This window comes from Streptomyces sp. Act143 (assembly GCF_003143935.1).
Taxonomy (GTDB): domain Bacteria; phylum Actinomycetota; class Actinomycetes; order Streptomycetales; family Streptomycetaceae; genus Streptomyces.
Window position 1 is genome coordinate 4,793,952 of the sequence record NZ_QFRX01000001.1, and the last position, 115,343, is coordinate 4,909,294.

Here is a 115,343-nt window from a genome sequence, read left to right on the forward strand (position 1 = left end):
GCCTTGGTGGCTCCCCCGACCCCGTTGGCGAGGTTCCCGGCGACGACGTAGACGCCCACGACGAGCAGCATCACGAAGCTCAGCCCCGCCCCGAGGGCGGCACCCGCCACGATCCACGCCTTACGCACCGTCAACCGCCCCTCACCGCACGGGAGTCTGCCCGCGCCAGTTTAGGAGCTTCCCCCGTGGAATCCGCGGCAACCGATGGACTCGTAATCCGTCGGGGCGCTGCCGGTGACGTGGTAGAAGACGACGGTCCAGTCACCGGGGTCGGCGGCGACGGGCACGGCGTCGTAGGCCTTGCCGGTCGGCAGGTGCTCCTGGAAGTCGTCGGGGTAGACGAGTTCGACGGCCTCGCCTTGCTTCCAGTGCGTGAAGATGTCCGTCGGCCTGCTCGTGGCGCCGATCGTCTCGTTCTCACTCCCGTCGTACGGCCGGCCCGTCTCCGGATCGAAATCGCGCGGCGACTTCACGCCGACCGAGACGTAGTACGGCGCCGGCTTCGCCTTCTGCAGCTCCGCGTACTTGAACCGGAAGGTGATCTTCGCCCGCTCCCGGACGTTCCCGCCGTCCGGGCTGTCCGCGTCGGTGACGCTGTACTGCACCTCCAGCGGCGTGCTCTGCGCCCCGACCGCCGTGCAGTCGCCCCTGCCCTCCGCGGCCTCGGCGGGGTCGGTCGAGCGCGTCCAGAAGTCCCTGGAGACCTTGTTGTCCACGATGTAGAAGGGCGGCTTGAACGCCGTGGCCGAGCCGCTCGCGGACGCCGACGCCGTACCCCCGCCCCGGGCCTCCGCCCCACCGTCGTCCTGCCCGCCCCGCATCCGCCACGCCACCACGGACCCGGCGACGAGCACGGCCGCGACGGAGACCGCCACCAGCAGGGACGTACGACGCGAGCGGTGCGGCGGCCCGGGTGCGGTCGTCGGCACATGGGCCGGAGCGTGGGTCGGGACATAGGTCGGGACGTAGCCGGGGCCGACGGTCGGCCGGTGCGCGGGGGCGGCCGGGGCTCCGTGCCCCGGGGGGACCAGCCCCGCCGCCACCGCGGCCCGGAGATCGGACGGTGCGGCCATGGAGTCGGCGGCGAGGCGGCCGTAGAACGGATCCTCGGCGAGCGCGGAGGACACCGCACAGCGCGCGATGACGGCGTCCAGCCCCGGCCGCGCCCCCGGTTCCTTGGCGACGCACTCCTGGATCAGCGCGGCGAGCCCCGGCTCGACCCCGGCGACGTCGATGTCCTCGTGCACCACGCGGTACGACACCGCGTGCGTGGGCCCGCTCCCGAAGGGCGGCCGCCCGGTGACGGCGTGGGCGAGGGTCGCCCCCAGCGCGAACACGTCCGCCGCCGGGCCCACTTGGTTGCCGACGATCACCTCGGGCGCGCTGTACCCGGGCGTCCCCGGGGTGAGCCCGGTCTGGGTCAGGGCGGTGTCGGCGGCGCCGCGCGCGATACCGAAGTCGATGAGCTGAGGGCCCTGCGGGGAGAGGAGGACGTTCTGCGGCTTGAGGTCCCGGTGCGTGACGCCGTACGCGTGGACGCTCGCCAGCGCCTCCGCGAGCGCCGCGAACAGCCGTCGCGCACTGTCGGCGGGGAGCGGCCCGTGTGCACCGACGGCCCGGCTCAGCGTGGGCCCGGCGACGTACTCGGTGGCCAGCCAGTAGGGCGCGGCGTCCAGCGAGGCGTCGATCAGATTCGCGGTGTACGCGCTGCGCACCGCCCGCACGGTCTCCACCTCCCGCCGGAAGCGGGCCAACGCCTCCGGATGGTCGGTGATCTCGTCCCGGATGACCTTGACGGCGACGAGCCGTCCGCCGGGCGACCGGGCGAGGTAGACCTGCCCCATGCCACCGGCTCCGAGGCGCGCGAGCAGCGTGTACGCACCGATGTGCGCGGGGTCCCGGTCTCTCAATGCGTCCACCGAAATGACCTTGCCACACGCGGCAGTTCGATCACAGCGGCAGGCACTGGCGGCGATCCGGGGTGAGCACGGAGAAGGAGAAACAGCACGTGCCGCTCTGCTGGGCAGCCCTCCTCACCACCGCCGAGTCCTAGGGCGCGCCGGCCGCTTCCCGGTACAGCGCGGCGGCCTTCGCGCCGAGCACCACGCTGTAGGAGGTGTCGTCGGTGACCCCGCCCTGCTCGTGCCCGCCCAGCACCCCGACGACCTGCCCGTCCCCGTTCACCCAGGGGCTCCCGCTCGTCCCGCCGCTGAGGTCGGGACAGTCGATGCGCTGCTGGGTGCGGCTGTGCGGGGTCGGCTTGTTGGTGCACCGGAGAGGCACCTCGCGGGAGTCGGGATATCCGGTGACGGTCACGGCGGTGGCGCCGGTGGCGGTGCCGGGGGTGAAGCGGTTCCCGCCGACGACGTCCTCGACGCCCCGGCCGTGCCGCTCGGCCACGACCGCGAACGCCACGTCGCTGTCCTCGTCCCACCCGTCGGGAAGGAAGCGCCGGGTGACCCGCCACTTCCCGTACGGCGCCGTGCCGTCCCGGTAGCCCGGCACGAACACGAGGTCGTCCCCGGCGCCGTCGAGACAGTGGGCGGCGGTCACGACGAGGTCCCGGCCCGGACTGCGCACGACGGACGCCGTGCAGTAGTGCTCCCCGCCGTCGAACAACGCCCCGACTCTGGCCGTCTCCGCGCTCGCCTGCGCGACGGCGGTGACACCGAGCGGGCCGGGCCCGTCGTCGGCGGCCGCCTCGGAGGCGGAGGTGACGGCGAGCAGCACGAGGACGACGCAGAGGGGCGTGTGCTTCATCGCAGCCAGTGTGTCCGGTGAAGGTGAGAGAAGCGTCAGACAACTGCGCCACCCGAGCGACCCCGCCCTTACGAGCCCTCACCCACACACAACACCCGGACCCACGCACAGCACCCGGCACCCGGCACCCGCCCCGAACTGCCGCGGGCGGCACCCGCCTCCCCGGTCGGTGCACCAGCCCCTTGGCCAGTGCATCAGCCCCTCGGTCAGTGCATCAGCCCCTTACGGCCGCCGTCAGCGGGAACCGCACCCCCGTCAGCTCCTCCGACACGTCCCACAGCCGTCGTGCGGCCACGGTGTCGCTGGCCGCGCGGGACCGGCCGACCAGCGTCGGGTGGCCCCGCCACTCGCCCAGCCCGTCGGGGCCGGCGTAACTCGCGCCGGGGATGTCCTGCGTCGCGGCGAACAGGGTGGGCAGGGCGCCGGCCCGGTCGTCCTGGGCCATGAGCCTGTTGCCGATCGCCATGCCGAGGCGCATCAGCGGGTTGGCGTGGTGGCTCTGGAGGTTGGTGGCCGCCCAGCCGGGGTGGGCGGCGGTGGCGCGGACGGGCGAGCCCGCCTCCGTCAGCCTGCGCTGGAGTTCCAGCACGAAGAGCAGGTTGGCGAGCTTGGACTGGGCGTAGGCGCGCGTCGGGTTGTAGTTCGAGGTGAGGTTCAGGTCGTCGAAGTGGATCTTCTGGTCGCCGAAGCGGTGGGCGCCCGAGGCGACCGTGACCACCCGGTCCGTGACGTACGGCAGCAGCAGGTTGGTCAGCGCGAAGTGCCCCAGGTGGTTGGTGCCGAACTGCATCTCGAAGCCATCGCGGGTCCGCTGCTGCGGCAGCATCATCACGCCCGCGTTGTTGATCAGCAGGTCCAGCCGCCGCCCCTCCCAGCCGTCCGCGAACTCCCGGACGGAGGACAGATCGGCGAGGTCGAGCCGCCGCACCTCGGTGCTGCCGCGCACCCCCGCCGCCGCGGCCCGCCCCCGCTCCACGTCCCGTACGGCGAACACGACATGCGCACCCGCCCCGGCCAGCCCTTCCGCGGTGCGCAGCCCGAGGCCGCTGTTGGCTCCCGTGACCACGGCCGTACGGCCCGCGAGGTCAGGGAGGTCGGTCAGGTTCCATGCGCTTCGCTTCTCAGCCATGACGCCAATGTAGGCGTCGCCAACAATGCTGTCAATGACAACAATGCTGACGTCGCCAACATACGGATACGATGGTGTCCATGCCCGCGAGCCGCCCCTATCACCACGGAGACCTGCGCTCAGCGCTGCTCACCGCCGCCGAGCGCACCCTGCGCGACAAGGGCGCCGCCGCGCTGTCGCTGCGCGAGCTGGCCCGGGACATCGGAGTCAGCCACGCCGCCCCCGGCCGGCACTTCAAGGACAAGCAGGCCCTGCTCGACGCCCTGGCGCTCGACGGCTACGACCGCCTGATGCAGACCCTCGCAGCCGCCGACGACCCCACCCTCCCGCTCCAGCCCCGCCTCACCGGCCTCACCCGCGCCTATCTGCGGTTCGCCACCGACAACGCGGCGCTACTGGAGCTCATGTACTCCCTCAAGCACGACCCGGACGCCTCCGGGCAGATGGCCGCCGCGGCCGAGCGCACGGTGCAGTCCCTGGCCGCGATCGTCGCGGAGGCCCAGCAGCGCGGCGAGATCATCGAAGGCGACCCGGCCGTGCTCACCCTCACCGTGGGCGCCGCCCTGCACGGCATCGCCACGTTCGCGGCCAACGGCCACACCGACGCCCAGGCGGCCGTCGCGGGCACCGAGGGCGTCGACGCCCTCGTGCACCTCCTGCTGCACGGCCTGCTGCCCCGGTGACCGCGACCGTCCTCCTGTGAACCCGCTGTGCGCACGGTCAAGGCACAGCCAACCCACGGCCATCGGGCCGCCATCGACCGGTAAGTCTCGACACCCCTGAGTCATACGGAAGTCAGAGTTCCGCAACGTGTCTTGTTGTCGCGTACTCAACAAGGGGATGGTCTACGCGGGTCGCCGCCCCCACCGGGAACCTCACCGGTGGTCCCCCACCGCAGGCCTCTCTGCACCCACTCACAGGAGGCAGTACGACCTTGCGTACTTCCAACTCCCCCCACATGTCCGGCAGATGGCACCGCATCGGCTCCGCCGCCGCAGCCGCCACCGCCCTCCTCCTCGCCGGCCTCGGCACCGCCGCCCACGCGAGCGCCGCGACCCCGCACAAGCCGAGCCCCGCGGCCGTCGCCGCCCAGGTCGCCAAGGCCCACGTGCGCTACGAGAACGCGTGCGGCACCACCCCCAAGAAGGGCTACGCCGCCTGCAACGCGCTCCGCGTCACCGCGGGCACCACCGCCTACATGGAGAAGCAGGCCGCACTGCAGGGCACAACCGCCCGGACCCTCCGGCCGGACGCCTCCTCCGCCACCCCGACCGGCTACGGCCCGAGCGACCTCCAGGACGCCTATGGGCTGACGGACGCCGCCGCCTCGAACGGCTCCGGCGAGACCATCGCGATCGTCGACGCGTACGACGACCCCAACGCGGCAGCGGACCTGGCCACTTACCGCTCCTACTACGGCCTGCCCGCCTGCACCACCGCCAACGGCTGCTTCAAGAAGGTCAGTCAGACCGGCTCCACGACCTCCCTCCCGACCGCCGACAGCGGCTGGGCGGGCGAGATCTCCCTCGACCTCGACATGGTCTCGGCGATCGCCCCGAACGCCGACATCCTGCTGGTCGAGGCGAAGTCGGCGAGCATGGCCAACCTGGGCACGGCCGTGAACGAGGCGGTCAAGCTCGGCGCGAAGTACGTCTCCAACAGCTACGGCGGCAGCGAGTCGTCGAGCGACACCTCGTACGACTCCTCCTACTTCAACCACCCCGGCGTCGCCATCACGGTCTCCGCGGGCGACGAGGGCTACGGCGCCGAGTACCCCGCCGCGTCGAAGTACGTGACGGCGGTCGGCGGCACCAAGCTCTCCACGTCCTCCACCAGCCGCGGCTGGACGGAGTCCGTCTGGAACACCAGCAGCACCGAGGGCACCGGCTCCGGCTGCTCCTCCTACGACGCGAAGCCGTCCTGGCAGACCGACACCGGCTGCACCAAGCGGATGATCGCCGACGTGTCCGCGGTCGCCGACCCCGCCACCGGCGTCTCGGTCTACGACTCCTACGGCTCCGACGGCACCGGCTGGAACACCTACGGCGGCACCAGCGCCTCCGCGCCCCTCATCGCCTCGGTGTACGCCCTGGCCGGCACCCCCGGCAGCAGCGACTACCCGGCCTCCTACCCCTACGCGGCGGCAGGCACATCGGCCCTCAACGACGTGACGTCCGGCAGCAACGGGACCTGCACCACCAGCTACTACTGCACGGCCCGGTCGGGATATGACGGCCCGACAGGCTGGGGCACCCCGGCGGGAGTCGGCGCGTTCACCGGCTGAGACCTGGCACGAAGAGAACGGGCCGTGGCATCCAGCCACGGCCCGTTCGGCACGACCGCGACGACTGCGACGTACTGCTGGCACCATCCTCCTGGACGTCCTTTTCACGACACCCTCGGGGGAAACCACATGAAGCGCGCCCTCGCGGCCCTGGCCGCCGTCGCCCTCCTCACCGCGCCGCTGGCCGGCTGCAGCAGCGACTCGAAGTCCGTCACCGGCACCGTCATCGGCAAGGACACGGACTACGAGTGCAAGACCAAGAAGAAGAACGGCAAGAGGACCCGCAGCTGCCACACCGAGTACGAACTGACGGTCCGTACGAAGAGCGGGGACGAGGAGGAGGTGGACGTCAGCAACAGCGCCTACTCCTCCTGCGCCGAGGGCGCCACCTACCCCAAGTGCACGACGCGCTAGCGACCCCGCCTCGACTGGGTAGCCTTCACCCGCAGAACATGGGTGCAGCACGGGCGCCACCAGCACGTCCGACCACAAATAGGGGTCAACGACGGAACCACACGACAGGTTCCGCTCAGGCCTCATTGCCCGGCGTGACCTGCCGTGATACACAGAGTAATCAGACCGGTACCAGACAAGCATTCGTACGAAACCCGCCAATCAATGACGCCAAGTCGACATACGACGGCGCATTTGTCGGCGACAATGAGGCCTGACCTCTGCGCACCCGCAGGGGAAGCGGAACTACCCACCAGGGGCGGTGACTTACATGCTCTTTGCGGCCGACAAGGGAGACATCAACACCATCATCGGCGGGATCGCTCCGGACTGGGGCCCCTTCGGCAGCCTGGGCAACGAGGCGAAGGTGATGATCGAGGTCGTGATGGCGGTGGCCATCCTGCTCTGCCTGGGCATCGCCATCTGGGGCGCCGCGAAGCAGCGCATCGGCGCGACCGCGCTCCGCGACACCTTCAGCGCCGAGCAGGGCAAGGGCCTCATCATCGCCGGTCTCACCGGCGTCTTCATCATCGGCTCACTCGGCACGCTGTTCACGATCGTGTACGGCATGGCGGTCTAGCAGGCGTTTCTTCAGTTCGCTCCGAGTCCCTCCGGGCACGCCCGGTCGTCCCCACCACCCCCACCCGCCCGTCGTGCCCACCGGCTGAGGTTGCGTTTCCCTGATGTCCAGTCACCACACCGCGCCCGCGCGGGAACCAGCACGGCTACCGTCGTATGCCTACGAGTTTCCGCACGACGTCGAGGGGGCGCACGCGGCATGAGTCTCGGGGACGAACGCGAGGCCTCCGGCGGTTACGGGGGCACCGGCCAGACCCGCACACGACTGCCCGACAGCGGCGGCGACGTGTACGGCGGCGCGCGACGAGGCGGACGCTCCTCGTCGCGCAGCCTGGTCACGGTGGTCGGCGTAGTGGTACTCCTGATCGCCGCGATCGCCTTCGCGAACCGTGGAGGAGACGATTCCTCATCGCAAAACGGGGCCACCACCAACAAGCCGGCAACCTCCCCCACAGCAGCAACGGGGAAGACCCCGGTGAAGGCGGGATTCGCACGGGACGAGCAGGGGGCACAGAGCGCGGCGGCGAACTATGCGGTGGCGCTGGGGTCGGACGGCATGTTCAACGCCTCCCGACGACACCAGATCGTGCAGGCCATCGCAGATCCCAGCTCTGCCGATCGGCTCCAGTCTGGTTTCGACGCCGACTATTCAACAAACTTCCTGAAGCAGATCGGGTTGAACGACGACGGCAGTGCCCCTACGGGCGCCACCTTCGTCAATCGCACTCTGCCGGCCGGTACCAAGGTCACCTCCTACAACAGCAGTGAGACGACCGTCGAAGTCTGGTGCAACGGCCTCTTCGGTCTCACCGGACAGAGCTCGACCAACCCCGTAACCAGCAACTGGTTCACCGTCACGATGAAGCTGCGGTGGAGCGGTGACGACTGGAAGGTGCTCGAGACCACCCAGAAGACCGGCCCCACCCCCGTCACCGGAGACAACCCGGTGTCCGGTTCGGAGGAGATCGGCAAAGCGGTCGAGGAGTTCGGAGGCTTCACCTATGCCCGGTAGCCCGCACCGCGCCCTCAAGCTCACCGGCCTGGTGGCCGCCACACAAACCGCTGCCGTTCTCCTGGCCACGCGCGCCTTCGCCGCACCCACACCATCGCCGACGCCAACGCCGACCAAGAGCGACGATCCATGCTCGCTGATCGCCGGCCCCGCCAAGAAGTACTGCGAACGCGGCCAGAACTCCACCGGCTCCGGCGGCTCCACCACCCTCGACCCCACCTCCTCCCTCGACCCCCTCTCCTCCCTCGCCAAGGGCTGTGCCGACGCCGCCTCCTGGACCGTCGACAAGCTCAGCGGCGCCGTGAAGGACACCGCGAACGTCGACTTCACGAACCCCAAGTTCCTCCAGCAGTACGCGGTCGTCTTCGCCGCGTCGACCGTCCTGACCCTGCTCCTCTGGCTGCTCGCCGTCGCCAAGCGCGCGGTGCGAGGCGTCCCCCTCTCCACCGCCATCAGCGAAGCGATCGGGTTCCTCTGGCTCACCGTCCTGGCGTCGGCGTTCACCCCGCTCATCCTCTACACCGTCGTCTCCGCCACCGACGGCATCACCGAGGTGCTCGCGAAGACGACAGGCGACCAGACCGACACCTTCTTCGGCACCTTCTCCGGCGCCCTCAACAAGGGCGAGGACATCGGCGGCGGCCCGATCATGCTGATCGTCGTCTCACTCGTCAGCATCCTCGCCGCCGGAATCCTCTGGCTCGAACTCGTCATCCGCGCCGCCCTGCTCTACGTCGGCGCCCTGCTCGGCACCGTCGTCTACGCCGGCCTCGTCGACAAGAACCTGTGGGGCCACGTCCGCCGCTGGGCGGGCATCATGATCGCCGTCATCCTGGTCAAACCGGTCATCGTCATCGTCCTCGGACTCGCCGGCGCGCTGTCCACCGACGACGGCCCCGACGCCTTCTCCGCCGTCGTCTCCGGCCTCGCCATCATCCTGCTCGCCATCTTCGCGTCGGCGATGATCTACCGCTTCGTCCCCGGCTTCGGCGACGAGATCGCCGGCTCCCGCAACAACCGCATCATGCAGGGCGCCGAAGGCAAGGCCGCGGCCGTCATCAGCAGCCCCGCGACCCTCGTCGCGCAGGGCATCAAGACCCACAGCACCCGGGCCGACAACAACGGCGGCGGACAGTCCTCCGGCAACGGCGGAGCCCGCCCCTCCAACCCGGCCTCCGGCGGCGTCGCCGCCCACAGCACGCGCGGCTCGAACGGCGGCGGCGCCGGCGGCGGATCTGTCCCCTCCGCCGCACCCTCGCCCCGCTCGAGCAGCCCGGTGAACACACCCCACGCCAGCAACACCCGCAACAGCAGTACCAACCGCACGGGAGGTGAAGGGCGTTGACGACCGAGTCCCACGTGTCCCATCCGGTCACGCCCCGCCGTACATATCTGATCGGCCGCGCCCGGCCGAACGCGATCGTCGGCAGGAATCGTGAGACCGGCGAGATCGCGCTCATCATCGGCGGCGCGTTCCTCGGCATGATGTGCGGGCTCCTCGTCCCGGTGCTGTCCCTGCGCATCGTGCTGCTGATGGGCTTCCCGCTGCTCGCGCTGGCGGCGGTCTACGTGCCGTACAAGCACCGCACGTTCTACAAGTGGTTCGAGATCAACCGCAGTTACAAGCGCACCCTCAAGCAGGGCACCGTCTACCGCTCCGGCGTCATGGAGGCCGGCACCCGCGTCGACGGCCGCGAGGTCGAGATCGGCCCGCCCCCCGGCATCGGCCGCATCACCTGGCTCGCCGCCCCCTTCGGCCCCGACGAGATCGCCGTACTGCTCCACGCCGACCGCAGAACGGTGACGGCCGCGATCGAGATCGAAGGCCCCGGGGTCGGCCTGCGCGACTCGGAGGACCAGGAGGCGCTGGTCGACCGCTTCGGCACACTGCTCAAGCACGTGGCCAACGGCGACGGCTTCGTCACCCGGCTCCAGATGCTCGCCCGCACCCTCCCCGCCGACCCCGACGCCCACGCCAAGGACGTGGCCGTCCGCGGCGACGAGAAGGCACCGGGATGGCTCCAGCAGTCGTACGACCAGCTCCAGTCCATGGTCTCCACCAGCAGCGAGCAGCACCGCGCGTACCTCGTCGCCTGCATGCACTACACCCGCGAACTCTCCGCCGAGGCCCACGCGATGGCCCGCGCGGCCCGCCCCCAGTCGGGCCGCAAGCTGGACCGCGACGCCGGCCTGGCGGTGGTCATGGCACGCGAGCTCACGGACATCTGCTCCCGCCTCCAGGAAGCGGACATCCGCGTACGACAGCCCCTCGGCCAGGGCCGGCTCGCCTCCCTCATCCACTCCATGTACGACCCGGACCACCCCATCGACCACATCCAGGCGATGACCAAGCGCAACGCCTGGCCGGCCGAACTCGACGCCATGGAACCGACGTTCCTCCAGGCGAAGACCCGCGAGTCGTCCACCCGCGCGCCCTGGTGCCACGCCACCGCCTGGGTGAAGGAGTGGCCCATGACGCCCGTCGGCGTCAACTTCCTCGCCCCCCTCCTCGTCCACACCCCGGACGTCATCCGCACGGTCGCCGTGACGATGGACCTCGAACCCACCGAGGTCGCGATCGAGCGCATGCTGACGGAGAAGACGAACGACGAGGCGGAGGCCAGCCGGGCCGCCAAGATGAACCGCACCGTCGACCCGCGTGACATCGCCGCCCACAACCGCCTGGACCAGCGCGGCGAGGACCTGGCCAGCGGCGCCGCCGGCGTCAATCTGGTCGGCTACATCACCGTCTCCGCCCGCTCCCCCGAAGCCCTGGCCCGCGACAAGCGGACCATCCGGGCCTCGGCCGGAAAGTCGTACCTGAAGCTGGAGTGGTGCGACCGCGAGCACCACCGCGCCTTCGTGAACACCCTCCCGTTCGCCACCGGAATCCGAAGGTAGAGGCTGATGCGCTGATGCGGGACCCGCTGTCCGTCCTCACCGACGCCTTCACGTCCTTCCTCTTCGGGAAGGTCGAGACGACCCGCCTGCCCGTCCGCACCTCCACAGGCCAGGCCCAGGCGGTCTACCTGCCCACGGCGGCACCGGGGCTCGGCGACTCGGGCGTCATCATCGGCCGCGAGGTCTACTCCGGCAAGGGCTACATCTACGACCCCTTCCAGCTCTACGGCCAGCAGCTCCCCGCGCCGCACTGGCTGGTGCTCGGCGAGTCCGGCAACGGCAAGTCGGCGCTGGAGAAGACGTACGTCCTACGGCAGTTGCGCTTCCGCGACCGGCAGGTCGTCGTCCTGGACGCCCAGGGCGAGGACGGCGTCGGCGAATGGAACCTCATCGCGCAGGAGCTGGGAATAACTCCCATCCGCCTGGACCCGATGGCCGCCCTGGACATGGGAATCCGCCTCAACCCCCTCGACCCCGCGATCACGACCACGGGCCAGCTCGCGCTGCTCCGCACGATCATCGAGGTCGCGATGGGCCACGGCCTCGACGAACGCTCCGGCTTCGCCCTCAAGGTCGCGCACGCCTACGTCAACGAGACGATCGTCGAACGCCAGCCGGTGCTGACCGACATCGTCGAGCAGCTACGGCACCCCGAGCCGGAGTCCGCCGAGGCGATGAACGTCGACATAGACGATGTACGGGCGTGGGGCCTGGACGTCGCCCTGGTCCTGGACCGGCTCGTCGACGGCGACCTGCGCGGCATGTTCGACGGCCCAACCACGGTCGGCATCGACCTGGACGCCCCGCTCATCGTCTTCGACCTGTCCCACATCGACCGCAACTCCATCGCCATGCCCATCCTCATGGCGATCGTCGGCGTCTGGCTGGAGCACACCTGGATCCGCCCCGACCGGAAGAAGCGCATCTTCCTGGTCGAGGAGGCCTGGCACATCATCAACAGCCCCTTCGTGGCCCAGCTCTTCCAGCGCCTGCTGAAGTTCGGCCGACGGCTGGGCCTGTCGTTCGTGGCGGTGGTGCACCACCTGTCCGACGTCGTCGACGGAGCGGCGGCGAAGGAGGCCGCGGCGATCCTGAAGATGGCGTCGACGAGGACGATCTACGCCCAGAAGGCGGACGAGGCACGCTCCACCGGACGCGTACTCGGCCTCCCCCGCTGGGCGGTGGAGATCATCCCGTCCCTGACCCCGGGTATCGCCGTCTGGGACGTCAACGGCAACGTCCAGGTGGTCAAACACCTGATCACCGAGACAGAACGCCCGCTCGTCTTCACCGACCGCGCGATGACCGAGTCCTCCGCCGACCGCGACCTGACGGACGACGCCCTGCGCGCGGCCGAACTCGAGGCGGAGGAGCGGGCGGCAGCGTTCGTGGAACAGCACATGGAGCACCAGCACCTGGAGCACATGGGCGACTCCGAGTCGACGGTGGCCTAGGCAGGGAGGCGGGCAGTGGTGAGACCTGACGACCGCCGTCGGCAGGAAGGCCAGGGTCAGGGAGGCATCCCGGACGGGCTGCTGGTGGGCATACTCGCCTTCCTCATCGGCATGACCCTGCTGGTCTGGTCGGCCACCGGCCTGGCCGGCTGGTTCGCCCACGGCGCCTGGCCCGACGGCGTCACCTTCACCCGCACCCCGCCGGCCATGCGCCAACTCATCGGCCAGCCCCACGACATGCCGGGCGCCTGGCCGGACACCCCGGCAGGCCAGCTCTCCGGCTACGGCCTCTTCTGGGGCCTGTTCATCGGCCAGCTGATGGTGCTGGTCGTGCTCACGGTCTTCGTGCTGGGGACGGTGGCCCGCTGGAAGGCGGTACGACGGGCCCGGAAGGCGGCGCCCCCGGTGACGCCGCGGGTCGCGGTCGCGGCCGTGGAAGAACAGCCGCCGGTGGCTCCGCAGCCCGTCGTCGAGAGGGTCACGCACCACGAGGTGCCCACACCCAGGGCGGAACCGGTACCGGCACCCCTCCCCGCGCCGATGGCCGTCCCCCAGCGGGTGGAGAAGGTGCTGGTTGCTCCCAGGGAGACCCGCCACACCACGGCGACCCAGGCCGTACGCGACGCCGAGGGTCCCACCCTCGTCGTCACCTCCAACCCCGCCATCTGGTCGGACACCAAGGACGCCCGCGCCAAACTGGGCCCGGTCCACCTCTACGACCCCACCCACCTCTGCGACACCCCGGCCCGCCTCCACTGGTCCCCCACGGCAGGCTGCGAGGACCGGCAGACGGCCAAGGCCAGGGCGGCAGCGCTCCTCACCCCGGTCCGCCCGACCGCCCGGCTCGACCAGGCCGTCAGCGACACCGCGGAAACGCTCCTGCGCAGCTATCTGCATGCCGCCGCCATAGACGGCCGCACCATCCGTCACGTCCACCGCTGGTCCCAGGGCACCCAGATCCAGGACGCGGTACGCATCCTCCGTACGAACCCCAAGGCGGCCCCAGGCGCGGCAGGCGAGCTCGAAGCCACGCTCACCGCCCACCCGGAACGCCGGGACATCGCCCAGGAGCTGACCGGCCGAGCCCTCTCCGCGCTCTTCACGGTCAACATCCGTGAAGCCTGCACTCCAAACCGAACTGATGCCCTCGCCTTGGATTCCTTCGTCGGCGAAGGGGGCACGCTTTATGTAGTGGGGGAGTCCATCGAGGACCCCAGGACCAATCCCGGCGCGATGCCGCTCCTGACGGCCCTCGTCTCCAGCGTGGTCGAGCGTGGCCGGCACATGGCCGAACGGTCATCCTCCGGTCGCCTCGACCCACCACTGACGCTCGTCCTGGACGACATCGCCGCCGTGGCTCCGCTTCCCCAGCTCCCGGAGCTGCTGGCCACCGGAGCGGACCGGGGCCTGCCGACCCTGGCGCTGCTCCGGTCCCGGGAACAGGCACGGTCCCGCTGGCCGCACGACGAGCTGCCGGTCTGAGCCCGAAGGTCAGGCCGGCTTCCCCAGCACGAACTCCAGCTCCTTCTCCTCCTCGCGCCCCTCCAGCGGCACGACCTTCCCGCTCGGCACGAACCCCGCCTTGCGGTAGAAACCCTGGGCCCGCGGGTTGTCCTCGTGCACGATGAGCCGCACGGCTTCCACACCCCGCCCCCAGGCCCATTCCAGGGCGGCATCGAAGAGCGCCTTGGTCACCGGGCCACCACGCCACTCGGGCAGCACGAACACTCCGACGACATGCCCCTGCCGCCGCTCGACAGGGAAGCCGGCCCAGTCGGTGGTTCCGGCTTCCTCGATCAGCATGACGACGGACCCGACCCAGGTCCCGTCAGCGGCCTCGGCGACGAACTGGAGCGCCCCACCGGCACCGGACACATCCGACGAGCCGGCAGCCCGCTCCTGCCAGAAGGAGTCGGGACGGGCCGAGGCCGCCTCATGGGTGTCCAGAAAGGCCACGGGAGCGGCCGGGTCCTTGAGTGAGCGGAGCCGCAGTGCTTTCACCGCGGGCCACTCATCGGCACGTATAGGGCGGACCTCGAAGTTCATGTTGCTCATGCCGAATACGGTAACCGAACGCAGAAAACCCCCGGACCGGTATCCCCGGCCGGGGGTTTTCTCAAATTTTGTTCGGCGGCGTCCTACTCTCCCACAGGGTCCCCCCTGCAGTACCATCCGGTCTTGCGTTTCCGACTCTATCAGATCGTTTTCCGATCCGATTTCCTCGGTGCTTTCCAGGTTCTCGCTTCCGCGTTTCCCTTTCCGGCGGTTCCGACTCTATCAGATCCTTTCGGGCCTGACTCCCAGTCAGAGGGGCTTGTCTTCCCGACCGTTGGGCCGTTCCGACGTCTCAAACCTTAGCGGATCCTCCCGGCAGTTCCTAATCGAGCTGCCGGACCCAAATCGAATTGAATTCGGGCACGCCGAATTCATCCCGGCTGGGAGATCGTGCTGATGGTTTGTGGTGCCGCTGATGCGGCGGAGGTGTTGTCGGAGAACCGTTACGGCTCCGCGGCAACCCGAAGAACTTTACGGACCGGCAGGGTGAGTGTCAAGCACCCCCTGTCAAGATCTTTTCGGGTGACGGGTCGCTGATCGGTCGGGGGTCGCATCAGTCCAGGTCAGTGAGGCGTCCGCCCGCGTCCGGCTGGGCGTGCTCCACCCTGCGCAGGAGGCGGGTGAGGACATCGCCGAGGGCCGTCCGCTCCTCGGGCGACAGGTCCTGAAGGAGGTCCTCCTCGAAGACCGTGGCCAGGCGCATGGCCTCCAGCCACTTCTCGCGGCCCTCCACGGTCAACTCGACGATCACCCGCACCCGGTTGGACTCGTCCCGCTCCCTGGTGACCAGCCCCTCGGTGACCATCCGGTCGATGCGGTGGGTCATGGCGGCCGGCGTCAGGCCGAGTCGCTTGGCGAGCTCGCTCGGGCCCATGCGGTACGGGGCGCCGGAGAGGACGAGGGCCTTGAGGACCTCCCACTCGGCGTTGCTGATGCCGAGTGCGGACGTCTGGCGGCTGTACGCGACGTTCATACGGCGGTTCAGGCGGGAGAGCGCCGAGACGATCTTCTCGACCTGGGGATCGAGGTCCTGGAACTCGCGCTGGTAGGCGGCGATCTGCTCGTCGAGCGTGGGCTCGGGGATGCCAGGGGTCTCGGCCATGACGGCAGTATCCCACGTCACTTTGCCTCTAAGTCCTTCACTCTGTACTCTTTAGCTTCGAACTTTAGCTTTGAAGTCTTCACTCCTAACTAGTGAGAGAGGTGAACGTGACCAGGGCCATGGGCGCAGCGATGCGCCGGATTCACGTGGGCAACGCACTCAGCGCGTTCGGGCTCGGCTTCACGGTCCCCTACCTGTACGTCTATGTGGCGCAGGTGCGGGGACTGGGGGCCATGACGGCGGGGCTCGTCCTCGCTGTCTTCGCCGTGGCCGCGCTGATCGTGCTGCCGTTCGCCGGCCGGGCGATCGTGCGGCGGGGCCCTCTTCCGGTGCTGCTCGCCGCTCTGGTCACGGCCGCGCTCGGGGCGCTGAGCCTGGGGCTGGCGAACAACGCGACCACCGTGCTGCTGTCGGCAGCAGCGCTGGGTGCCGGACAGGCGGTCATGCAGCCGGCTCTCGCCACGATGATCGTGGACTGCTCCACGTCGGAGACCCGGTCCCGGGCCTTCGCGATGCAGTTCTTCCTGCAGAACCTCGGGCTCGGCGTCGGTGGTCTCATCGGCGGCCACCTGGTGGACACCTCGAACGTCTCCTCCTTCACGCTTCTCTTCGCGATCGAGGCGGCGATGTTCCTGCTGCTGGTCGTGGTGATGGCGACCGTGCGGATGCCGCGCGCGCCGCGGGTGGAGGGGGCGCCGTCCGCTGCCGCCAAGGGCAGTTGGAAGCAGCTGCTGGGGAACCGGGCGATGGTGCAGCTGTGTGTGCTGGGCTTCGTGCTCTTCTTCGCCTGCTACGGCCAGTTCGAGTCGGGCCTGAGCGCGTACGGCGTCGAGGCCGCCGGGATCTCCACCTCCGCGCTGGGGACGGCGCTGGCCGCCAACACCGCGATGATCGTCGTGGCGCAGTTCGCCGTGCTGAGGTTCGTCGAGCGCCGCAGGCGGTCCCGGGTGATCGCCGCGGTCGGGATCATCTGGTCCGTGGCATGGGTCGCGGCGGGGTACGCCGGGCTCGGCCACGGCAGCCAGGCCATGGCGACGGCCGCGTTCGTGTCGACGTACGCCCTCTTCGGTCTGGGGGAGGCGATGCTGTCGCCGACGGTGGCTCCGCTGGTGGCCGATCTCGCGCCGACCGGCATGGCCGGGCAGTACAACTCGGCCTTCGCCCTGGTGAAGCAGCTCGCCCTGGCGGTGGGGCCGGCGATCGGCGGCCCGATGGGCGCGTCACTGCACGCGCCGTACATCGTGACGTTCCTGCTGTTCTCGGTGGGCATCACCTATCTGGCGCTGCGGCTGGGCCGTCAGCTCACCGATGTGCAGGACCACCCGTGGCGGGCGAGGAGCCGTGTGGTGGCCACGGGCGGCACACAGCAGGAATCTGTCGCTGCGTAACCGGAGCGACCTCAGGGGCGCGGGGCTGTGTCGCTGTGCGGCTTCGCCGTGTGGGCGCGACAAGCCCCCGCTCACCCGCAGCCGCCACTCACCTCCGCGTCCCTACCCCTTGGGCAGCACAAACTCGCACCAGACCGCCTTCCCGCCCCCAGGCGTCCTCCGCGACCCCCAGTTCGAAGCGATGGTCGCCACGATCGCGATCCCCCGCCCCGACTCGTCACCGGGTTCGGCCCGCCGACGCCGAGGCAGATGGTCGTCCCCGTCCGTCACCTCGATGATCAGACGCCGATCGGTCCTGCGCAGGCGCAGCCGCATCGGTGGCGTCCCGTGCTGCAACGAGTTCGCCACCAGCTCGCTCGCCGCCAGCACCCCCAGGTCGTGCAGTTCCGAGGGGAAGCGCCAGCTGGTCAGCACGCCGGAGGCGAACGCACGCGCGCGTGGGGCCGCCTCGACGCCGCCGAGGAGTTCCAGGGCGGCGTTGCGGAAGAGGTCGCTGTCGGGGCCCGTACGGGACGGGTGCTGGAGGACGAGGACGGCCACGTCGTCGTCGTGGTCGGCGGTGACGCCGGCCGAGCGGACCAGGCGGTCGCAGACGACCTGGGGGGTGCCGGTGGCGCCGGACAGGGCCCGCTCCAGGGACGCGATGCCCTCGTCGAGGTCCTCGTCCCGGCGCTCCACCAGGCCGTCCGTGTAGAGGACGGCCGTGGAGCCGGGGCCGAGCGGGATCGAGCCCGAGGCGTGCATCCAGCCGCCGGTGCCGAGCGGTGGTCCCGTCGGCTCGTCGGCGCGCTGCACCGCGCCGCTCTCGTCGCGGACGAGGATCGGGAGGTGGCCGGCGCTGGCGTACACCAGCTTGCCCTCGTTGGGGTCGTGGATGGCGTACACGCAGGTGGCGATCTGGTTGGCGTCGATCTCGGTGGCCAGGCCGTCGAGGAGCTGGAGGACCTCGTGCGGGGGGAGGTCGAGGCGGGCGTACGCCCTGACCGCCGTACGGAGTTGGCCCATGACCGCTGCCGCACGCACACCTCTGCCCATGACGTCGCCGATCACCAGGGCTGTGCGGCCGCCGCCGAGGGTGATGACGTCGTACCAGTCGCCGCCGACCGCGGCCTCGGTGCCGCCGGGCTGGTAGGTGGCGGCGATACGGAGGTCGTCGGGTTCCTCCAGGACCTGGGGGAGCAGGGAGCGCTGGAGGGTGACGGCCGTCTCGCGCTGGCGGCGTTCGCTGGCTCTGAGGCGTTCGGCCGCCTCGGCGTGGTCGGTGACGTCCGTGGCGAAGACGAGGACGCCGCCGTCGCCTTCCGACACCGGGGTGCAGGTGAACGTGTAGGAGCGGCCGTCGGGGGCCTTGCGGGACTTGACCGTGCGGGGCTTGCCGCTGCGCAGGACCTGGTCGAGGAGCGGGAGGAGGCCGGTCTCGTGGAGTTCGGGGAGGGCTTCGCTCGCGGGGGTGCCGGGGGATCGGGGGCCGAAGGCCGTCACATAGGCGTCGTTGACGTAGGCGAGGCGGTGGTCGGGGCCGTGGACGAGGGCGACCAGGGCCGGGACGCGGTCGAGGACCTCGCGGACGGGGAGTTCGTCGACGGCGGGGACGGGGGGTGCGTCGTCGGTGAGTTGTTCGGCGCGGGCCGCGGGTACGGCGCCCTCCCCGAGTCGGTCCGGGGTGAGCTCGTGGTCGGTCCGCGCGGCTGCGCGGCGCTGCGTTCCGGGGAGCCGGGCGCTCCAGCGCGTGAAGTTCACGAATCCTTGCCTCGTGTCGTCGTCTTCGGCCGGCTCCGGACCCGGCCTGGGTCCTCGCGGGTTCGGTGGGCGGGCGTCCACCCGTCCTGGGTCGGGGATCAGTGTGGCAGTGTGACCGACCGGACCGACATCCGTCAGACGCCTGCCCCGCCGGTGGAGTTCCTCGGTCCGGTCAGGACGACCCCTTCGGGTCGTTCGTGGGGTCGTGAGGAGGCTTTCCACCGGCCGCGAGTTCGAACTCCGCTCGGGGATGTTCGAGCGATCCCAGCGAGACGATCTCCCGTTTGAAGAGCCCGGACAGGGTCCATTCGGCCAGCACGCGCGCCTTGCGGTTGAAGGTGGGGACCCTGCTGAGGTGGTAGACGCGGTGCATGAACCAGGCAGGGTAGCCCTTCAGCTTGCGCCCGTAGACGTGGGCGACGCCTTTGTGGAGGCCGAGGGACGCCACTGAGCCGACGTACCTGTGGGAGTACGTCTCCAGCTCCTCGCCTCTCAGCGCGTGCGCGATGTTGTCGCCGAGGAGCTTGGCCTGGCGTACCGCGTGCTGGGCGTTGGGGGCCGTCTCCTTGCCGGGTTCTTCGGCCGTCACGTCGGGGACGGCCGCCGCGTCTCCGGCCGCCCACGCGTGCGTGGTGCCCTCGATCGTGAGCTGGGCGGTGCATTTCAGCCGACCGCGGTCGGTGAGCGGGAGGTCGCTGGCGGCGAGGATCGGGTGGGGTTTGACGCCAGCGGTCCACACGACCGTACGGGTCGGGAAGCGGGCGCCGTCGCTGAGGACGGCGATCCGGTCGGCGCAGGATTCGAGGCGGGTCTCCAGGCGTACGTCGATGTTGCGGCGGCGCAGTTCGGTGACGGTGTAGCGGCCCATCTCCGCGCCGACCTCGGGGAGGATGCGGTCGGCGGCCTCCACGAGGATCCATTTCATGTCCTCGGGCCGGACGTTGTGGTAGTACCGCGCGGTGTAGCGGGCCATGTCCTCCAGTTCGCCGAGCGCCTCCACGCCCGCGTAGCCGCCGCCGACGAAGACAAAGGTGAGGGCGGCGTCGCGGACCGCCGGGTCGCGGGTGGAGGAGGCGATGTCCATCTGCTCGATGACGTGGTTGCGCAGTCCGATGGCCTCCTCGACGGTCTTGAAACCGATGGCGTGCTCGGCGAGGCCGGGGATGGGCAGGGTGCGCGCGATCGATCCGGGGGCGAGGACGAGTTCGTCGTACGTCAGCTGCTGTGCGCCGGTCCCCTCCTCCTCGGTGGCGAGGGTGGTCAGGGTGGCGGTGCGTTTGGCGTGGTCGATGGTGGTCGCCTCGCCGATGATCACGGTGCATTGGTCCAGGACGCGGCGCAGGGGGACGACGACATGACGGGGGGAGATGGAACCGGCTGCCGCCTCCGGGAGGAAGGGCTGATACGTCATGTACGGGTCGGGGGTGACGACCGTGATCTCGACGTCGCCGCGCCTCAGTTCGTGTTTCAGCTTCCGCTGAAGACGCAGGGCCGTGTACATCCCGACGTAGCCGCCGCCGACAACGAGAATGCGCGCGCGTTCCTTCACCACCCCATGACGCACCCGGCGCTTGAGTTTGTCCACAGCCTCGACAATTTGTGTGACCGGCGCGCCGGTGCGCCCGGGGTTGGCCGAATCGGCGGCGTACGGGGAAGGTGTGCAGGTCAGCGGGTGTGCGCCGGGGGGCTTCCAGGGGTGCAATCGGGACGTATGCGACCCGTACTCCTTTCGGGGGGCGCTCTGTGCGGAACCTGCCCCTTCTGAATTGACTCCCTCTCAACTATGTTCGTGTGTCGACGGGGTGTAGGGGGATGCGCTCATCGGGTCCGCGACGGGCGGTCCGTGAACCGGGTTCGTTCCCTGTGTCGCCCCGGCCTTTCAGTGGCGGGGAGAGTCTCCGGGGGGAGACGTCATTACCGGGGGATCGTTTATGCATGTTCAGGGCTCTCATTGGTCTACCGCGTCCGCCATCGCACCCGGTGGCGGAGCGATGAGCGCGGCGGCGGGCAACGGGCGCGGGGACGCGTCGCGCTCGACGCCGCTGCGCGTGGACGCACAGCGCAATCTGGAGCACGTACTGCGCGCGGCGCGCGAGGTCTTCGGCGAGCTGGGGTACGGCGCGCCGATGGAGGACGTGGCGCGGCGCGCGCGGGTCGGCGTCGGCACCGTGTACCGGCGCTTCCCGAGCAAGGACGTCCTGGTGCGTCGGATAGCCGAGGAGGAGACCTCCCGGCTGACCGACCAGGCGCGTGCGGCGCTCGGGCAGGAGGACGAGCCGTGGTCGGCGCTGTCGCGTTTCCTGCGGACGTCGGTGGCCTCGGGCGCGGGGCGGCTGCTGCCGCCGCAGGTGCTGCGTGTCGGGGTCCCCGACGAGCGCGCCGGGCACACCGACGGGGCCGTCTTCGACGAGGCCCGGGTGCCGCAGCAGCGGACGCAGCCGGGGCCGGGTTCGGCCGAGTTGCGGCTGGTGCCGGAGGAGTCGGTGTCCGCCGACGACGCGGGGGCGGCGGCGTTGCTCGACGTGGTGGGCCAGCTCGTGGACCGCGCGCGGGCGGCGGGTGAGCTGCGGCCGGACGTGTCGGTGTCCGACGTGCTGCTGGTGATCGCGACGGCGGCGCCTTCGCTGCCGGACGCGGCGCAGCAGGCGGCGGCCTCGGCGCGACTGCTGGACATCCTGCTGGAGGGCCTGCGGTCGCGGCCGTCCTGACCGGGTCACGGGCCCGGTGGTCGTGAACGCCGGGTGAGCGGTGACTCGAAGAGGTGACGACGGGGTGTGGGCGGTACGCCGCTCACACCCCGGGCACATTCCGGCCTTGTCGGATAAGCCCCTCAACTCCCGTACAGACAAAGTCGGTTGAGCCTTCCCCGAATGGGTGACGGCTAGTACTGCCTTGCCGCAAGTCCCCACGGACGAGTGGATGCCCCGTACTGCCGGGGCCCGCCCAAAAGCCGGTATGGCACTCTGACCCGGTGTTCGGGACCGGTAGAGCAGGCGGCGGGGGCTTTCCGCGATGAGCGTTGACGGGCGCGACGAGTCACTCGGTGACGGCGAGCCGGACGACCTCGCGTCGCCCCAGGTGCCGAGCCAGGGAGGCCGGGCAGGCCGCCCGCACAGCGGCGGCGACCCGGTCGAGGGCAGCGTCCCCACGCAGCGGGACCGGCGCGAGGACAGCGTGCTGCCGCCGCCCCGGGAGCTGCCGCCCTCCGACGCCGACCTGATCGGCCGGATGCGCTCCGGCGACGACACCGCCTACGAGGAGCTGTACCGGCGCCACGCGGAGGCCGTGCGCCGGTACGCCCGCACCTGCTGCCGGGACGCCCACACCGCCGACGACCTCACCGCCGAGGTCTTCGCCCGCATGCTCCAGGCGGTACGCGGCGGCTCGGGCCCCGAGCACGCCGTACGCGCCTATCTTCTGACCACGGTCCGCCGGGTCGCCGCGAACTGGACGAAGTCCGCGAAGCGCGAGCAGCTGGTCGACGACTTCGCGCTGTTCGCCGCCCAGTCCACGCGCGTGAGCGAGGCTTCCGACGACACCGGATCCTTCAGCTCCTTCGGAGCGGGCCTGGACCTGGGTGCCGATGTCCGCGCCATGCACGAGGCCGAGCAGTCCATGGCCATGCAGGCCTTCCGGTCGCTGCCCGAGCGCTGGCAGGCCGTGCTGTGGCACACCGAGGTCGAGGACGAGTCGCCGAGCGAGGTCGCCACCCTCTTCGGACTCGACGCCAACGGCACGCGCGTGCTGGCCTCCCGGGCCCGCGAGGGCCTCAAGCAGGCCTACCTCCAGGCGCACGTCAGCGCCACCCTCGCCGACGACGAGGAATGCGCCCGCTACGCCGACCAGCTCGGCACCTACGCCCGCGGCCGGCTGCGCACCCGGGCCGAACGCGGCCTGCGCAAGCATCTGGAGGAGTGCGCCAAGTGCCGCCTCGCGGCCGCCCAGATCTCGGAGGTCGCCAGCAGCATCCCCGCCGTCGTGCCGGTCGCGGTCATCGGCTGGTTCGGTGCCGCCGGGTACGCCAAGGTGGCCGCGCTCATCGCCGGTGGCACCGGAGCCGGCGCGGCCGGTGTCGCGGGCGCGGCCGCGGCGGCGAGCGGCGGCTCCTCGGGCGGGGCGGGCGCAGCCGGTGGCGCGGCGGCCTCCGAGGGGCTGGGCGCGCCGGCCAAGGTCGGTATCGCGGCCAGTGTGCTGGTCGCGGCGGGCGTGGTGACGGCGCTCGCGCTGGCCGGCAGCGACCAGCCGGTCGACAACAAGCCCGAGGCCAAGCCGCCCGCCTCCACGCCGGTGGCAGAGCCCGCGGAGAACAGTCCCAAGCCGCCGAAGAAGCAGCCCGCGCCCGTGCCGCCGGTCATCGCCCCGACCCCGACACCCACCCCGACCCCCACGCCCACCCCGAAGCCGAAGCCGTCCCCGACTCCGACCCCGACACCCACCCCGAAGCCGAAGCCGAAGCCGACCCCCAAGCCGACACCCACCCCCACTCCGACCCCGCCGCCGCCTCCCGCGCCGGCCGTCTACCAGTGGAGCGAGCTGGCGTACAACGTCAACGGTGACGGCACCGGGCCCGAGATGCGGATCGCCGAGAGCAGCTGGGTGTGGCAGCGGTCCGGCGTCTCGATCGCGAACAAGAGCTACGCGCACGGCGTGACCGTGCACGGCCGTTCCTCCGTGACCATCGACCTCAACCGCGAGTGCACCTCCTACGACGCCTTCGTCGGCGTCGACGACATGACGCTCGGGCTCGGCAAGATGTACTTCTCCGTCTACGCCGACGGGGTCCGGCTGTGGAAGTCCGGCATGATCGAGGGCGGGGACGCGGCGGTACCGGTCCATGTGAACCTCACCGGTCGCACGACCGTACGGCTGGTCGTCGAGCCGCACAGCCCCTACGACGACCTGATGCTCGCGGACTGGGCCGAGTCGAAGTTCAGGTGCGCGTAGGCCCACGCCGTTTTCAGGGCCCGGGATTTCAGGGCCCGGGATTTCAGGGCCCGGGATTTCAGGGCCCGATTTTCACGGCCCGGCCGCCCCCGCGCGTCTCAGGGGCCGGCCGCCCCCGCACGCAGCACCTCGTCGAGCTCGTCGAGGACGTCGGCCGGGGTGAGGGTGACGCCGCGCGCGTACTCCACCCCGTACCGCACCGGCCCCAGCCCCTCACGTGCCGTCGACTCCGCCCGCTCGGCGCGTGCGGCCTCCGGCATGGAGCGGGTGTCGGCGCCTCGCCAGCGCCTCGCGGCGGCCAGCAGCCTGGCGGCGCGCGGAAGGTCCCCGAGGTCGGCGAGCAGGGCCGCGGTGGCGTCCACGAGCGTCGCCACGATCAGATCGGCACACTGCTTGTCCACCGCTTCCTTGACGGTGCCGATCAGCTGCGGCAGACCGTGCCCCGGGCCCGACTCGGCGACCGTGACCATGGCCTCGACCGAGTTCAGCATCACGACGAACTGCGGCGGCGGAGTGCCCCGCGCGGTCTCCACGCGGGCCTCCTCCAGCAGCTCGCGCGCGGTCGCGGTGTCCTTGTCGTCCAGGGCGATGTGGGCCCGCAGCAGCAGCACGAACGCCCTGCTGTCCCCGACGCTGTACCGGTCGGCGGCCGTGCTCGCCTCCTCCAGGGCGGTGATCGCGGCCGAACGGTCGCCCGCGCGGTAGGCGATCTCGGCGAGGCGGGCGATGAGGAACGGCGTCTCCGTGTACGCCCCGACCTCATGGGCGAGTTGCAGCGCCTCCTCGTACTCCCCCCTGGCCTCCGTCAGCCGGCCGCGGGCCATGGCTGCCTCGCCCGCCGCGCTGTACACCTGCGCCCGCAGCCAGCGGTCGCCGACGCGGCGGCTGAGCAGGCGCAGCTCCGCGAGGTCCTCGTCCACGCCCTTCATGCCGCCCGGGGAGTCGACGACCATGTGCGTGCGGAACATCAGCGTGACGCCCATCTCCCAGTCGCCGCCGTGCTCACGGCAGTTGGCGACCGCGGTGTCCAGGACGTCCCGGGCGTCCTCCCGGTCGCCCATGAAGAACGAGGTCAGCGGCCAGACGAGGCCGGGCATCCGGGCCGCCTGCGGGCCGCCCTTCTCGAAGTGCGCCCGCACCTGGGCGATGTACCGGCCCAGCCGCTCGTCCGGCACCCGGTTCCGCGCCTCGATCTCCGACACGAGGAGGATGTGCAGGATGCGCAGCTCCATGCGGAGCGCGTGCAGCGGGTGCCCGGTCTCGCCGTCCGGGGCGGAGAGCAGCGCCGCCACGGGGTCCGCGGCTTCCAGGAGGGCGCAGCGGGCTCGGGGGTCCGCGGGGAGTCCTGTGGCCTTCGTGGTGGCGGCCGCGTCCAGCGCCGCGCCCAGGCGCAGGATGCGGTCGACCCAGTCCGCGCCCTCGCGCCGGTAGTTCCGCAGCCACCAGAACCAGCCCATGCGCAGGGCCAGGGCCCCCGCCTCCACCTCGTCCCCGTCCTCGACGGCTCGATGGAGGGCCGCGCGGATGTTGTCCAGCTCGGTCTCCAGGCGGGAGATCCACGGGAGCTGCCCCAGGGAGCGCAGCAGGGGCTCGGCCTCCGCGACGAGGGCACCCGCCCACGCGCGGTGCCGCCGCTCGGCGCCGGCGCGCAGCTCCGGGACCTCGGCGGCGCGCTCCACGGCGTACTCGTGGATCGTCTCCAGCATGCGGTAGCGCATGGCCCCGCCGCTGTCCGACCGCTCGCCAGGGGCCGCCACGATCAGGGACTTGTCGACGAGCGCCCCGATCAGCTCGGCGGCGGGGCCGGTGCACACGGCTTCCGCGGCGGCGAGGTCCCAGCCGCCCGCGAACACGGACGCCTCGCGCAGCACCGTCCGCTCCCTTTCGTCGAGCAGTTCCCAGGACCAGTCGACGACCGCGCGCAGGGTCTGCTGGCGGGGCAGGACCGTGCGGCTGCCGGAGGTGAGGAGGCGGAAGCGGTCGTCGAGGCGGTCGGCGATCTGGCGGGGGGTGAGCAGCCGCAGGCGGGCCGCCGCCAGCTCGATGGCGAGCGGGAGGCCGTCGAGGCGGCGGCAGATCTCCGCCACGGCGTCGGGGTCGCGGAGGACGAGGTCCGCCGCGTCCGGGCGGACGGCCGTCGCGCGCTCCGTGAAGAGCCGGTGGGCCTGGTCGGGGAGGAGGGGTTCGACCGGGCGCACGCACTCACCGGGGACGCCCAGGGGTTCACGGCTGGTCGCGAGGATCGTGAGCCCCGGGCAGTGGGTGAGGAGGGTTTCGGCGAGGCGGGCCGCCGCCTCGATCACATGTTCGCAGTTGTCAAGGATCAGGAGTGGGCTGCGTGCGGCGCAGTACTCGACGAGCAGGGTGAGCGGGTCTTCCTGCGGGGTCGACAGCTCCGTGGCCATCAGCACGGTCTGCCGCAGGCCGAGCGCGCTGACCACCGCGCCGGGCACCGCCTCCGGGCGCTCCAGCGGTGCCAGTTCGACCAGCCATGCCTGCGGGAGCCCGGCGGCGGCTTCCTCGGCGAGACGGGTCTTTCCAGAGCCTCCCGGTCCGGTGAGGGTGACGAGTCGGGCCCTGTGCAATTCGGAACGGATGGCGTCGAGTTCGGGTTCCCGGCCCACGAAGGAATTGAGGCGGGGGCGCAGGTTGCCGGTGCGGAAGGGGGGCCTGGGGGGCGGTGGGGTCATCGCCTCAGGGGCCGGCGGCGGGGGCGGGGGCGTCGTCCCGGAGGCCGGCGGCGGGGGCGGGGGCGGGGGCGTCGTCTCGGGGGCCGGCGGCGGGGGCGGGGCCAGGAGTTCCGCGTGCAGGGCTCGGAGTTCCGGGCCCGGGTCGGTGCCCAGGCCCTCGGACAGGGCGCGGCGGGCCGTCTCGTACGCGGCCAGGGCGTCCGCCGGGCGGCCGGTGTCGCGCAGGGCGCGGACGAGGAGGGCGTGCAGCTTCTCGTCGTACGGGTGGGCCGTGGTCAGTTCCGTCAGCTCCGGTACGACGTCCTGGGCGCGGCCGAGGCGGAGGAACGCCTCCGTGCGGGTCCTGGTCGCCTCCATGCGGAGGGTCTCCGGGCGGGTCGCGGCGGTGCGGTCGGGGAGGTCGGCGAGGGCCGGGCCGTGCCACAGGGCGAGGGCCTCGTCCAGGGCTCGGGCGGCGGCTCGGGGGTCTCCTCGGTGAAGGGCTTCGGTGCCCTCGTGCACGAGGCGCTCGAAGACGAACAGGTCCACGTCCGCCTTGGTCGCGGCGAGCCGGTAGCCGCCGGGGGCCAGCACGACCGCCGTCCTGCCGATGGCGCGGCGCAGGCGGCCCACGAGGGCCTGCAGGGCTGCGTTGGCGTCCTGAGGTGGATCGGCGCCCCAGATGTCGTCGATGAGGGCGTCGGGGGTGCGGGTGTGACCCGGGCGGAGAGCCAGGGCGGTGAGCAGGGCTCGGACTCGGGGGCCGCCCAGGGGTACGACGGTGCCGTGATCGTCCTCGGCCTGGGTGACGCCCAGGAGTTTGTACCGCACCGGGTCATTGTCGCCGGAGAGGCTGTGGGGGGCACGGGGTTTGCGGGCGGCCGGGCGGTGGGGGGCACGGGGTCAGCGGACGGTGCGGCAGAGCGGGGCACGGGGTCCGCGGAAGGCAGGGGGGCAGGGAAGTAGGGAGCGCAGGGTTCCAGGCGCTGGTGCGGTGGTGGGCGCAGGTGCGGTGGTGGGCGCAGGTGCGGTGGTGGGCGCCCCTACGCCCTGCGCGCCGTCGCCCCCGCCCCCAACGCCCCCCTCTGCGGCGTGATCCCCGCCGGGACCGCACGCGCGCGGGCCGGGGTTCCGGTCCAGCAGGTTCCCCGGCGGGCCAGGAGGCGGCGCAGCCAGAGTTCCAGGGCGACCAGGTCCGCCAGGCCGTCCAGGGGCAGTGGCTCACCCTCTGCCGCCGCCCTCAGGGCCTTGCGGACCACCCTTGCCTCCACCAGGCCCGCCTCCGCCAGCAGCGGGGTGCCGAAGAGGGCCATCAAGGAGTCCGCGGCGACGCGCAGGCCCGTGCGGGCCGCCACCGCCGCCGAGGCGTGGGAGGGGGCGCCCCAGCCCGGGGGGAGGTCGGCCACTCCCGCGCCCTGGAGGACGGTGCGGAGGATCGCGGCCCGGGCGCCCGGCTGGACGCGGAGGGCCTCGGGGAGGGCGCGGCAGGCACGGACGACCTGGTTGTCGAGGAACGGGGCGTGCAGGCGCTGGAAACGGATCTCGGCAGCCTGCTCCAGCACGCGCAGGTCCGCCGCGTGCCTCGCCAGGGCCGCACGCGCGCGGTAGTCGCCGGGACGCTGGCCCGGGCCCACGGCGGAGCGGTGCGTCGCGCCCTGGAGGCGAACCGATACTTCAGCGAGGGCCTCGCCGGTAAGCCAGCGGGCCGCGGGGCCTGGTCTGGCCCAGGTGAGGGCCGCCAGGGACGCCCCGACCGCGCCTCCCGGCTCGTCGAAGCGGCGGTCCATCAGACGGTCGGCCAGGACCTCCAGGCCGGCGCGGTACGGCGTCCGGGACAGGCGTCGCGCCGCGCTGTACACGCGCGCGGGGACCATCACCGAGCCGTCCGCCTTCGCCAGCGCGGCGACCGGGCGGACCAGATGGCGGCGTTTGCGGTCCATCAGGAGGTCGGCGAGACGGGCGGGGTGGGCGTCCAGGACCTGGCGGGCGCCGTAGCCCGTGAAGTGGTCGGCGCTGCCGGAGGCCAGGCGGGCGCGGTGGCGGGCGGCCGTCACCAGGCTCGGGCCCGGCTCGTCCGTCAGCGGGCCCTCCAGGTCGGCGTACGGCAGTGTCTCCTCGCCCCCGGCCACCACCACGTGGTGCAGGCGCGGGTTGGCGGCGAGGTTCCCGGCACGTTCGAGCTCGGCCTCGCGGCCGCCGACGGCGAGGTCGTTGAAGGTGACCGCCAGGAGGCGTTCGCCGGCGCCCGTGCCGTGTCCCAGGACCGTGCCCGGCATGCCCGGGAGGCCCGCCGCCAGCAGGGCGAGGGTGCCGGACGCGGGGCCGCCCGACAGGTCGGCGCCGATCCCCGGTACCGGCATCCCGCGCGCGGCACGGCGTTCGGCGGGGCCCATGCCCGGTACCGGCCCCGGGTCGATGTCGGCGCCGGGCACATGGCGCGGGGCCGACAGGCGCGCGCGTACCGCGTCCACCAGTGCGTCGCGTACGGCGTCCACCGCGCTGTCGGGATCGGCCGGGGGCGCCGCCACGGCGAGGGAGGCGACCGGGTCGTACCCGGCGATCTCGCGCGCACCGGCGCGCAGGATCAGCGCGTGCCCCGGCGGGATGCGCCGTACGCCCTCGTAGGGGGTCGAGTCGTGCAGGGCGGCCGGTACGTCCGGGGCGGCAAGGAGCGCCGCGAGGTGGCCGAAGTCGAGGTTGGCCTCGATGAGGTCGGCGAGCGGGAGGGCGGCCGTCGCGTACGCCGTACCGCCGGCCCAGGGGGTGTAGAACACCGGGCGGGCGCCCGCGAGATCGCCGCACACGGTGACGCGGCGGCCCACCTGGACGACCGCGGTGTAGCTGCCGGGCCAGTTCGTCAGATGGCGAAGTGCCCCTCCGCGCGCGGCGAAGAGACCGACCCTCAGCTGTTCGTCGGTCGCGCCGCAGGTGCCGAGGACGGCGATGCGGTTCTCGGCGTCGGCCTTCACGACCCGCACCTCGTCGGGTCGCCAGTCGCCCACCGCCCACAGCGGATCCGGATCTCCCCACAGGAGTTGGGACCCCACCGGGTGCACGGTCTCGCCGTCCCCGCCGGTGGCCCCGGCGGAGCCGATCTCGGCTGCTCCCGCTGCGGTGCTGCTCCACCCCACCAACCACCGCATGGACGCCTCCACAGGCTGTGGACAACCAGTGCACCGTACGAATCGGTTCACCATGCTGCCATGAAGGAGGCTCGCCGGAGGGGCGGTGGAGCCGCTTGAGCTCCGCTGAATGCGCCCCCGCGCGCGGGTCCGTGAAGAGGCGGACGCCCAGGGAGGGGCCGTGCGACGTCCTTGCGGGGAGCGCTGCTGCGACGCGAATGCGCCCCCGAAACGCTCCCCCAAGACGCCCTTCGCGCCCTCAAGTTCCATGGTGGGAGCGGTAATTGCCCACGGATTACAGGGTCGATTTTCGGCCAAATAAGCGCTGCGAGGCCGAGCTCGCGCACGCTCCGTACAGGCTCTGCGCAGCGTCTCGGCAACGCGCAGTCCGGGGAACGGAGTTCGCCCCCCGGACCGTTCCGCCACCCGCGGGGATGGAGGTGGCGGAATCCCCCAGCCCACTGGATCCAGTACAGCGGGCCGACCCACGCACGATCCATGGAACCGCTCCCCCGATGGCCGGAGAAGAGCGCACGCACGGGCGCACGGCCACACAGCGGGAGCACGTCGCGACGGTGCGTGTGGGGCCCGCACGCGCGTACGGGCCACAATCCCGCCATCCGGAAGAATGCCCCTTAACGCTTGGGATGCGGCGAACTACGCTGGGTTTACGAATGCCGCGTGGTTATGCCAGCGCGGCAGCCGTCTGTGTCGAGGGGTGGCGCATGTCCAGGGAGCAACGCGGGCCGAACGAAAAGCTCGGCGCCGTTCTCGCCCTCGCGGGAATCAGCAACGCAGGACTCGCGCGACGCGTCAACGATCTTGGCGCTCAACGCGGGTTGACTCTTCGCTACGACAAGACCTCGGTGGCGCGCTGGGTGTCCAAGGGCATGGTGCCGCAAGGCGCTGCGCCGCACCTCATCGCCGCTGCGATCGGCCAGAAGCTCGGCCGCCCGGTGCCGCTCCACGAGATCGGTCTGGCGGACGCGGATCCCGCACCCGAAGTGGGCCTCGCCTTCCCCAGGGACGTCGGACAGGCCGTCCGCAGCGCGACGGAGCTGTACCGGCTCGACCTCGCCGGCCGCCGCGCCGGCTCCGGCGGCATCTGGCAGTCGCTGGCCGGATCGTTCGCAGTAAGCGCGTACGCAACGCCTGCCTCACGGTGGCTGATAACCCCGGCCGACAGCTCGGTCGCGCGCGAGGTGAACCCTTCCGAGGACTCCGGCGCACCGCTCAAAGTCGGCCACAGCGATGTGCAGAAGCTGCGGGAGGCCGCCGAGGACGCCAGGCGCTGGGACTCCAAGTACGGAGGCGGCGACTGGCGTTCGTCCATGGTGCCGGAGTGTTTACGGGTGGAGGCGGCACCCCTGCTGCTCGGCTCCTACTCCGACGACGTGGGCCGGGCTCTTTTCGGTGCCAGCGCCGAACTCACCCGGCTCGCCGGGTGGATGGCCTTCGACACCGGCCAGCAGGAGGCGGCGCAGCGCTACTACATCCAGGCTCTGCGTCTGGCCCGCGCGGCGGCGGACGTCCCCCTCGGCGGGTACGTCCTGGCGTCGATGTCCCTCCAGGCGACCTACAGAGGCTTCGGCGACGAGGGCGTCGACCTCGCCCAGGCCGCCCTGGAACGCAACCGCGGCCTGGCCACGGCCCGCACCATGAGCTTCTTCCGCCTCGTCGAGGCACGCGCGCACGCACGCGCGGGTGACGCCCACGCGGCCGGAGCGGCGCTGCGGGCCGCCGAGGGCTGGCTGGAGCGGGCGCGCGACGGCGACCAGGACCCGTCCTGGCTCGGCTTCTACTCCTACGACCGTTTCGCCGCCGACGCCGCCGAGTGCTACCGGGACCTCAAGGCGCCGCGCCAGGTGCGGCGCTTCACGGAGCAGGCGCTGTCGAAGCCGACGGAGGAGTTCGTGCGGTCGCACGGCCTGCGGCTCGTCGTCTCCGCGGTCGCCGAGCTCGAGTCGGGCAATCTCGATGCGGCATGCGAGCAGGGCGTGCGGGCGGTGGAGGTCGCGGGGCGCATTTCCTCGGCCCGCACCACCGAGTACGTGAAGGATCTGCTGCACCGCCTGGAGCCGTACGGCGACGAGCCGCGGGTGGTGGAGCTGCGGGAGCGGGCGAGGCCGCTGCTGATGGCCCCGGCGTAACCGGTGAAGCCTCTCGCATCCCGCGTTTGAAGGGACTGTCAGTGGCGCAGTGCACTATCGAGGTGGGAGGTGGTGCACATGCGTTCAGCGGTCGCGTACGACTGTGACGTGCTCGTGGTCGGTGGGGGCATCGTCGGGTTGTCCACGGCGTATGCGATCACGCGTGCCGCGCCCGGGACGCGGGTGACCGTGCTGGAGAAGGAGGCGGGCCCGGCCCGGCATCAGACGGGGCGGAACAGCGGGGTCATCCACAGCGGGATCTACTACCGCCCGGGGTCGCTCAAGGCGCGGTACGCCGTCAAGGGCGCCACGGAGATGGTGAAGTTCTGCGCGGAGTACGGCATCGCGCACGCGGTCACCGGAAAACTGATCGTCGCCACCGAGCGGGACGAGCTGCCGCGACTGCACGGCCTGGTCCAGCGCGGCCGGGAGAACGGCATTCCGGTGCGGGAACTGGGCCCCGCGCAGATCTCGGAGTACGAACCGGAGGTGGAGGGCCTCGCCGCCATACACGTCGGGACGACCGGCGTGTGCGACTTCGTCGGGGTCGCCCGGCAGCTCGCGGCGGCGTCCGGCGCGGAGATCCGCTACGGCGCCCGGGTCGAGCGGATCGACCGGCGCCCGGCACTCGGGGTCGCCGTCCGCACCACCGCCGGGGACGTGGTCCGCGCGCGCGTGCTGGTGAACTGCGCGGGGCTGCACTGCGACGAGGTGGCGCGGCTGGCCGGGGACGACCCGGAGATGCGGATCGTGCCGTTCCGGGGTGAGTACTACGAGCTGGCGCGGCCCGAGCTGGTGCGGGGGCTGGTGTATCCGGTGCCGGACCCGGCGTTCCCGTTCCTCGGGGTGCATCTCACGCGCGGGATCGACGGCGGCGTGCACATCGGGCCCAACGCGGTGCCGGCGCTCGCCCGCGAGGGGTACGGGTGGGGTGTCGTACGGCCGCGGGAGCTGGGCGCGACGCTCGCATGGCCGGGGTCGTGGCGCATAGCGCAGCAACACTGGCGGTACGGGGCCGGGGAGCTGCGCCGGTCGGTGTCCAAGGGGGCGTTCACCCAGGCGGTGCGGCGGCTGCTGCCTGTCGTCCGGGAGGACGACCTCGTGCCGACGGCGGCGGGCGTGCGGGCGCAGGCCGTGCTGCGGGACGGGACGCTGGTGGACGACTTCCTGATCAAGGAGGGGGCGCGGACGGTGCACGTGCTGAACGCGCCGTCGCCGGCGGCGACCGCGTCGCTGCCGATCGGACGTGAGGTGGCTCGGCGGGCGTTGGGTGCGCTGGGCGAAGGGTGAGCGGGTGCCCGGCGTCGGGACTGTGCCCGGCGCCAGGGCTGAGCAAGCTGCCCAGCATCAGAGCTCCGCCAGGCGCCCGCCGTCAGGACTGAGCAAGCTGCCCAGCATCAGGGCTCCGCCAGGCGCCCGCCGTCAGGACTGAGCAAGCTGCCCAGCATCAGAGCTCCGCCAGGCGCCCAGCGTCAGCTCTGGCGTCACGTGCGTTTCGCTTGCCCGCGCCAACGAAATGCCTCCCCCAAAGGGACCCCACAGCACCCACCCCTGCCGTCCCTGGCGGCACGACTGCCCGCAGCTGGGACGAGGGCCCCGTAAAATCGACCCCACTGTGTCTGACTCCCCCAACACCCCCGACTCCCGCAGGCCCGCCGCCACCCCCGGTGAGCCGGCCCCCCACGCCCCCGGCGTCTCCGTCCGCCACACCCGGGGCAAGGGGGAGCCCCGGTTCCCCGACGGGCCGAAGGCCGATCCTGCCGGGTCGCACTTCGAGCGGCGGATCCGCAGCTTCCAGCCGCGGCGCAGCCGGGTCACCGCCGGGCAGGCCGACGCGCTCCAGCGGCTGTGGCCCAAGTGGGGGCTGGACATCGACGGCCAGCGGGTCATCGACCTCGCCGAGCTGTTCGGCAACGCCAACCCCGTCGTCCTGGAGATCGGGTTCGGCATGGGCGAGGCCACCGCGCAGATGGCCGCCGCCGACCTCGGCACCAACATCCTCGCCGTCGACGTGCACACCCCCGGCCAGGGCAACCTGCTCAACCTCGCCGACCAGGACGGCCTGCCCAACGTCCGGGTCGGCAACGGCGACGCGATCATCCTGCTCCGCGAGATGCTCGCCCCCGACTCCCTCGACGGGCTGCGCGTCTACTTCCCGGACCCCTGGCCGAAGAAGCGGCACCACAAGCGGCGGCTGATCCAGCCGGAGTTCCTCAGCCTCGCCGCGACCCGCCTCAAACCGGGGGCGATCGTACACTGTGCGACCGACTGGGAACCGTACGCCGAACAGATGCTCGAGGTGCTCACGGCGCACCCGGACTTCGAGAACACCCAGGCCGACGGCGGTTTTGCGCCGCGTCCCGACTACCGGCCGCGGACCCGTTTCGAGGGCCAGGGACTGGACAAGGGACATGTCGTGAACGACCTGTTGTTCCGTCGCGTACAGCCATAGAGACTGCCGCAGGAGCAAGACACAGCCACAGCCCCAGTCCCAGAGACAGCCACAGCCCCAGTCCCAGAGACAGCGACAGCGGCAGCACCACAGCCACCCCCCTCGTTAAGGTCGATGCCGTGGCCACCTTTCCCCCGTACCCCACGCGCCCTCCCACCGGCCCCGCCGGCGGTGTGCTGCGGCACGCGCACTGGTGGCAAAGGAAGGGAGTGCGCTACGGCGCCCTCATCACCCTGCTCGCGCTGTCCGGGCTCGTCATCCTCGCCCTGGTGCGCGAGCAGACCGGTACCGAAGGCTTCCTCGTCGGCCTCGGCCTCGCGATCCTGCCCGTGCCGCTGCTCATAGCCGCGTTCCGCTGGCTGGACCGCGTCGAACCGGGCCCTTGGCGCACTCTGCTGTTCTGCTTCGCCTGGGGTGCCTGCGCGGCGGCGCTGATAGCGATCGTCGCCAACAGCTTCGCGACACGCTGGATAGCGACGGCGACCGCCGACCCGTCCAGCGCGGACACGCTCGGCGCGACGGTCATAGCGCCGGTCGTCGAGGAGTCGGCGAAGGCGGCCGCCGTCCTGCTCGTCTTCCTCTTCCGCAGACGGGACTTCACCGGGATCGTCGACGGTGTGGTGATAGCCGGGGTCACCGCCACCGGCTTCGCGTTCACCGAGAACATCCTCTATCTCGGCACCGCCTTCGGCACCGACCAGCTCACCGGCGACCGCGGCATCGCGTCCGTGACCGCGGCGACGTTCTTCGTGCGCGTCATCATGTCCCCGTTCGCGCACCCCCTGTTCACGGTCCTCACCGGCATCGGCTTCGGCATCGCCGCCCTCTCCGCGGACCGCCAGCACCTGCGCCGCGTCCTGCTCCCCCTCTCCGGCCTGCTGCTCGCGATGGGCATGCACGCCATCTGGAACGGCTCGTCGACCTTCGGGGAGTACGGCTTCTTCGCCGTGTACGCGGCCTTCATGCTCCCCGCGTTCGGGCTGCTGACCTGGCTGGTCATCTGGACCCGGCAGCGTGAGCTGAAGACCGTGCGCGAGGAGCTGCCCGCCTACGCCGTCGCCGGCTGGCTCACCCCGGCCGAACCCTTCGCGCTGGGCTCGATGCGGGCCCGGCGCATCGCCCGCCAGTACGCCCGCCATCACGCCGGACGGCCGGCGGCGCGCGCGGTGGCGCAGTACGAGGCGTACGCGACCTCCCTCGCGTTCCTGCGGCACCGGGGGCGCCGCGGCCGGGCCGGCGCCGACTTCGTCGTACGGGAGAGGGAGTTGCTGCACGAGCTGTGGGCCCGGCGGGACGTCGCCCGTCCCGCGCTGGACCACGCGGCGCGCGCGACGGCACCGCCGGTCCCGGTGGTCGCGGCGCCGTGGCCGATGCACGGGGTGTACGGGTACGGCCAGCAGACGGCACCGCATCCCGCGCACCCGGCGTACCCGGCCCACCCCGCGTATCCGGGGTACCCGGCCTACAACCCGTACCAGTCGTAGGAGGCGGGCCCTACGCCGACGCCTCCGTCAGCCGCTCCACCTCCGCGTCCGTCAGCGTCACCTCCGCCACCCGCACCAGCGCCGGGAGCTGCTCCACCGTGCGCGCCGAGGCGATCGGGGCGGCCACCGTCGGCTGGGCGGCGAGCCAGGCCAGGGCCACCGTGGCGACCGGGACGCGGTGGGCCTCGGCGATGTCGTCGAGGGCGGCGAGGACCTTGCGGCCCCGTTCGGTCTGCAGGTGCTTGCCGGCGCCGGCGGCCCGGGCGCCCTCCACCACCTCGCCGTCGCGGTACTTGCCCGTGAGGAATCCGGAGGCGAGCGCGAAGTACGGGACGGCGGCCAGGCCCGCCCGCTCCGCCGCCGCCTGCAACTCGCCCTCGTACGTCTCGCGCGAGACCAGGTTGTAGTGCGGCTGGAGGGCGATGTAGCGGGCCAGGCCCTCGCGCTCGGAAAAGGCGAGGGACTCCTCCAGGCGCTCGGCGGAGATGTTGGAGGCGGCGATGTGCCGCACCTTGCCCGCCTTCACCAGCTCGTCCAGCGCGCCGATGATCTCCTCGACCGGCACCTCGGGCTTGTCGAAGTGGGTGTAGTAGAGGTCGATGCGGTCGGTGCCGAGGCGGCGCAGGGAGGCGTCCGCGGCGGCCTTGATGTTGGCGGCCGTCAGGCCCTGGTACTCCGGGTGCTGGCTGACCTTCGTGGCGATCACGAGGTCGTCGCGGTTGCCACGCGCCTTGGCCCACTTGCCGATGATGGTCTCGGACTCGCCGCCCGAGTTGCCCTCCACCCAGGCCGAGTAGGAGTCGGCGGTGTCGAGGAAGTTGCCGCCCGCGGCGGTGTAGGCGTCGAGGACGGCGAAGGACTGCGTCTCGTCGGCGGTCCAGCCGAAGACGTTGCCGCCGAGGGAGAGCGGGAAGACCTCGAGGTCGGACGTGCCCAGCTTGCGAAGAGAAGTCATGGTCATGGACAACACCCGCGCCGGATGCGGATCTTCCGCACCGGCCGCAAAATCCACGCCAAGAGCGAGGGGTCCGCGCCGGAAAACCGGCAGCCCTGACGTCGGGGGGTGAGCGTCAGGGCCGCCGGGGTTGAGAGGGAGACGAGGGGTGTCTCAGGGGTTGAGGCCCTTGTCGCGCAGCCACGCCATCGGGTCGATCCCGGTGTCCGCCCCGCCGGGGTGGACCTCCAGGTGCAGGTGGGCCCCGGTGACGTTGCCGGTCGCGCCCACGCGCCCGATCACATCACCGGTGCTGACCTTCTGGCCGACGCTGACGCTGATCGAGGACTGGTGGCAGAACCACAGCTCGGTGCCGTCGTCGAGGGTGAGGATCGTGCGGTAGCCGTAGGAGCCGGCCCAGCCGGCCTCCGTGATGGTGCCGCTGTGGATCGCCTTGATGAGCGTGCCCGTGGGGGCCGCGAAGTCCAGACCGGTGTGATAGCCGGAGGACCAGAGGGAACCCGCCTGGCCGAAGGTGGAGGTGATCGTGTACGAGGAGGTCGGCAGCGTGTACTGCTTGGCGAGCTCGGCGAGGCGCTTGGCCTCGGCCTCCTTCGCGGCCTTCTCCTCGGCGGCCTTCTTCGCCTCGGCGGCGTCGTCGGCGGCCTGCTTCAGCGCCGCGGCCTCGGCCTTCGCGGCCTGTTCGGCGACCTGGGCCTCGGTGGCGAGCTGGGCCTTGTTGTCGACCTGGCTCTGCTGGCTCTCGGCCTGCGCCATGATGCGGTTGCGCAGCGCCTCACCGGCGTCGGAGCCGCTCTCGGCGGTCTCCGTGGTGCTGGTGGCCAGGCTGCTGAGCGCGGTGGCGGAACCCTGGGGTGCCTCGTCCTCGCCGCCGAAGACGGCGCCCACGTTGGGCAGGTCGGGCATCGAGATGGAGACCGGCGGCTTGCCGGTGTTGGCGCTGGCCATGCCGCCCGCGCCGACGGCGGCTATGACACCGACGCCCAGAACCGTGGAGCTGCGGGCGAGTCCCCCGCCGCGCTGCTTGGCCACCCGGTGCTTGCCGCGAGCCGGACGGAGGGAGTCCTCGGTGGGATTCCAGACCTCCTGCGGACCCTCGTCGTGGTGGTAGCTGCCGTAGCCGAAGGCATCGGTGCTGCGCTGGCTCGGCACGTACGGGGCCTCGGGGGCAGGCCGGTTTGACGCCACGTGGGCGTGCTCCTTTCCTTCCTTCTCGCCTACCGGGTTAGCTGACGGGTTCGGAGCAGGAAGGTCTCCTACGCGCGTATAACCGCCGTGGTTCCACGGCGACTTACGCGTGATTCACCCCAAGTTGGTGGTTCCCCGGTTCCCTTGCGGGATTCGGCGCGTGCGCACGGAGCCGCCTCTTGTGACGGCTGGGACGACCGCGCTGCGTTATCGAACGTTAATAGACCCGGGGTGCGGATTCCAAGCTGTTCCGCTTGATCATTAACCTTTTTCGGCAGGACGTAGGGGTCACGGCCGGTGAAAATCGGGCGAGTTGACCGACCCTCAGCAGCCTCACAGGTATTGACGGTATGTCAGTTGTTATGCGGAGGGGCGTCACGCGATCACCCGGCGTGACAACCGCCCGAGACGGCCGGAGACGTCCGGGACAACCGAAGCCGTCCGGGACAGCCGAAGCCGTCCGCGGCGGCCGGAGAAACGACTCAGGGCCGGAATCCATCAACTGGATTCCGGCCCTGGGCCTTCAGTAGCGGGGACAGGATTTGAACCTGCGACCTCTGGGTTATGAGCCCAGCGAGCTACCGAGCTGCTCCACCCCGCGTCGGTGAAACCAGCATACGCCATCCGCGGGGCACTCGGCGCCACATTAAAGATCCACCCCGTAGGTCCCGGGCCCGCGTCAGCAGTGTCGGCCGATCTCCAGCAGTCGCCCAGCAACCTTCCGGGGCTCGTTGGCAACGCCTGCGGCCGGTAGTGATCAGCCCTGGAAACTTCCCGTCTGCGGCTGGCTGGCGCACGACAACAAGGCCGCGTACTCCCCGGGACGATGCCGGTGACCCTTCGCCGACCTGACCCGCCGCCACCACGGCACGGACCCGTCGGAGCTGCCCCGGCGGACCAGCCGAGCCGTCTGCGGGCCCGGGTGGGTGGGCGGTGGCGGCTGCACGTGCCGGGCCTCCTGCTGGCGCCGGCGGGCGGCAATGTGCGCGTGATCAACGTGAAGCCCGCCGACCGCCTTCTTGATCCGGAGATCGCGGCGGCCCGGGCCTGGCCCGGGGACCTGGTGGAGGGCCACGGCTGGCAGTACGAGATCTGGTCGGGGGCGGATCCGGTGCTGCCGGCCAACGTGCGGTTCCTGGCCGTCTACCGGCGGGGCCGGGGTTGTGCCCGGACGAGGACATCGCGCGGGCCTGGGAGGTAGCGCAGGACGGGGATCTCCCCTCACGGTCGCCGAACGGCGCCTGACGGACGGCCGGTCGAGGACGTGCGGCCCGCCGTCCTCGCACCGGTGTGATCTCGGCGGCTCTCGGTCGACCTGGGCCGCCCGATCGACGGCAACTCGGTGCTGCGGACCAGAGCCTGATCGCCCGCAGTGCGGCTGCAGCCTCTCCACCGTCCACAACGCCATGGAAGCAGCCGGGATCCCAGCCGCACCACGCCCCGAACCGCTCAGCCCGCGCATCACCCGCGACGAACTCGAACCGGCCCACCTGCACCAACGCCTCAGCATCCCCGACATCGCCGAACAGTTCGGTCCCGACAGGCGCCGCCTCGACCTGCCGGCCAAGAAGGGGGCATCGACATCCGCCCGAGCAGCGCCGCCAGCAACCCGTTCACGCTCCTGCAGGACGCACCGGCCCCGTCCGCGTCAATGGCGGCACATCGGCTCCATACCCTGGAAGAGGCCGCAGACGTTCAGCTGATCGAACGGGCCGGCTCCCTCGCAGCCACTCCCACGGGCACCGGTCTCATCCACGAAGCCGAGCGCCTGCTCAGCCTCCTGGACACAGCGCAATCCTCCGTCACCTGACGGGCGGCCCGACCTACGACTCGGGTGGTCGCAAGGCGCTGGCGATGACGGTGGTCACCATCTTGCGGACGGCGGCGGTCTGCGGCGGGGCGCTTGTCCGGTCGGCGAACAGCAGGTGCCCGGCCCCGACGAGGGTGGGGGCGAGTGTGTCGATGTCGGCGTCACCGGCCAGGCGCCCCAACTCCCGCTCGGCAGTGAGATAGGCGGCGATCATGGCGGCACCTTGCGCAGCCAGTGGGATGCCGGTCAGACCGGCCTCGCGCAGCCGGGCGCGGAGACCGTCGCGGAAGGTGATGAGCGCGACGATTGCCACCGTGACTGGCCCGAACAGGTCCTGCAGGGCGTCGGCGAGGTTGTCCGCCACGCTCCCGGTGCCGGCGGCCGCGCGCAGAGTCGTGGTTCGCTCCTCGATGCCGCGAACGCGGTCGAGGACCAGTTCCGCCAGGAAAGCGTCGAAGTCGCTGAAGTGCCGGTGCAGCACACCCTTGGCACAGTTCGCCTCCTCCGTGACCGCCCGGCTGGTCAACGCGTCGGGTCCGTCCCGGAGCAGGACGCGCTCGGCGGCTTCGAACAACTGGCCACGCACGTTGTGGATGTGCACCCCTGACGGCATCGTCTCCCTTTCCGCGCCGCCCCGGCTTACCAAATGGGCAACCGCCCATTAGTGTGGGCGCATGCCCACTTTATCGCAGGGACAGCCGGACCGTTCCGGCCCCGAGCCCCACCGCCACCGGCAGACAGCCGAGTCGTTCGGCGTGGACGCCGAACGCTATGACCGCGCCCGGCCGCCGTATCCGCAGGCCCTGGTGGACAGGGTCGTCGCGGCAAGCCCCGGTCGGCATGTCCTCGACGTCGGAGCCGGGACCGGCATCGAGGCCCGGCAATTCCAGGCGGCCGGCTGCACGGTGCTCGGTGTCGAGCCCGACGAGCGGATGGCCACCTTCGCTCGACGCAGCGGTGTCGAGGTCGAGGTCGCCAGGTTCGAGGACTGGCAGCCGGCCGGGCGGCAGTTCGACGCGGTCATCGCCGGCACCGCCTGGCACTGGGTGGACCCCGTCGCCGGCGCGGCCAAAGCGGCCCAGGTGCTCCGGCCCGGCGGCCGACTCGCCCCCTTCCACCACGTCCCCCAACTCCCGGCCGAGGTGATCGACGCCCTCGCCGAAGCACTCCAGCGGGTCGCCCCCGATTCCCCGTTCAACCCCGGCCTGCTGAGAGGCTCGGCCGTGGACGCCTACCAGCCACTGTTCGCGAAAATCGCCGACGGGATCCGCCAGACCGGCAGCTTCAGCGAGCCCGAGCAGTGGCGCTTCGCCTGGGAGCGCACCTACTCCCGAGAAGAGTGGCTCGACCAGCTCCCCACCTTCGGCGGCCTCACCCAACTCCCCGCAGACAAAATGGCGGAGGTCCTGGACAGCGCCGGGACCGCAATCGACAGGCTCGGCGGCCGGGCCACCATGCCCTACACATCCGTCGTGATCACCTCGACCCGCTCCCATACGGCCTGACCGCCGCAAGCGTCGGGCGTCGCCGGGGCGAGCAGACTCATGCGCTCGGCGACGCCCCCCGGGATGCGGGGCACGCTCTCCGGTTCCTTGCACCGGACCCCAGCCCAACGGTCCGTCCCGGTGGGCCGCACGATTGCCGAAGATCAGCCGATCGGCCCGCTGCTGACGCACCATGGAATCCGGAGTCGCAGCAGGACTCACCGCTGACGGAGCGGCTCAACCTGCACACCCCGCTCACCTGCGGTTTTCAGCTGCCCGGGTTACCGGCGTGGGTCAGGGTCTCCCAGGAGACGAAAAGGTCGTCGGTGCCCGCCGGGCGGGTTTCCTCGGCGAGCTTGTGGGCGGCGGGGACCGAGACGTCGAGGCGGTCCTCCAGGTGGTTGAGGGCGACCTCCAGGTCCGGGCCCATGTTCCGGTCCACCTTCCCGCCGCACAGCCACACGGGCGCGGACTCGCCGGCCTGGTAGCGGGAGTGGAAGGCGAGGGTGCTCTTGAGCCGGTCCTTCACCTCGCCGTAGAGGTCGACGCCCTGGTGCCAGGCGGTCTCGGCGATGTGGGCGGTGGCAGCGATGGAGTAGCCGACATGCTTGAAGTTGCGGCAGGTCTCCTGGGACATGCCGTCCTTGTACGTCTTCTGCCCGAACCAGTACGTCGTCAGCTTCTGCGGCGTGGTGACGCTGGAGCCCTTGGGCGTGAGCGGCAGCCTGCCGTCCTTCTCCAGGTAGAAGTAGGCGGGGACGCGCTCCCGGAACCGCTGCAGGGCGTGGTCGAAGGCCGCCCGGTCCTCCAGGAAGACGGCGATCCCGATGGCCGCGTCCGTCATCACCAGGTCCCAGTTGCCGTTGTAGTCGGGGACCTTGCGGGTGACGGTCGGCAGGTAGGCCGTCCGCAGCATGGTCTCGAACCGCGCGACCCGGTCCTCCGGCCAGCCCGCGCCGGCGCTGTGCCGGACGATCTCGGCGGCCCGCGCCCAGGTCGACCCCGCCCACCCGGTCTGCAGCCCGGCGTCCTCTTCGGTGTGCCGCCGCATCTTCGCCGACCAGGCGTCCATGATCTCCCGCGCCTTCACGGCGTGCTGCTGCTTGCCGGTGATCCGGAAGAGCAGGGCCTGGGTGTAGGCGGCGATGGCGTCCTCGCGCTCCTCGACGCACCCGTGCGCGGCCCGGTCGGCGTGGTCGCCGCCGGGACAGTCGACGCTGGCGTACGGCTCGGCCCGGTACTTGTACGCCCCGTACTTGCTGTCCCGCATGTCGAAGTAGGCCTTCAGCCACGGCTGCTTCCCCGCGGTGACGTTCTCCTTCACGGCGTCCAGCTGGGCGTCGCTGACGAGCACGCCGGGGTGGGTGAAGGCGGCGTCCGCGGGGAGGGCGCGGGCCATGGTGCGGGTGTCGGCGCCGGTCGTCCCGCACGCGGTGGCGAGCAGGGGGACCAGCAGGAGAACGGCGGTAAGTCGGGGCCTCATAGGGGAAGCGTCGCCCGGGGGATGCGGGGGCGCAGGATCTGTTGGGCCGATCGGTCGGCTGACGCTACGACAGCAGATGCTGGTTGGGCGCCTTCGCCCGCTCCTCGTACTCCGGCAGTACGACGACGTCGACGCCCCGCGCCGCCAGCAGCCCGTTGCCGTCCGCCGCCGTCACGAACGTGTCCGGCTCCCGCCAGGCCGTGACCACCCGCCGCACCCCGGCGTCGAGGATCAGCCGGGCGCAGGGTGCCGGGCGGGAGGCGCGTCGGGCGCACGGCTCCAGGCTGCTGTAGACCGTCGCCGACGCCAGCCGGGGGTCGTCCGCGTCGATCTTCGCCAGGGCGGCCTCCTCGGCATGTACGACGGGGTCGTCGCCCTCCCTCGAATGTCCGCGGGCGAGCTCGGTGCCGTCGGCAGCGACCACGACCGCGCCCACGCTGAACGCGGTCCGCGAGGGCGGGCACAGGGCCGCCAGTTCGCAGGCGAGGCGGAGCCAGTGGTGGTCGGCGGGGGCGGCGAGGGGGCCGGTGCCGGGGGCGGTGGGTTCGTAGCGCATGAGGACGACGTCCTCGATCCGCCGGGTTTCCACCAGCCGGAGGCGGCCGCCCTGGTAACCGCCGGGGCCGAAGAGGCGGGGTGCCTCCGGGGCACCGACGAACAGGGGCGCCAGGATCAGCTGGAGTTCGTCGGCGAGGTCCTGCTGGAGGAGCTGGGTGTGGATACGGCCGCCGCCCTCGACCATCAGGCGGTCCACGCCGCGCGCGGAGAGGTCCGCCAGGAGCCGGGGCCAGTCGAGTTCGGGGCCCAGGGAGACCACGTCGGCGGCCAGGCCCGCTGCCGCGGCCCGTTCGGCGCCCTTGTCGGTCGTGTAGAGGACCTTGTCGCCCCCCGTGTGCCAGAACTTCGCGGCCGGGTCCAGGTCTCCCGAGCCGCTCACCGTGACCTTCAGCGGGTACTCCGGCCTGCCCGCCGCCACCCGGGCCGCGCGCCGCTCGGCGGAGTTCACCAGCAGCCGCGGGTTGTCGGCGCGGATGGTGCCGGCGCCGATCAGGATCGCGTCGACGGAGGCGCGGACCTCGTCGACGCGGTCGAAGTCGGCCGGGGAGGAGAGCAGGAGGCGGTCGGGGCCGGTGTCGTCCAGGTAGCCGTCGAGGGAGACGGCGGCGGAGAGGAGGACGTAGGGGTGGGGCATCGGCGCGATCCCTCTCACTGTGACGTGCGGCTCTTGGACGATGACGTGCTGCGCTTGGTTCAAGTTTGAAACAAACCTACACTGGTGGCATGACGACTCGCTGGCTCACCCCCGAGGAGCAGCGCGCCTGGCGCGCGTACATCGCCGCGGCGCATCTCCTGGAGGACGCGATCGACCGGCAGCTCCAGCAGGACGCCGGCATGCCGCACCTGTACTACTCCATCCTCTCCACCCTTTCCGAGGCGCCGGAGCGGCGGCTGCGGATGACCGATCTCGCCGAGGGGCTGAAGATCACCCGGCCGCGGCTCACGTACGCCGTGACCCGGCTGGAGAAGGACGGGCTGGTCGGGCGGGAGAGCTGTCGCTGGGACAAGCGCGGGAGCATCGCGGTGCTGACCGACGAGGGGATGGCGGAGGTGGAGCGGACGGCGCCGGGACATGTCGAGACGGTCCGGTCCGCCCTCTTCGACCGGCTCACCCCGGAGCAGGTGGGGCAGCTGGAGGAGATCTCCAGGGCGATCGCGGACGGGCTGCAGGAGGACACGGGGGACGAGGTTCCGTGGCGGCGCCGGTCGTCCCCGTCCTGTTCGTGACGAGCGCCATACACCTGTTGCTTCAAATTTAAAGCATGGGGTAGGGTCTCGAACCGTAGATCTGATTCAAATCTGAAGCAGATATGTCTACGGACCGGAGTACCCGCATGACTGACATCCCCGCCGCGACCCAGCGCTCCCGTGTCCGCGTGCCCCTGCGTTTCGGTGACGGCTACCGCGTCGACTCCGAGCTGGTCACCTTCCACGGGCTGGTCGACGGCCAGGAACACCTGGCGGTCGTCCTCGGCGAGCCGGGCCCCGACCCGCTGGTCCGGCTGCACTCCGAGTGCCTCACCGGCGATGTCTTCGGTTCCGCCCGCTGCGACTGCGGCCCGCAGCTGCGCGAGGCCGTCGAGCGCATCGCCGACCGCGGCGGCGTGCTGCTGTACCTCCGCCAGGAGGGCCGCGGCATCGGCCTCTACAACAAGCTCGACGCGTACGCCCTCCAGGACCAGGGCCTCGACACCTACGCCGCGAACACCGCGCTGGGCCTGCCCGAGGACGACCGGGACTACACCGCGGCCGCGCAGATGCTGCGGGCCCTCGGCATCTCCCGCCTCGACCTGCTCTCCAACAACCCCGACAAGGCAGCCCAGTTGCGCGACCTCGGCATCGACGTCCGCGACCGCGTCCCCACCGGCGTCTTCACCACCGCCCACAACGTCCGCTACCTGCGGGCGAAGGTCCTCCAGACCCAGCACACCCTGCCCCTGGGCGAGTTGAGCGTCGGATAGCCACTTCCGCGGCGTGTGCGCGAGGTGGGCCGGCACGGGCAGCACCCGGCGGTGGCCGCTGTCGTGCGGCGGCAGGCCGAGCTTCTCGAGCGCGGGCAGGCCGGTGAGCCGGTGAGGCGGCTGCCACGCTGACCCAGTCGCCGGCGCCAGAGGTCGAGGACGTGGGGCGCGGTGAGGGTCGCATCGGTGCCGGGGGCGGGGAGGTTCGCGCCGGGGGCGGACACCTCCGCGCCGGCCTCGGGTACGGACACCTCCGCGCCGGCCTCGGGTACGGAGACGTCCGCGTCGGCGCTCACGCCTGACCCGCGTCCGCGGCCCCGTCCGCGGCCAAGGCGCGGGTCCGCGCGTCCGCCGCCGCGGCCAGCAGGGTGAGGGTCTCGCCGACACGGCGGCGGAACTCCGGGTCGGTGACGGTACCGTCGGCGCCGAGCATCCCCCGGTCCACCGGGAGGTTCACGCAGGCCGGCGCCACGATGTCGGCGCCGGTGTAGCCCAGCACCGTCCGCAGGGTGGCCTCCGCACCCCCGCCACGCCCCGGCGCCGCCGCGCCGACCCAGGCGACCGGCTTGTCGCAGATCTCGGTGCCGCCGACCGTCCAGTCCAGCAGGTTCTTGAACGACCCCGGCAGCGTCCCGGCGTACTCCGGCGTGCAGATCAGCATCCCGGCCGCCGAGTCGATCGCCTCCCTCAGCCCGGCCACGGGCACGGGCAGCGGATCGGTGTCGTCATCGGGGTTGAAGTGCGGAAGGCCGGCGAGACCGTCGTACAGAACGGCCCGCACCCGCACCGACGGCGCCACGGCCCGCGCGGTGCGCAGCACGGCCTCGTTGGTGGAGCCGGAGCGCAGGCTCCCCGACAGCAGCAGGATCACCGGTGGCGTCGACATGGGCCCAACCTACGTCTCCGCCCGGGCATCGGCGGAGACGATGCGCGGCCCGCACCGACGCCGCGAACAGAACGGCGCCCGAGCCGGTCGAACCGGCTCGGGCGCCGTCACCGTAGGCCCTGTGGGACTCGAACCCACAACCAATGGATTAAAAGTCCACTGCTCTGCCAATTGAGCTAAGGGCCCAGGCGATGTTGCCTCCCCGAGCATAGCCGGACGCGGCCGTGTCTCCGATCGGGTATTGGTGACACGGCCGCGCCGGGCTCGGGGGACCGGCCGCAAAGATCACGGATCGACCGGTTCGGGGGCACCCTTGCGGGCCGCTTCCCTCTCCCGCGTCCGCTCGTGGTCGGGATTGAGGAACCAGCGCCGGGCCGAGGCCAGCCACCAGGTCGCCGCGAAGCCGAGGACCACCAGAACGGCCACCGGCGCGTAGTTGAAGGTCTCCCAGGTGACCGGCGAGACCTGCGGCAGCATGAACAGCACCGTGATCACGCCGACCCACCCCACCGACACCACCCCGATCGCCCTCGACCAGCGGCCCAGGTGCCACGGCCCGCGCTCGAACTCCTCGCCCCTGCGCAGCCGCAGCAGCGTCGGGATCACGTACGCGATGTAGAGACCGATGACCGCGATCGAGGTCACCGCCGCGTACGCGGTCACATTGATCAGGTACGGCAGCCCGAGCACCAGCGCGCCGCCCGCCGCCAGCCACACCGCCGCGACCGGTGTCCGGGTGCGCGGGCTGACGGTGTGCCACAGGTGCGACCACGGCAGCGCCCCGTCCCGCGAGAACGCGTAGATCATGCGGCTGTTGGCGGTCACGGACGCCATCCCGCAGAACAGCTGCGCCCCGATGACGACGAGCAGCAGCAGCTTTCCGCCGGTCGCGCCCAGCGCGTCGAGCAGGATCTGGGCGGGCGGCGCGCCCGTCGGGGACTCCAGGGCACCCTCGTACGACTGGATGGCGAACGTGAAGCCCAGCAGCAGCACGAATCCGGCGATCCACGAGGTCCAGATCGACCGCACGATGCCCTTCGGTCCGGCCGTCGACGCGTCGTGCGTCTCCTCGGTCATGTGGGCGGAGGCGTCGTAGCCGGTGAAGGTGTACTGGGCCATCAGCAGCCCGAGGGCGACGACGTACACCCCGCTCCCCCAGCCGGTGTTGTTGACGAACTCGGTGAACACGAAGGACGCGGACTGGTGGTGGTCCGGGGCGAAGGTCAGCGCCCCGACGATGACCCCCACGCCGAGCACGTGCCACCACACGCTCACGCTGTTGAGGAGCGCGACGATCCGCACGCCGAAGGTGTTCAGCAGGCCGTGCAGGAGAAGGATTGCCGCGAACAGCAGCATCGTCCGGCCCGGGGTCACCTCGAAGTCGAACTGGAGGTTCAGGTACGCGCCGAGGAAGGACGCGGCCCCGAAGTCGATGCCGGCGGTCACGGCGACCTGCCCGAGCACGTTGAACCAGCCCGTGAACCACGCCCAGGCGGCGGCGCTCCGCGGCGGGGCGAGGCGGTGCGCCCAGAAGTAGAGCCCCGCGGACGTCGGGTACGCCGAGCAGATCTCGGCCATCGACAAGCCGACGAAGAGGGTCATCAGCCCGACGGCGACCCACCCCCAGGTGATCACCGCCGGGCCGCCGGTGTTCATGCCGAACAGATACAGCGTCAGGCAGCCCGACAGGACCGAGATGATCGTGAAGGAGACCGCGTAGTTGGAGAACGCCGACATGCGGCGGGCGAGAACCTGCGTGTAGCCGAGCTGGGCAAGCCGTTCCTCATCGGAGAGGCCGGAGGGGCCGGAGGGACCGGAGGGGCCGGAGAGGCCGGAGAGGCCGGAGGGACCGGAGAGACCTGAGGGGCCGGGGAGACCTGAGGGGCCGGGGACTTCGGCCTGCCCGCTCGCTATGTCGTCATCTGTCATGCCCCCAGCAATTCCCTCACTGGGGGCGTGACACACGTCACAACGCGGCTACGGGGCCGACCGCCTCCGAGAACCTCTCACCCTCTACACGCCGCCGTTCAACCGCAGCTCCGCCCCCTGCCCGTCGCCCGGCGCGGCCACCAGTTCCCAGCTGTAGGTGCCGTCGTCGACCGCCCCGTCCCACACCACGTGGAGCGCGGCGCCCCGCTGGACCGCGGGCAGGGTCCGCACGGTCGCCCCGGACCCGTCCTTGACGACGACGTACGCGCCAGGGGCCGCCGGTTTGGAAAGCTGCCAGGAACCGGTCCACCGGCCGTCCGCGTACCCGGCGTGCGCCTCGACGGCGGTCAGCGCCGACGTCGGCACCCCGGAGGCCGCCACCCGCATCGCCCCCGGCTTACCCCGCTCGGGAAGGTAGGCCACGCCGCCGCCGAAGCGGTCGACCGCGTAGGCGCCGTGCGACAGGTACCCCGGCAGCTCCGCCGCCAGCACCCGGGTCTGCACGCCGTCGGCCGTGTGGAAGTCGAGCAGCCGCAGCTCCCCGGCCCCCTCGTCGTGCACGACCACATACCCGTCGCCCAGCTCGCCGTCCGCCGGCACGTCGATCATGCGGCCGGTCTCCCGGTCCCAGACGCCGGAGCCGGCCGGATCGCCGGCGGCCGCACACGTCCAGTACACCCAGCGCCCCACCGCCTGCAGGTCGGTGGGCGTGCACTCCTTGCCGAGCGCGAAACTCTCCGTGGCCCCCGACTTCAGGTCGGTCGACCGCACCGTCCCCTTGGTGTCACCCGGCGTCCAGAAGCTGCTGCCCCAGACGGCCGCCGCCGACGCGGGCCGGGTGAGCAGGACCTTGTCGGAGCCGGGCTTCTCACGGTCGACGACGTACTGCTGGTAACTGCCGAACCCGGACATGTAGCCGTACCCGAAGACGACGTACCGCCCCGACGCGTCCACGACCTGCCCGCCGCCCGGCACGGCGATCGACACCGCGTCGTCCTGCGCCGACCGTACGTCGATCCCGCTGCCCGCCGGGTGGACGAACGCGCCGTCGCCCAGCGCGACCGCGCCGCCGCCCGCCGAGCCGCCGGTGCCGTCGGTGCTCAGCGGCGGCTGGGCGACCAGGCTGCGCTCCCCCGCGGACAGCGCGCCGAGGTCGATGTGGCGCTTGTAGAGGGAGGGCAGGTAATTGGTGTCCGGCTCGCTGGTCGCCAGGTCCCCGGCCGCCAGCGTCACCGCGCCGTACGTGCCCGCCTTCGGCGCCACGGACCTGACCGTGCTCACCGCGAGCGTCCCGTCGTCCCGCGCCGCGACCTTCCGCACACCCCAGTCACCCGCCGAGGCCCCGCCCGCGACCAGCACCCCGCCGTCCGGCGTCGGGTTGAGGCCGTAGGCGCCGCCGAGCCGGGCGTGCGGCAGCAGCGTGCGCACCGGGGAGCCGCCCCCGACCGGCGCCGCGAGCAGCGGCTCACCCCGGTCCTTCGGGGCGTCACTGTTGCGGAACGACGCGGTCTGCCGCAGCGAGACGACCCAGTCGCCGACCAGCGCGATGTACGCCCGCTGGTCGTACGACGAGACCACGTCGACCGTCGTCTCGGCACCGTCGAGGGCATCCCGTCGCAGCAGGTGCGCCTTCTGGTCGCCGTACGCCGGATCGAACCAGGCGACGTACGTCTCCCCGACCGCGACCTGCGTGTAACCGCTGCCCCACGTGCCCTTGAGCACGCCGGTGATCCGCCCGCTGACCGTGTCCACCAGGCCGACCTGGCCGGTCGGGTCGCCGGAGACCCAGATCGCGAGGGTGCCGGCGTCCCCGCCGAGCACCTTGTACGACGCCGGCTTCACACCGTCCTTGCCGGTGACCGGGGTGTCCTTCAGCTCCCCGTCGTCGCGGGGGCGCAGCAGGTGCAGCGACTCCACGGAGCCGTCGGCCGCCCAGGTCGCCGTCAGCACCGTCTCGCCGTACGTGCCTTGGTACGTCTGGCCCTCGGGGAGCGTGAAGCGGAGCGACGTACCCGCCTTCATGTCCTTCAGTTCGACGGACCGGTCGGCCGGGGTGTAGACGCCGACGACGTCCGAGGCGAGGCCCCCGATGCGTTCGGCGGCCGGGTCGGCCGGGTCCTTGCCGACGGCGAGCGGGACGCCGGACGTGGGGCTCCAGCGGTAGCCGGTGAAGTCCTCGGAGCCGTCCCGCTCCAGACGGCCGAGATCGCCCGTGCCGCCCGCCGACTCCAGGTTGAGGCCGCGCGGCAGATAGCGGTCGGGGGCGTCGATCGTCAGGGTCGCCGGGGCCGTGTCGGCATGGGCGGTCGGCAGCAGGGCGACGGAGGCGGCGAGCACTCCGGTGAGGAGGACGACGGAACGGGCAGGGGCGTGGTCGGGCTTGTGGCGTGAGGCCACGACACCTCCAACTGGCTAGGGAGGCGCGGAAGTTAACACAGCCCACGCACAGAATTCGAACACATTCACGAATCACCAGCAGTCCGGCAAACCACCGCCGCCGGCTCCGCAGACAGCTCGCCCGCAAGGCCCCGCCGAAACGCCGAAACGCCGAAGGGCCCGCACGACCGAAGTCGTACGGGCCCTTCTCACACTGCGTCAGCCGTTGCGCTTCCAGCGCGGCTTGTCGTCACGGCGACCGAAGGAGGAACCGGAACCGGAGCCGGTGCCACGGTGGTCGTCCCGACGGCCGTACGGACGCTCGTGGCCACCGGAGCGGAAGCCCGGACGGTCGTCACGGCGGTCGCGGTTGAACGGACGGTCGCTGCCACGGTGACCGCCCCGCTCGTCACGGCGCTCGAAGGAACGACCGGCCGGACGGTCGTCACGGCGGAAACCGCCCCGGTCGTTGTCCCGGCGCTCGAAGGAACGCCCACCACGGTCGTCACGACGCTCGTCCCGACGGAAACCGCCCCGGTCGTTGTCCCGGCGGTCGTCACGGCGGAAGCCACCGCGGTCGTTGTCCCGGCGCTCGAAGCCACGGTCACCGCGGTCACGGTTGAAGCCACCACGGTCGTCACGACGCTCGTCCCGACGGAAACCGCCCCGGTCGTTGTCCCGGCGCTCGAAGCCACGGTCACCGCGGTCACGGTTGAAGCCACCACGGTCGTCACGACGCTCGTCCCGACGGAAACCACCGCGGTCGTTGTCCCGACGCTCGAAGGAACGCCCACCACGGTCGTCACGACGGTCATCACGGCGGTCGTCACGACGGAAACCGCCCCGGTCACCCCGCTCACGACGCTCGTACGGCGCCGACGCCTCAGCACGGTCGACGTCCTGCGCGAGGGGCTGCTCGGGCACGGCCACCGCGGCGGCCTCGACGGCGGCCACGGCCTCCGCCTGCGCCTCGGCCACCGCCGCCTCCGGGTCCTCACCGCGGTCGCGGGCGGCCCGGGCGACGAGACGGTCGGCCTCCTCACGCAGCTCGGCGGCACGACGCTGCGCCCGCTCCAGCTGCTTGCTCAGAGAAGCGACCTCACGCTCGGCCTGCTGCGCGGCGTTGCCCGCGGACTCGGCCTGCACCTCGGTCATCGACCGGGCACCGGTGATCTCGGCGACCTCGGGATCGAAGGCGTTGCCGCCCTGGATGATGTGGCGCGAGGCGTCGACGCCCGCGTCCTCCATCAGCCGGAAGATCTGCCGCCGCTGGTGCGGAAGGGACAGCGACACCACGGTGCCGGTACGCCCCGCACGCGCCGTACGGCCGGCCCGGTGCAGATAGTCCTTGTGATCGCCGGCCGGGTCCACGTTCAGCACCAGGTCGATGCCGTCGACATGGATACCGCGCGCGGCGACGTCGGTGGCGACCAGGACGTTGACGTAACCGTCCTTGAAGTCGGCCAGCGTCCGGGTGCGGGCGCCCTGGGTCATGCCGCCGTGCAGCGCGTCGGCCTTCACACCGGACTCGCGCAGCTGCTCAGCGACACGGTCGGCGCCCAGCTGGGTGCGCACGAAGATGATCGTGCGGCCCTTGCGGGAGGCGATGGCAGCGGTGACCGGCGCCTTGTCCTTGGGCTTCACGATGAGGATGTGGTGCGACATGGTCGTCACCGCACCCTGAGCGGCGTCCACCTCATGGCTGACCGGGTCGTTCAGGTAGCGGTCGACCAGCGTCTTGATCTCGTTCTCCATCGTCGCGGAGAAGAGCATGCGCTGACCGCCGGCCGGCACCTGGTCGAGGAGCTCGGTGACCTCGGGCAGGAAGCCCAGGTCGGACATCTGGTCGGCCTCGTCGAGGACCGTGATCTTCACGTCCTCCAGGGAGCAGGCGCCACGGTTGATGATGTCGCGCAGCCGACCGGGCGTGGCGACGAGGATGTCGACGCCGCGCTCCAGGGCGTAGATCTGGTTGCCCATCGACGTACCACCGCAGACGACCTTCATCCGCAGGCCGAGAACATCGCCGTACGGCTGGAGCGCGTCCGCCACCTGCATGGCGAGCTCACGGGTCGGGGTCAGGATGACCGCGCGGGGCTTGTGCTTCTCGGTGCGGCCACCGGCGAGCGTCGCCAGCGTCGGCAGACCGAAGGAGAGGGTCTTGCCGGAGCCGGTACGGCCACGGCCGAGGATGTCCTTGCCGGCCAGGGCGTCCGGGATGGTCGCGGCCTGGATCGGGAAGGGGGAGGTCACACCGTTCTGCGCGAGCTTGCGCACGACGCCCTCGGGAAGACCGAGGTCGGCGAAGGTGACCTCGGGGGTTTTCTCGGCCGACTCGTCGGTGTCGACCGCGTCGACGGTGTCGAGCGCCTCGACCTCGACGGCGTCCTGGTCGCCGTTCTCGGGCAGGACGATGTGATCAGAACTGGAAATGGACATGCGTATGCGAAACCTTCCGGAGTCTCGTCGGCACGCGCCCGTCAACTCCGTGATTCGCAATACGACCGCCTCAATGCGGTCCGCCACGGCAAGGGAGAGTACGCGCCACACGGCGCGCTCTGCGGTGGCGCCGGGCAAATGGGATCAAACGATCTACCACCATACGCACCCTCCACCCCCCGAGGCAAACCGATCCCCCCGGACTAGACGTACATCACATCCGCAGCCCCGCTCCCCCCGCACCCCTCACGCCGGCGACCCCGCCGTCGGCGCCGGCTCCCGCTGCACGAGCTGCGGCTCCGTCTCCGGATGCGCCGAGGACGAAGGCTCAGCCACCGTCGGATCCGAGGACGGAACCGGCGGCTCCGGCGTCGGCGTGGGCGGCTCCGGATCGGGCGTCCTCGTCGGCGTCGGCTGCACTCTCGTGGGAACCACAGGCCCCGGCTTGTCCGGCTTCCCCGGCTTGGGCCTCGCCGAAGCCGACGCATCAACCGCGGCCGACACCGAAGCCGAGGGCGACGCCGACTCCCCGTGACCGCCCGCGCCCTCACCCTCCCCCTTCTCCCCGTGCTTGCCGTCCACGCCCGCCGCCCCGAACCCCGCACCACCACCCGACACCGCCGCCCCACCGTCCGGCGCCTCGCCACCCCGGTGCCCCGCAGAATGCGACGGCTTGACGCTCTTGCCGCCCTCGTCATCACCGACACTCATACAGCCGGCGGCAGCCGCGACGGCCATGACCGTCGCGACCAGACGGACGGGTACGTAGTTGGGGCGCACGGGCAGCCACCTCCGAGGGCGGTTGTTGGAGTCAACCTGTCCAACTCCCGCCGCCCGCAAGAGGACACGCGCCGGCGCCTGCCCGCCCGACCCCACGGATCACTCCCCCGTCCCCGACAATGACCCTGTGCTGGAAATGACGCGCGACGCCTTCGAAGAGCTGGTGGCCGAAGCCCTGGACCAGATCCCACCCGAGCTGACCCGGGTCATGGACAACGTGGCGGTCTTCGTCGAGGACGAACCCCCGGCAGACGACCCCGAACTACTCGGCCTGTACGAGGGCACCCCCCTCACCGAACGCGGCGAGTGGTACGCCGGCGTCCTCCCCGACCGCATCTCCATCTACATGGGCCCAACCCTGCGCTACTGCGAAACCCGCGACGACGTCGTCCACGAAGTCGCCGTCACCGTCGTCCACGAAATCGCCCACCACTTCGGCATCGACGACACCCGCCTGCACGAACTCGGCTGGGGCTGACCGAAAACTCCCCGGACCCGACCCGGAACAAAGCCCCGCGGCCAATCCGAAACGAACACCCCGCCCCCGACCCGGACGCCAGCCCCCGCACACACCCCCGAAGCCCCGCATATCCACCCCCGCGCTTGGGCATACGGCACCAATGGCCCGCGTCCCCGCCGCAGTCCTGAACATCCTGATCCGCATACACCGCACGCCCCGCACCCTCGCCCGGCACTACCGCACCCGCCGCCCCCACCCCACCGTCGAACTCGTCCCCCAGCCACACCCCTGGGGCCGCGCCCTCGGCCTGATCACCGTCGTCCTCCTCGGCGCCTGGCTCGGCCTGCTCATCGTCGGCAACGTCCGCACCCCCGTCGGACCCATGAACACCACGATGACCCTGCGCCCCTCCCTCACCGGCGGCACAAAGATCAACATCTCCCCGCTCGGCGCCCTCCAGCTCGACAGCCACCACGCCCCGGTCCGCCTCGACGTCAACGTCGACCAACTCGACCCCGCCCGCTCCCAAGCCCTCGTCGACCACCCCGAACGCCTCTCCGGCCTCCAGGACGAAGTCGCAAAAGACGTCGAGCACGGCACCCTCGACCTCGCCGTCCGCTCCTGCGTCGCCGTCGTCGCCGGCGCCACCACCCTCGGCCTCGCCGTCTACCGCCGCCCACGCCGCGCCCTCGCCGCCGGCGGCCTCGCCCTGACCCTGCTCGCCGCGTCCGGCGGAACGGCCTACGCCACCTGGAACCCCGACTCGGTCCTCCAGCCGAAATTCTCCGGCCTGCTCTCCTCCGCCCCCTCCCTCGTCGGCAACGCCCGCAACATCGTCACCGAATTCGACGTCTACCAGCAGGAACTCGCCCGCCTGGTGACCAACGTGACCAAGCTCTACGACGTCACCTCCACCCTCCCCGCCTACCAGCCCGACCCCACCACCATCCGCGTCCTGCACGTCTCCGACATCCACCTCAACCCCGCAAGCTGGAAGATCATCGCCTCACTGGTGGAGCAGTACCAGGTGAACGTCATCGTCGACTCCGGCGACACCATGGACCACGGCACCGCCGCCGAGAACGGCTTCCTCGACCCCATCGCCGACCTCGGCGCCCCCTACGTCTGGGTCCGCGGCAACCACGACTCCTCCCTCACCCAGCGCTACCTGCACCACATCAAGAACGTCCACGTCCTCGACGACGGCCGCGCACAGACCGTCGCCGGACTGCGCTTCGCCGGCCTCGGCGACCCCCAGTTCACCCCCGACCGCAGCGAGAAATCCGGCGCCGAGGAAACCCAGGAGGCCGCAGGAACCCGCCTCGCCGCCTCCCTGCGCGCCTCGACGACCGCCGGCAAACCCGTCGACATCGCCGTGATCCACGAACCCTCGGCCGCCCGCGCGGTCGACGGCACCGTCCCCCTCGTCCTCTCCGGCCATCTGCACCGCCAGGACACCGAGGTCATGAAGTACGGCACCCGGCTCCGCGTCGAGGGCTCCACCGGCGGCAGCGGGCTGCGCGCGGTCGAGGGCAAGTACCCGGACCCGATCGAGGCCTCGATCCTCTACTTCGACCGCGACACCCGCCGCCTGCAGGCCTGGGACGCGATCAAACTGGGCGGCCTGGGCCTGACGACGGCCGAGGTCAGCCGCCACCTCCCGGAGGACAACCGACCGGGCGCGACCCCGACACCGACACCGTCCCCGCCCTCCTCCCCGGCGCCGTCACCGACCCCCTCCCGCAGCACTCCCTAAACCGTTTTGGCGATACCTCCCGGCATCCCATATGCTTCTCACGTCCCCGACGCGCTGCGAAGCGCAAGGCGGGCCGATAGCCCTCATCGTCTAGCGGCCTAGGACGCCGCCCTTTCAAGGCGGTAGCACGGGTTCGAATCCCGTTGGGGGCACGCAACACCGTGTGCGACACTGTCGTACGCAACAGCTTGGTCCTGTGGAGCAGTTTGGAGTGCTCGCCACCCTGTCAAGGTGGAGGCCGCGGGTTCAAATCCCGTCAGGACCGCTGAGGTTTCCCTGGAACCTCGTGGCTGGGTAGCTCAGTTGGTACGAGCGATCGCCTGAAAAGCGATAGGTCGCCGGTTCGACCCCGGCCCCAGCCACAGCTAAGGCCCCGATCCCCGGATCGGGGCCTTCTTGTATGTGTCGTAGATCGCTTGCTACGACACGTCCGCTCGGGGAGGTGGGGGGCGGGGTGGGCGGGGTGGGCGGCAAAAGCGTTCGCCAGGAATTTCGCCGGGATGAGATCCTGGATCGCGTATGTCTACGCATCCCGCTTCCGCCCCCGGCGCCTCCGACGCCTCCAGCCTCGGCGCCCTCGCTCCTCGTCTGGCCGAGCTGTCCCTGCGTGACGCGCATCGGATCGGTCGTCGGCTCGAGGGTGCGCGCAAGATCCGTAAGCCGGAGGCCCGTGCCGCCGTGCTCGCCGAGATCGAGGGCGAGGTGGCGAGGGCCGAGGAGCGGATGGCCGGGCGGCGTGCCCGGGTGCCCGCGGTCAGTTATCCCGAGCAGCTTCCGGTCAGCCAGAAGAAGGCCGCGATCGCGGATGCCATCCGTGATCACCAAGTGGTGATCGTGGCCGGTGAGACGGGGTCCGGCAAGACGACGCAGATCCCGAAGATCTGTATGGAGCTGGGGCGCGGGGTGCGCGGCATGATCGGGCACACCCAGCCCCGTCGTATCGCTGCGCGTACCGTTGCCGAGCGGGTCGCTGAGGAGCTGGACACGCCGCTGGGTGAGGCGGTCGGCTGGAAGGTGCGGTTCACCGACCAGGTGAACCCGGATGCCACCTTCATCAAGTTGATGACGGACGGCATTCTGCTCGCCGAGATCCAGACGGACCGCGAGCTGCGTGCCTACGACACGATCATCATCGATGAGGCGCACGAGCGGTCTCTCAACATCGACTTCCTGCTGGGCTATCTGGCGCAGTTGTTGCCGAAGCGGCCGGATCTGAAGGTCGTCATCACTTCCGCGACCATCGATCCGGAGCGGTTCTCCCGGCATTTCGGGGACGCTCCGATCATCGAGGTCAGTGGGCGGACGTATCCGGTGGAGGTGCGGTACAGGCCCCTTCTCGAGGAGGATTCCGAGGACGCGGACCGTGATCAGATCACCGCGATCTGCGATGCCGTCGAGGAGCTTCAGGGTGAGGGCAAGGGGGACATTCTGGTGTTCCTCTCGGGGGAGCGGGAGATCCGTGACACGGCCGACGCGCTGAACAGGAAGAACTACCGGTTCACCGAGGTGCTGCCGCTGTATGCCCGGCTGTCGCATGCCGAGCAGCACCGTGTCTTTCAGCCGCACACCGGGCGCAGGATCGTTCTGGCGACGAACGTCGCCGAGACGTCGTTGACGGTGCCGGGTATCAAGTACGTCATTGATCCGGGGTTCGCCCGTATTTCCCGCTACAGCCATCGCACGAAGGTTCAGCGGCTGCCCATCGAGCCGATCTCGCAGGCCAGTGCCAACCAGCGCAAGGGCCGGTGTGGTCGTACGTCGGACGGTGTCTGTATCCGGCTGTACAGCGAGGATGATTTTCTCGCCCGGCCGGAGTTCACGGACGCGGAGATCCTGCGGACGAACCTCGCGTCCGTGATCCTTCAGATGACTGCGGCTGGTCTCGGTGACATCGAGAAGTTCCCGTTCATCGATCCGCCGGACCACCGCAATATCCGGGACGGTGTGCAGTTGCTCCAGGAGCTGGGTGCGCTGAACCCGGCCGAGAAGGACGCGCGCAAGCGCCTGACGGACACGGGTCGCAAGCTCGCGCAGTTGCCGGTGGATCCGCGCCTTGCCCGGATGGTGCTGGAGGCCGACAAGAACGGCTGTGTGCGGGAGGTCATGGTCATAGCGGCGGCGCTGTCCATTCAGGACCCGCGTGAGCGCCCCGCCGACAAGCAGACCCAGGCTGATCAGCAGCATGCCCGGTTCCGGGACGAGACGAGTGATTTCCTCGCCTATCTGAATCTGTGGCGGTATGTCCGTGAGCAGCAGAAGGAGCGGGGGTCCAGTTCCTTCCGCCGGATGTGCAAGCAGGAGTACCTGAATTTCCTGCGCATCCGTGAGTGGCAGGACATCTATACGCAGCTGCGCACGGTCGCCAAGCAGATGGGGATCCATCTGAACGAGGATGACGCGCCCGAGCAGAGCGTTCATGTGTCGCTTCTCGCCGGCCTTCTGTCCCATGTCGGGATGAAGGACGTGAAGGACGGCAACAAGAACGAGTATCTGGGCGCGCGCAGTGCCAAGTTCGCGATCTTCCCTGGCTCGTCGCTGTTCAAGAAGCAGCCTCGTTTCGTCATGTCGGCGGAGTTGGTGGAGACTTCACGTCTCTGGGCGCGCGTGAACGCGAAGATCGAGCCGGAGTGGGTGGAGCCGCTGGCCGGGCATCTGCTGAAGCGGACGTACTCCGAGCCGCACTGGGAGAAGGACCAGGCCGCGGTGATGGCGTACGAGAAGGTCACGCTGTACGGCGTGCCGATCGTCGCCCAGCGCAAGGTCAACTACGGCCGGATCGACCCGGAGACATCGCGCGAGCTTTTCATTCGCAATGCGCTCGTCGAGGGTGACTGGCGTACGCATCACAAGTTCTACGCCGACAACCGCAAGCTGCTGAGCGAGGTCGAGGAGCTCGAACACCGGGCTCGGCGGCGGGACATCGTGGTCGATGACGACACGCTGTTCGACTTCTACGACCAGCGGGTGCCCGAACATGTCGTCTCCGGCGCGCACTTCGACTCCTGGTGGAAGCGCAAGCGGCAGGAGCAGCCCGATTTCCTGGACTTCGAGCGGGAGATGCTCATCCGGGAGTCGGCGGAGGCGGTCACGAAGGCCGACTACCCGGATGTGTGGCGGCAGGGGCAGCTGAAGTTCCGTGTCACCTATCAGTTCGAGCCGGGTGCGGATGCCGACGGTGTGACGGTGCACGTTCCGCTTCAGGTTCTCAACCAGGTCACGGACGAGGGTTTCGACTGGCAGATCCCGGGCCTGCGGGAGGAGGTGGTGACGGAGCTGATCCGTTCCCTCCCGAAGCCGATCCGCCGCAACTACGTCCCGGCGCCGAACTTCGCCAGGCGTTTCCTGGACACGGCGGTCCCTCTCCAGGAGCCGCTCACGATCACCATGGCCCGTGAGCTGAAGCGCATGGTCGGGGTGCCTTTCGAGGCCGAGGACTTCGACTGGTCGAAGATCCCGGACCATCTCCGCATCACCTTCCGGATCGTCGACGAGCGCCGTCGCAAGCTGGCCGAGGACAAGGATCTGGAGGCGCTGAAGCTCCAGCTGAAGCCGAAGGCGCGGAAGGCCCTGTCGCAGGCCGCGGCGGCCACCGCGGAGCGTCAGGGCGGGGAGTCCCTGGAGCGCGCGGGTCTGGCGGACTGGACGATCGGCACGCTGACGCGGGTCTTCGAGACGCGGCGGGCGGGTCAGCCGGTGAAGGCGTATCCGGCGCTGGTGGACGACGGGGACACGGTCTCGGTCCGGCTGTTCGACACGGAGGCGGAGCAGGCGGAGGCGATGTGGCGGGGCACGCGTCGGCTGATCCTGCGCAACATCCCGGTGAATCCGGCGAAATTCGCGAGCGATCACCTGACGAACGCTCAGAAGCTGGCGCTGTCGGCCAATCCCCACGGCACGGTCCAGGCGCTGTTCGAGGACTGCGCGATGGCGGCGGCGGACAGGCTGATCGGTGACTTCGGGGGTCCGGCGTGGGACGAGGAGTCGTACCGGAAGCTGTACGAGAAGGTGCGCGCGGAGATCGTCGACACGACGGTCCGTACGGTGGGGCAGGTGCAGCAGGTGCTGGCCGCCTGGCAGGCCTGTGAGCGCCGTCTGAAGGCCGTTCGGAGCCCGGCGCTGCTGGCGAACCTGACGGACGTGCGCAAGCAGCTGGATGCCCTTGTGAAGCCGGGTTTCGTGACGGCGACGGGTCTGCGTCGGCTGCCCGACCTCATGCGCTACCTGGTGGCCGCCGACCGCCGTCTGCAGCAGATGCCGACGGCCGTGCAGCGGGACACCACGCGCATGGAGAAGGTGCATGAGATGCAGGACGAGTACGCCTGGCTGCTGGAGCAGATGCCGCAGGGCCGCCCGGTGCCGGCGGCCGTGCTGGACATCCGCTGGATGATCGAGGAGCTTCGGGTGAGCTATTTCGCGCACGCGCTGGGTACGGCGTACCCGATCTCGGACAAGCGGATCGTGAAGGCGATCGACGCGGCGGTGCCGTAACCGTCTCTGTACGTTGGGTGAGTTCGCGCAGGGGGCTCACCCTCCTGTACAGTCCTTCTCGCAGCGCAACGCACGAATGGCGCGGCGAAACCTGGTCCTGTGGAGCAGTTTGGAGTGCTCGCCACCCTGTCAAGGTGGAGGCCGCGGGTTCAAATCCCGTCAGGACCGCAGTGAGTGGCCCGGATCTTCGGATCCGGGCCTCTTTGCGTTTGCCGACCAGGTGGACGTCTCCTGACTCAGTCGTCCGCAGTCGTTCTCAGTCGCCCCATGCCGTCTTGACGGCGTCACATTCGCTCGGTACCCAGAAACCAGGGCCCGTTCCCTCTGTGGCCCCTGGAGGTGGCGTATGGCGGCTTCGGTCAGGCACGAGACGCGGGCGCTGCTCCGTGCGCACCTGTCGGCCGCTTCCTCCTATCGCCATCTGACGCGTCACTGCCCGATCTGCCATCAGTTGCTGCGGCTGGCGATGGATTCCCCGCCGCGTGCCGCGGAGGGGGCCGACGGGCCGGCGGGGGACGAAAGTCCCGCCGACGCGTGACCATCGGCGGCCCCAACACCCGTACGGGCGTGGGACGCTGGAACGCGAGCCTCCTCTAGCGCACGGGCGGCCGCGGCAACAAGGACTCTGGCATGTGACGGGAGTCACCGCATGAGTTTCTGGAACCGCGGTACTTACACCTCGCCTACAACTGGTCAATTTAATATGTGCAATTGCACCAGTCGGGAGGGGGAGCCGACGGTTCCACGGGCCGCCCGCGGGGGCGCCGTCCACAGGAGATCCGACACCCCTCCCCAGACTCCGACAAGCCCGCTCACAGGGCTGTGGGCGGGGCGGTCCGGGCGCACAAAAAAGATCGCGCTGGACCCGGCGGAGTCCAGCGCGATCGACGACGCACCCTGTGAGGTTCTGGGATGAGCTCGGGCGAGGGTCCCGTTGGGGCGGAACCCGCGTCGCTTGGAGCTTTTGAAGCGGTGTCACGGGCGTATCGGCACGTTGGGGGACCTGCCGGTTTGCCCGTTATTCAGTTGGTTCAGGCCTCGCTGCGCTGCTGCGGGATGCCCGCGAGCAGTGCACGGACCTCCGCCTCGCGGTAGCGGCGGTGCCCGCCGAGCGTGCGGATGGACGTAAGCTTCCCGGCCTTCGCCCACCGCGTGACCGTCTTCGGGTCCACGCGGAACATGGTGGCGACCTCAGCCGGGGTCAGCAGCGGCTCGGCATCAGGGGTGCGAGCGGTCATGAGCGGCCTCCTCGGGAGAACCGAACCTTCTCGGTTCTTTCCTCTAAATTCTGCACCTTGACCCGCGTTGCCCGAAATGGCGGACGCGAGTCGAGTCGGTTATAGGACGAACGGCTTGTCCTCGGCACTACAACTACACCATCTGTCCAGCCGCGTCGGCCAAACCGATGGAATTGCCCCCCAGGTGTTCATCGGGCGACAGACGCCGATGGACCATGCCATAGCGGACAGTCACGCCACTGTGACGATCAGTCACAGAGCGATCAGGAGTCACCAGACCCCCCAAAGCGGAACCTCCCCCGGGCCCCTTGTCCTATTTTGGCATGAGGAGGGGGAAGAGACGCAAGGGCCAGGTACGTGCGGTCCATCACGCTTGACCGCGCTTGAGCCTCAGTTGAGATGAACGCCCGGATCGTGACGTACGTCCCATGTCGGGATCGCCTCAAGTGGCGCAGGCAACTCAGTGCGAGGACAAAACCCCAAAACGAGCGTCACGTCAAACACCCGTTCGTGACCTGAGCCGCGCTCAGTTCGCCGAGCGCCGGTCCCTGACCGACCGCCAGCGCTCCACCAGACGCCCGTATGCCTCCCCGGCGGCGGCCCCGTCGCCCCGTCGCAGCGCCTCGATGCCCTCGGCCACGTCCGCCGCCGAGTGGTCGTCCTCCAGCTCGCCGGCCGGCAGCGTGTGCACCAGGCCGCCGTAGTCCAGCTCGACCAGCGAGCGCGGATGGAACTCCTCCAGCCAACGCCCCACGTCCACCAGGCCGTCGATGAGCGGCCCCTCGTCGAGGGTGTCCTTCAGGGTCCGCAGGGCCCGCGCCACCCGGCGCCGCGCCTGCACCATCGGCGTCCGGTAGCGCAGCATCGCCGGGATCTCCCCCGACCCCTTGTCGAAGGACCGCTCCTCGTCGCCGACCAGCACGAACCAGTGCAGCGGCACCTGCCAGGTCGAGGAGCGGATCCAGGGGCGGGCGTCCGGGTTCCGGATCAGCCAGCGCTCGTAGTCCCGCGCCGCCTGCTGCCGTACGACCTCCGGCAGCACCGCGTCCAGGACCTGCTTCGGCAGCTCCTCGGCCAGCTCCCCCAGCGCCTGCCAGCCGCGCAGCCGGGTCCGCCAGGGGCAGACGCAGACCACGCCGTCCACGTCCAGCACGAAGGCGTCGCTGCTCTCGTGCACCGGCACCGCGACCGGCGGGGTGGGCAGCAAGTCGGCCAGGGAGCGGCGCAGTTCGTCCTGGTACGAGGGCCGGTCGGGACGGCGGGCGTAGCGCGCCCAGTGGCTGCGCTCCGGCTCCGGGAAGGCGGCCAGCGGCTCGTACACGCGGAGATAGGTCGGATACGGGACGACCACCGAGGACACCTTGGGCACGCCTGCTCCCTCCCCCTCCCGCTGCCAGGAAAACCTGCGGAACCCGCTCACAAACGGGCGGGAAATCTATGCAAATCGTCGCACGGGGGTACTCCGTGGGTAGGTGATCCTGAGCACGGCGAGGTGGAGGGGTCCGGTCAGGCTCTAATGTCGTGCCCACAGCGCCCGCCACCCTTACGGGAGCTGGTCCCGACCGCCGCTACGCATCCAGGAGTCACCACAGTGACCGAAGTATCAGCCGGCGTCCTGCACACCCTGTTCCACTCGGACCAGGGCGGTCATGAGCAAGTCGTGCTCTGCCAGGACCGTGCCAGCGGACTCAAGGCCGTCATCGCCCTCCACTCCACCGCGCTGGGCCCCGCACTCGGCGGCACGCGCTTCTACCCGTACGCGACCGAGGAGGAGGCCGTCGCCGACGCCCTGAACCTCGCGCGCGGGATGTCGTACAAGAACGCCATGGCCGGCCTGGACCACGGCGGCGGCAAGGCCGTGATCATCGGCGACCCGGACCGCGACAAGTCCGAGGAGCTGCTCCTCGCGTACGGCCGGTTCGTCGCCTCGCTCGGCGGGCGCTACGTCACGGCGTGCGACGTCGGTACGTACGTCGCCGACATGGACGTCGTAGCGCGCGAGTGCCGCTGGACGACCGGGCGTTCGCCGGAGAACGGCGGCGCGGGCGACTCCTCCGTGCTGACCGCGTTCGGCGTCTACCAGGGCATGCGGGCCTCCGCCGAGCACCTGTGGGGCGACCCGTCGCTGGCCGGCCGGAAGATCGGCATCGCGGGCGTCGGCAAGGTCGGCCACCACCTGGTGACCCACCTGCGCGAGGAAGGCGCCGAGGTCGTCATCACGGACGTCCGCGAGGAGGCCGTGGGCCGCATCCTGGCGGCGCACCCGACGGGCGTGACGGCCGTCGCCGACACCGCCACCCTGATCCGCGCCGAGGGCCTGGACATCTACGCCCCCTGCGCGCTGGGCGGCGCCCTCAACGACGACACGGTGCCGGCGCTGACGGCGAAGATCGTCTGCGGCGCGGCCAACAACCAGCTCGAACACCCGGGTGTGGAGAAGGACCTCGCCGACCGCGGCATCCTCTACGCGCCGGACTACGTGGTGAACGCGGGCGGGGTCATCCAGGTCGCCGACGAGCTGCACGGTTTCGACTTCGACCGGTGCAAGGCGAAGGCCGCGAAGATCTACGACACCACGCTCGCCATATTCGCACGTGCGAAGGCGGACGGTATCCCGCCGGCCGCGGCGGCCGACCGGATCGCCGAGCAGCGGATGCACGAGGCGGCGGTGGCGCGCCGGGCGCGCTGACCGTCGTCACCGGGGTGTGACCGGTACCCGTCGGCGGGCACTTAGAGAGAACTCTCACGTCCGTCGGCGGGTCGGCCGCCAAGAAGTGGTTAAAATCGCGGTTGACCAGCGAGGACAGGGCACCTCGCGGGTTCTGGGGCCGGGCACGTCCTGCGGGCGACGTACCGTATGGGCGCGGGCTCAGGTACCGTGGAAGCCCTACGGACCGGTCTCTCCACGGAGAGCCCGTTCCAGATCATGAACGCGTGTCAAGACTCTGGGGCCGTCGAGCCCCGTCACCGAGGGGGTCGAGCCATGGGGCGCGGCCGGGCCAAGGCCAAGCAGACGAAGGTCGCCCGCCAGCTGAAGTACAACAGCGGCGGGACTGACCTGTCGCGTCTGGCCAGCGAGCTGGGCGCTTCGACTTCGAGCCAACCGCCGAACGGCGAGCCGTTCGAGGACGACGAGGACGAAGACGACCCGTACGCCGAGTACGCGAGTCTCTACAACGACGACGATGAGGACGAGGACGACGAGTCCGGTCCTTCGTCGCAACATCGCCGCGGCGCTTGACGCACTAGCTGTGCTTGACCCGGTCCGGGGTGGTCCACACCACCGGACCGGGTTTTGCGCTGCCCGTCAGCGGCCTTGTCAGGCGTAGTCCCCGACCAGCTCCGCGCCCGTGGCGTGGTCGCCGCGGTCGGTGATCTCGCCGGCGACCCAGGCCTCGACCCCGCGGTCGGCGAGCGTGGCGAGGGCCACGTCCGTGGACTCCTCGGGGACGATCGCGATCATGCCGACGCCCATGTTGAGGGTCTTCTCCAGCTCCAGGCGCTCGACCTGACCCGTCTTGCCGACGAGGTCGAAGATCGGGGCCGGGGTCCAGGTGGAGCGGTCGACGATCGCGTGCAGGTCGTCGGGGATCACGCGGGCCAGGTTGGCGGCGAGACCACCACCGGTGATGTGCGAGTAGGCGTGCACGTCGGTGGTGCGCATCAGCGCCAGGCAGTCCAGCGAGTAGATCTTGGTGGGCTCCAGGAGCTCCTCGCCGAGGGTGCGGCCGAGCTCGTCGATCCGTGCGTCCAGGGACAGCTTCGCCTGGTTCAGCAGGACGTGCCGGACGAGCGAGTACCCGTTCGAGTGAAGACCGGAGGCCGCCATGGCGATGACCGCGTCACCCGTACGGATGCGATCCGGGCCGAGGAGCCGGTCGGCCTCCACCACGCCCGTACCGGCGCCGGCGACGTCGAAGTCATCCGGGCCCAGCAGGCCGGGGTGTTCGGCCGTCTCGCCGCCGACCAGGGCGCAGCCGGCGAGCACACAGCCCTCGGCGATGCCCTTGACGATGGCGGCGACCCGCTCGGGGTGGACCTTGCCGACGCAGATGTAGTCGGTCATGAACAGCGGCTCGGCGCCGCACACCACGATGTCGTCCATGACCATCGCGACCAGGTCGTGGCCGATCGTGTCGTAGACGCCCAGCTGGCGGGCGATGTCCACCTTGGTGCCCACGCCGTCGGTGGCGGAGGCGAGCAGGGGACGCTCGTAGTTCTTGAGGGCGGAGGCGTCGAAGAGGCCGGCGAAACCGCCGAGGCCGCCGAGGACCTCGGGGCGCTGCGTCTTCTTCACCCACTCCTTCATCAGCTCTACGGCGCGGTCGCCCGCCTCGATGTCGACGCCCGCGGCTGCGTAGCTGGCACCAGTTGTCTCAGACATGACGGTGAGAACTTTCGTGTCGTACTGCAGGGCTTACGGGCGACGGATCGCGTCGGCCGCCGCCGTGGCTGCCGGACCGGCGGCCAGTTCGGTCTCCAGGAGCTGCTTGCCGAGCAGCTCGGGGTCCGGGAGCTCCATCGGGTACTCGCCGTCGAAGCAGGCGCGGCACAGGTTCGGCTTGGCGATGGTGGTCGCCTCGATCATGCCGTCGATGGAGATGTACGCCAGGGAGTCGGCGCCGAGCGAGGTGCCGATCTCGTCGATGGTCATGCCGTTGGCGATGAGCTCCGCGCGGGTGGCGAAGTCGATGCCGAAGAAGCAGGGCCACTTGACCGGCGGCGAGGAGATCCGGATGTGGACCTCGGCGGCGCCCGCCTCGCGGAGCATGCGGACCAGGGCGCGCTGGGTGTTGCCGCGCACGATCGAGTCGTCGACGACGACCAGGCGCTTGCCCTTGATGACTTCCTTCAGCGGGTTCAGCTTCAGGCGGATACCGAGCTGCCGGATCGTCTGGGAGGGCTGGATGAACGTACGGCCGACGTAGGCGTTCTTCACCAGGCCCGCGCCGAACGGGATGCCGGAGGCTTCCGCGTAGCCGATGGCGGCCGGGGTGCCGGACTCCGGAGTCGCTATGACCAGGTCGGCGTCGACGGGGGCTTCCTTCGCCAGCTTGCGGCCCATCTCCACGCGGGAGAGGTACACGTTGCGGCCGGCGATGTCGGTGTCGGGGCGGGCCAGGTACACGTACTCGAAGACGCAGCCCTTGGGCTTCGCTTCCGCGAATCGGGAGGTGCGCAGGCCGTTCTCGTCGATGGCGACGAACTCGCCCGGCTCGATCTCGCGGACGTAGGACGCGCCGCAGATGTCGAGGGCGGCGGACTCCGAGGCGACGACCCAGCCCCGCTCCAGGCGGCCGAGGACCAGCGGGCGGATGCCCTGCGGGTCGCGGGCGGCGTAGAGGGTGTGCTCGTCCATGAAGACGAGGGAGAACGCGCCGCGCACCTGCGGGAGGACCGTGTGAGCGGCCTCCTCGATGGTCAGCGGCTTGCCGTCCTCGTCGACCTGGGCCGCGAGGAGCGCGGTGAGCAGGTCGGTGTCGTTGGTGGCCGCGACGCGGGTCGAGCGGCCGTTGGTGTCCTTCGGGAGGTCGGCGACCATCTCGGCGAGCTGCGCCGTGTTGACCAGGTTGCCGTTGTGGCCGAGCGCGATCGAGCCGTGCGCGGTGGCACGGAACGTCGGCTGGGCGTTCTCCCACACGGAGGCGCCGGTGGTCGAGTAGCGGGCGTGTCCGACCGCGATGTGACCCTGGAGCGAACCGAGAGAGGTCTCGTCGAAGACCTGGGACACGAGGCCCATGTCCTTGAAGACGAGGATCTGGGAGCCGTTGCTGACCGCGATACCCGCGGATTCCTGGCCCCGATGCTGGAGGGCGTAGAGCCCGAAGTACGTGAGCTTTGCGACCTCTTCGCCCGGAGCCCAGACACCGAAGACGCCACACGCGTCCTGGGGGCCTTTCTCGCCGGGGAGCAGATCGTGATTGAGTCGACCGTCACCACGTGGCACGTCCCCGAGTGTAGGCGAGGTCGACCACTGGTCCGAATTGGGGAATGGCCGGTGGACGCCCCGGTCATGGATCACCCGACGGCGACGGCCTTGGCAGTTTTTCCGTTTTCGCTGGTCAGCGAGAGGGAGCGGTGATCCAGTTTGTACTTCACCGTGCTGTCGAAGAGGCCCAGCAGGCTCTTCTCCGTCTTCATGAGTGAGGTGTCGCACACCATTCGGGTAGTGGCCGGCGCGCCCAGGGTGATATGCCCGTCGCTGACCGTGGCGGTCGCGGTGACCCTGTTGCAGCCGAGGCTGCCGGTGACCTTCCCGGTCTTCTTGTCGAAGCTCAGGTGGGCGTCGCCGGTGGGGCCGGGTGCGGTGATGCCCCATTTCGTGCCGTACAGCGGGGCGTCCGGTTCCTTGGCCAGGCGGACCGTGTCACCGGTGTCGGTGGTGAGGGTGAGCCGGTCGCCGGTGACGTCGGTCTTCAGGGCGCCGTCGGCCAGGGTGCGGGCGAGGGTCTCCTCGAAGGCCATGGGCCGCTTCTCGCAGGCCATCTCCGTGGTGGTGGTGTCGCTGAGCCGGAGGGCGTCGTCCTCGAAGGTGACCTTGGCGGTGAAGTGGTTGCAGCCGTAGTTGCCGGCCGCCCTGCCGTCCTCGATCGTGACGTTCGCTCCGGTGGGGGCCCGGTGGGTGGTGCCGTCCACGGTGACGCTGTCGACGCTCCAGTGGACGCCGGTGACGGGCGGTTCGGCGCTCACCGCACCGCCGTCGGCCTGCTCGGTTCCGCAGGCCGCGGCGAGCGGGAGGACGGTCAGGACGGCGAGGGTCATTCGCTGGGTGTCCATGCCGGTGGGACGGGTGGGACGCAGGGCGGGTTCCCTCGGTCACCCCATCAGGGGCAGCAGCCCGCCGAGGTCAGCCCGCTCCCCGCTCGCGCTCACCTTGGCGTCCGCCACGGCGTCCTGCCAGGTCACCCGCCCGGTCGCGAGCCGGACCCAGGTCAGCGGGTCGGTCTCGACGACGTTCGGCGGGGTGCCGCGGGTGTGCCGGAGGCCCTCGACGCACTGGACGACGGCGTACGGGGGGATGCGCACCTCGGTCGAGCCGCCGGGTGCCTTCGCGGCGAGGGTGTCGGCGAGGAACCGGGTGCAGGCGGCCAGGGCCTGGCGGTCGTGGGGGATGTCGAGGCCGGGGACGGCGGCGTTCAGGTCGTCGGTGTGGACGACGAGTTCGACGGTGCGGGTGACCAGGTAGTCGGCGAGGGTCATGGCGCCGGTGCGGCTGCCGATGAGGCGGTCCTCGGGGGCCTGGTCGAGGCTCGCGGTGAAGCGGTCCTCGGTGCGGGCGTAGAGGGCGTCGAGGTCGGGGTTGTCCTGCGCGAGCTGCCGGGTGCCGTCGTCGATGTCGGCGCCCCTGGAGGCGGTGGTGGCGGGCCAGTCCAGGAGGTCGAGGGCGCGCTTCGGCGGTTCCTCCAGGGCGAGGGCGTTGCTGATGGCCTCGACGGCCATGGTGAGGTGGGCGGCGAGGTCGCGGACGGTCCAGTCGCCGAGGCGGGTGGGGGCGGCCAGTTGCTCGGGGGTGAGGGTGCGTACGGCCTGTCGTACGTGTCCGAACTGGGTGAGCACCGCGGTGCGGATCTTGGCGGGGTCGTAGCTGCGCGCGCGCTTCTTGGCCGGTGGCATGGGGGTCAGCCTAGGCCGGTCGGACGGCGTACCCGGCGAGGCCCTGCTCGACCAACGCGAAGGCCCGCTCGGCCCGTTCGGCGGCGTCGGCGGCGACCTCGTCCACGCTCTCGCCGGCGTCGATGCGCAGGTGGTGCTCCTCGACCAGCGCCTGGCGGACGGAGGTGAGGGTGGAGGCGGCGATCAGGGCGAGGGTGCGGTCGCCGGTCTCCTCGGTGAGCAGCTCGGCGAGGGCGAGGGCGCCCTTCTCGGCCGACACGTAGGCGCGGTCGCGCAGCACCGGCGTTGCCATGATCACCGAGCGGATGCGGCGTGCGAAGGGTTCGGCGTGCAGGCCGATCGAGGGGTCGCGGCCCTCGATCAGCTCCAGGAACTGCCGGCGTACGGCCGCCACGGCGGACTCGCCCGGCTTGCGTTCGCGCACGGCGCGGGCGGGGTCGTGGAAGTGCTCCTCCATCGGCTTGAAGACCAGGTCCTCTTTCGTGCCGAAGTAGTTGAAGACGGTCATCTTGGAGACTTCGGAGGCGTCGGCGATCTCCTGCACGGAGACGGCGTCGAAGCCCTTCTCGTCGAACAGCGCCACCGCGGTGCGGTAGATCCGCAGCGCGGTCTGGAGCTTCTTGCGCTCGCGCAGTCCCATGCCCTCAGCAAAAGCCATGGCCTCACTGTACCAAGATGAAATTTGAGCCGAGATAAAACATTGACTCGGTACACAATCGTCGGGCACGGTGGTCCCATGACCGAGACCCAGCGGAAAATCGGCTTCCTCGTCTGCCTCGCCACGATCGTCCTGGCCGTCCTGGACATGCAGATCGTGTCCGCGGCCACCGTCCCGATCGTCCGGGACCTCGACCCCGCCCACGGCATCGACACGATCCCCTGGCTGGTCAGCGCGTTCTCGCTGGCCTCGGCCGCGGTGCTGCCGCTCTACGGCAAGCTGTGCGACACCCTCGGCGCCAAGCAGGTGTTCCTCGGGGCCGTCGGCACCTTCCTGTTCGGCTCGGCGCTGTGCGGCGCCGCCCAGTCGATCGGCCAGCTGATCGCCGCCCGCGCGGTGCAGGGCATCGGCGCCGGCGGGCTGATGAGCGTGACCATGGTGGTCATCACCCAGCTCAAGGAGCCCGGCAAGGAGAAAGACGGCAAGGGCGCCGGCATGGGCGGCATCGTCGCCGGCGGCGGCATGGCGCTCGGCCCGTGGCTCGGCGGGGTGCTGTCCGACCACGCCAGCTGGCGGTGGATCTTCTACGTCAACCTGCCCATCGGCATCGCCGTCCTCGCCCTCGGCGCACTCGTCCTGAAACTCCCCCGGCACACCGAGCGCCACCGCATCGACTTCCCCGGCGCGGCCCTCGCCGCCGCCTTCTCCACCACGCTGCTGCTGGTCACCGAGTGGGGCGGCAAGACATACGCCTGGACGTCACCGCAGGTCATCGGGTTGACGCTGACCTCGGTCGCGGCCCTCGCCCTCTTCCTGCGCCGCCAGCGGACCGCCGCCGAGCCGATCCTGCCGCTGTCGATGTTCCGGGTGCCGGAACTGCGCTGGGGCTTCGCCGTCCAGGGGCTCGTCGGCGCGGCCATGGTCGGCTCCATGTACTACGTGATGGTCTACCTCCAGGTCGTCCGCGGCATCCCGAGCTCCTCGGCGGGCCTGTACCTCATCCCGATGGCGATCGGCATGACCGTGGTCGGCATCGTCACCGGCAAGCTCACCGAACGCGGCTGGTCCGAGCGGACGTTCGTGATCACTGGCTCGGCCGTGACCGCGGGCGCCTTCCTCCTGCTGGCCACCACCGGCACCCACACCTCGCTGTGGTGGCTGCGCGCCGAACTGCTCCTCGTCGGCGCCGGGTTCGGTCAGCTGATCGGCCAGCTGATCCAGCTCGTCCAGGACTCCGCACCCCGCCATCAGCTCGGCGTCGCGACGACCGCCGTCCGCTTCTTCCAGACCCTCGGCACGGCCCTGGGCGCCGCCCTGTTCGGCACCCTGATCAGCAGGCTGAGCGACGGCACGGACATGACGTCGTACGTCTCGGCCATGGACACGGTGTTCCTGTGCGGGGCGGGGCTGATGGCGCTGGGGGTGGCGCTGGCGCTGCGGCTGCCCAAGGCGGGGCCCGTGTCCGCGCGGCCCGTCCCCGCTCCCGTGCCGGTCAAGAGCTGAAGTCGGTGGGGAACTCCAGGCCCGTGCAGGCGCGGCGGGCGGCGACGTCGTCGACGTAGGCCCGGAACAGCTCGCGGAGGTGGGGGCGGATGTACTTCTCGTACGGGTACCGGACGGTCAGCGTGTGGACGGCCGGCTCGCCGCCGCAGGTGGAGGACGCCCACCAGACACCGGCCTCGGTGTCGACGCCCGTCGTGCCGGGGTCGAGGGACCGCTGCTCGTCACCGAGGCCCTCGGCGACGACCTCGCCGGCCTCGTCCCCGAAGTACGACTCGGCCTTGAGCCACCAGGGGGTGTACGGCTTCCTGCCGCGCTCCTTCTCGCTCAGCCCGGACCAGATCGCGCCCGCCTCGTCGTCGCTCACCGCGAGCAGGCAGCTCTCCTCAGAGCTGTGGGCGCCGGCCGGGGCGCCGAGGGCGCGGTCGGGCAGGCGCCCCCGGTCCCGGTGGCGCAGGAGGGCGGCGTACCAGGCGCAGGTTCCCTCGGCCGTGTCGGCGGCCGTCAACCTCCTGCTGGTGGGCGGGAGTTCGGCCGGGAGGGCGGGCAGCTCGGCCGTGCAGCCCGTCCTGTCGGCGAGCCGTTCGGCGGCGGTGCGGGCGAGTTCGGCGAGGGTGCGGCGGTCGGCGTCGGAGAGCGGGCTGCCGTCCGCGGCGTACCGGGCCACCGCCAGCGCGTTGACCGAGGTCTTCCCCTCCGGCTCGTTGGCGCAACCGGCCTTCACGGACACGCTGTTGTCGCCGTACGTGCCGAGCCGCCCGTCGCCGAGCGGGTACGCGGCGCTCCGGTCGGCCTCCTGGGTCACGTCGTCGCTCCCGCGACGCGTCCACACGTCGAACGGATCGTCCGAGCCGTCGGCGATGTGCGCGTACGCGTCGGACGGGGTCGCCCACACCGACAGCAGGAAGTGCTCGTACGAGGTCTCCGGCTCCCCGACCCGGTAGATCACGCAGTCGGTCGGCATCGTGGCCAGCGGCGTGGAGATGTCGAGGTCGAACATCACGTCGTCGGTGCCGCTGCCCGGGCGGGCCCGGTCGGTACCGCCGTTGAGGCCGAGCACCTTGTCGGGATCGACCAGCCCCTCACAGGCCCGGGTGATCTTCTCCCGGCTGTCGGCGCGGTCGAGCGCCTCGTCCGTCTCCAGCCACAGCCCCCAGCCACCGGCCCCGATGCCGAGCACCGCGGCGATCACCACGAGTCGGTTGAGCCGGTCACTGAGCCTGCCGCCGCGGCCGGGTATGCGCCAGTACTCCATCACCCTCGTCCCCCGTGATCACGATGAGGGCCGAAGCTAACACGCCCGAAGGCCCCGGCCGTCGAAACGGCCGGGGCCTTCACAGGCGTATCACCGACTAGGCGAGCAGCGCCGGGATCGTCTCCTCGTGGGCCTTCTTCAGCTCCTCCAGGGAGAGCGCGAACTCGCCCTGGATCTCGACGGTTTCGCCGTCGACGACACCGATGCGGGTGACCGGCAGGCCCCGCGCACCGCACATGTCGTTGAAGCGGACCTCCTCCGAGCGCGGCACGGCGACGACCGCGCGCCCCGCCGACTCCGAGAAGAGGAAGGTGAAGGCGTCGAGCCCGTCCGGTACGACCAGACGCGCGCCCTTGCCGCCGAGCAGCGCCGACTCCACGACCGCCTGGATCAGACCGCCGTCGGAGAGGTCGTGCGCGGAGTCGATCATGCCGTCGCGGGAGGCGGAGATCAGGATCTCGGCCAGCAGGCGCTCGCGCTCCAGGTCCACCTTCGGCGGCAGCCCGCCCAGGTGGTCGTGGACGACCTGCGACCACGCCGAGCCGCCGAACTCCTCACGGGTGTCGCCGAGGAGGTAGAGCAGCTGCCCCTCCTCCTGGAAGGCGACGGGCGTGCGGCGGGCGACGTCGTCGATGACGCCGAGCACCGCGACCACGGGGGTCGGGTGAATGGCGACCTCGCCGGTCTGGTTGTAGAGCGAGACGTTGCCGCCGGTCACCGGGGTGCCCAACTGCTGGCAGGCGTCGGCCAGTCCGCGGATGGCCTCCGCGAACTGCCACATGACGGCCGGGTCCTCGGGCGAGCCGAAGTTCAGGCAGTCCGACACCGCGAGCGGCTTGGCGCCGGTGGTGGCGACGTTGCGGTACGCCTCCGCCAGCGCCAACTGGGCGCCGTGGTACGGGTCGAGCTTGGCGTAGCGGCCGTTGCCGTCCGTCGCGATGGCGACGCCGAGGCCGGTCTCCTCGTCGATGCGGATCATGCCCGAGTCCTCGGGCTGGGCCAGCACCGTGTTGCCCTGCACGAAGTGGTCGTACTGAGACGTGATCCACTTCTTGGATGCCTGGTTGGGGGACGACACGAGCTTCAGGACCTGCTGCTTCAGTTCCTCCGAAGTCGCGGGCCGGGGAAGCCTGCCGGCGTCGTCCGCCTGGAGCTCGTCCTGCCAGGCCGGGCGGGCGTAGGGGCGCTCGTAGACCGGGCCGTCGTGCGCGACCGTGCGCGGGTCGACGTCGACGATCTTGCCGCCGTGCCAGAAGATCTCCAGCCGGTCGCCGTCCGTGACCTCACCGATCACCGTGGCGATGACGTCCCACTTGTCGCAGATCTCCAGGAACCGGTCGACCTTCTCCGGCTCCACGACCGCGCACATGCGTTCCTGCGACTCACTCATGAGGATTTCCTCGGGAGAGAGGGTCGAGTCGCGCAGGGGGACGTCGTCGAGGGTGACGCGCATGCCGCCGGAGCCGTTGGAGGCCAGCTCGCTGGTGGCGCAGGAGAGACCGGCGGCACCGAGGTCCTGGATGCCGACGACCAGCTTCTCCTGGAAGGCCTCCAGGGTGCACTCGATGAGGAGCTTCTCCTGGAAGGGGTCGCCGACCTGGACCGCGGGGCGCTTGGACGGCTTGGCGTCGTCGAAGGTCTCGGAGGCCAGGATGGAGGCGCCGCCGATGCCGTCGCCGCCCGTGCGGGCCCCGTACAGGATGACCTTGTTGCCCGCGCCGGACGCCTTGGCGAGGTGGATGTCCTCGTGCCGCATGACGCCGATGGCACCGGCGTTGACCAGCGGGTTGCCCTGGTAGCAGGCGTCGAAGACGACCTCGCCGCCGATGTTGGGCAGGCCCAGGCAGTTGCCGTAGCCGCCGATGCCGGCGACGACACCCGGCAGCACCCGCTTGGTGTCGGGGTGGTCGGCGGCACCGAACCGCAGCGGGTCCACGACCGCCACCGGCCGGGCACCCATCGCGATGATGTCGCGCACGATGCCACCCACGCCCGTGGCCGCGCCCTGGTAGGGCTCGACGTAGGAGGGGTGGTTGTGCGACTCGACCTTGAAGGTGACCGCGTAGCCCTGGCCGACGTCGACGACACCGGCGTTCTCACCGATGCCGACGAGGAGGGCGTCGCTCTGCGGTGCCTTCTCGCCGAACTGGCGCAGGTGGACCTTGGAGGACTTGTACGAGCAGTGCTCGGACCACATGACCGAGTACATGGCCAGTTCCGCGCCGGTGGGGCGGCGGCCGAGGATCTCGACGACCCTCTCGTACTCGTCCTTCTTCAGGCCGAGTTCGGCCCAGGGCAGCTCGACGTCGGGGGTCGCGGCCGCGTGCTCGACCGTGTCCAGAGGCGTCCGGCTCATGCGTTGACCAGCTTCTTGAGGATCGAGGTGAAGAAGGGGAGGCCGTCGGTGCGGCCCGACCCGATGAGCGGCTCGACGGCGTGCTCCGGGTGCGGCATGAGGCCCACGACGTTGCCGGCCTCGTTGGTGATGCCCGCGATGTCGTTGAGCGAGCCGTTGGGGTTGAAGTCCAGGTAGCGGAACGCCACCCGGCCCTCGGCCTCCAGCTTGTCCAGCGTGTACTGGTCGGCCACATAGCGGCCGTCCATGTTCTTCAGCGGGATGTGGATCTCCTGGCCGGCGGTGTAGTCGCTGGTCCAGGACGTCTCCGCGTTCTCCACCCGCAGCTTCTGGTCGCGGCAGATGAAGTGCAGGTGGTCGTTGCCGAGCATCCCGCCGGGCAGCAGGTGCGCCTCGGTGAGGATCTGGAAGCCGTTGCAGATACCGAGGACCGGCAGGCCGGCCTTCGCCTGCTCGATGACCGACTCCATCACGGGCGAGAAGCGGGAGATGGCGCCGGCCCGCAGATAGTCGCCGTAGGAGAAACCACCGGGGAGGACGACCGCGTCCACCTGGTGGAGGTCCTTGTCCTTGTGCCAGAGGGCGACCGGTTCGGCGCCCGCGAGGCGGATCGCGCGCTGGGTGTCCCGGTCGTCGAGACTCCCCGGGAAAGTGACGACGCCAATACGAGCGGTCACTTCGCCGCCTCCGCGACTTCTTCCACCTTCACCGTGAAGTCTTCGATCACGGTGTTGGCGAGGAAGGATTCCGCAAGATCATGGATGCGGGCGAGCGCGGCCTCGTCGACCGGCCCGTCAACTTCCAGTTCGAAACGCTTTCCCTGACGGACGTCCGAGATGCCTTCGAAACCCAGACGCGGCAGTGCGCGCTGCACCGCCTGGCCCTGGGGGTCGAGGATCTCCGGCTTGAGCATGACGTCGACTACGACGCGTGCCACTGGCACTCCCGGTGTGTGGTGCTGAGCAAGGTTCCTGCGGGTGTCCTCCAACAGGCACCTTCAGACTACCCGCACAAAATTTCTACGCGCGTCGACTTGTAGGAAACTACGTGAGCGCCGTCACGATCAGGCATCCGGCCAGGGTATCCGGGCAGGTTTCGGGGCCGCGTTCACGAAAATTTCCGGGAAAGATCCGGGATCGACACCCGATACCTATTGCGCTCGGACACGCCAAAGGATTTAGTCGGGCTTCACATTGCATTGCCGGGCACTGTACAAATGAATTGGCAAGTGCCGTAGGAAGGGACCGATATTCGTGGCGCAGAAGGTCGTGGTCACTCTCTTTGACGACATCGACGGCTCGGAAGCGGCGGAAACGATCGCCTTCGGACTGGACGGCAAGTCGTACGAGATCGACCTGAATCAAGCGAATGCCAAGAAACTGCGTAAGGCCCTCGAGCCCTACGTGGAAGCCGGCCGGAAGCGGTCGAGGTCCGGCAAGGCGTACAAGCAGACCGAGGTGGCTCCCGACCCGGCGGCGGTCCGCGCCTGGGCCCAGGCCAACAAGATGGACGTGCCCGCCCGCGGCCGCATCCCCAAGAAGGTCTACGAGGCCTTCGCCGAGGCGCAGTAGCCCCGTCGACGGCCGGTCACCCGCCCCTCGGGACAACCGACTTGCGCTGCACCCCTCCTGGTCGGCTAGAGTCTGGAGCACGCCGAGGGGCGAGGCCGAAAAGCCCAGCCCACGGAGTACATGCGGGTGTAGTTCAGTAGCAGAACATCCCCCTTCCAGGGGGAAGGCGCAGTGTGCAATTCCTGTCACCCGCTCTGCATCACCGGTCCTGTGTCCCTTGTGGATCAGGTAGGCTGGTGCTCGCGCCGATCGGTGAGAGCCGGTCGGAGGCAATGCGGACGTAGCTCAGTTGGTAGAGCGCAACCTTGCCAAGGTTGAGGTCGCGAGTTCGAGCCTCGTCGTCCGCTCCAGATCAAAGTCCCCGGCTTCGGCCGGGGGCTTTTTTCATGCCCGCCCGATGTCCGGCCCCAGGCGTCTGACATATGTCATGCCGAGTGATGACAGCGCGCACTCCTGCCGGGTCCGGAGCGCCGGGACGCTTGGACCATGGACACGAACACGAACGTGATTGAGGTCACCGACCTGCGACGCGTCTACGGGGGCGGGTTCGAAGCGGTCCGCGGGATCAGTTTCTCCGTGGCCCGCGGCGAGGTCTTCGCGCTGCTCGGCACCAACGGGGCCGGCAAGACCTCCACCGTCGAACTGCTGGAAGGGCTCGCCCGGCCGGCCGGGGGCCGGGTGCGGGTGCTCGGGCACGACCCCCACGCCGAGCGGGCCGTCGTACGGCCCCGGACCGGAGTGATGCTCCAGGAGGGCGGCTTTCCGTCCGAGCTGACCGTCGCCGAGACCGCGCGGATGTGGGCGGGGTGCGTGAGCGGGGCACGGCCGCCGCTCGAAGCGCTGGAGCTCGTCGGGCTCGCGCGCCGGAGCGACGTCCGCGTGAAGCAGTTGTCCGGAGGCGAGCGGCGGCGCCTGGACCTCGCGCTCGCGCTGCTCGGCCGGCCCGAGGTGCTGTTCCTCGACGAGCCGACGACCGGGCTCGACGCCGAAGGGCGCCGGGACACCTGGGAGTTGGTGCGGGCGCTGCGGGACGCCGGTACGACCGTGCTGCTGACCACGCACTACCTGGAGGAGGCCGAAGGCCTCGCCGACCGGCTCGCCATCCTCCACGAGGGGCGCATCGCGGCCCGCGGGACACCGGCCGAGGTGACGGCCGCGCAGCCCTCGCGGATCTCCTTCGAACTGCCCGAGGGGTACTTCGTGGGCGATCTGCCGCCGCTCGGGGAGCTGGGGGTACTGGCCCACGAGGTCGACGGGAGGGTCGTACGGCTGCGGACGCGGGAGCTGCAGCGGGCGGCGACCCGGGTGCTGGGCTGGGCGGAGGCGGCCGGGGTCGAGCTGCGGCGGCTCGATGTGCGGTCGGCCTCGCTGGAGGAGGCGTTCCTGGGGATCGCCGAGCGGATGCAGGCCGAGGGGACACAAGCCGAGGAGAAGGTGGCATGAGCGAGGCTCTCAGCACGCCCGTCGGGCGGATCTCGGCGCTCGGCCGGGCCGAACTGACCCTGTTCCTGCGGAGCAAGGGCATGATCTTCTCCGCGGTGTTCGTGCCGCTGATGCTGCCGTTCAGCGTGCGGGCGGTCGTCCAGGACATGGACCTGGCCGAGGCGGGGCTCAGCATGGGGCTGGTGCTGCTGCCCGGCGCCATCGGCTTCTCGCTGCTGTTCGCGGTGTACATGGCGCTCGTCGGCGTCTTCGTCGGGCGGCGCGAGGAACTCGTCCTCAAGCGGCTGCGCACCGGGGAACCGCGGGACGCGGAGATCCTCGCCGGGGCGGCGCTGCCCGCCGTCGCCACCGGGCTGCTGCAGTCGCTGCTGCTGGCGGTCGGCTGCTCCGTCCTGCTGGACGTGGCCGCGCCGAAGGCGGTCGCGCTCGCCGTCCTCGGGCTGCTGCTGGGCCTGGTGATCTGCGCGTCCCTCGCCGCCGTCACCGCGAGCTTCACCCGGACCGTGGAGAGCGCACAGGTCACCGGGGTACCGATGATGCTGGTCACGATGGCGGGCTCCGGGGTGATGGTGCCGCTGGAGATGCTGCCGGACCGGCTGGCCTCGTTCTGCGAGCTGCTCCCGCTCAGCCCGGTGATCACGCTGGTGCGCGGCGGCTGGAGCGGGGACCTCTCGGCGTACGAGGCGCTGGGGGCCGCGCTGACCGCGCTGGCCTGGGTCGCGCTGGGCGTGTTTGCTGTACGGCGGTGGTTCCGGTGGGAACCGCGGCGCTGAGCAGGGGGATGGACTTGGGGGGCATGGGGGACGTGGAGGACCGGGAGTCGAGCCGGCCGCGGGGCTGGTGGCGGCGGGGCTGGTGGCGGCGGAAGAGCACGCCGGCCAAGGTCGAGACGTACACCCGGTGGTCGTTCCATTTCTTCGCGGTGATCGAGGTCGCCGCGGTCGGGCTGCCGCTGCTCGGTGCGATGCCGCTCTGGCTCGCGGCACTGCTGCTCACGCTGGTGACCGTGCACGCCGTGACCTGTGCGGTGACCGCGTCGCGGGCGCTGGACTGGACGCGCGGGCGCCGCGGACAGCCCGTCCACATGCTGTGGACACTCGGCACGGTCACCGCCGTGGTCGCCGCCACGGCGATCGGCGTCGTCGAGCGCGGCCCGGGCGGGGACGACGTCGACACCGCGGTCGGCGGGATGTTCGGGGTGGTCCTGATCTTCGGCGCGGGCGTCATGGCCCTGGGGGTCCGCAGGCGGCGGCGGGTGTTCGCCGTGGTGAGCGGTTTCGCCGGCGGCGCGGTGCTCGGCGGGTTCCCGCTGGGCGTCGCCCTGCCGACCGCGCTGGCGACCGGGGTCGCGGTGCTGCTCGGCGGCGGGTTCCTCGCCTTCACCTCCGTCTTCTCCGTGTGGCTCCTCAACGCCGTCTACGAACTCGACGAGGCCCGCGAGACCCGGGCCCGGCTCGCCGTCGCCGAGGAACGGCTGCGGTTCGGCCGTGATCTGCACGACGTGGTGGGGCGGAACCTCGCGGTGATCGCGCTGAAGAGCGAGCTGGCCGTGCAGTTGGCGCACCGGGGCCGTCACGAGGCGGTGGACCAGATGACCGAGGTGCAGCGGATCGCGCACGACACCCAGCGCGAGGTGCGGGAGGTCGTACGGGGGTACCGGGACGCCGATCTCGGGGTCGAACTGATCGGTGCGCAGGGTGTGTTGCGGGCCGCCGGGATCGAGTGCGAGGTGACCGGCCAGGCCGCGGGGCTGCCCGCCGAGGTGCAGTCGGCGCTCGGCTGGGTGGTCCGGGAGGCCACCACGAACGTCCTGCGGCACGGCGACGCCCAGCGGTGCACGGTGGCCGTGCGCAGATCGGAGGACGGTGTGGTGCTGACGGTGGAGAACGACGGCGCCGCCGGGCCCCCGGGCCCGGGCGGCTCCACGCGGGACAGGCCCGGGCGGGGCGGGTCCGCACAGGGTCGGGGCGGATCCGGACTCGCCGGGCTGCGCGAGCGGCTGGCGGCGGTGGACGGGACGCTGGAGGCGGGTCCCGTGCGGGAGGGTGTGTTCCGGCTGGTGGCTCAGGTGCCGACGGGGGTGGTCTCGTGACCGCGGGGCTCGTTGCTCAGGCGCCGACGGGAAGGGTTGCGACCGGACGGCTGATGGCTCGGATGCTGACGGGGGTGGTCTCGTGACCGCGGGGCTCGTTGCTCAGGCGTTGACGGGAAGGGTTGTGACCGGACGGCTCATGGCTCAGGTGCCGGCGGGAGGGGGCTCATGACTGTGCGGCTGCTGCTCGCCGATGACGAGCATCTGATCCGGGGTGCGCTGGCGGCGCTGCTGGCTCTGGAGGACGATCTGGCGGTGGTCGCCGAGGCCGCGTCCGGTCCCGAGGCGCTGGCGATGGCCCGGGCGCACGAGCCTGATGTGGCCGTGCTCGATCTTCAGACGCCCGGAGCGGACGGTGTGAAGGTCGCCACATCGCTGCGGGCCGAACTGCCCGGCTGCCGGGTGCTGATCGTGACCAGTCACGGGCGGCCCGGTCATCTGAAGCGGGCCCTTGAGGCGGGTGTGCGCGGGTTCGTCCCCAAGACCGTGAGCGCGCAGAAGCTCGCCGAGATCATCCGCACGGTGCACGCCGGAAACCGTTACGTGGACCCCGAGTTGGCCGCCGACGCGATCTCCGCCGGGGACTCCCCGCTGACCGTGCGCGAGGCCGAGGTGCTGGAACTCGCCGCCGACGGGGCGCCCGTCGCGGAGATCGCCGAGCGGGCCGCGCTGTCCCAGGGGACCGTACGGAACTATCTGTCGTCGGCCGTCTCCAAGCTCGGTGCGGAGAACCGGCACGCGGCCGTGCGTCTCGCGCGGGAGCGAGGTTGGGTATAGTGGGCATCGCGCTTCGGCGCACTGCGAACGTAGCTCAGTTGGTAGAGCGCAACCTTGCCAAGGTTGAGGTCGCGAGTTCGAACCTCGTCGTTCGCTCCATGTGAAAGCCCCCGGTTCCGGCCGGGGGCTTTCGCGTTGGGTCGGTGCGGTGGCCCCCGGTTTCCCGGGGGCCCGCCTGTGTCACGACCAGCTCGTGCCCGTCAGGCGCTCGTACGCCTCGATGTACTTGGCGCGGGTCCGGTCCACGACCTCCTGCGGCAGCGCCGGCGGCGGCTGCTCGCTCTTGCGGTCCCAGCCCGAGTCCGCCGAGGTCAGCCAGTCGCGCACGAACTGCTTGTCGTACGACGGCTGCGCATGCCCCGGCTCCCACGACTCGGCCGGCCAGAAGCGGGACGAGTCCGGGGTGAGGACCTCGTCGCCGATGACGAGGGTGTCGCCGTCGAAGCCGAACTCGAACTTGGTGTCCGCGAGGAGGATGCCCCGGTCGCGGGCGATGTCCCGGCCGCGGGTGTAGACGGCGAGGGTGGCCTGGCGCAGTTGGGCGGCGGTGTCGGCGCCGACCTGGCGGGCGACCTCCTCGTACGACACGTTCTCGTCGTGCTCGCCGACGGCGGCCTTGGTGGCCGGGGTGAAGATCGGGGCGGGGAGCTCGCTGCCGTCGGACAGGCCCTCGGGGAGGGCGAGGCCGCAGACCGTACGGGACTCGTTGTACTCGACCAGGCCGGAGCCGGTGAGGTAGCCGCGGGCCACGCACTCCACCGGGACCATCTGGAGCGACTTGCAGACCACCGTGCGGCCCGCCCAGTCGGCGGGGGCGCCCTCGGGGAGGTCGGTGCTGATGATGTGGTTCGGGATCAGGTCGGCGAGCTGGTCGAACCACCACAGGGAGAGCTGGGTGAGAACGCGGCCCTTGTCGGGGATCTCGGTGGGCAGCACCCAGTCGTAAGCGGAGATGCGGTCGCTGGCGACCATCACGAGGTCGCCCGCCTCGTTCTGGTACAGCTCGCGCACCTTCCCGGTGTGCAGGTGCACCAGACCCGGAACCTGGAGCGGCTCGGGCTTTTCTACGAATCCGGACACGGTTCCTCCCCGTGGTTCTGTCCAACGGGTCGATTGTCCCGTATGGGGGCCTGACCTTGGACTTGGGGTCGGTCAGCCCCCTGGCTGTGGGTCAGTCACGCTTGCAGATGCGGTCCAGGAGGTTGGCGGTGGCACGCTGGACGCGGGGGTCCACATGGCCCGGGCGGTCCAAGGACGGGGACCAGGCGAACGTCCCCGACGCGAAGACCAGGGCGCCGGAGGGGGCGCGGTAGAGGGACGTCTCCTGGTGGCGGACGGCGCCCTCGGTGTCGGTGTACGGGGAGTGCGCGAGCAGGATGCGGTCGTCGTGCTCGGGGAGCGCGGTGCGCGGGAAGTAGCGGTCGGCCTCGCCCGCGACCAGGCCCTCGATCTCGTCGCCCTCGTGCGCCCCGGTCGCCTCCCACAGCCAGTGGTCGGCGTTGCGCACGATCAGCGGGGCCGGGTCGGGGACGCGGCCCGCGTACTGGATGCCGACCAGCTGCTGCTCGGGGCGGTCGATCTCGCGCCACAGGACCGGGCGGCCGGGGCCTCGGCGCTTGCGGCAGGTGAGGAGGCGGTCGGGGACGCCGGACGGCGACGGGCCCAACTCCACCTGCCAGTACATGGTGTTGGCGGAGAGGAAGACGAGGGACGTGCCGTGGTCGCGGGCCCGCTCCACCGTGCGGCGCATGTTCGCCGACCAGTACTCGTCGTGGCCCGGGAAGACCAGGCCCCGGTAGCGGGTGGGGTCGACGCGGCCGGAGTGCAGGTCGCGGGCGTCGGCGTAGGCGAGGTCGTAGCCGTAGCGCTCGGCCCAGCGGATGAAGTCGTAGGCGTGGCCGACGTGGAGGGGCAGGCCGGCGCCCGCGTACGGGCGGTCGAAGGAGACCGTGGTCGCGGCGTCCGACTCGCCCAGCAGACGGCCGTCCTCGTCCCAGGCGTGATAGAGGCTGGCGCCGGTGCGGCCGTCCTCCGGGTAGAGGTTGTACGCCTGCCAGGTGACGTCCGGGAGGAGCAGGAGCAGGTCGGCCGGTTCGTCGTGGCGGACCGTGAAGGGGACGTGGGAGCGGTAGCCGTCGGCGGTGGTGAGGACGGCCACGTACGCCCCGACGCTCCAGTACGAGGGGATCTGGAGGCGCCAGCTGAGCCACCAGTGGTGGCAGGAGACCGTGCGGTCCGCGGTGAGGGGCGGGGGCTGGACGATGCCGGAGAGGCGCGGGCTGGTGGTGATCTTCGCGGCGCCGTCACCGCCGTAGTGGCCGATGCGGTAGACGTCGACGGCGAACTCCTGGGGCGGGTCGACCGTGATGTGGAAGTCGATGGCCTCGCCGGGGGCGACGGCGCCGGTGGAGGTGAAGCCCTTGATCTGACGGCGGACGTCGTCGGCGGCACGGGGGCCTCCGGCGGAGCGGGGGGCCGGGACACGGGTCCCGGTGCCCGCGGCCGGCGCGGTGGCGGGCTGGGCCGCGTCCACGTACCAGGGGACGACCTGGCCGGTGTCGTCGAAGTACGTCTCGCTGCCCCGGAGCCAGGGGAGGGGTCCCTGGCCGAACGGGTCCGTGACGGCGTGCGCCAGGGCTCCCGACTCCCAGCGGCGGATCTGCTCCGGACCCATGGCTGCTCCCCTCCCTCGTGCCCCCGTGTGGTCGTGCGTGCGCGTGTGCGCCTGTGACGTGCTTGTCCTATGTCGCAAGCCCTTGCCATGTGCGCGATCGGTCCCAGCACATCACATTACGCACGCAGGCTGTCACTATTCGTTGTGAATTGGCCGAAAGTGGAACTGGGGCTTCCGATACGGCCGTCGTGACCTGGCGTTCGACGCGGGCTCAGACGAGACGGAGCGGCTTCTCGGGGCGTATGCCTGCCTGGGCCAGCCAGTGGCGCAGGGGTGTGGGGTCGCCGTCCTCGATCAGGCTGAGGACTCCGGGAGCGAGATCCGGGGCCCGTTCACCATCGATGAGGAGGGTCGGGCCGTCGAGCCAGTCGAGACCGGGGGTGGCGCCGGCCGTGTCCATGGCGGCGCAGCAGACCATCGCCGTGACGTGGTCGGTGAGGAGCTCGCGGGCGGTGCGTGGGGGTTGGAGCGGGAAGAGGGGGAGGGTGGTGTCGTCCCAGGGCGGGGTGTCGGGGGCCTGGGACGCCGGGGCTGCGGCTTCCTCGCGGGCGAGTTCGGTGGTGAGGGCTGCGGCGAGGGTGGCGGTGCGTTCGTTGCCGGTCTCGGTGTCGATGTCGGCGTCAGCGTCGGCGTCGGCGTCGATGTCGATGTCGATGCCGGTATCGGTGCCGATGCCGGTGCCGGTGTCGGTGCCGGTGTCGAAGCCGGTCTCGGTGTCGATGCCGACGCCGGTCTCGTCGCTGTGGTCGATGGGGGCGCCGGCGTCCGCGTCGGCCTTGGGGGCTGCGGGGGTGTCGGGGCTGCCCGCGGTCTCGCGCGTCGGCGGGGTGGCCAGGTGGTCCAGGACCCTGGCCAGGGTCGGGCCGTCCGCTTCGGGCAGGGTGGGGCCCGCGGCGCGGTGCACGCCCTGGGCGTCCAGTACGCGGTGGAGGCGGGCCGCGTCCAGGCGCCACTTCCGGTCGACGACCTCCTCCGGGTACTCCTGCCAGTCGACCGGGGCCCAGTCCGGGCCGGGCTCGGCAGGACCGCCGTGGAAGAGACGGGCGGCGAGGAGGGAGGCCGCCTCGTCGATCGCGCCGGGCTCCTCCAGGAGGTCGCAGGCCGGGCGCTCGCCCAGCCGGGAGGCGAAGCCCTCGGCCAGGCGGTCGCGGCGGGAGAGCTCGGTGAGGGCGGCCACGACTCCGGCGTCGAGGCGGGAGGGCCAGCGGCCCATCCGCCAGGCGGGCAGCGCGACGCGGGTCAGGAGGCGGTCCCAGCCGGCGTACGCCAGGCCCACCTGCTCCTGCGCGACGATCCGCAGGCCGTAGTCCACCGCCTGGGCGCGCTCGGCGGCCGCGGCGGCCACCCCGCGCTCCATCTGCGCCGCGTGCTCACGGCAGCTGCGCAGCAGCAGCCGCGCCACCCAGCCGACGCCCGCGCACACTCCTCGGGTCAGCGGGCAGCGGCCGGACGTCGAGGAGACGGCGACCGCGGCGTCCAGACCGCGCACGAAACGGCGGGCCGCGGCTATGTCGGGGTGCGCCGAAGGTCCCGTACCGGCGACCACCGGGGCGAGGACGGCGCGGAGCTCGCCCACGCGCATCCACCACAGGAACGGGGAGCCGATGACGAGGACGGGGGCCGCCGGCGTACGGCGGTGCGCGCCGCGGGCGCCCGTCAGCTCGTCCCGGTCCGGCTGCGGCGGCGGGCCGTGGGCCGGATGGGTACGGTCCTCCAGCCAGCTGTCGCAGTCCGGGGTGAGCGCTATCGCGGAGGGGGCCGGGACGTCGAGGCGGTCGGCCAGGTCGCGCACCATGCGGTACAGGTCCGGGGCGGACTCCTCGGCGATCGGGACCGTCGGACTCACCGCGGGGCGGGCACGCGCTACGACCAGGGCGATGCCGGCCGCGGCGAGCAGGACGAGGGCGGCGAGCGGGGTGACGGCCCAGCGGGCGGCATGCCAGCCGGGGCCCACGAGATGGCCGGTGGTGTTGCCCGCGTACAGCACCACGGCGACCGCGGCGGGCAGCAGTGCGACGGCCAGCGCGCGGCTGCGGATGCGCAGCACGGCGAGGGCCCGGGAACGCGCGGCCTGCGCGCCCACCTCCACACTCGTACCGGTCACGGCCGGAATCACCCCCTCCCTGGTGTGCTGGCTGTCAGCCCGGCTGTGCGCCCGGCTCGTCTGGCGTTGCTCACTCCCCCACTGTGGCACCCGCCACTGACATCGCAATGCCGGTGGGCCAAGTGCCGGAACGCTTGCGCCGCACCCTAGTTGGGCCCCCGGCCCCCGTCAGCCGGAAAAGACATCGCTCACTCGATGGAATGGCTTTGGGGAAAGGTGGATGACGGACAGCGAAGATCAGGCCCTGGATCTTGACTTCAATTCAGTCACGTTCACATGCACGCACAAGGGGCAGGCCCCGAATCCAGAGACGGATTCGGGGCCTGCCCGGTTCATCGGGTCCCGTGATGGATTACGGCGGTTCAGGCGCCGGCCGCCGCCTTCGCGGCGATGTCCGTGCGGTGCTGGGAGCCGTCGAGGTGGATGCGGCCGACCGCCGTGTACGCGCGGTCGCGGGCTTCGTGGAGGTCCTTGCCGGTCGCGGTGACGGACAGGACGCGGCCACCCGCGCTGACCACGGCGTCGCCGTCCTGCCGGGTGCCCGCGTGCAGGACGTAGGCGTGCGGGGCGTCCTCGGCGGCCACCGCGTCGAGGCCGGTGATCGGGTCACCGGTGCGCGGGGTGCCGGGGTAGTTGTGCGAGGCGACGACCACGGTGACCGCGGCGTCCTCGCTCCAGCGCAGCGGCGGCAGGTCGGCGAGGTCGCCCTTCGCGGCGGCCAGCAGCAGACCGGCCAGCGGGGTCTTCAGTCGGGCCAGGACCACCTGGGTCTCGGGGTCGCCGAAGCGGGCGTTGAACTCGATGACACGGACACCGCGGCTGGTGATCGCGAGCCCGGCGTAGAGGAGCCCGGAGAAGGGGGTGCCGCGGCGGCGCAGCTCGTCGACGGTCGGCTGGAGGACGGTGTCGAGAACCTCTTCCACCAGCTTGGGGTCCGCCCACGGCAGCGGGGAGTACGCGCCCATGCCACCGGTGTTGGGGCCCTCGTCGCCGTCGAGCGCGCGCTTGAAGTCCTGGGCGGGCTGGAGCGGCACGACGGTCACGCCGTCGGTGACGGCGAAGAGGGAGACCTCGGGGCCGTCCAGGAACTCCTCGATGACGACCCGGTCGCAGGCGCCGGCGTGCGCCCGGGCCGCCTCCAGGTCGGAGGTCACGACCACGCCCTTGCCGGCGGCGAGGCCGTCGTCCTTGACGACGTACGGGGCGCCGAAGGCGTCGAGCGCCTCCGCGACCTCCTCCGGCGTCGTGCAGACGTAGGAGCGGGCGGTGGGCACTCCGGCGCCGGCCATCACGTCCTTGGCGAAGGCCTTGGAGCCCTCGAGCTGCGCGGCCTCCTTGGACGGGCCGAAGACCGGGATGCCCAGCTCGCGCACGGCATCGGCGACACCGGCGACGAGCGGCGCCTCCGGGCCTACGACGACCAGTTCGGCGCCGAGCTCAGCGGCCAGCGCGGCGACGGCCTTGCCGTCCAGGGCGTCGACCTGGTGCAGCTCGGCGACCTCGGCGATGCCGGCGTTGCCGGGGGCGCAGTGCAGCGCGGTGACGTCGGGGTCGAGGGACAGGGAGCGGCACAGGGCGTGTTCGCGGGCGCCGCTGCCGATGACGAGGACCTTCACGGGGTTCAGGGTAACCGGCGTGGAGGGGGCGGCTTTGTGCGGGTTGCCGAGGGGGTGGGGGCGGGCGGCCTGTACGTTCCTCTGAAACGCGCGGCTTCGTCCCCGCCGCAGCCCCGGCTCACGGGCCGGCATCCCTGGTTCGCGGGCCTGCGTCGAGGGTTGGATGCGGGGCCGGGAGAGACCTGCGCGGGCCCCTATTCGTTCGTGAACTCCTCCATCACCGTCGCACCCAGCTCCCGCACGATCAGTTCGCGGCCGGACAGCGCCGATTCGTTGAGGTCGGGATCGTCGTCCTCCGGGATGTCGTCCTCGGGGGCGACCGGGGGCGGCTCCGGGGCGGCGGGCCGGGGTGCCGGGGTGGGCGCGGACGTCGCCGGAGCGGGTGCGGCCGAGGTGGGGGCGGGGGCCGTGGGCGTGGGCTGGGGGGCCTGGGGGCGCTGGGCGGGGGCCGTGGGGGCGCCGTAGGAGCCGGGGGCGCCGCCACCGCCGTAGCCGCCGTTGAAGTTCTGCGTGCCGCCGGTCGGCGCGGGGGCCGAGCCGCCCGACGCGTCGACGATCGCCTCGATCTTCCACTGGACGCCGAACTGCTCGCCCAGCGCCTGCTTCAGAACGTCCTCGCTGCCGCTGCTCACGAAGTTGTCCCGGGCGCCGGCGTTGACGAAGCCGAGCTGGAGGGTGGTGCCGTCGAAGCCGGCCACCTGGGCGTTCTGGCTGAGCAGGATCCAGGTGAAGCGGCGGCGGTTCTTGACGGCCTCCAGGATGTTCGGCCAGAGCATGCGGGGGTCGAGGCCACCGGCCGGGGGCGTGTAGGCCCCCGCGGCTGCGGGGGGTGCGGACTGCGGGGCGGGCGCCGGGGCGGCGGGCTGGGGCGCGGCGGGGGCGCTCGGCGTGGCCGGGGGCTGGCCGCCGCCCGCCGGGGTGGCCGTGGGCCAGCCACCGGGGCGTCGGCCGCCGCCGGCGGGGGTGGCTGTGGGCCATGCGCCGGGGGCGGGGGCGCCAGGTGCGGCGGGGGCGGCAGGTGCGGGCGCGGACGGGGCGGTGTCCGCGACGGGCGGGACAGGAGGGGCCGACGAGGACGCCACGGGCATCCCCTGCCCCGGCGGGGCCGACTGCACCGGCGGAACCGACTCACCCTGCGGCATGGGCTGACCCTGCGGCATGGGCTGCCCGTGTGGCGCGGGCTGGCCCTGCGAGGGCTGGCCCGCGAGGTTCCCGCCCGCTCCCGCGGGCCCCGCGCCTCCGCCTCGTACCGCCGCCCGCGCCGCCGCCGCGCCGCCACCGGGCGGGATCGGAGCGGCAGCCATGGGCGCGGGAGCGCCCGCGTGGGCGTCGGGGCCGGGGACGTAGCCCATGGCAGGGGCACCCCCGCCTCCGGAGAGGCTGCCCCCGGAGAGGTTGCCTCCGGAGAAGTTGACGCCTCGCTCCAGCCGGTCGAGGCGCGCCATCACCGAGCGCTCGTCGCCATAGGCGGCGGGCAGCAGCACGCGCGCGCAGATCAGCTCCAGCTGGAGACGGGGGGAGGTGGCGCCCCGCATCTCGGTGAGGCCCGCGTTGACGAGGTCGGCGGCGCGGCTGAGCTCGGCGGGGCCGAAGGTGCCGGCCTGGGCCTGCATGCGTTCCAGGACGTCGGCGGGGGCGTCGATGAGCCCCGTCTCGGTGGCGTCCGGGACGGCGGCGAGGATCACGAGGTCACGCAGGCGCTCCAGCAGGTCCGCGACGAAACGGCGCGGGTCGTTGCCCCCCTCGATGACCCGGTCCACGACCTCGAAGGCGGCGGCGCCGTCGCCGGTGGCGAAGGCCTCGACGACCGAGTCGAGGAGCGAGCCGTCCGTGTAGCCGAGGAGGGAGGTGGCCATGGCGTAGGTCACACCCTCCTCCCGGGCGCCGGCGAGGAGCTGGTCCATGACGGACATGGAGTCACGCACGGACCCCTGGCCGGCGCGGACGACGAGCGGGAGCACGCCCTCCTCGACGGGGATGTTCTCGCGCCCGCACACCTCGCCGAGGTAGTCCCGCAGGGTGCCCGGGGGCACCAGCCGGAAGGGGTAGTGGTGGGTACGGGACCGGATGGTCCCGATGACCTTCTCGGGCTCGGTGGTGGCGAAGATGAACTTGAGGTGCTCCGGGGGCTCCTCGACGACCTTCAGCAGCGCGTTGAAGCCCGCCGACGTGACCATGTGGGCCTCGTCGATGATGTAGATCTTGTACCGGCTGCTCGCGGGGCCGAAGAAGGCCTTCTCGCGCAGCTCACGGGCGTCGTCCACGCCTCCGTGGGACGCGGCGTCGATCTCGATGACGTCGATGGAGCCGGGGCCGTTGCGCGCGAGATCCCGGCAGGACTGGCACTCGCCGCACGGGGTCGGGGTGGGACCTTGCTCACAGTTGAGGCAGCGGGCCAGGATGCGTGCGCTCGTCGTCTTGCCGCACCCGCGCGGACCGCTGAACAGGTACGCGTGATTGACCCGGTTGTTCCGCAGCGCCTGCTGCAACGGGTCGGTGACATGCTCCTGCCCGATGACCTCGGCGAACGACTCCGGGCGATAGCGGCGGTACAGCGCGAGAGACGACACGCATACGAGGTTATAGGCGCCCACTGACAACCAGCCCCACGCACGGGGCCCGCGCGAACCGCTCCCGGAAACGCAAGCGCCCCCCACGCACCCGCCAGAGCCGACCTACCCTTGCTGCCTTCCGGCCCTGGGGGAGTTCAGTCAGATAGCGCCGCGTGAGGGGCTGCCCAAACAGTACCCGATGGCCGGGGGTGGGAACGAGTTCGCGAGCACTCCTCAACGTCTTGTATTGTTTGCGGCGGAGGATTCGCCTAGAGGCCTAGGGCGCACGCTTGGAAAGCGTGTTGGGGGCAACCCCTCACGAGTTCGAATCTCGTATCCTCCGCCAGTGCCTCACCGGGCACGTTGTCGAAGGGCCCCACCGTTCGCGGTGGGGCCCTTCGACGTTGTCCGTCTCAGTTTCCGTCTCGGCTCGCCTCCGGGGCGCGCATGCGCACTTGGGGCGGAGACGGTTCCTGCGGATGCGTAGCGGACGTGGCGAGAGCCCTGGGTACGAGCACCAAGACGGAGACCGTCGACACCGCTCTTCGCGAGGTGCCCCGTTCCTGATCGACACCAGCGCGCTCGCTCGGCTCATGCGCGAGGACGCCGGACAGTACGGCTGGGACCAGGCGGCAGCCGCCGGGCTCATCGCCACCTGCCCGATCACCGAGCTCGAGTTCTTCTGCAGCGCCCGGTCGGCCTCCGACAGAGCGCGCGGCATCGAGGACATGCGGTTGATCCTCGGCTGGATCCCCGTCGACGACCGAGCCTGGCAGGTCCAGGAAGCCCTCACCGAACAGGGAAGGCATCGCAGTGCGGGAGCGGTGGATCCCGTCGTCGCCGCGACGGCCCAGTTGCAGGGCCGCACCCTCCTGCACCGCGCCACGACTTCGCCTCCGTACAGCAGTCGGGGGCAACCCCTCACGAGTCGGGATTTCGTGTCCTCCGCCAGTGCCTCACCGGGTCCTTCGGCGTTGTGGCGTCGGGTCCCGGTCCTCGGCTGTGCCGATGGCCACAGCCGAGGGCGCGGCGGAAGGCGCATACTGAGCCATGACAAAGCCTGCGGCACCGAAGCGTCATCTGCCCACAAGCCCCTTCAAAGCCCCGGTCGCACCGGCTCCGAAGCACTTCGCCATGGGCGACCAGGTGACCCACGACGTGTACGGACTCGGCCGGGTCATCGGCATCGAGGACGGCATCGCGGCGCTCGTGGATTTCGGCTCGGCGCAGATGCGGATCCTGAGCCCGTACTCCAAGATGACCAAACTGTAGAGCCGCTGTGCCCGGTCACGGCACGCCAGGCCCCTGCGGGGACCTGTAACGAAAGGCATCCCTCCCATCGAAGCGACTTCGCTGTTCTCCGCTCCGGACGCGCAGCCCCGCCGTTCCGCCGCGGCTTCGCCGCCTCCGTCCACCGATCCCTTCCAGGCCCCGGACTTCGGAGAGGACGAGCTCTCCTGGTCCGAGGCACAGGAACCCGCCCCGGCCCCGCGTGCGGCGCGGTCCAAGGCCGCCTAGGAGCAGGCGGGGCGGTTGCCGCGGGTGAGAACCGGACCCGCCGACGACAGCCCGGAAACGAACCGAAGGGCCGGCCCGCGAAAGCGGCCCGGCCCTTCGGCGTGCGAGGGCCATGGAGAAGGCGCGGGCCATGAGGGAGGCGCGGGGGTAGGGACAACCCCCCTTTGAGGACGCCGGGCCGCCGGAGTGCACAGGTGGTTGTGCACAGGCGACTGTGTGGGCATGCCCCAGGAACCCGACGCAAAGGAAGCCCCGGAGGCGGGACATGCCTCCGTGGCACCCGTGGAACTCGGCGACCTCGCCGCGCTCAAGGCGCTCGCTCACCCCCGGCGACAGCGGGTGCTCCAGCACCTGACCCTGCACGGCCCGGCCACCTCGGCGACGCTCGCCCGGGCCCTCGGGCTGAACACCGGGGCGACCAGTTACCACCTGCGGGAGCTGGCCAGGTACGGGTTCGTCGAGGAGGCGGACGGGCCGGCCGACGGCACGGCGGGCGGGCATCGGGAGCGGTGGTGGCGGGCCGTTCCCGGCGATCTCCGCTTCCCGCCGCGCAGTCGGCAGAACCCCGAGATGCGGCTGGTCATGGACGAGCTGAATCACCATGCGTACGCCGCCGACCTGGAACTCTTCGAGCGGCTCCAGCGGGACGCGGACGACGGGCCGTGGGCGGACGCGTTCCCCTACTCGCGCGGCACCGTCCGGCTCACACCGGACGAACTCGGCCAGTTCTTCGAGGAGTACATCGCCCTCCTCAACCGCTACAAGCGGCCCGCGTCCGAGACCCCGCCCGGCGCGCGCACGCTGCTCACCCGGTTCCTCGCCTTCCCCGCCCCGGCGCCGACGGGCGACGACCACCCCGACCCCGACGCCGGTCGGGCGCACGGCTCCGCACACCACACAAGAGAGGCCGATCCCTCATGATGTTGCGCTACGCCCTGAGAACCGTCCGTGCGCGCAAGACGGGCTTCCTCGGCGCCTTCGTCGCCCTGCTGTGCGCGGCCGCACTGATCACCGCGTGCGGGACGCTTCTGGAGACGGGGTTGCGCGGCACCATCCGGACCGAGCGCTACGGCGCCGCCCCGGTCGTGGTCTCCGCCGACCAGAACGTCCACCAGACGACCGTCAAACACAAGAAGGGCAAGACCAAGGTCAAGCACAAGGCGAAACCCGTCGCCGAGCGGGCCTGGCTGGCGGCCGGTGTCGGACGCACCCTGGCCGATGTCCCCGGGGTCGCCCGGGTCGTACCGGAACTCACCTTCCCCGCCGAACCGCTGACGCCGGGCGGCACCGGTGGCCGCACCGCCTACGGGCACGCCTGGGAGTCCGCCGCGCTGACGCCGTACCGGCTCACCGCGGGTACCGCCCCCACGGCCGCCACCGATGTCGTGGTCGACCGCCGGCTCGCCGAGCGGGCCCGGCTCGAACCCGGGGACCGGCTGACCGTCCAGTCGACCAAGGCTCCTCGCACCTACCGCGTCTCCGGTGTCGCCGCGCCCGCGACCGACGTGCGGCACCAGACGTCCCTGTTCTTCTCCGCCGCCGAGGCGCGTCGTCTCGCCGACCGGCCCGGGCAGGTCACCGCGTTCGGGGTGGTCCCTGAGCCGGGGACCGATCCGGGGCGGCTGCGGGATGCCGTGTCCGAGGCGCTGCGCGGCACCCATGCGCAGGTCAGCTCCGGGGACGACCGCGGGCCGGTGGAGTTCCTGGACGCCGCCGCGGCGCGCACCAAGCTGATCAGCATGGGCGGCGCGATGGGCGGCACCTCGCTGCTCGTGGCGGTCCTCGTGGTGGTGGGGACCTTCGCGCTCTCCGTCCAGCAGCGCCACCGCGAACTCGCCCTGCTGCGCGCCGTCGCCGCGACCTCCGGACAGATCCGCAGGCTGCTCGGGCGGGAGGCCCTGGTCGTCGGAGCGGGCGCCGGGGCGGTGGGGGCACTGCTGGGTCTTCCGCTGGGTGGCTGGCTGTACAGCAGGTTCGTCGCCCTGGGGGCCGTGCCCGACACGCTGGAGCACACCGTCGGCGTCGTCCCGCCGCTCGCAGCCGTCGCCGCGACCCTGTTCGGCGCCTGGGCCGCCGCGCGGATCGCCTCGCGTCGGGTCGCCCGCATCCGGCCGGCCGAGGCACTCGCCGAAGCCCGGGCCGAGCGCACCCGGCCCGCCTGGGGCCGTCTCCTCGCCGGTCTGCTGCTGCTCGCCGGCGGCGCCGCCCTCGTGGCCCTGCTCAGCGTCCTGCGCACCGAACCGGCGTCGACGCCGGTGACCTTCCTCGCCGTGGTCGTCCTGTCCACCTCCGTCGCGCTGCTCGGACCGCTCCTGGTGAAGGCCGCCGCCTTCCTGCTCGCCGGGCCGCTCAGGCTGACCGGCCACAGCGGCAGGCTCGCCACCGCCAATCTGCGCGGCAACGCCGCCCGCATGGCCTCCGTCGTCACCCCCCTCACGCTGCTCATCGGCATGACCTGCACGGTGCTGTTCGTGCAGCCCACCCTCGGCGACGCGGCCCGCACCCAGACCAGGGAGGGCGTCCGCGCGGACTGGGTGGTCGCCTCCCGCGGGCCCGGTGTCCCGTCCGAGGCGGCACGGCAGCTGCGGACGCCCGGCACCGCCGTGACCGAAGTGGTCCGGACGACCGTCCGGGTGGGCCTCGACAAGTACCCGGCCCAGGGCGTCACCCCGGTCGGCCTCACCCGCACCTGGGACCCGGACGTCACCGCCGGATCGCTGCGCGGGCTCGGCGAGCGCACGGTCGCCGTGAGCGAACTGGCCGCGGACCAGCTCCACCTGAAGCCGGGAAGCCCTCTGAAGCTGACGCTCGGCGACGGCACGCCCGCCACGCTCACCGTCACCGCCGTCTACCGCAGGGGCCTGGGCTTCGGGGACCTCACCTTCGCGCACGACCTGCTCGCCCGCCACGTCGACAACCCGCTCTCGTCCTCCGTCCTGGTCAGCACGGACCGCACACAGCGGGAACTCGCCAGCACGCTGCGTGAGTTCCCGGGGGTGGAGGTGCTCTCCCCGGGTGCCGCCGACTCGCTCCAGGCGCGGGTCCAGCAGACCAACGCCGAGGTCAACCTCCTCGCCATGGGGCTGGTGCTGGCCTTCACCGCCATCGCCGTGGTCAACACGCTCGCCATGTCGGTGTCCGAGCGCGTCCGGGAGTTCGCGCTGCTGCGGCTCGCGGGGGCCACCCGGCGTCAGGTGCTGCGCATGCTGCGCACCGAGGCCCTGTCCGTGCTCTTCCTCGCCGCCGCTCTCGGCAGCGGTGTCGCCCTGGCCGTCCTGACCTCGTTCAGCATCGGGATGACGGGCCGCGCCGCCCCCGCCGTCACACCGCTGGTGTACGCCACGGTGATCGCCGTGGCCGGGCTCCTGGCGCTCGTCGCGACCGCCCTGCCCGGACGCGTGGCGCTGCGGGTCCGGGCGGTGACGGTGGCGACCGCCAAGGAGTGAGCGCGGGAGGGTGAAGCGGCGGGAGCCCGGCCGTCCCCCGCCGCCGTCGGCCTCAGGTCACGGGGGCCGGTGCCGGCTCGGGCTCCCGCTGCGCGGGAAGGGCGACGGTCCGCTCCCACGCCCGGGTGGTCCGCAGGTAGCCGTAGATCACCGATCCCATCGCCAGGAGCAGCAGCGGTCCGGCCAGCCACGCGTGGTGGGCCATCTGCGTCGGCAGATAGCGGTACGACAGCAGGAGCGCCGTGAAGACCGTCGTGCCGTGGACGACCAGGCGGGTCGCGGAGTGGTCCCAGCCGTACGCCTGGGCGCGCAGGGCCGCCTCGATCGTGAGGGTGAAGACCACACCGGCGACGAGATCGGTGCCGTAGTGCCAGCCGAAGCCGAGGGTCGCGGCGAGGGTGGCGATCAGCCAGAACGTGCCCGCCCAGCGCAGGACGCGCGGGCCCCGGCGGGAGTGGATGAAGATCGCGGTGGCCCAGGCGGTGTGCAGGCTCGGCATGCAGTTGCGCGGGGTGAGCTCGTCGAACGGGACGGGGTGCGGGGCGGTCAGCGGTGGTGGGGTGTGCGGCCAGTAGTCGCCGACCATCCACTGTCTCGTGTCCGGTGTGTGGGTCCACAGGCCGTCCGGCTGCCAGTGCTCCACGCCGGTGCCGTAGGCGAAGATCGGGCCGACCACCGGGAAGAGCATGTAGATGCCGGGGCCGAGCAGGCCGATGACCAGGAAGGTGCGCACCAGGTGGTGGCGGGGGAAACGGCGCTCGGCCGCCACGTTGCGCAGGCCGTAGAGGGAGACCAGGACCGCGGCCACGGCGAGCTGGCCGTAGACGAGGTCGAGGGCGTGGGCGCCGAGCGGGCCGGTGGCCTTGAGCATGCGGCCGGCCAGCCACGACGGGTCGCCCAGCGCGTGGTCCGCGACCGCCAGGTACGGGTCGAGGACCGTGGGCCGCGCCTTCGCGGTGATGAGCAGCCAGGTGTCGCCGGTCTTGCGGCCCGCCACGAGGAGGAGGGCCAGGCCCACGCCCTTCAGCAGCAGGACGCGCTCGGCCCCGGTGCGGCGCGTGAGCGCGATCACCCCGCAGGCCAGGACCACCCACAGCGCGCCGTTCCCGAACGGGTGGCCGCCGTGCAGCCCCGTGCCGGTGGCCCAGCGGACCAGCAGCAGGACGGCGTCGATGCCCAGGGCCGCACCGGCCGCGAGGAAGCGCTCCCGCCGGGTGAGCACCACCATCATCAGCGCCATGCTGCCGTACAGCAGGAAGCCCGACTTGGGCGGGAACACCAGTTCTTTCACCTGGGTCGTCAGGGGTCCCGGCAGGCCGTAGTGGCGCGCGGTGACCTCCAGCGCGATGAGGAATCCGAGGGTCACCGCACCGGCCGCGCACCACAGGATCGTCTGCGGGCGACGCCACGCGGCGAACGTGGATCTTCGTCGTATTCGCGGGAGCGGATGGTCCCGCGGCTCTCCAGGTTTCAATGGGGTGGCCGTCTTCGTGTCGGGCGGGTGTTCTCGTGTCGGGTGGACGTGGGCGAGTGGTGGGCCGCCGATCATCGTAAGTTCAAAGACCCCCCACAGTTCAGAGGGCCGTACCGGGAAACTGGTTCGGCCGCCGCTCGCTCACGTCAGATTCAGGCCACCGTCCAGCACGACGACCTCGCCGGTGAGATAGCTGCTGGCGATGAGGGAGGCCACCAGGTCGGCCACGTCGGCGGGTCGGGCGGGGCGGTGCATGGGGGCGCGTTCCCGCCAGAGTTCATGGGCCTGCGTCCAGTCCTTCGTCATCGGGGTGTCCACCAGTCCCGGTGCCACGGCGTTGACGCGGACGTCCGGGCCGAGGGCGGCGGCGAGCAGGCGGGTGACGTGGTTGAGGGCGGCCTTGCTCGCCGCGTACGGGACGGACGAGCCCTTGGGGCGCACACCGGCGTGGCTGGTGATGTTCACCACGCTGCCGCCTCCGGGCGCCTCGCGGAGCGCCGGGAGCGCCTCCGTGCACAGCACCCAGGGGGCGATGAGGTTGACCTCCAGCAGCCGGCGCCAGTCCGCCGGGGTCGCCGCGGCCAGGTCGGCGTGCGGGATGGGCCAGCTGATGCCGGCGTTGTTCACCAGCACGTCGAGGCGGCCGTGGCGGTCGAGGGCGGCCCCGACCAGGGCCCGGGTCTCGTCCTCGGACTCCAGGTCCGCCTGTACGTAGGTCCCGCCGAGCTCCGCGGCCAAGGTCTCGCCGGCGTCGGCGCTGCGGCGCGAGTGCACGACGACCCGCATGCCGTCGGCGGCCAGCCGTCGTGCGACGGCCTCACCGATGCCGGACGTGGAGCCGGTCACCAGGGCTACGGGGCGATCGTGCGGTTCTGTTCCCATGTCCGCCGATCCTGCCACCGCGGTCGGCGGCCCCCGTCACCTGCCCTCGGCCAGGGTGTGCGCCACCAGCGCGTTCGTCTGAGCCGGGTGACGAGCTGCATGTGCCGGGTCAGGGGGAACTGCGGATGAGGTCGATCCACTCGGCGATCGGGCGGCCGTACTTCTTCTCGACGGAGGCGAAGCAGCCGGCGGGGCCCTTCCCGGGTCCGGTCACGTGGTCACGTCCTCTCAGGACGGTCGGCAACAGGTGTCGGAGGGATGACCGGCGAGGGGAGGCGGACTCATCGCCCGGCGGCGACGGGAAACGGCAGTGGGGGGCGGCGGCTTCACCGGATCTCGATCGAGTCCGTCTCGCTGACCTGGTCGGTCTCGGAGATCCGCACCGTCGTGCGCATCGTCCAGGTCCCGGCGATGGGCAGGTCGAAGTCGCTGGTGCCCCAGTAGCCGCCCCGGTCGGTGAGCCGGGCGTCCAGGGGGCCGATGTCCTGGGACGCGAGCGTGAAGGTCAGCCGCAGCTCGGGGACGGTCGCGAAGCCGCCGTCGGCGCCGTAGACGATCGCCTGCACCGAGTTCCGGCCGACCCGGCCCGGGTCGAGGGTGATCTGCACGGTCCCGCGCCCGGCGGCGCCCAGGTCGAAGGGCACGTTCGTGACCGAGGCGACCGGCAGGCCGCCGGCCGGGGCCGTTTCGGCCGCCGCCTCCGCGGCCCGCCCGGGCAGTGTGCCGGTCAGCACGGTCGTGAGGACCAGCACGACGACCCCCACGGTGATCTCGACGGCGACGGACCGCCGCAGCCCCCGCCGGTACCCGCCGTCGTCGGCGGCCCCGGCCCGCTCCGCGGCCGGCGGCGACGGCGGCCCGCCCACCGGCACCGGCACCGGCACCCGCTCAGGTTCCCGTGCGGCGTTTTCGGCGCCCGCCGTCACCAGCCGTGCCGTCCACTGCCGCGACAGCCCGGCCGCCCCGAGCAGCACGATCACCGCCGTGAGCTTGAAGAGCAGGAGGCGGCCGTACGACGTCCCGGTCAGCGCCGCCCAGGAGCCGAGCCCGCGCCAGGACTGGTAGACGCCGGTCACCACCAGGACGGTCACACAGGCGAAGGCGAGGCGGGAGAAGCGGGCGACCGTGGCGGCCTCGACGACCGGCGCCCGGTACAGCGTGGTGACCAGGGCGGTGAGGCCGCCCAGCCAGGTCGCCATGGCCAGCACGTGCAGCACGGAGGAGGCCATCGCGACCGGCACCTGGAGACCGGCGGAGGCGTGCTCGCCCGCGGCCCAGGTGAGGGCGAGGGCGACGGCGAGGGCACCGCCGGCGACCCGGGTGCCCCTGGCGCTCCACGCCTTGCGCACCCACCGCAGGTACAGCCCCGTGAGCGCGAGCAGCCCGAGCCGCGCCAGCAGTACCAGGCCGGGACGGGTCGTCAGCGTGCGGTCGAGACCGTCGAGGGCCGGGGCCGTGCCCGTCTCGTACGACGCCCTGAGCAGCAGCTGCGCGGTGCTCGCCGCGGCCAGCGTCCACCAGCCCGCCCACAGCAGCCGGGGCAGGTCGCCGGTGGCCGCCGGCCGGCAGGCGGCCAGGAACACCGCCGTGCCGATGAGGAGGGCGGCGGCGAGATGGGCGAGGTAGCGGGCGATGTCGTAGAGCGCGGCCGTGGCCGGGTCCTCGACCGGGCCCGGGTCCACGGACGCCGTCGTGGCCGAGGGCTTGCCCACGGAGAACGTGAATGCGCCCGACACCGGATGGCTGTCCGCGGAGACCACCCGCCAGGCGACGGTGAAGGTGCCCTCGCCGAGCCCCTGGGCGGGCAGCGTCACGCGGGCCGTGTCGGACCGGCCCGGCACGTGCTCGGCCTCGCCCGTGCGGACCCGCCGGTTGTCCGGGTCCAGGACGCGGAAGGAGTCGTCGAGCAGGCCGACGGACTCGGTGAAGGTCAGGGTGAGGTGGCGGGGGGCGGACTTGAGGACGCTTCCGTCCTCGGGGTCGACGGCGCGGAGGGCGGCGTGGGCCGACGCGGGTCCCGTGCCGCCGAAGAGGAGCAGGACCAGCACGGTGCCCAGCAGCACCAGCCCTTGAAACCGCCGCCGTCCCCGGTCACCGCCACGCCCACGCTCCACGTCAGCACTCCGTCTCGCCGCTCCGGTACAGGTACGTACGCGGGCGCCGGAACGCTCACCACGTGGGCCGGGCCGACACCCCGCCGTCGACGACCAGGTCCTGCCCGCTGATCCAGGAGGCGAGCGGCGAGGCGAGGAACGCGCAGGCGTCGCCGATGTCCTCGGGGCGCCCCAGCCGGCCCAGCGGGGCCGCCTCCTGCCATCTGCGCACCCCTTCCGGCCAGGCCGCGGCCAGCCCCTCCCGGTCGATCAGGCCGGGCGAGACGCTGTTGACGCGGATGCCGAGCGGGCCGTACTCCAGGGCGGCGGACCGGGCGTGCAGGACGACGGCGGCCTTGGCGGCGGAGTAGTGGGCGTGCCCGGCGGCGGGGTGGCCGGCCTCGATCGACGCGATGTGGGTCACCGATCCGCCGCCGGTCATCAGCTGGGCAGCCGCCTGCGTGCAGGCGAACACGCTCGTCAGGTTGGCGTCGACGACCGCCCGCCAGTCCTCCGCCGTCATCCCGGCCAGCGCCTGCACCGGCTGCACTCCGGCGTTGTTGACCAGCGTGTCCAACCGGCCGCCGCCCCACTCGACGGCCTCCCGCACCAGCCGGTGGCACGCGTCCTCGTCGCGCAGCTCGGCCCGCAGCACGACGGCCCGCGCCCCCGCCTCCCGTACCCGCGCCGCCACGTCCTCCGCCGCCGCCACCGACGTACGGCAATGGACCGCGACCGCCGCCGCGCCCAGTGCGGCGAAGCGCAGCGCGATCCCGCCTCCGATGCCGCCGCCCGCGCCGGTGACCAGGGCGACCTGTCCTTCGAGGAGTCTCATGGCCGACACAGTCCCGCGATCCGCTCGGCCGCGGCGGGATAGCGCGCCATCAGCTCCGCCGCGTCCCCGTGCTCATAACCCTCGTAGGTGAAGCCGGGCGCCATCGTGCACCCGAAGAAGGTCCAGGCGCCGAGGCTGCGCCCGCCCATCCAGGTGCCCGCGGGCACGGTCAGCTGCACCGACTGTCCGGCGAGGACGTCCGGTCCGAGGATCGCCGTGCGGGTCGTGCCGTCGGGGGCGAGCAGGAGGAGTTCCAGGGGGTCGCCGAGGTAGAAGTGCCAGATCTCGTCGGCGGGCAGGCGGTGCAGGGCCGAATGGTCGTCGGCGGTGAGCAGGGCGACGATGGCGGTGCCCGCCGGGCTGCCGTCGGCGCGGTCGGGGCCCGCCCAGGTGCGGCGGAACAGGCCCCCTTCGCGCGGTATGGGTTCCAGGCCGTAGTGGGCGACGAGGTCATCCGGGGTCACCCGGGGAAGGCTACCTCCCGGCGCAGGAAGGCCAGTTGGGCGTGTTTCTCGGGCAGGTAGACGTCCGGGAGGTCGATCTCCGGCAGCACGACCCGGTCCCCCGCCGCGAACCCCTGCCGCAGGAAGCGGGCGATCGCCTTCTCGTTGCGCACGTCGGGGTCGACCACCACCCGCCGCCGGTCCAGGTCGATCAGGACGTACGAGGCCACGGCCCCCAGCAGCGCCGACGACCAGCCGGGAAGCGGGGCGGCGGTGGGGTCGGCGGGCGCGAGGAGGAGGTGGACGCCGATGTCGCCGGGCTCGACGGCGTAGCACTCGCCGACCCGGTCGGCCTCGGGCTCGTAGGTCTGGAGCAGGCCGACCGGTTCGCCGTCCTTCTCCAGGAGGTAGGCGTGATGGGTGTCGAGGGTGTCCATGTGGGCGTAGATGTCGGCCACTTGGTCCCGGGTGAGGCCGTTCATGCCCCAGAAGGCGGCGCGCTCCGCGCTGACCCAGCCGTGCACCACACCGGCGTCGGCCTTCGCGTCGAGTGCGCGGATGCGGACGGTGCCGAATCCGTCGACGTCCTGCTGGTACACCGGGCGGTCAGACATCGCTCTCCTTGCTGAGTCGTTCGAAGTCGGTGACGACCGGGACCAGGTCGCCGCCGAGCCACAGGGGCAGTTGGTCACGGTGGTGGGGTGCGCCGGGCACCCCGGAGGCGCCGAACGGCACCACCCAGCGGCTGTCCTCGCGCCGGGCCAGGTCCCACACGTAGCGGGCGGCGGGCCCGCGCGCGGCCAGGTCGGTCAGCCCGGGGACGGCCGAGGTGCACAGCACGCAGTCGTGGTCGCCGGAGAGCCCGGGTTCGCCGGACAGCCCGTGCGTCGGGTCCGGCAGCGCCCGCCAGGGGAACAGCCGGTGTGTCTCGCCCCAGGTCTTGCCGGGGCTCCCCTGGGCCACCTCCTCGACGGCCGCGCGCACCTCCGCCGGTCGGTCGACGCCGTACAACTCATCGGCCCGCAGCAGGTGTTCGAGCGCGAAGCCGATGCGGGGGACGAGCCCGAGCCAGGGCAGGAGGACCTCCGGGTAGGCGGGCGGGGTGGTGAGCGCGGCGAACGCGGGGTGCGCGGCGAGACGTCGTACGAGCGCGCCGCGCACCGCCGAGTAGAGGGCGGCGGCCGAACTGCCGGCGTCCATGCGGCGGTTCCAGGCCAGGAGGGTCTCCTTCAGCCCAGTCGCCGCCGGGCTCAGGTCCGTCAGGGCCGCCAGGTGGTCCAGCAGGGGTCCGGCCGAGGCGAGATGGGTGTCCATGTGGATCGCGGGCATGCCGGCGGCCGTCCACTTCTGCCGCTCCGCGAGCAGTGCGGTGATGCGGTCGGCGCGGTGCGGCGGGGCGAACTCGACGCCGAGCGGGGCGGCCGGGCCGCGCTGGTTGGCCATCACGGCGACCCCGTCGGTGAGGCCCGCGCGGGGCATGTCGTGCCAGCCGGTCCACTCGTGCCCGGCCTCCCAGGCGGCCACCACCCGGGTGCGGTTGGCGGCGGACCGTACCGGCACCCGGCCCGCGACCCGGTGCAGCAGCCCGCCCTCGGTGTCGGCGGCCTGCACGACGTTGACCGGCTCGGCCCAGTGGTCGAGGGCCCGGTCCACGTCGGCGACCCGGCGGGCCCGCAGCAGCGGCAGCAGGGCGGAGAAGCCGAGGTCGGAGGTGACGCGGGGCGGGGTGCGCAGGCTGAGGGCGAGCGGGGTGCCGTCGTCGAGGCCCTCGGGCCCGCCGGCGATCACCGGGCCGCGCGCGGTCTCGATGACCTCGGCCTCCACCGGCTCCTCGCCGGCGACCTCGATGGTCTCGGTGTGCCGGGCGGCCCGTGTCCAGGTGCCGTCCGGACCGAGGGCCTCGACACCGGCGCCGGTCCGCCGCAGCTTCTCGCGGTACAGGTCCTGGTAGTCGGCCATGGCGTTGGTGATGGCCCAGGCGACCGTGCCGGTGTGGCCGAAGTGGGCGATGCCGGGGACGCCGGGGACGGCGAGTCCGACGACGTCGAACTCCGGGCAGGACAGGTGGATCTGCTGGTAGACGCCGGGGTCCTCGATGAAGCGGTGCGGGTCGCCGGCGAGGACGGCCCGGCCGGTCGCGGTCCGTTCGCCGCTGACCAGCCAGCCGTTGCTGCCGGAAGTGCCGGGGCCGTCGGTGGCGAAGAGCCCGACGGCCTCCTCGCCGAGATGCCGCACCGCCTCGGTGCGCCAGAGTTTGGCGGGGAAGCCCGCGAAGAGGAGGTGGGTGGCGAGCCAGATGCCGAGCGGGGTCCAGGGCTCCCAGCGGCCGGGGGTGCCGAGGGGCAGTTCCGCGCCGGTGAGGCCCTCGTTGACGCCGTCGACGTACGCCCGTACCCAGTCGGCCGTCTCCGGGTCCCGTCGCTCCAGGTCGGCGAAGCAGCGGCGGGCGGTGTCGTCGACGCGGGCGCGGCGGACGAAGCGGTCCCAGGGCAGGGCGTCGACGCCGAGGACGGCGGCCGAGGTGCCGCGGGCGCGGTGGCGTTCGACCTCCAGTTGCCAGGCCCGGTCGCGGGCGGTGACCAGACCCTGGGCACGGGCGAGTGCGCGCACGCTGTCGGCGCGCAGATGCGGGATGCCCCACGCGTCTCGGTAGATCTCGGCACTCACTCTGCAGCTCTCCCGTGCTTTAGGTTAGGCTCACCTAAGTATTCGAGGGAATCGTACGCGAAGGGTGAAGAGGCGATGGGGCAGGGGCACGGCTGGGAGGGCGCGGTCCTCAGACTGCTGCGCGCGAAGGACTACGTCCTCACCGTCACCGGCGCCGAGGACATCACCCCGCACTACCGGCGCCTGCACCTGACCGACGGCGGCCTGCTCGCCGCGACCGGCGTCCACCCGACCATGTGGGTGCGCCTGTGGTTCTCGGACGCGGGCAAGCCGCACCAGCGGGCGTACACCCTGGTCGACCCCGACCCGGCGGCGGGCACCTTCAGCCTGGAGTTCGCGCTGCACGAGGGCGTGGCCAGCGACTGGGCCCGCGCGGCGAGGCCCGGCGACACCATCGAGGCCACGGTCCACGGCACCGGCTTCACCCACCCCGACCCGGCCCCGACCCATGTCTTCGCGATCGGCGACCCGGCGTCCCTGCCCGCCGTCAACTCCCTCCTCGACGCCCTGGACTCCTCTCCGGCGACGATCTGGTTCGAGGGCGCCACCGACGGCCTCCCCTTCCGCACGGACCCGTCCCGCCACGACGTACGGGCGTCCTCCCGTCTCGTCGACGAGGTGCGGAGGGACCTGCCCGGCCTCCTCGGGGCCCACCCGGACGCGTACGTCTGGATCGCCTGCGACACCAGGACCACCCGCACGCTGTCGGCGTACGTCCGCAAGGACCTGGGCGTGCCGAAGGACCGCGTGCACGCGCTGGGTTACTGGCGGCCGTGACGTACAACCGTTCGTGCTGCTCGCGGGTCATGTGAGGCGGGCTTCCGTCCCGTGCCCCCGCCCAGCCGAGGAGAACCGTTGCGCAGAGCAGCCACCGCCGCCGCCGTGCTCGCCGCGTCCGCCGCCGTCACCCTGACCCCCGTGACCGCGTCCGCCGCCACGCCCTACAAGGGCGCCAACACGGCAGCCGTGCAGGACGACTTCAACGGCGACGGCTACCGCGATCTCGCCGTCGGAGCCCCCTACGCGGCCAACGGCGGTGTGGAGGCGGCCGGTTCCGTGGTCGTGCTGTACGGCGGTTCCGGCGCGTCGGTCAGCGCCACCCGGCGGACGGTCATCACCCAGGCGACGTCCGGCATCCCCGGGACCCCCGAGGCGTACGACCGCTTCGGCACCTCCGTGACCAGCGCCGACCTGGACCGGGACGGCTACGCGGACCTCGTCGTCGGCGCCCCCGACGAGACCGTCGGCAGCGCGGAGCTGCGGGGTTCGGTGACCGTCGTGTGGGGCGGCCCGACCGGCCTCAAGGGCGGCGCGAGCATCTCCCCGCCCGCCGGGTACGGGGAGGGCCGGACGTACTGCCGCTTCGGGCTGTCCCTGGACACCGGGGACATGAACGGCGACGGGGCCCCCGAGGTGAGCGCCGGGTCGAACTGCGAGGCCGCCACCTACACCGGCCCCTTCACCCGCACCGGGCAGGCGGCGGCGAAGGTCGCGGACGGCTTCCTCCCCGGAGCCCGGGGCGTGGTCATGGGCGACGTCGACGGCGACGGCCTGGCCGAGCAGTTCTGGCTGCCGGGCCCCTCCGACGACGACCTGCGCGGCTCGGTCTACGCCTACCGCGGCCACACCGGCCCCAACGCGATGCCGGACGCGGTACGGCCCACGGAACTCCCCTACGCCGACGGACACGCCGGCCAGATCGGCGACATCAACGGCGACGGCTACGGCGACCTCGTCACCGGCATCTCGTACGACGACTCCATGAGCGGCGGCCCGGACGGCTGGGCCCGCCCCGGCGGCGAGATCCAGGTCCTCTACGGCAGCGCGCAGGGCATCACCGCCGACCAGAAGCCGAAGGTCTACCACCAGGACACGGCCGGCGTCCCCGGCGCCGCGGAGAACGGCGACCAGTTCGGCCAGTCGCTCTCGCTCGGCGACGTCAACGGCGACAAGTACGCCGATGTCGTCGTCGGCTCCCCGGGCGAGGCCGTCGGCAGCCGCAAGCTGGCCGGCACCGCCGTGCTGCTGCGCGGCTCCGCCACCGGCCTGACCACCGCCCAGGCCGCCGGCTACACCCAGGACACCGCCGGCGTACCCGGCGCGGTCGAGACCGGCGACCAGTTCGGTGCCGCCGTGCACCTCGCCGACCTCAACAAGGACGGCAAGGCCGAGACGGTCGTCGGGGCGCCGACCGAGAACAGCGACGGCTGTGTCTGGGTGGCCCGCGGCTCGGCCTCCGGACCCGTCCTGAGCGGCTCGGTCAACGTGTGCGGCAAGAGCGCCGGCATCACCGTCCTCGACGTGAAGGGCTACTTCGGCGCCGCGCTCGCCAGTCCTCACGTGGAGCTCTGACCCACCCGGGGGCATGATCGGGGTCATGGACGTCACTCTTCACCTCGCCCAGGACCCCGAGGCCGACGAGCTCCTCGGGCGCTCCCCGCTCGCCGCGCTCGTCGGGATGCTGCTGGACCAGCAGGTCCCGATGGAGTGGGCGTTCAAGGGGCCGCGCACGATCGCCGACCGGCTCGGTGCCGACGACCTCGACGCCCACGAGATCGCCGCCCAGGACCCGGAGGCCTTCGCGGCACTGCTCTCCGAGAAGCCGGCCGTCCACCGCTACCCGGGCTCCATGGCCAAGCGCATCCAGCAGCTGTGCCAGTACCTCGTCGAGCACTACGACGGGAACGCCGAACTCGTCTGGAAGGGCGTGGCGGACGGGCGGGAACTGCTCCGCCGCCTGGAGGAGCTGCCCGGCTTCGGCAAGCAGAAGGCGCAGATCTTCCTGGCGCTGCTCGGCAAGCAGCTGGGCGTCGCCCCCAGGGGCTGGCGGGCGGCCGCGGGCGGGTACGGCGAGGCCGGGTCCTTCCGGTCCGTCGCCGACATCACCGGCCCCGAGTCCCTGACCAAGGTGCGCGCGCACAAGCAGGAGATGAAGGCGGCGGCGAAGGCGGCCAAGGCCGCCAAGTCCGCGGGCCGGTAAGCCGTACGGCCCAGCCCGCCTCGCGCGAGGGCCGTCCGCGGTCCAAGCATGGAGCATGACCGAGGCACCGAGCGGCTCCCCCTGGAGCCCGGAGTACGACGACCGCAAGGTCCACGCCCAGCGGCAGGACGCCGAGCCGGAACCCCCATTCGAGGGCCCCCTCCACGCGCTGTCCAAAGCGGCCTGGCAGGTGGTCCTGGTCACCGGCCTCGCCTCCCTCGTCCTGGGCATCCTCGTCCTGGTCTGGCCGGGCTCCACGCTCCTGGCCACCGGCATCCTCTTCGGCGTCTACCTCGTCATCAGCGGCGTCTTCCAACTGGTCTCCGCCTTCGGCACCCACAGGACGACCGGGCTGCGCGTGCTCGCCTTCATCAGCGGCGCCCTGTCGATCCTGCTGGGCCTGTTCTGCTTCCGCGGCCCCATGCAGTCGATCCTGCTGCTCGCCCTGTGGATCGGCATCGGCTGGCTGATCCGCGGCATCACCCAGACCCTGGCCGCCGCCTCCGACCCGTCGATGCCCGCCCGCGGCTGGCAGGTCTTCCTCGGCATCCTCACCTTCGTCGCCGGGATCGTCCTCATCGACTCCCCCTTCGAGTCGGTCGCCGTCCTCACCGTGGTCGGCGGGATCTGGCTGGTCGCCGTGGGCATCGTCGAGATCGTCACGGCGGTCCGGATGCGCGGGCGGGCCCGGCAAGTGCCGCGCGAGGTGTGAGTCACCCGTGCGGGCGGATCTGACGGACGACGCGATGCACCGCGTACTCCCCGGGGCAGACCAGCAGTCATGAGCAGCACCAGAACCTGGCTCCGCGCCTTCGTCCTGCTGCTCGCGCTGCTCGTGCCGGGCGCGCCCGCCGGGGCGCCCGCCGCCACCGCCGTCACACCGGTCGTCTCCGCGGAGATCGCCGAGTACGACGTCCTCGACACGGCCCTGCGGCCACCGGCCCGTTCCGCCCACGGCCCCGCCGTACCCCTGCGTCCCGCACCGCGGCCCGCCGCGGCTCCGCGCCTCCCGGAGCCGCGGCCGGCGTCGGCGCCGACGCACCCGCCGTCCTCCCTGCGCCCGCTGCGCTCGGTGGTCCTGCGCTGCTGACAGGCCCTTGCGACACAGGCCTGTTCACCGACGACGCGAGGAGCACCGAATCACCATGTCCGTCGACCCCTACGCGGTCCTGCGCGCCCTGCTGCGCGCGGAAGCCGCCCGCAGCGCCCCCAAGCCACCGGTTCCCCAGGAACAGAAGCCGCCGGCGAAGGACGTGCAGCGCGGCTGATCCGGAGGCGGAGGCGGGCCTTCCCGGGTCACCGCCTCCGCCGTGCCGTACCGAAGACCGAGCGGGTGATCTCGCGGCCGATCTGGGTGCCGAGGGAGCGCGCGAGGGACTTGAACATGCCGCTGCCGACGACCTGTTCGACGACAGAGGGCTGCCGCTCGGGCTCGGGCTGCTCGGGCGGTGCCGTCAGCTCGTCCGGCCCCTTCGCACCGCGGGACGCGTTCAGCTTCTCGTACGCCGATTCTCTGTCCACAGCCTGTGCGTAACGTCCGTGGAGCGGCGAGGCCGCGACCGCCGCGTCGAGGGCGGCGGTCTCGACGGGCCCCATCAGCGACTCGGGCGCCCGCAGCCGGGTCGCGGCGACCGGTGTCGGTGCCCCCTTCTCGCTGAGCACCGTCACCACGGCCTCGCCCGTCCCGAGCCCGGTGAGCAGTTCCTCCAGGTCGTACGCGGAGTCGGGGAACGTCCTCACCGTCGCCTTGAGCGCCTTCTGGTCGTCCGGGGTGAACGCCCGGAGCGCGTGCTGCACCCGGTTGCCGAGCTGGGCCAGGACATCGGCGGGCACGTCCTTCGGGGTCTGCGTCACGAAGAAGACGCCGACCCCTTTCGAGCGAATCAGCCGGACGGTCTGCGTGATGGAGTCGAGGAACGCCTTCGAGGCGTCGTGGAAGAGCAGATGCGCCTCGTCGAAGAAGAAGACGAGCTTGGGCTTGTCGGCGTCGCCGACCTCCGGCAGGTCGTGGAAGAGATCCGCCAGCAGCCACATCAGGAACGTCGAGAACAGCTGCGGCTTGTCCTGCACCGCAGGCAGTTCGAGGACGGAGACGATGCCCCGACCGTCCTGCGCGATGCGCATCAGATCGGCGGTGTCGAACTCCGGCTCCCCGAAGAAATCGGCCATTCCCTGTGCCTCGAAGGCGGTGAGGGAACGCAGGATCACCCCGGCCGTGGCGGTGGAGAGGCCGCCGATGTTCTTCAGCTCGGGCTTGCCCTCGTCCGAGGTCAGGAAGGTGACGACGGCCCTGAGGTCCTTGAGGTCGACGAGTTCGAGCCCCTTGGTGTCGGCGTAGTGGAAGATCAGGCCGAGGGACTGCTCCTGGGTCTGGTTGAGCTGGAGCACCTTGGCGAGCAGGAGCGGGCCGAAGTCGGTGACCGTCGCCCTGACCGGGATGCCGTGGCCGATGCCGCCGAGGGCGTAGAACTCCGCCGGGAAGCCGGTCGCCGTCCACTGCTGATGGACGTCCCGGGCGCGCTCCCGGACCTTGTCACCGGGCTCCCCCGGCGCCGAGATTCCGGACACGTCGCCCTTGATGTCGGCGAGGAACACCGGCACGCCCTGCGCCGAGAGCTGCTCGGCGATCAGCTGGAGCGTCTTGGTCTTGCCGGTGCCGGTGGCGCCCGCGACCAGTCCGTGCCGGTTGAGCATCGGCAGCGGAATCCTGACCTGTGCGTCCGGCAGACACACCCCGTCCCACAGCAGGGCGCCGAGATCGAGGGCGGGCCCGGCGAAGGCGTACCCGGAGGCGATCTCCAGGGCCTCCTCCGGAAGCGCGGGCGCACTGCCCGGCGCCTCGGGTGCGGCGGCCGGCGGCATGGTTTCGCTGTCACTCATCTCAGGCACCTGTCTGGTCTGCCCCGATATACGACATCTTTTCCAGCCTCGCACTCCGTCGCCATGGCTGCGCCCGGAAGGTCTTGACCGGTAGGCTTTCCGTGTGATCTTCAAGCGCATCGGAAACGGCCGGCCGTACCCCGACCACGGCCGGGAAAGCACCCGGCAGTGGGCGGATGTCGCGCCGCGCCCGGTCCGCCTCGATCAGTTGGTGACGACCAAGGGCCAGCTCGATCTGGAAACCCTGCTCGCCGAGGACTCGACGTTCTACGGCGACCTCTTCGCGCACGTCGTGAAGTGGCAGGGCGACCTGTACCTGGAGGACGGCCTCCACCGCGCGGTGCGGGCGGCGCTTCAGCAGCGCCAGGTGCTGCACGCTCGTGTGCTCGAACTGGATTGAGTGACCGGACTGTAAAGGGTTGGCCCTTTCGGGTTCTCCTGTCCGGTATCCAATGATCATTTAGTAGGCATCGCCGCCCCGGCGCACTACGCTGCGCCCATGAGCATGCTGACTCCCCCGGGCATGGGCGGCAAGTACCGGATCACGGGGGCCACATACCCGCGCATGCGCCGCCCCAGGCGGCGCGGCAGGCTCGTGGTCGCGCTGGTCGCATCCGTCGCCGTGCTCGGCCTGGTCGGCTGGGGCACGCTGCAGCTCATCGGGATCTTCACCGGCAACGACGAGAAGGCGTCCGCGGCGGGTCCGAAGGCGGACTGCGCGACGAAGGCGTCCCCGTCGGCGTCCGCGACCGCCAACACATCCCGGGCCTATCCCGAGCCCGCGCAGATCACCGTCAACGTCTTCAACGCCACGCCCCGCGCCGGGCTCGCCAAGGAGACCGCCGACGAGCTGAAGAAGCGCGGCTTCAAGATCGGCGACGTGGGAAACGCGACCGCGGAGTTCGACAAGAAGGTCAAGGGCGCCGGGATACTGCTGGGCCCGACGTCCGCGATGAGCACGTCCTTGCCGGTGCTGGGCACGCAGCTCACGGGGGCGGAGACGCGGGCGGACAGCCGCAAGGGCAAGGACGTGGACCTGATCATCGGGACCGGGTTCAAGGCCCTCACGGCGAAGGCGACGGCCGACAAGGCGCTGGCCGCGCTGGCAAAGCCGCAGCCTGCGCCCGGTTCCACGAAGAAGGCGTGCTGAGCGACGCCTCTTCGCCGTAGGGGTGCGGTCGGTGGCGACCGCGGGTCCGTTGCGGCTGGTCGCGCGGTTCCCGCCCCCCTTGGGGCGTCCTACTCAGCGGCTCCGTAGAGGCGATCGCCCGCGTCCCCCAGGCCCGGCACGATGTACCCCTGCTCGTTGAGGTGGTCGTCGACCGCCGCCGTCACCACCGTCACCGGCGTCCCCGCCAGCTCGCGCTCCATGAGCTCCACGCCCTCGGGCGCGGCCAGCAGCACCACCGCCGTGACATCGTCCGCGCCGCGCTTGATCAGCTCACGGATCGCCGCGACCAGGGTGCCGCCGGTGGCCAGCATCGGGTCGAGGACGTACACCTGGCGCCCGGAGAGGTCCTCCGGCATGCGCGTGGCGTACGTGGACGCCTCCAGCGTCTCCTCGTTGCGGATCATGCCCAGGAAGCCCACCTCGGCGGTCGGCAGCAGCCGGACCATGCCGTCGAGCATGCCGAGGCCGGCCCGGAGGATCGGGACGACCAGGGGGCGCGGGTAGGACAGCTTCACGCCGGTCGTCCGGGCGACCGGCGTGTTGATGTCGACCTGCTCGGTGCGCACGTCGCGCGTGGCCTCGTAGGCGAGGAGGGTGACCAGCTCGTCGGCGAGACGGCGGAAGGTCGCGGAGTCGGTGCGCTGGTCGCGCAGCGTGGTGAGCTTGTGGGCGACCAGGGGGTGGTCGACGACGTGGAGACGCATGTCCACAACAGTAACCGGGCCCGCTGGGCCCGGCGTCCCGTCGATCCCCAAACCTCGCTTCACCCGTGCGCTGGCATCAAACCGCCCGTCAGAGGGAAAGTGGGAGGGACGTGACGGGGTGGTGTGCCTATGCCGGAGCAGGAGCCACAACAGGAGACCGACGCCGAGCGCCGTCGACGACGCGCCCAGTTCCTGCGGGATCTCGCCGAGGCCCGCGAGCTGCGTGACCGCGTCCAGCCGCGGCGGGCCAAGGCTGCCCGGCTGCGCCACGCGATGCGCATGCGCACCTTCCGCTGGTAGGACTCGGGGGCCTTCCGCCCGTTGGGGCTCGGGGACCTTCCGCCCGTAGGGCTTGGGGGGGACCTTCCGCCGGTGGGGCTTGAGGGCCTTCCGCCGGTGGGGCTTGGGGCGTTCTTGAGCCGCCTGATGCATGCGCGGCGCCGCGAGCCGCGTACGATCCCGCTGGTGGACGATCAAAACGGGCGGACACAGGGAGCCGAAGACGTCCCCTGAACGCTCCGTTTCTGCCACGATTCCGAGTGGGCGGGGCTCGGAGCGCAAGCCTCCCCGCCCAGACACCTCCGCCGGGGGGACCCCCAACCGGCACGCCTATGACCAGTGGGAGAGTCACGGTGTACTTCGCCGCACTGCTCGCGCGCACCGAAGACGGGTGGGAAGCGAGCGACACAGAGCTCGACGATGTGGAGACCCTGTCGGATCTGGCCGAACTGGCCCGTGAAGCCTCGCCCGAGGACGACACGGTGCTGGTGCTCATCGAGCAGGAGGACGCCTGGTTCGGCGTCGTCCGGATCGACGGCGAGGACGACCCCCGTATCTACGTCTCGGACGCCGCCGCCGCTGCCCGCAGCAGTTACGGCGAGATCCTGCTCACCGACGAACTGCTCGGAAAGGAGCCCGGCGACGACGACGCCGACCTGGACTCCCTCGACCTCGACGGCACCGAGGACGGCGAGGACGAGGACGACGACAGCGAGGGCGGCGGCTCCGCCGAGGCCGTGCCGCACGGTCCGGTCGGCGACGCCGAGATCCTCGACGACCTGGGCGTCAGCCAGAAGGAGCTGAAGGCCCTGTCGGAGGACGCGCTCACCGAGATCGCCGAGGCCCTGGGTGCCTCGGAGGTCCTGGAGACCGTCCGCTGACCGGGGACACCCCGGCAGGGTCCCCGGACCCGGTACGCGACCGCTGGCGGGCCGCGATGCGGCTCGCCCTGGACGAGGCCGGAAAGGCCGGTGCGGACGTTCCCGTGGGGGCGGTCGTGCTGGCCCCGGACGGCACCACCGTCCTCGGCTCCGGTCACAACGAACGCGAGGCGGTCGGCGACCCGACCGCCCACGCGGAGGTCCTCGCGATCCGCCGGGCGGCAGCACGGCTCGGCGAGTGGCGGCTGACCGGCTGCACGCTGGTCGTCACCCTGGAACCCTGCACGATGTGCGCGGGCGCCCTGGTGCAGTCCCGGGTGGAGCGGGTCGTCTACGGCGCCCGCGACGAGAAGGCCGGGGCGGCCGGCTCCCTCTGGGACGTCGTCCGCGACCGCCGCCTCAACCACCGCCCCGAGGTCATCGAGGGCGTCCTGGCGCATGAGTGCGCGGCGCCGCTCACGGAGTTCTTCCGCTCCCGCTGAGCGATCCCGGATACCGATTTCGGAGCACGCCCCACCTTGCTGTAAGGTCTCCCTCGGTAGCGTGTCCGAGCGGCCGAAGGAGCTCGCCTCGAAAGCGAGTGTGGCGCAAGTCACCGAGGGTTCAAATCCCTCCGCTACCGCTTGAGAAGGGCCCCGTCGAAAGACGGGGTCCTTCGTGCGTACCGGGAGCCGGGTGGTGAGGGTCCGAAGAGAGGCCGGAGAGAAGATTGAGGGCGGGGGAAGCGGCCTACGGGGGGACAAGCCGCTTCCCCCGACGAGGTCCGGACCCACAAGTACGCGCCGCTCACGAGGCAAGCGTGGCGCGCACCCCGCAGTGGGGTCCGTCCCGCCCGGGGATTCCTGCCAGATCCGCCGGGCTCCCCTCCATCCTGCGCCCGGCACCGGCCCGCACGGCCCGGCAAAAGGCCTGACCCCGAAGGTCGTTGGTCCTTAAATACGACGTGAAGTTACACTCGCCGCCGGCACACCAGTCCCAGAGAGCACCACAGTCACGGGGGAGGCCGCGATGGCGGTGAATTCGAAGAAGGCCGCCGTCTATGTGCTCGTGGTCTTCGTGCTGTACGTGATCATCACGGACCCGGCCAAGGCCGCCGACTACGTCCAGATAGGGTTCGAGGGCATATCGGACGCCGCCAAGGCCATCGGCGACTTCTTCACCTGGCTCGCCGACGGGGCGCAGTAAGCCGTATCCAGGAGTGCTCATGATCCGCCATCTCGTCCTCTTCAAGCTCAACGAGGGCGTCCAGCGCGACGACCCGCGCGTCGTGAAGGGCGTCGAGGCCTTCCGGGCGCTGGAGGGGACGATCGACGAGATCCGGTTCTGGGAACTGGGCTGGAACTTCAGCGACCGCCCCATCGCCTACGACTTCGCCATCAACTCGGGCTTCGAGGACGCGGACGCGCTGCGGCGCTACCTGGAGCACCCTGCGCACCAGGCAGGGGTGGGGCTCTGGAAGGAGTTCGCCACCTGGGTGATCGCGGACTACGCGTACTGAGCGGACCACGCGTACCAAGCGGACCACGCGTACCGAGCGGAACCTCGTCTCCGTTTGGCCCCTCGCCGGAACGGCGGGGGGCTTTCGTGCGTCTTGTGCCCCAACTCTTCCCTCAACACGGCGTTATGAGGTGCTTGCACACAGTGCACATGTCTTGTGATGCTATGACCGCTTTTGACGGATGAGTTGACCGATGTAGACCGATGAAGAGGTGGCGTTGACCGTGTCGGCCAGTACTGCGCCGCCCCAGGAAGAGGCGCCCGTCCAGACCCCGGGCCCCACCGTCCCGCAGCGCAGCCGCGGAGCGGACACCCGGGCGCTCACCCAGGTGCTCTTCGGGCAGCTCAAGGGGCTCCAGCCGGGCACGCCGGAGCACAACCGGGTGCGGGCGGCGCTCATCGAGGCGAACCTCCCGCTCGTGCGCTACGCCGCCGCCCGCTTCCGCTCCCGCAACGAGCCGATGGAGGACGTCGTCCAGGTCGGCACCATCGGGCTCATCAACGCCATCGACCGCTTCGACCCGGACCGGGGTGTGCAGTTCCCGACGTTCGCGATGCCCACGGTCGTCGGCGAGATCAAGCGGTACTTCCGGGACAACGTACGGACCGTGCACGTGCCGCGCCGGCTCCACGAGCTGTGGGTGCAGGTCAACAGCGCGACGGAGGACCTGACCACCGCCTTCGGGCGCACCCCGACCACCGCCGAGATCGCCGAGCGGCTGCGCATCGGCGAGGACGAGGTGCTGTCCTGCATCGAGGCCGGCCGGTCGTACCACGCCACCTCGCTGGAGGCCGCCCAGGAGGGCGACGGACTGCCGGGGCTGCTGGACCGGCTCGGCTACGAGGACCCCGCCCTGGACGGCGTGGAGCACCGCGATCTCGTACGGCACCTGCTGGTGCAACTGCCCGAGCGGGAACAGCGCATCCTGCTGCTGCGGTACTACAGCAATCTCACCCAGTCGCAGATCAGCGCCGAACTCGGCGTCTCCCAGATGCATGTTTCTCGGCTACTCGCGCGTAGCTTCCAGCGGCTGCGGTCAGCCAATCGGATCGACGCATAGCGGGTGCATAAGGGGCGCACGGTCGCACGTTCCGGAACATCGCAGTTCGCAAGCAGGATCGAGGCGTAACCGGCGCGAGCGAATCGCTCACCAGGCCTCTTCCCGACAGTTCTGCGCCAAAAAACCGTCAGACCCCCTTTATCCAGGGCGTATTCGCGTCTCGCATGTCGACATGTCACTACAGCGTGTTGCCGACATGTGACATTCTGCCGGAAGCGCGTTTGCCGGGGCTTCGGCTCCGGTATTCAGGTGAAGGCAAACGTTCTTCGACGGAACGTTCGCCGCGACCGTCCCGCGACCCAGAGGGGGTGGCATGTCCGCAGACCAGGGCAGCTCGAAGGTGCTCACGCTCACGAAGAGCGAGTCCGCGCCCGCGCTCGACGACGTAACCGCTGTCGAGGCCGCGCCGGCCCCGGCCCTCCCGGCTCCCCCGGCCGTCTCCGGAGCCATCGACACCCGCACCCTGTCCCGCTCCCTCTTCCTGCGGCTCGCCGCACTCGACGAGACCAGCCCCGAGCGTGCCTACGTCCGGGACACCCTGATCGAGCTCAACCTCCCGCTGGTGCGCTACGCCGCCGCCCGCTTCCGCTCGCGCAACGAGCCGATGGAGGACATCGTCCAGGTCGGCACCATCGGCCTGATCAAGGCGATCGACCGCTTCGACTGCGAACGAGGCGTGGAGTTCCCGACGTTCGCGATGCCGACGGTGGTCGGCGAGATCAAGCGGTTCTTCCGGGACACCTCGTGGTCGGTGCGGGTCCCGCGCCGCCTCCAGGAGCTGCGCCTCGCCCTCACCAAGGCCAGCGACGAGCTCTCGCAGAAACTCGACCGCTCCCCGACCGTGGCCGAAC

General features: G+C 71.4%; 96 protein-coding genes, 11 tRNA genes, 1 other RNA gene, 1 pseudogene and 1 riboswitch (2 of these 110 cut by a window edge). Of the genes and pseudogenes, 60 read left to right on the plus strand and 49 right to left on the minus strand.

From position 1 onward, the window contains the following. From DI272_RS21655 to DI272_RS21670, 4 genes are all read right to left on the minus strand, one after another. Positions 1-134, minus strand: the 5' end (the start) of a protein-coding gene (locus DI272_RS21655; protein ID WP_258314624.1) for a bifunctional lytic transglycosylase/C40 family peptidase. The gene continues 874 nt to the left of window position 1, outside the view; the window shows 134 of its 1,008 coding nt (coding positions 1-134); its start codon is at positions 132-134; its stop codon lies beyond the left edge, outside the window. A gap of 36 nt (positions 135-170) precedes the next feature. Next, on the minus strand, positions 171-1,919 hold the full coding sequence (locus DI272_RS21660; protein ID WP_181387272.1) for a serine/threonine-protein kinase: 1,749 nt from the start codon (positions 1,917-1,919) through the stop codon (positions 171-173). A gap of 130 nt (positions 1,920-2,049) precedes the next feature. Next, entirely contained in the window at positions 2,050-2,760 is a 711-nt protein-coding gene (locus tag DI272_RS21665) for a serine protease (RefSeq protein WP_109496964.1), read from the minus strand. A 214-nt stretch (positions 2,761-2,974) separates the two neighbouring features. Then, complete coding sequence (locus tag DI272_RS21670) at positions 2,975-3,889, minus strand: oxidoreductase (protein ID WP_109496965.1); 915 nt, start codon at positions 3,887-3,889, stop codon at positions 2,975-2,977. A 71-nt stretch (positions 3,890-3,960) separates the two neighbouring features. Here DI272_RS21670 and DI272_RS21675 point away from each other — a divergent pair, with 71 nt between their 5' ends. The 9 genes from DI272_RS21675 (at position 3,961) to DI272_RS21715 (ending at position 14,054) form a co-directional block, all read left to right on the plus strand. Next, positions 3,961-4,572 carry a TetR/AcrR family transcriptional regulator gene (locus tag DI272_RS21675; protein ID WP_109496966.1) on the plus strand — a complete coding sequence of 204 codons (612 nt, stop codon included), beginning with the start codon at positions 3,961-3,963 and terminating at the stop codon, positions 4,570-4,572. Positions 4,573-4,823: 251 nt separating this feature from the next. Continuing rightward, a complete protein-coding gene (locus DI272_RS21680) occupies positions 4,824-6,173 on the plus strand; it encodes a S53 family peptidase (protein WP_109496967.1) in 1,350 nt (449 codons plus the stop codon). Between the two features lie 129 nt (positions 6,174-6,302). Continuing rightward, complete coding sequence (locus DI272_RS21685; RefSeq protein ID WP_109496968.1) at positions 6,303-6,587, plus strand: DUF2500 family protein; 285 nt, start codon at positions 6,303-6,305, stop codon at positions 6,585-6,587. Positions 6,588-6,897: 310 nt separating this feature from the next. Beyond that, positions 6,898-7,206 (plus strand): hypothetical protein, encoded by a 309-nt coding sequence (locus DI272_RS21690; RefSeq protein WP_003991275.1) that lies wholly within the window; start codon positions 6,898-6,900, stop codon positions 7,204-7,206. A gap of 198 nt (positions 7,207-7,404) precedes the next feature. Further along, positions 7,405-8,217, plus strand: a complete 813-nt coding sequence (locus DI272_RS21695) for a hypothetical protein (protein WP_109496969.1) — start codon at positions 7,405-7,407, stop codon at positions 8,215-8,217. After that, positions 8,207-9,562: a hypothetical protein gene (locus tag DI272_RS21700; protein ID WP_109496970.1), complete on the plus strand. Its 1,356-nt coding sequence runs from the start codon at positions 8,207-8,209 to the stop codon at positions 9,560-9,562. Before DI272_RS21695 ends, DI272_RS21700 begins: the two co-directional genes overlap by 11 nt. Continuing rightward, a complete protein-coding gene (locus tag DI272_RS21705) occupies positions 9,559-11,118 on the plus strand; it encodes an SCO6880 family protein (RefSeq protein ID WP_109496971.1) in 1,560 nt (519 codons plus the stop codon). Before DI272_RS21700 ends, DI272_RS21705 begins: the two co-directional genes overlap by 4 nt. Before the next feature lie 14 nt (positions 11,119-11,132). Continuing rightward, positions 11,133-12,572, plus strand: coding sequence for an ATP-binding protein (locus DI272_RS21710; protein ID WP_109496972.1), 1,440 nt, complete (start codon positions 11,133-11,135; stop codon positions 12,570-12,572). Positions 12,573-12,590: 18 nt separating this feature from the next. Then, positions 12,591-14,054: a type IV secretory system conjugative DNA transfer family protein gene (locus DI272_RS21715; RefSeq protein WP_109500968.1), complete on the plus strand. Its 1,464-nt coding sequence runs from the start codon at positions 12,591-12,593 to the stop codon at positions 14,052-14,054. 9 nt (positions 14,055-14,063) lie between these two features. Here the strand turns inward: DI272_RS21715 and DI272_RS21720 are convergent, their stop codons facing one another. Together DI272_RS21720 and DI272_RS21730 are read right to left on the minus strand one after the other, a co-directional pair. After that, the gene (locus tag DI272_RS21720; protein WP_109496973.1) at positions 14,064-14,618 is read right to left on the minus strand and encodes a GNAT family N-acetyltransferase; all 555 of its coding nucleotides are present in this window, start codon (positions 14,616-14,618) and stop codon (positions 14,064-14,066) included. 562 nt (positions 14,619-15,180) lie between these two features. Beyond that, a complete protein-coding gene (locus DI272_RS21730) occupies positions 15,181-15,729 on the minus strand; it encodes a MarR family winged helix-turn-helix transcriptional regulator (protein ID WP_109496974.1) in 549 nt (182 codons plus the stop codon). Between the two features lie 119 nt (positions 15,730-15,848). On the opposite strand from DI272_RS21730, the gene DI272_RS21735 reads away from it, so the two are divergent. Continuing rightward, positions 15,849-17,117: an MFS transporter gene (locus DI272_RS21735; protein ID WP_109496975.1), complete on the plus strand. Its 1,269-nt coding sequence runs from the start codon at positions 15,849-15,851 to the stop codon at positions 17,115-17,117. A 102-nt stretch (positions 17,118-17,219) separates the two neighbouring features. Here the strand turns inward: DI272_RS21735 and DI272_RS21740 are convergent, their stop codons facing one another. Then, positions 17,220-18,857 (minus strand): SpoIIE family protein phosphatase, encoded by a 1,638-nt coding sequence (locus tag DI272_RS21740; protein WP_109496976.1) that lies wholly within the window; start codon positions 18,855-18,857, stop codon positions 17,220-17,222. A gap of 172 nt (positions 18,858-19,029) precedes the next feature. Next, positions 19,030-20,409, minus strand: coding sequence for an NAD(P)/FAD-dependent oxidoreductase (locus DI272_RS21745; protein ID WP_109496977.1), 1,380 nt, complete (start codon positions 20,407-20,409; stop codon positions 19,030-19,032). Positions 20,410-20,788: 379 nt separating this feature from the next. Here DI272_RS21745 and DI272_RS21750 point away from each other — a divergent pair, with 379 nt between their 5' ends. Continuing rightward, positions 20,789-21,565: a TetR/AcrR family transcriptional regulator gene (locus DI272_RS21750; RefSeq protein ID WP_109496978.1), complete on the plus strand. Its 777-nt coding sequence runs from the start codon at positions 20,789-20,791 to the stop codon at positions 21,563-21,565. A 304-nt stretch (positions 21,566-21,869) separates the two neighbouring features. Then, a complete protein-coding gene (locus DI272_RS21755; RefSeq protein ID WP_109496979.1) occupies positions 21,870-23,801 on the plus strand; it encodes a sigma-70 family RNA polymerase sigma factor in 1,932 nt (643 codons plus the stop codon). Between the two features lie 98 nt (positions 23,802-23,899). On the opposite strand, the gene DI272_RS21760 is transcribed toward DI272_RS21755, so the two are convergent. Both DI272_RS21760 and DI272_RS21765 read right to left on the minus strand, forming a co-directional pair. Beyond that, positions 23,900-27,301: a BTAD domain-containing putative transcriptional regulator gene (locus DI272_RS21760; protein ID WP_109496980.1), complete on the minus strand. Its 3,402-nt coding sequence runs from the start codon at positions 27,299-27,301 to the stop codon at positions 23,900-23,902. A 212-nt stretch (positions 27,302-27,513) separates the two neighbouring features. After that, positions 27,514-29,613 carry an asparagine synthase-related protein gene (locus DI272_RS21765; protein ID WP_109496981.1) on the minus strand — a complete coding sequence of 700 codons (2,100 nt, stop codon included), beginning with the start codon at positions 29,611-29,613 and terminating at the stop codon, positions 27,514-27,516. A gap of 704 nt (positions 29,614-30,317) precedes the next feature. Between DI272_RS21765 and DI272_RS21770 the strand changes: the two genes are divergently transcribed. The 4 genes from DI272_RS21770 (at position 30,318) to DI272_RS21785 (ending at position 35,678) form a co-directional block, all read left to right on the plus strand. Then, complete coding sequence (locus DI272_RS21770) at positions 30,318-31,742, plus strand: MFS transporter (protein WP_109496982.1); 1,425 nt, start codon at positions 30,318-30,320, stop codon at positions 31,740-31,742. Between the two features lie 78 nt (positions 31,743-31,820). Beyond that, positions 31,821-33,032: an L-2-hydroxyglutarate oxidase gene (lhgO, locus tag DI272_RS21775; RefSeq protein ID WP_181387273.1), complete on the plus strand. Its 1,212-nt coding sequence runs from the start codon at positions 31,821-31,823 to the stop codon at positions 33,030-33,032. 325 nt (positions 33,033-33,357) lie between these two features. Then, positions 33,358-34,194, plus strand: a complete 837-nt coding sequence (gene trmB / locus DI272_RS21780; protein WP_109496984.1) for a tRNA (guanosine(46)-N7)-methyltransferase TrmB — start codon at positions 33,358-33,360, stop codon at positions 34,192-34,194. Between the two features lie 119 nt (positions 34,195-34,313). Beyond that, a complete protein-coding gene (locus tag DI272_RS21785) occupies positions 34,314-35,678 on the plus strand; it encodes a PrsW family intramembrane metalloprotease (RefSeq protein WP_109496985.1) in 1,365 nt (454 codons plus the stop codon). 10 nt (positions 35,679-35,688) lie between these two features. Here the strand turns inward: DI272_RS21785 and DI272_RS21790 are convergent, their stop codons facing one another. The 3 genes from DI272_RS21790 to DI272_RS21800 form a co-directional block, all read right to left on the minus strand. Continuing rightward, on the minus strand, positions 35,689-36,633 hold the full coding sequence (locus tag DI272_RS21790) for an aldo/keto reductase (RefSeq protein ID WP_109500969.1): 945 nt from the start codon (positions 36,631-36,633) through the stop codon (positions 35,689-35,691). A gap of 153 nt (positions 36,634-36,786) precedes the next feature. Then, positions 36,787-37,821, minus strand: coding sequence for a M23 family metallopeptidase (locus DI272_RS21795; protein ID WP_109496986.1), 1,035 nt, complete (start codon positions 37,819-37,821; stop codon positions 36,787-36,789). Positions 37,822-37,832: 11 nt separating this feature from the next. Continuing rightward, positions 37,833-37,990: riboswitch (cyclic di-AMP (ydaO/yuaA leader) on the minus strand. A gap of 358 nt (positions 37,991-38,348) precedes the next feature. Beyond that, a tRNA-Met gene (locus tag DI272_RS21800) sits at positions 38,349-38,422 on the minus strand. 345 nt (positions 38,423-38,767) lie between these two features. Between DI272_RS21800 and DI272_RS21810 the strand changes: the two genes are divergently transcribed. Continuing rightward, positions 38,768-39,022 carry a hypothetical protein gene (locus tag DI272_RS21810; RefSeq protein ID WP_146238377.1) on the plus strand — a complete coding sequence of 85 codons (255 nt, stop codon included), beginning with the start codon at positions 38,768-38,770 and terminating at the stop codon, positions 39,020-39,022. A gap of 622 nt (positions 39,023-39,644) precedes the next feature. Here the strand turns inward: DI272_RS21810 and DI272_RS21815 are convergent. After that, complete coding sequence (locus DI272_RS21815; protein ID WP_258314625.1) at positions 39,645-40,244, minus strand: TetR/AcrR family transcriptional regulator; 600 nt, start codon at positions 40,242-40,244, stop codon at positions 39,645-39,647. A 61-nt stretch (positions 40,245-40,305) separates the two neighbouring features. Between DI272_RS21815 and DI272_RS21820 the strand changes: the two genes are divergently transcribed. Continuing rightward, a complete protein-coding gene (locus DI272_RS21820) occupies positions 40,306-41,136 on the plus strand; it encodes a class I SAM-dependent methyltransferase (protein ID WP_181387274.1) in 831 nt (276 codons plus the stop codon). A 247-nt stretch (positions 41,137-41,383) separates the two neighbouring features. Here the strand turns inward: DI272_RS21820 and DI272_RS21825 are convergent, their stop codons facing one another. Further along, positions 41,384-42,598 (minus strand): alginate lyase family protein, encoded by a 1,215-nt coding sequence (locus DI272_RS21825; protein WP_258314626.1) that lies wholly within the window; start codon positions 42,596-42,598, stop codon positions 41,384-41,386. Positions 42,599-42,662: 64 nt separating this feature from the next. Continuing rightward, complete coding sequence (locus DI272_RS21830; protein ID WP_109496991.1) at positions 42,663-43,790, minus strand: dihydrofolate reductase family protein; 1,128 nt, start codon at positions 43,788-43,790, stop codon at positions 42,663-42,665. Positions 43,791-43,879: 89 nt separating this feature from the next. On the opposite strand from DI272_RS21830, the gene DI272_RS21835 reads away from it, so the two are divergent. Together DI272_RS21835 and ribA are read left to right on the plus strand one after the other, a co-directional pair. Beyond that, positions 43,880-44,383, plus strand: coding sequence for a MarR family winged helix-turn-helix transcriptional regulator (locus DI272_RS21835; protein WP_109496992.1), 504 nt, complete (start codon positions 43,880-43,882; stop codon positions 44,381-44,383). Positions 44,384-44,490: 107 nt separating this feature from the next. Next, on the plus strand, positions 44,491-45,117 hold the full coding sequence (gene ribA, locus DI272_RS21840) for a GTP cyclohydrolase II (RefSeq protein WP_109496993.1): 627 nt from the start codon (positions 44,491-44,493) through the stop codon (positions 45,115-45,117). 292 nt (positions 45,118-45,409) lie between these two features. Here ribA and DI272_RS21845 read toward each other — a convergent pair whose 3' ends face one another. The 6 genes from DI272_RS21845 to DI272_RS45435 form a co-directional block, all read right to left on the minus strand. Next, complete coding sequence (locus tag DI272_RS21845) at positions 45,410-46,003, minus strand: NADPH-dependent FMN reductase (RefSeq protein WP_109496994.1); 594 nt, start codon at positions 46,001-46,003, stop codon at positions 45,410-45,412. 113 nt (positions 46,004-46,116) lie between these two features. After that, positions 46,117-46,189 (minus strand) — tRNA-Lys (locus DI272_RS21850). Positions 46,190-46,288: 99 nt separating this feature from the next. Beyond that, entirely contained in the window at positions 46,289-47,932 is a 1,644-nt protein-coding gene (locus DI272_RS21855) for an amino acid permease (RefSeq protein WP_109496995.1), read from the minus strand. Between the two features lie 84 nt (positions 47,933-48,016). Next, positions 48,017-50,329, minus strand: coding sequence for a hypothetical protein (locus DI272_RS21860; protein WP_109496996.1), 2,313 nt, complete (start codon positions 50,327-50,329; stop codon positions 48,017-48,019). A 198-nt stretch (positions 50,330-50,527) separates the two neighbouring features. Then, positions 50,528-52,747, minus strand: a complete 2,220-nt coding sequence (locus tag DI272_RS21865) for a DEAD/DEAH box helicase (RefSeq protein WP_109496997.1) — start codon at positions 52,745-52,747, stop codon at positions 50,528-50,530. Between the two features lie 246 nt (positions 52,748-52,993). After that, positions 52,994-53,527 (minus strand): hypothetical protein, encoded by a 534-nt coding sequence (locus DI272_RS45435; RefSeq protein ID WP_109496998.1) that lies wholly within the window; start codon positions 53,525-53,527, stop codon positions 52,994-52,996. A 127-nt stretch (positions 53,528-53,654) separates the two neighbouring features. Between DI272_RS45435 and DI272_RS21875 the strand changes: the two genes are divergently transcribed. The 8 genes from DI272_RS21875 (at position 53,655) to DI272_RS44905 (ending at position 60,769) form a co-directional block, all read left to right on the plus strand. Continuing rightward, positions 53,655-54,005, plus strand: a complete 351-nt coding sequence (locus DI272_RS21875; RefSeq protein ID WP_109496999.1) for a metallopeptidase family protein — start codon at positions 53,655-53,657, stop codon at positions 54,003-54,005. Positions 54,006-54,147: 142 nt separating this feature from the next. Next, a complete protein-coding gene (locus tag DI272_RS21880; protein ID WP_109497000.1) occupies positions 54,148-55,743 on the plus strand; it encodes a metallophosphoesterase in 1,596 nt (531 codons plus the stop codon). Between the two features lie 79 nt (positions 55,744-55,822). Next, positions 55,823-55,895: transfer RNA gene (locus DI272_RS21885), tRNA-Glu, on the plus strand. Between the two features lie 38 nt (positions 55,896-55,933). After that, positions 55,934-56,008, plus strand: a tRNA-Asp gene (locus DI272_RS21890). A gap of 23 nt (positions 56,009-56,031) precedes the next feature. After that, positions 56,032-56,105 (plus strand) — tRNA-Phe (locus tag DI272_RS21895). Positions 56,106-56,262: 157 nt separating this feature from the next. Next, a complete protein-coding gene (gene hrpA, locus DI272_RS21900) occupies positions 56,263-60,231 on the plus strand; it encodes an ATP-dependent RNA helicase HrpA (protein WP_109497001.1) in 3,969 nt (1,322 codons plus the stop codon). A gap of 93 nt (positions 60,232-60,324) precedes the next feature. Further along, positions 60,325-60,399, plus strand: a tRNA-Asp gene (locus DI272_RS21905). Between the two features lie 178 nt (positions 60,400-60,577). Beyond that, entirely contained in the window at positions 60,578-60,769 is a 192-nt protein-coding gene (locus tag DI272_RS44905) for a DUF6274 family protein (RefSeq protein WP_109497002.1), read from the plus strand. Positions 60,770-61,262: 493 nt separating this feature from the next. On the opposite strand, the gene bldC is transcribed toward DI272_RS44905, so the two are convergent. Together bldC and DI272_RS21920 are read right to left on the minus strand one after the other, a co-directional pair. Further along, positions 61,263-61,469: a developmental transcriptional regulator BldC gene (gene bldC, locus DI272_RS21915; RefSeq protein ID WP_003949541.1), complete on the minus strand. Its 207-nt coding sequence runs from the start codon at positions 61,467-61,469 to the stop codon at positions 61,263-61,265. A gap of 526 nt (positions 61,470-61,995) precedes the next feature. Then, entirely contained in the window at positions 61,996-62,838 is an 843-nt protein-coding gene (locus tag DI272_RS21920; protein ID WP_109497003.1) for a hypothetical protein, read from the minus strand. Positions 62,839-63,060: 222 nt separating this feature from the next. Between DI272_RS21920 and DI272_RS21925 the strand changes: the two genes are divergently transcribed. Beyond that, entirely contained in the window at positions 63,061-64,158 is a 1,098-nt protein-coding gene (locus DI272_RS21925; RefSeq protein ID WP_109497004.1) for a Glu/Leu/Phe/Val dehydrogenase dimerization domain-containing protein, read from the plus strand. Between the two features lie 294 nt (positions 64,159-64,452). Further along, the gene (locus DI272_RS21930) at positions 64,453-64,710 is read left to right on the plus strand and encodes a DUF3073 domain-containing protein (RefSeq protein WP_109497005.1); all 258 of its coding nucleotides are present in this window, start codon (positions 64,453-64,455) and stop codon (positions 64,708-64,710) included. A gap of 78 nt (positions 64,711-64,788) precedes the next feature. Here the strand turns inward: DI272_RS21930 and purM are convergent, their stop codons facing one another. From purM to DI272_RS21955, 5 genes are all read right to left on the minus strand, one after another. Beyond that, complete coding sequence (gene purM, locus DI272_RS21935) at positions 64,789-65,853, minus strand: phosphoribosylformylglycinamidine cyclo-ligase (protein ID WP_109497006.1); 1,065 nt, start codon at positions 65,851-65,853, stop codon at positions 64,789-64,791. Positions 65,854-65,886: 33 nt separating this feature from the next. Further along, the gene (gene purF, locus DI272_RS21940; protein WP_109497007.1) at positions 65,887-67,416 is read right to left on the minus strand and encodes an amidophosphoribosyltransferase; all 1,530 of its coding nucleotides are present in this window, start codon (positions 67,414-67,416) and stop codon (positions 65,887-65,889) included. Positions 67,417-67,487: 71 nt separating this feature from the next. Continuing rightward, positions 67,488-68,246 carry an META domain-containing protein gene (locus DI272_RS21945; RefSeq protein WP_109497008.1) on the minus strand — a complete coding sequence of 253 codons (759 nt, stop codon included), beginning with the start codon at positions 68,244-68,246 and terminating at the stop codon, positions 67,488-67,490. A 39-nt stretch (positions 68,247-68,285) separates the two neighbouring features. After that, entirely contained in the window at positions 68,286-69,083 is a 798-nt protein-coding gene (locus tag DI272_RS21950; RefSeq protein ID WP_109497009.1) for a maleylpyruvate isomerase family mycothiol-dependent enzyme, read from the minus strand. A gap of 10 nt (positions 69,084-69,093) precedes the next feature. Next, the gene (locus tag DI272_RS21955; protein ID WP_109497010.1) at positions 69,094-69,741 is read right to left on the minus strand and encodes a TetR/AcrR family transcriptional regulator; all 648 of its coding nucleotides are present in this window, start codon (positions 69,739-69,741) and stop codon (positions 69,094-69,096) included. 78 nt (positions 69,742-69,819) lie between these two features. Between DI272_RS21955 and DI272_RS21960 the strand changes: the two genes are divergently transcribed. Beyond that, complete coding sequence (locus tag DI272_RS21960) at positions 69,820-71,244, plus strand: MFS transporter (RefSeq protein ID WP_109497011.1); 1,425 nt, start codon at positions 69,820-69,822, stop codon at positions 71,242-71,244. Here the strand turns inward: DI272_RS21960 and DI272_RS21965 are convergent. The 4 genes from DI272_RS21965 to purS form a co-directional block, all read right to left on the minus strand. Further along, complete coding sequence (locus tag DI272_RS21965; RefSeq protein ID WP_109497012.1) at positions 71,234-72,496, minus strand: hypothetical protein; 1,263 nt, start codon at positions 72,494-72,496, stop codon at positions 71,234-71,236. The two genes, DI272_RS21960 and DI272_RS21965, sit on opposite strands and share 11 nt — an antisense overlap. A 97-nt stretch (positions 72,497-72,593) precedes the next feature. Continuing rightward, complete coding sequence (gene purL, locus DI272_RS21970; protein ID WP_109497013.1) at positions 72,594-74,852, minus strand: phosphoribosylformylglycinamidine synthase subunit PurL; 2,259 nt, start codon at positions 74,850-74,852, stop codon at positions 72,594-72,596. Beyond that, on the minus strand, positions 74,849-75,529 hold the full coding sequence (gene purQ / locus DI272_RS21975) for a phosphoribosylformylglycinamidine synthase subunit PurQ (RefSeq protein ID WP_109497014.1): 681 nt from the start codon (positions 75,527-75,529) through the stop codon (positions 74,849-74,851). The genes purL and purQ overlap by 4 nt, the downstream gene beginning before the upstream one ends. Then, positions 75,526-75,789, minus strand: a complete 264-nt coding sequence (gene purS, locus DI272_RS21980; protein ID WP_015659417.1) for a phosphoribosylformylglycinamidine synthase subunit PurS — start codon at positions 75,787-75,789, stop codon at positions 75,526-75,528. The genes purQ and purS overlap by 4 nt, the downstream gene beginning before the upstream one ends. A gap of 316 nt (positions 75,790-76,105) precedes the next feature. On the opposite strand from purS, the gene DI272_RS21985 reads away from it, so the two are divergent. The 8 genes from DI272_RS21985 to DI272_RS22020 all read left to right on the plus strand — a co-directional run bounded on the left by DI272_RS21985 (position 76,106) and on the right by DI272_RS22020 (position 80,834). Continuing rightward, positions 76,106-76,423, plus strand: coding sequence for an Lsr2 family protein (locus DI272_RS21985; RefSeq protein ID WP_037722176.1), 318 nt, complete (start codon positions 76,106-76,108; stop codon positions 76,421-76,423). Positions 76,424-76,545: 122 nt separating this feature from the next. After that, positions 76,546-76,617: transfer RNA gene (locus tag DI272_RS21990), tRNA-Gly, on the plus strand. 80 nt (positions 76,618-76,697) lie between these two features. Then, positions 76,698-76,773, plus strand: a tRNA-Gly gene (locus DI272_RS21995). 136 nt (positions 76,774-76,909) lie between these two features. Next, positions 76,910-77,866, plus strand: coding sequence for an ABC transporter ATP-binding protein (locus DI272_RS22000; RefSeq protein WP_109497015.1), 957 nt, complete (start codon positions 76,910-76,912; stop codon positions 77,864-77,866). Further along, entirely contained in the window at positions 77,863-78,639 is a 777-nt protein-coding gene (locus DI272_RS22005) for an ABC transporter permease (protein ID WP_109497016.1), read from the plus strand. The genes DI272_RS22000 and DI272_RS22005 overlap by 4 nt, the downstream gene beginning before the upstream one ends. A 23-nt stretch (positions 78,640-78,662) precedes the next feature. Further along, entirely contained in the window at positions 78,663-79,958 is a 1,296-nt protein-coding gene (locus tag DI272_RS22010; RefSeq protein WP_109497017.1) for a sensor histidine kinase, read from the plus strand. Between the two features lie 168 nt (positions 79,959-80,126). Continuing rightward, a complete protein-coding gene (locus DI272_RS22015; RefSeq protein WP_109497018.1) occupies positions 80,127-80,735 on the plus strand; it encodes a response regulator transcription factor in 609 nt (202 codons plus the stop codon). A 23-nt stretch (positions 80,736-80,758) separates the two neighbouring features. Next, positions 80,759-80,834 (plus strand) — tRNA-Gly (locus DI272_RS22020). An 81-nt stretch (positions 80,835-80,915) separates the two neighbouring features. Here DI272_RS22020 and DI272_RS22025 read toward each other — a convergent pair. The 6 genes from DI272_RS22025 to ffs all read right to left on the minus strand — a co-directional run bounded on the left by DI272_RS22025 (position 80,916) and on the right by ffs (position 89,867). Beyond that, the gene (locus DI272_RS22025) at positions 80,916-81,815 is read right to left on the minus strand and encodes a phosphoribosylaminoimidazolesuccinocarboxamide synthase (RefSeq protein ID WP_109497019.1); all 900 of its coding nucleotides are present in this window, start codon (positions 81,813-81,815) and stop codon (positions 80,916-80,918) included. A 91-nt stretch (positions 81,816-81,906) separates the two neighbouring features. Beyond that, positions 81,907-83,409, minus strand: coding sequence for a N,N-dimethylformamidase beta subunit family domain-containing protein (locus tag DI272_RS22030; RefSeq protein WP_109497020.1), 1,503 nt, complete (start codon positions 83,407-83,409; stop codon positions 81,907-81,909). 211 nt (positions 83,410-83,620) lie between these two features. Continuing rightward, on the minus strand, positions 83,621-85,513 hold the full coding sequence (locus DI272_RS22035) for a hypothetical protein (RefSeq protein WP_109500971.1): 1,893 nt from the start codon (positions 85,511-85,513) through the stop codon (positions 83,621-83,623). Between the two features lie 362 nt (positions 85,514-85,875). Beyond that, positions 85,876-87,129, minus strand: coding sequence for a phosphoribosylamine--glycine ligase (gene purD / locus DI272_RS22040; protein ID WP_109497021.1), 1,254 nt, complete (start codon positions 87,127-87,129; stop codon positions 85,876-85,878). A 194-nt stretch (positions 87,130-87,323) separates the two neighbouring features. Continuing rightward, positions 87,324-89,699, minus strand: coding sequence for a DNA polymerase III subunit gamma and tau (locus tag DI272_RS22045; protein ID WP_109497022.1), 2,376 nt, complete (start codon positions 89,697-89,699; stop codon positions 87,324-87,326). Positions 89,700-89,768: 69 nt separating this feature from the next. Further along, positions 89,769-89,867: signal recognition particle sRNA small type (gene ffs / locus DI272_RS22050), an RNA gene on the minus strand. A gap of 72 nt (positions 89,868-89,939) precedes the next feature. On the opposite strand from ffs, the gene DI272_RS22055 reads away from it, so the two are divergent. The 5 genes and pseudogenes from DI272_RS22055 (at position 89,940) to DI272_RS22080 (ending at position 94,645) form a co-directional block, all read left to right on the plus strand. Beyond that, positions 89,940-90,027, plus strand: a tRNA-Ser gene (locus tag DI272_RS22055). Positions 90,028-90,274: 247 nt separating this feature from the next. Continuing rightward, a pseudogene (locus DI272_RS45440) lies at positions 90,275-90,562 on the plus strand (VapC toxin family PIN domain ribonuclease); the annotation flags it as partial. Positions 90,563-90,731: 169 nt separating this feature from the next. Further along, positions 90,732-90,953 (plus strand): hypothetical protein, encoded by a 222-nt coding sequence (locus DI272_RS22065; protein WP_109497023.1) that lies wholly within the window; start codon positions 90,732-90,734, stop codon positions 90,951-90,953. Between the two features lie 468 nt (positions 90,954-91,421). After that, positions 91,422-92,120, plus strand: coding sequence for a helix-turn-helix transcriptional regulator (locus tag DI272_RS22075; protein ID WP_109497024.1), 699 nt, complete (start codon positions 91,422-91,424; stop codon positions 92,118-92,120). Further along, positions 92,117-94,645 (plus strand): ABC transporter permease, encoded by a 2,529-nt coding sequence (locus tag DI272_RS22080; protein ID WP_109497025.1) that lies wholly within the window; start codon positions 92,117-92,119, stop codon positions 94,643-94,645. Before DI272_RS22075 ends, DI272_RS22080 begins: the two co-directional genes overlap by 4 nt. A 52-nt stretch (positions 94,646-94,697) precedes the next feature. On the opposite strand, the gene DI272_RS22085 is transcribed toward DI272_RS22080, so the two are convergent. The 8 genes from DI272_RS22085 to DI272_RS22120 all read right to left on the minus strand — a co-directional run bounded on the left by DI272_RS22085 (position 94,698) and on the right by DI272_RS22120 (position 103,039). Beyond that, positions 94,698-96,035 (minus strand): phosphatase PAP2 family protein, encoded by a 1,338-nt coding sequence (locus tag DI272_RS22085; RefSeq protein WP_109500973.1) that lies wholly within the window; start codon positions 96,033-96,035, stop codon positions 94,698-94,700. A gap of 225 nt (positions 96,036-96,260) precedes the next feature. Then, positions 96,261-97,001 carry an SDR family NAD(P)-dependent oxidoreductase gene (locus DI272_RS22090; RefSeq protein WP_109497026.1) on the minus strand — a complete coding sequence of 247 codons (741 nt, stop codon included), beginning with the start codon at positions 96,999-97,001 and terminating at the stop codon, positions 96,261-96,263. A 109-nt stretch (positions 97,002-97,110) separates the two neighbouring features. Then, the gene (locus DI272_RS46015) at positions 97,111-97,215 is read right to left on the minus strand and encodes a DUF4287 domain-containing protein (RefSeq protein ID WP_309221665.1); all 105 of its coding nucleotides are present in this window, start codon (positions 97,213-97,215) and stop codon (positions 97,111-97,113) included. Between the two features lie 112 nt (positions 97,216-97,327). Beyond that, a complete protein-coding gene (locus DI272_RS22100) occupies positions 97,328-99,064 on the minus strand; it encodes a copper resistance CopC/CopD family protein (protein ID WP_109497027.1) in 1,737 nt (578 codons plus the stop codon). 106 nt (positions 99,065-99,170) lie between these two features. Beyond that, entirely contained in the window at positions 99,171-99,929 is a 759-nt protein-coding gene (locus tag DI272_RS22105; RefSeq protein WP_109497028.1) for an SDR family NAD(P)-dependent oxidoreductase, read from the minus strand. After that, positions 99,926-100,393 (minus strand): cupin domain-containing protein, encoded by a 468-nt coding sequence (locus tag DI272_RS22110; protein WP_109497029.1) that lies wholly within the window; start codon positions 100,391-100,393, stop codon positions 99,926-99,928. Before DI272_RS22110 ends, DI272_RS22105 begins: the two co-directional genes overlap by 4 nt. Next, the gene (locus DI272_RS22115; protein ID WP_109497030.1) at positions 100,390-100,986 is read right to left on the minus strand and encodes a GNAT family N-acetyltransferase; all 597 of its coding nucleotides are present in this window, start codon (positions 100,984-100,986) and stop codon (positions 100,390-100,392) included. The genes DI272_RS22110 and DI272_RS22115 overlap by 4 nt, the downstream gene beginning before the upstream one ends. Beyond that, entirely contained in the window at positions 100,979-103,039 is a 2,061-nt protein-coding gene (locus DI272_RS22120) for a penicillin acylase family protein (protein WP_109497031.1), read from the minus strand. The genes DI272_RS22115 and DI272_RS22120 overlap by 8 nt, the downstream gene beginning before the upstream one ends. A gap of 75 nt (positions 103,040-103,114) precedes the next feature. On the opposite strand from DI272_RS22120, the gene DI272_RS22125 reads away from it, so the two are divergent. The 6 genes from DI272_RS22125 (at position 103,115) to DI272_RS45445 (ending at position 107,287) form a co-directional block, all read left to right on the plus strand. Continuing rightward, entirely contained in the window at positions 103,115-103,816 is a 702-nt protein-coding gene (locus tag DI272_RS22125; RefSeq protein WP_109497032.1) for a siderophore-interacting protein, read from the plus strand. 78 nt (positions 103,817-103,894) lie between these two features. Then, the gene (locus tag DI272_RS22130; protein ID WP_109497033.1) at positions 103,895-105,391 is read left to right on the plus strand and encodes an FG-GAP-like repeat-containing protein; all 1,497 of its coding nucleotides are present in this window, start codon (positions 103,895-103,897) and stop codon (positions 105,389-105,391) included. 25 nt (positions 105,392-105,416) lie between these two features. Continuing rightward, positions 105,417-106,019: an HhH-GPD-type base excision DNA repair protein gene (locus DI272_RS22135; protein WP_109500974.1), complete on the plus strand. Its 603-nt coding sequence runs from the start codon at positions 105,417-105,419 to the stop codon at positions 106,017-106,019. Positions 106,020-106,074: 55 nt separating this feature from the next. After that, entirely contained in the window at positions 106,075-106,731 is a 657-nt protein-coding gene (locus DI272_RS22140) for an HdeD family acid-resistance protein (RefSeq protein ID WP_109497034.1), read from the plus strand. Between the two features lie 69 nt (positions 106,732-106,800). Next, the gene (locus DI272_RS22145) at positions 106,801-107,109 is read left to right on the plus strand and encodes a hypothetical protein (RefSeq protein ID WP_109497035.1); all 309 of its coding nucleotides are present in this window, start codon (positions 106,801-106,803) and stop codon (positions 107,107-107,109) included. A gap of 55 nt (positions 107,110-107,164) precedes the next feature. Further along, positions 107,165-107,287 carry a hypothetical protein gene (locus DI272_RS45445; RefSeq protein WP_258314627.1) on the plus strand — a complete coding sequence of 41 codons (123 nt, stop codon included), beginning with the start codon at positions 107,165-107,167 and terminating at the stop codon, positions 107,285-107,287. A gap of 28 nt (positions 107,288-107,315) precedes the next feature. On the opposite strand, the gene DI272_RS22150 is transcribed toward DI272_RS45445, so the two are convergent. Then, positions 107,316-108,899: a helicase HerA-like domain-containing protein gene (locus DI272_RS22150; RefSeq protein WP_109497036.1), complete on the minus strand. Its 1,584-nt coding sequence runs from the start codon at positions 108,897-108,899 to the stop codon at positions 107,316-107,318. 103 nt (positions 108,900-109,002) lie between these two features. Here DI272_RS22150 and DI272_RS22155 point away from each other — a divergent pair, with 103 nt between their 5' ends. Next, on the plus strand, positions 109,003-109,299 hold the full coding sequence (locus tag DI272_RS22155; RefSeq protein ID WP_003999914.1) for a type II toxin-antitoxin system VapB family antitoxin: 297 nt from the start codon (positions 109,003-109,005) through the stop codon (positions 109,297-109,299). Positions 109,300-109,398: 99 nt separating this feature from the next. Next, complete coding sequence (locus DI272_RS22160; RefSeq protein WP_258314628.1) at positions 109,399-110,049, plus strand: LytR C-terminal domain-containing protein; 651 nt, start codon at positions 109,399-109,401, stop codon at positions 110,047-110,049. An 89-nt stretch (positions 110,050-110,138) separates the two neighbouring features. Here DI272_RS22160 and upp read toward each other — a convergent pair whose 3' ends face one another. After that, positions 110,139-110,774, minus strand: coding sequence for a uracil phosphoribosyltransferase (gene upp, locus DI272_RS22165; RefSeq protein WP_109500975.1), 636 nt, complete (start codon positions 110,772-110,774; stop codon positions 110,139-110,141). Between the two features lie 129 nt (positions 110,775-110,903). Between upp and DI272_RS44580 the strand changes: the two genes are divergently transcribed. The 8 genes from DI272_RS44580 to DI272_RS22195 all read left to right on the plus strand — a co-directional run. Next, a complete protein-coding gene (locus DI272_RS44580; protein ID WP_181387276.1) occupies positions 110,904-111,074 on the plus strand; it encodes a hypothetical protein in 171 nt (56 codons plus the stop codon). 332 nt (positions 111,075-111,406) lie between these two features. Continuing rightward, positions 111,407-111,934 carry a hypothetical protein gene (locus DI272_RS22170; RefSeq protein ID WP_109497038.1) on the plus strand — a complete coding sequence of 176 codons (528 nt, stop codon included), beginning with the start codon at positions 111,407-111,409 and terminating at the stop codon, positions 111,932-111,934. A gap of 56 nt (positions 111,935-111,990) precedes the next feature. Then, positions 111,991-112,416 carry a tRNA adenosine(34) deaminase TadA gene (gene tadA, locus DI272_RS22175; RefSeq protein WP_258314629.1) on the plus strand — a complete coding sequence of 142 codons (426 nt, stop codon included), beginning with the start codon at positions 111,991-111,993 and terminating at the stop codon, positions 112,414-112,416. Positions 112,417-112,471: 55 nt separating this feature from the next. Beyond that, positions 112,472-112,556 (plus strand) — tRNA-Ser (locus DI272_RS22180). 386 nt (positions 112,557-112,942) lie between these two features. Next, the gene (locus tag DI272_RS44585) at positions 112,943-113,119 is read left to right on the plus strand and encodes a hypothetical protein (protein WP_181387277.1); all 177 of its coding nucleotides are present in this window, start codon (positions 112,943-112,945) and stop codon (positions 113,117-113,119) included. 19 nt (positions 113,120-113,138) lie between these two features. Further along, positions 113,139-113,432 (plus strand): Dabb family protein, encoded by a 294-nt coding sequence (locus DI272_RS22185; protein ID WP_109497040.1) that lies wholly within the window; start codon positions 113,139-113,141, stop codon positions 113,430-113,432. 211 nt (positions 113,433-113,643) lie between these two features. Next, positions 113,644-114,492: an RNA polymerase sigma factor SigF gene (locus DI272_RS22190; protein WP_109497041.1), complete on the plus strand. Its 849-nt coding sequence runs from the start codon at positions 113,644-113,646 to the stop codon at positions 114,490-114,492. Positions 114,493-114,805: 313 nt separating this feature from the next. Then, a protein-coding gene (locus DI272_RS22195) for an RNA polymerase sigma factor SigF (protein WP_109497042.1) crosses the window boundary here: on the plus strand, positions 114,806-115,343 show its 5' portion. 356 nt of this gene lie beyond the right edge of the window; only the first 538 of its 894 coding nucleotides appear in the window; it begins with the start codon at positions 114,806-114,808; its stop codon lies beyond the right edge, outside the window.

Coding starts and splice junctions, on each gene's coding strand:
- DI272_RS22160 (WP_258314628.1), top strand. CDS start 109,399: ATGAGCATGCTGACTCCCCCGGGCATGGGCGGCAAGTACCGGATCACG.
- DI272_RS22000 (WP_109497015.1), top strand. CDS start 76,910: ATGGACACGAACACGAACGTGATTGAGGTCACCGACCTGCGACGCGTC.
- DI272_RS21720 (WP_109496973.1), bottom strand. CDS start 14,618: ATGAACTTCGAGGTCCGCCCTATACGTGCCGATGAGTGGCCCGCGGTG.
- lhgO (WP_181387273.1), top strand. CDS start 31,821: ATGCGTTCAGCGGTCGCGTACGACTGTGACGTGCTCGTGGTCGGTGGG.
- DI272_RS21755 (WP_109496979.1), top strand. CDS start 21,870: ATGAGCGTTGACGGGCGCGACGAGTCACTCGGTGACGGCGAGCCGGAC.
- DI272_RS22080 (WP_109497025.1), top strand. CDS start 92,117: ATGATGTTGCGCTACGCCCTGAGAACCGTCCGTGCGCGCAAGACGGGC.
- DI272_RS22065 (WP_109497023.1), top strand. CDS start 90,732: ATGACAAAGCCTGCGGCACCGAAGCGTCATCTGCCCACAAGCCCCTTC.
- ribA (WP_109496993.1), top strand. CDS start 44,491: ATGACTGACATCCCCGCCGCGACCCAGCGCTCCCGTGTCCGCGTGCCC.
- DI272_RS44580 (WP_181387276.1), top strand. CDS start 110,904: ATGCCGGAGCAGGAGCCACAACAGGAGACCGACGCCGAGCGCCGTCGA.
- DI272_RS22135 (WP_109500974.1), top strand. CDS start 105,417: ATGGACGTCACTCTTCACCTCGCCCAGGACCCCGAGGCCGACGAGCTC.
- DI272_RS22140 (WP_109497034.1), top strand. CDS start 106,075: ATGACCGAGGCACCGAGCGGCTCCCCCTGGAGCCCGGAGTACGACGAC.
- DI272_RS21735 (WP_109496975.1), top strand. CDS start 15,849: ATGGGCGCAGCGATGCGCCGGATTCACGTGGGCAACGCACTCAGCGCG.
- DI272_RS21685 (WP_109496968.1), top strand. CDS start 6,303: ATGAAGCGCGCCCTCGCGGCCCTGGCCGCCGTCGCCCTCCTCACCGCG.
- DI272_RS44585 (WP_181387277.1), top strand. CDS start 112,943: ATGGCGGTGAATTCGAAGAAGGCCGCCGTCTATGTGCTCGTGGTCTTC.
- DI272_RS22115 (WP_109497030.1), bottom strand. CDS start 100,986: ATGTCTGACCGCCCGGTGTACCAGCAGGACGTCGACGGATTCGGCACC.
- DI272_RS21880 (WP_109497000.1), top strand. CDS start 54,148: ATGGCCCGCGTCCCCGCCGCAGTCCTGAACATCCTGATCCGCATACAC.
- DI272_RS22145 (WP_109497035.1), top strand. CDS start 106,801: ATGAGCAGCACCAGAACCTGGCTCCGCGCCTTCGTCCTGCTGCTCGCG.
- DI272_RS21960 (WP_109497011.1), top strand. CDS start 69,820: ATGACCGAGACCCAGCGGAAAATCGGCTTCCTCGTCTGCCTCGCCACG.
- DI272_RS22125 (WP_109497032.1), top strand. CDS start 103,115: ATGGGGCAGGGGCACGGCTGGGAGGGCGCGGTCCTCAGACTGCTGCGC.
- DI272_RS21700 (WP_109496970.1), top strand. CDS start 8,207: ATGCCCGGTAGCCCGCACCGCGCCCTCAAGCTCACCGGCCTGGTGGCC.
- DI272_RS21670 (WP_109496965.1), bottom strand. CDS start 3,889: ATGGCTGAGAAGCGAAGCGCATGGAACCTGACCGACCTCCCTGACCTC.
- DI272_RS21865 (WP_109496997.1), bottom strand. CDS start 52,747: ATGTCCATTTCCAGTTCTGATCACATCGTCCTGCCCGAGAACGGCGAC.
- DI272_RS45445 (WP_258314627.1), top strand. CDS start 107,165: ATGTCCGTCGACCCCTACGCGGTCCTGCGCGCCCTGCTGCGCGCGGAA.
- DI272_RS21825 (WP_258314626.1), bottom strand. CDS start 42,598: ATGAGGCCCCGACTTACCGCCGTTCTCCTGCTGGTCCCCCTGCTCGCC.
- DI272_RS21710 (WP_109496972.1), top strand. CDS start 11,133: ATGCGGGACCCGCTGTCCGTCCTCACCGACGCCTTCACGTCCTTCCTC.
- DI272_RS21830 (WP_109496991.1), bottom strand. CDS start 43,790: ATGCCCCACCCCTACGTCCTCCTCTCCGCCGCCGTCTCCCTCGACGGC.
- DI272_RS21730 (WP_109496974.1), bottom strand. CDS start 15,729: ATGGCCGAGACCCCTGGCATCCCCGAGCCCACGCTCGACGAGCAGATC.
- DI272_RS22015 (WP_109497018.1), top strand. CDS start 80,127: ATGACTGTGCGGCTGCTGCTCGCCGATGACGAGCATCTGATCCGGGGT.
- DI272_RS22105 (WP_109497028.1), bottom strand. CDS start 99,929: ATGAGACTCCTCGAAGGACAGGTCGCCCTGGTCACCGGCGCGGGCGGC.
- DI272_RS22150 (WP_109497036.1), bottom strand. CDS start 108,899: ATGAGTGACAGCGAAACCATGCCGCCGGCCGCCGCACCCGAGGCGCCG.
- DI272_RS22185 (WP_109497040.1), top strand. CDS start 113,139: ATGATCCGCCATCTCGTCCTCTTCAAGCTCAACGAGGGCGTCCAGCGC.
- DI272_RS21845 (WP_109496994.1), bottom strand. CDS start 46,003: ATGTCGACGCCACCGGTGATCCTGCTGCTGTCGGGGAGCCTGCGCTCC.
- DI272_RS21750 (WP_109496978.1), top strand. CDS start 20,789: ATGCATGTTCAGGGCTCTCATTGGTCTACCGCGTCCGCCATCGCACCC.
- DI272_RS21930 (WP_109497005.1), top strand. CDS start 64,453: ATGGGGCGCGGCCGGGCCAAGGCCAAGCAGACGAAGGTCGCCCGCCAG.
- bldC (WP_003949541.1), bottom strand. CDS start 61,469: ATGACCGCTCGCACCCCTGATGCCGAGCCGCTGCTGACCCCGGCTGAG.
- DI272_RS21690 (WP_003991275.1), top strand. CDS start 6,898: ATGCTCTTTGCGGCCGACAAGGGAGACATCAACACCATCATCGGCGGG.
- DI272_RS21765 (WP_109496981.1), bottom strand. CDS start 29,613: ATGCGGTGGTTGGTGGGGTGGAGCAGCACCGCAGCGGGAGCAGCCGAG.
- purL (WP_109497013.1), bottom strand. CDS start 74,852: ATGAGCCGGACGCCTCTGGACACGGTCGAGCACGCGGCCGCGACCCCC.
- DI272_RS21820 (WP_181387274.1), top strand. CDS start 40,306: ATGCCCACTTTATCGCAGGGACAGCCGGACCGTTCCGGCCCCGAGCCC.
- DI272_RS21950 (WP_109497009.1), bottom strand. CDS start 69,083: ATGCCACCGGCCAAGAAGCGCGCGCGCAGCTACGACCCCGCCAAGATC.
- purM (WP_109497006.1), bottom strand. CDS start 65,853: ATGTCTGAGACAACTGGTGCCAGCTACGCAGCCGCGGGCGTCGACATC.
- hrpA (WP_109497001.1), top strand. CDS start 56,263: ATGTCTACGCATCCCGCTTCCGCCCCCGGCGCCTCCGACGCCTCCAGC.
- DI272_RS44905 (WP_109497002.1), top strand. CDS start 60,578: ATGGCGGCTTCGGTCAGGCACGAGACGCGGGCGCTGCTCCGTGCGCAC.
- upp (WP_109500975.1), bottom strand. CDS start 110,774: ATGCGTCTCCACGTCGTCGACCACCCCCTGGTCGCCCACAAGCTCACC.
- DI272_RS21835 (WP_109496992.1), top strand. CDS start 43,880: ATGACGACTCGCTGGCTCACCCCCGAGGAGCAGCGCGCCTGGCGCGCG.
- DI272_RS21855 (WP_109496995.1), bottom strand. CDS start 47,932: ATGACAGATGACGACATAGCGAGCGGGCAGGCCGAAGTCCCCGGCCCC.
- DI272_RS22010 (WP_109497017.1), top strand. CDS start 78,663: ATGGGGGACGTGGAGGACCGGGAGTCGAGCCGGCCGCGGGGCTGGTGG.
- DI272_RS22005 (WP_109497016.1), top strand. CDS start 77,863: ATGAGCGAGGCTCTCAGCACGCCCGTCGGGCGGATCTCGGCGCTCGGC.
- DI272_RS22030 (WP_109497020.1), bottom strand. CDS start 83,409: ATGGGTCCGGAGCAGATCCGCCGCTGGGAGTCGGGAGCCCTGGCGCAC.
- DI272_RS22090 (WP_109497026.1), bottom strand. CDS start 97,001: ATGGGAACAGAACCGCACGATCGCCCCGTAGCCCTGGTGACCGGCTCC.
- DI272_RS21675 (WP_109496966.1), top strand. CDS start 3,961: ATGGTGTCCATGCCCGCGAGCCGCCCCTATCACCACGGAGACCTGCGC.
- DI272_RS21955 (WP_109497010.1), bottom strand. CDS start 69,741: ATGGCTTTTGCTGAGGGCATGGGACTGCGCGAGCGCAAGAAGCTCCAG.
- DI272_RS21965 (WP_109497012.1), bottom strand. CDS start 72,496: ATGGAGTACTGGCGCATACCCGGCCGCGGCGGCAGGCTCAGTGACCGG.
- DI272_RS21945 (WP_109497008.1), bottom strand. CDS start 68,246: ATGGACACCCAGCGAATGACCCTCGCCGTCCTGACCGTCCTCCCGCTC.
- DI272_RS21665 (WP_109496964.1), bottom strand. CDS start 2,760: ATGAAGCACACGCCCCTCTGCGTCGTCCTCGTGCTGCTCGCCGTCACC.
- DI272_RS22075 (WP_109497024.1), top strand. CDS start 91,422: ATGCCCCAGGAACCCGACGCAAAGGAAGCCCCGGAGGCGGGACATGCC.
- tadA (WP_258314629.1), top strand. CDS start 111,991: ATGCGGCTCGCCCTGGACGAGGCCGGAAAGGCCGGTGCGGACGTTCCC.
- DI272_RS21790 (WP_109500969.1), bottom strand. CDS start 36,633: ATGACTTCTCTTCGCAAGCTGGGCACGTCCGACCTCGAGGTCTTCCCG.
- DI272_RS21695 (WP_109496969.1), top strand. CDS start 7,405: ATGAGTCTCGGGGACGAACGCGAGGCCTCCGGCGGTTACGGGGGCACC.
- DI272_RS21815 (WP_258314625.1), bottom strand. CDS start 40,244: ATGCCGTCAGGGGTGCACATCCACAACGTGCGTGGCCAGTTGTTCGAA.
- DI272_RS21770 (WP_109496982.1), top strand. CDS start 30,318: ATGTCCAGGGAGCAACGCGGGCCGAACGAAAAGCTCGGCGCCGTTCTC.